Consider the following 115,343-nt stretch of genomic DNA (forward strand, 5'->3'; position numbering starts at 1 on the left):
AGGGGGGCTCGCCTGGAGATGAGCTCCGCGAGCGGGCAGGCACACGAAGCTCGGCACGATGACGGTGCAGTAACTCCGCGGTGAGCCACGGCGGGTGCTGGCGTACGCGTCAGCACCCGCCAGGGTCCGTCCTTAATCGCGCGCACCCCTCCCGCCTCCTTCACGTAGCTCCTCGTTACTCTCGTGGAGACATTCCAGACCGCGCTGCTCGTCCTGACCAACGGGCAGGCCCTGAGGGAAGTGCTCGACTCTGGCGAGTGACGGCGGCAGCGCCAGGACTCACCTGCGGGACAGCATCCGTTCGAGCCAGGCCTCGCGAGCCGCGTTCGCTGCACGGGAGATGGCGGCATGCGGCGCCATCTGGTTGAAACCGTGGAACGCGCCGCCCCAGACGTGGAGCTCCGCATCGCCACCAGCCGCCCAGATCGCACTCGCGTAGGCAACGGCCTCGTCGCGGAAGACTTCCGCCGCCCCCACGTCGATGAAGGTGGGTGGCAGGCCGCGCAGGTCCGTCGCGCGAGCAGGAGCCGCGTAGATCGACACCTCGTCCGTTCCGCGCCGGTCTCCGAGCAGGGCCGTCCAGCCGGTCAGATTGCTGACGCGAGCCCAGATGCCGATTCCCTGGAACTGGTACGACGAGACGGTTTCGTTCCGATCGTCGATCATCGGGCACTCGAGGAGTTGTCCGAGCAGCTTCGGCCCCTGGCGATCGCGCGCCAACAGGGTGGTGCCAGCGGACAGGCCGCCCCCGGCGCTTCCGCCGAAGATGATGAGTCGCTCCGGATCGACCAACAACTCTCCTGTGTGTGCGGCCATCCACGCGAGTCCCGCGTAGCAATCCTCGACGGGGATGGGATCGGGGTGCTCGGGTGCCCTCCGATATTCGACCGTGACGCACACCGCGTCGAACTTCATCGCCCACGCCACCAGGTCGGAGGCACCCGCGAAACGGTTGGACATGACCATCCCACCGCCGTGGATGTGATAGATGCCGGGTCCCGGCCTGGCATGGTCCTTCCGTGAGATCACCGAGACGATGATGTCCACGCCCTGGTAGCCGGGAATGGTGAAGTCGACGCACTGGACCGGCCGGTCGCCGATCTGCTCAGAGAATGGTGGACCGCGACGGCAAGATTTATCAGCTCGTCAATGACCAGAAGCGCGCCTGGCACGCGGGCAAGGGCGAGTTGCACGGCGTGCCCACCGACGTCAACGGGCGCTCCATCGGCATTGAGATCGTCAACGACGGCAGCGGCAAGACGGCCTTCACCGACGCCCAGTACAAGTCGCTCACCCAGCTCGTTGGCTACCTCAAGCAGGAGTACAAGGTGCCGATGAACAACATCGTCGGGCACAAGGACGTCGCCGTCCCCAAGGGCCGCAAGAACGACCCGGCCGCCAACTTCGATTGGAGCCGGCTGCGCAAGGGCATCTCCTGAGGTCGTAGGAGAGGCCCCCATCACCTCGGGGCCTCTCTCATCTCCGGTGTGGACCGGCACTCGCCGCACCACCCTCAGGATGGCAGAGGCCCGTCGGCACGCACCTTCGGCATGTTTTCCTTCATGACGCACCTCCTTCGAGAGCGCGAGCGCCCTCCGTGGGGGCTGGGAACTCCTCGGGGGGAACTGGCACGAGCCGCGGGTTGCCCCGGTCGAACCAGGTGTAGACGGTGGGCAGCACCAGCAAGGTGAGCAGCGTCGAGCTGAGGAGCCCGCCGATGACGACGGTGGCGAGCGGCTTCTGCACCTCGGCCCCTGCCCCGCTGGCGAACGCCATGGGCAGGAAGCCGAGCGAGGCCACCAGCGCCGTGGTGAGGACGGGCCGCAGGCGCACGTGGGCGGCATCATGAGCGGCCTGGGCTGGCGAGAGTCCGTCCTGACGCAGCTTGAGGATGTACGCCACCAGGACGAGTCCGTTGAGCACCGCCACGCCAAAGAGGGCGATGAAGCCCACCGCCGCGGAGATGGACAGCGGCATGCCACGCACGAGCAGGGCCAGCACACCGCCCGTCACCGCGAAGGGGATGTTGAGGTAGATGAGGACCGCGGGCCGCACCGCGTTGAACGTGGTGTAGAGCAGCACGAAGATGAGCAGGAGCGTGAGCGGCACCACGTACGCCAGCCGGCGCGTGGCGGACTGGAGGTTCTGGAACTGGCCTCCCCAGTCGAGCCAGTAGCCGGGCGGCAGCTTCACGTCGCGGGCGATGACCTCCTGCGCCTCGGTGACGAAGCCCTGAAGGTCTCTGCCGCGAACGTTGGCCTCGATGGTGAGCCGGCGCTGGATGTTCTCCCGGCTCACCTGGGCGGGGCCCTCCTCCACTACCACCCTGGCCAGTTGGGAGAGGGGAATGAGCTGCCCCGAGGGGCTTGCTACCTTGAGACCCTCGAGTTGCTCCACACTCTGCCGGGCGTTGGGGGCGAAGCGCGCCTGGAGGGCGAAACGCTTCTGCCCCTCCAACACCGTGCCCACCTCCTTGCCACCGATGGTCTCGATGGTGTCCAGCACGTCTCGCGCGTTGATTCCGTAGCGGGCAATGGCCTGGCGGTCCACCTGGATGCGCGCGACGGGCAGGCCCGCCACCTGCTCGGCCTTCACGTCGGCGGCCCCCGGCACCTTCGATAGCGCGGCAACGAGCCGGTCTCCCGTCTTCTTCAGCACCTCCAGGTCCTCGCCGTAGAGCTTCAGCGCCACGTCCGAGCGCACTCCGGAGATGAGCTCGCTCACGCGCAGCTCAATCGGCTGGGAGTAGCTGAAGAGACTGCCGGGCACTTCCTTTCTCAACGCCTCGTCGAAGCGCGCGATGAGCTCCTCGCGGTTGCTGGCCGTCGTCCACTCCTCGTGGGGCTTGAGCATCACGAAGATGTCGCTGATTTCGACACCCATCGGGTCGGTGGCGATCTCGGCGCGGCCCGTGCGGGAGACGACAGTGATGACCTCGGGGAAACGCTTGAGCACCTTCTCGATGAGGCCCGTCTGGCGCACGGACTCCTCCAACGACACGGAGGGAACACGCCACGCCTGGAGCGCGATGGCTCCCTCGTCCAGCCGGGGGATGAACTCCGCCCCCAGGAAGGGCACGATGGCGAGACTCACCGCGAGCACCGCGGCGGCGATGCCCACCACGGCCTTGCGCCGCTTCAGGCACCAGGCGAGCGTGGGCTCATACACGCGGCGGGCCCCACGGATGATGAAGCTCTCCTCCTCCTTCGCCTTTCGGGGCAGGAAGAGTGAGGCGATCGCCGGCACGAAGGTGAGGGAAAGCACGAAGGCCCCCGCCAGCGCGCAGATGACGGTGATGGCCATGGGCTTGAACATCTTCCCCTCGACGCCGCTGAGGGCGAGGATGGGCAGGTAGACGACGGCGATGATGGCCTCGCCGAAGGCGGCGGCCTGGCGGATTTCCACGGCGGAGCGGTACACCACCTCGTCGCGCTCCTCGCGGGTGAGCTCCCGGCCGAGCTCGTGGTTCTTCTCCGCGATGTGCCGCACGGCGTTCTCGATGATGATGAGCGCGCCGTCGACGATGAGGCCGAAGTCGATGGCTCCCAGCGACATGAGGTTGCCGGAGATGCCCAGCGCCCCCATGCCGATGAAGGCGCACAGCATGCAGAGCGGAATGACGCTCGCGACGATGAGGCCCGCGCGCAGGTTGCGCAGCATGAGGAAGAGCACCACGATGACCAGGACGCCGCCCTCGATGAGGTTCTTGGCCACCGTATGGATGGTTTTGCGGACGAGGTCCGTGCGGTCGTAGAAGGTGTCGAGCGTGACGCCTTCGGGCAGGGTGGGCCGGATGGCCTCCACGGCCTCCTTCACGCGGTTGACCACCTCGCGCGAGTTCTCCCCGATGCGCATCATGACGATGCCCGTGACGGCCTCTCCGCGCCCGTCCCGGGTGACGGCGCCCTGGCGCACCATGGGAGCGAACTTCACCTCGGCCACGTTGCGGATGTAGACGGGGACGCCTTGAGGTGAGGTGGCGACGACGATGTTGCCGATGTCCTCCAGCGACTCCACGAGCCCCTCGCCGCGAATGAGCACCTGCTCGGGCCCACGGGCGATGTACGCACCGCCCGCGTTGGCGTTGTTCTCCTCGAGAGCGCGGAACACCTGCGCGAGCGATAGCCCGTAGGCGGTGAGCCGGGCCGGGTCGAGCTGCACCTCGTACGTCTTGAGCTCGCCGCCGAACGCGTTGACCTCGACGACGCCCGGCACGGAGCGCAGCCGGGGCGACACCTGCCACTCCAGGATGCTGCGCAGCTCCATGGGGCTCTTGCCCTCGCCCTTCACCTCGAACTGGTAGATTTCACCCAGGCCCGAGGAGACGGGCCCCATTTCCGGCGTGCCGTAGCCCTCGGGGATGGCCTCCTTCGCGGCGGCGAGGCGCTCCCCGACGAGCTGGCGGGCGAAGTAGATGTTCACCTCGTCCTTGAAGACGATGGTGACGACGGACAGGCCGAACTTGGAGACGGAGCGGATTTCCTCCGTGTCCGGCATGCCGCTCATCGCCGTCTCGATGGGCACGGTGATGAACTTCTCCACCTCCACCGGCCCCAGGCCCGGCGAGGAGGTGAGGACCTGCACCTGGACGTTGGTGACGTCCGGGACGGCGTCGATGGGCAGTCTGCTCAGCGCGCTCAGGCCGAAGCCAATGAGAACCACCGACAGGATGATGACGATGAAGCGATTCTTGATGGAGAAATGGATGAGCTTGTCGAACATGGCGCCCGCCTAGTCGGAATGGCCCTCGCCCATGCTCTCCTTGGAGAGCTCGGACTTGAGGATGAAGGCACCCTGCGTCACGACCAGAGTGCCCGGCTCGATACTGGAGAGGATTTCCACCTCCTTCGCGGAGCTGGCGCCTGTACGCACCTTCAGCGGCTTGAATCGGTTTTCCCCTGCTGGGACGAAGACCACCTGCTCCTCGCCCACCTTCTGGACGGCCTCCCGCGGAAGCACGACGCGTTGAGGTTGAGCCCCTCCTCCATCGGCTTGCACATCCGCCTTCGTGGCGATTTCGGCCTGGGCGAACATGCCCGGCTTGAGCGCCCCGTCCGTATTGGGCACCACCACGCGCACGGAAATGGTGCGCGTCTTCTCGTCGACGAGGTCGCCGATGTACTCCACGCGGCCGGTGAAGCGCCGCTCGGGCAGTGCGGAGACGGTGAAGTCCACCGGCTGGCCCACGCGCACCTGAGCGAGCTGCGACTCGGAGAGGTCGAGCAGCACCCACAGCTCGGTGAGGTCCGCCACGGTGAAGAGCGCCGTGGCCGCCTCCACCGTCTGGCCTACGATGCCGGCAATCTCCACCACCGTGCCGTCCAGCGGACTGGGGGCGGGGAAGCGCGAGCTGTAGTGCTCGTTGCCGCGCAGCGCGGTGATCTCCGCATCCGAGAGGCCGACCGCGTGCAACCGCCCGTCGGCCGCGTTGCGTTCCGCCTGGGCGGTGACGAAGGCGCTCTCCGCCTCGCGCATCTCCCGCTCGCTGCTGATGCCCTTGGCGAAGAGTTCCTTCTCCCGGCGGAAGTTGTCTTCGGCCACCTGCGTCTTGGTGGCGGCGGAGAGATAGTCGGCGCGGGCGCGGCCCAACTCGGGGCTCTCCAGGTAGCCCAGCGCCTGGCCCTTCTTCACCTTCTGGCCGAGCGACACCTCGATGCTGGCGAGCCGCCCTGGCACCCGGGCCGCCACCCGGGCCACCCCCTTCTGGGTGAAGGTCACGCGCGCGGGGACCGCGAGCCCCACGGAGAGTGCTTTGCGCTGCACCGTGTCCGTCTTCAGTTGCGCCGAGCGCACCGCTTCGGGGGTGAGCTGGATGACCTCTTCGTGCCCACTCCCGCCACCGTGGGGACCTTCCGCCCCCGTGTCCGCGTCGCCGTGGGAAGCCTCTGCTTGCGTCTTGTTGGGGGCGCCCTCGCGCCCACTGACGCTGGATTCCGAGCCCCCCTTGTCGCGACAACCGAGGAGGAGACTGGCAGACAGTGCGAAGAACAGCAGTGTGCGAGGATTCATTGGATGCTCCCGACTGCCCGTTTGAGTTGTGCGTCCGCCGCGGAAAGCTCCTCGAGCGCTTCGATGGAGCCGCGCCGCGCGTCGAGGGCGTCCCGCCGGATGAGGAGAAGCTGGAGGAAGTCCACCTTGCCGGCCCGGTACGCCTCGTTGACCAACGCGAGGTTCTGCTGGAGCGCCGCCAGCACTTCCTCGCTGAACACCTCGACTGCGGCGCTCGCCGCCCGGTAGCGCGCCAGGGCGAGCCCAACTTCCGAGCGCACGAGCCGCTCCGTGGCCTCCAGAGACGCTTGCGCCTGCACCACGCGCGCGGCGCTCACCCCCCGGGCCGCCTGGTTACGGTTGAAGAGGGGCAGCTCGATGCCGAGCGTGCCCTGGATGATTTGCGCGCCCTCCTCGAGGCCGTAGCTGGCCCCGAGGCGAGGGCTGGGCAGGGCCTCGCGCGCGGCGAGCTTCGCCTCCGCGCGCGCCGCCTCCAACTCGGAGCGCGCCGCTTTCGCATCGGGCCGCTGCGCGAGGGCCCTCTCCAGGAGGGCGTCGGCGGACAGAGGCGCGGCGGTGACGGGCCGCAAGCCCCCTTGGAGTGTCAGCTCGTCGGAGGGCTCCAGGCCCAGGAGCAGGCGTAACTCCGCCAGTGCCACCACTTGCCGCTGCGCGGCGAGCGCACGCTCGCGGGCGGCCCTGCCCAGCTCCACGCGCGCGGTATTCACCTCGATGAGGGAGGCAGCGCCGGCCGCCTGGCGCTCCTCGGCGGCCTTGAGGGACTGCTCCGCGAGAGTGCGGCCCTCGTCGGCCAGACGCAGCTCCAGGTCCGCCGCCAGCGTCCTGGCGAAGGCCTCGCGCACCTTGGCGGCGAGCTCCACCCGCAGTGCCTCGAGCCGCGCCTGGCCCGCGGCGAGTTGCGCCTCGGCGGCCTCCTTGCGCGCGCCTCGCTGTCCGAAGACTTCGAGCCGCTGGCTCACTCCCAGTCCGAGCTCGAGGCTGCTGGCTCCGTTCTTGAGACGCGGGCCCACCGCACCTTGGAGCTCCGGGTTGGTCTGCAAGAGGAGCGAGGCACCTTGCAGCCGGGCCTGGGCCGCGGCGGCATCGGCTTGAGCGGAGATGAGACGTGGGCTGCGCTCGAGCGCGAGGGCAACCGATTCATTCATTGTCAGCGCGCGGGCCGCGAGGGCGGGGGCTGACACCAGTAACAGCAGGCTTGTGATGCGAAGGCGTGCGAGCACAGGACTCACTCATGGAGAAAGGGAGGTTGGGCCCAGGGCAATGCCGAGCAGGCAGTGGCCATGGAGTCCCAGGGCAGACACGCCGCCTGGACTCCGGGCCCCTTCCGAGCTCCGGTGCACTGCCTGAGGATGTGAGGGCACCCGCGGACGCGGGGACGTACGGACAGTCCCGCCCCACGGCGCTACCCGCGTGCGATGGCGATGTCCGGCCGGGCCCCTCGCGTCAGCCTCGACGGCACACGAAGGCCGTGTCGAGTCGATGGCCCCGGGGCCATGGCTACCCGGGCGCACGACAGGACACGCGCCTCCGATACGCTCGGCAAGGCGCCTGCGCCTACCCTAATAGAGGGGAGGACCGAGGGACTCGGACGCTATGCGGATATGGGCGGCCGAAGGAGGCGGGCACGCATGCCCTCGGCCACCTTCTCGTGGACAAAGGGGGTACGTGGAGATTCGGCCGTGTCCGCGAGCTCCCCCTGGGGCGCTACAGCGGGAGCGATGGACTGGCTCGCACAGCACCCGCAGTGGTGAGCCGTGGGGCCGCAGCCGTGCTCCTTGCCCGTATTCAGGTCCGTTTCACCCGCCTCGAAGTGCGCGAGGTGCCCGGACGTGACGTAGTGGACGGCTGCCTCGAGCGCCTCCCCGAAGGTAGGCACCAGACCGTTCACCAGTGCGATGACCAGGAGCAGGCGCAGCACGGAGAGTGGATTAGCGCATGGGCCGCTCCGCCGCAACCCCATACCCAGCCTGAATGATGGGACAGTGGCCGACCCAGCATGGACGTGGCCGGCGACCGTTGGCCTACGGACGCGCTGGTGGCGCGAGGCGCTGGTGCGTGCTCAGGGCACCGAGGCGCGCTGCTGCGCGAGCATCCAGTCCCAGAACGCGTAGTTGTCGTACTGCTGGGTCCAGCAGTCGTGATTGCCACCCGGCAGCACCGTCAGCCGGGCGATGTCGCTGCCCGTCGTCACCACGCCCGGCTGGGAGGTCCACGTCGGGCTGGAGGCGCCGGGGAACAGGTACGTCAGCGTCGCGGTCGGCTCCGGCACGGTCACCATCTGGTTCTGACCGTAGTTCTTCGTCACGCCCAGCAGCCACGAGCGCTCGGCGGAGAGCGACGTGCCATCCGCGAACGAGTGGACCGCCCACACGGGGACGTTCTTGAGCTGGGTGATGGTGGGCCCTGGCGCGCCGATGTTCGTCGCCATGGGCGCCAGCGCCGCCAGACGGCTGCCGTACTGATATGCATACTTCCAGGCGCCATAGCCACCGAAGCTCAGGCCCGTGAGATAGATGCGCGTCGTGTCCACGCGGTAGTTGGCCACGAGGAAGTCGATGAAGGTGTTGAGCTCGCTGGGCAGCCAGTCCGTGGGCGCGCGTGGGGTGAAGACCATCACCTGCTTCTGACCGAAGTACGCCTTGCCCTGCGCCGAGCCCTGGAGCTTCTTCAGCGCTCCGTGCCTGGTGACGACGGTCAGCAGGTTCGCCTCGGTGGTGGACGTGCCGAACTCGGTCAGGCCGTTCAGGTGGATGATGACCGGGTAGTACGTGTCCGGGGACGTGAGGTAGCCCGGGGGCAGGTACTCGCCGTAGCCGTAGATCGCGCCCGTGCTCGAAGCCAGACGCGCCACCACCTGGTCTTCCGTGGTGATGACGAGCGACGACGACCGGGTACCCCACACGTCGGCACCGTCCGTCTCGGCACCGCCGCAGGCAACTGTCCACACTGCAAGGAATAGCGCGACCCCTGGCATCCGCATGATGTGCTCCCTGACTGGGTTCACGGCCCCGCCAGCGTGCCAAAAGACCCGATTTCCAGGAATACCATTTCAGTCGATTTTCACCCGAATACTTTCAATCCAGCTGCAAATGTCTCCATGAAACTCCAATTCGGACCGACACACGCACCTGCACACCGCTCTCTCCACAGGTGCCTCGCGCCGTCGAGCATCCACCGCATGACATCTCCAAGTGGAAGGGCATGTGCTACCGCGGCATCGACGAGGAGACTGCGCTCGAGAGCGAGCGCATCCTCGACCTGGTCCTGACCACACGCGAGCTGGGGCTGCCCGTGGACCGGACTCGTCAAAGACAAGCAGGAGTCTTCTGGGAAGAGACTCCGCCGATGTCGAACGGGTTGGAGAAAGGCTTCTCCATGAGGCCGTGCTCCAGGTTGGGCCCGCCCGGGCAGCTGTTATGCTTCCAAGCCATGGGTGACGCGACGAAGCTCGTGGGCGCACGGAACGTGCGCGTTTCGGCGGAGTTCTGGAAGCAGGGCGAAGCGCTGCGCGGGAAGAACGTGTTCCTCGACCTGGTCCTGGAGAAAGGCCCTGGCAAGACGGGAGAGCTGCCGCTGGAACTGCCGGAGGAGACACGGCTGCTCGGCTACGCGCGGCAGGAGCGGGACTACCTCGCGTTCCTGCGCACCGTGGAGCCCTTCCTGCCCGGGACTCCCACGACGGGGTACCGCTCGTGGGGCGAGGCTCTGTTCGAGTCGGAGGCCCAGGCCCGCTGGCACGTCACGTTCCATTTCGGCGCGAAGCCCCGCGTGCGGGTGCGGCGTATGGTCTGGGCCGACGTGAGCCTCGCGGCCGTGAAGCCGCTGGTGGCTCGGAGGACGGCCCAGGGCGGGAAGGGTGAGGTGCTCTACGTTCACGCGGACACCCGCTTCCATGGCGTGCGCGTCGCCCGCAACGTGCTGGCCATCCGCAAGGGGCGGCTCGGTGAGGTGGAGCGTACGTCGTCCAAACGCTACGCGCACGAATGGCAGGCGAAGGCCGCGGCGGAGAAGTTGATGGTGAAGTTGCGCGCGGAAGGCTTCACGCGCCGCAGGGGTTGAATCCGTCTACGGTCACCTCCAGGAGTCCTCGGAGTGCTCGGTGTGCAGGCCGGGCCGCTGGTGCCGGAGCGAAGCCACCGCGTCCCGGGTCACCCAGCCCGGGGCCCGCCTGGCAGGCCGCGTGGGCAGTCCCAGGTGCTTCACAATGGCGCGCATGCCGTTGGGTGCTGTCACGTACGCCATCACCCGGCGCCTGCCGCCACACCTCACGCAGACGAACACGTCCAATGCCAAAGTGCAGCGTAGCAGCCCCGCCCAGTCTACTCGCGGCCTCCTCTCCTTTGGCATAGCACTCGGTCCGTATCGAAATGGCCGGATTTGTGCGCGTGTGGTACCGAGTATGGCCATGTTCAAAATCCATGTGATTCATGCCGGCAATCGGCACCACTACGAAGAGGCACTGGAGCAGCACCACCGCATCCGCCATGACATCTATGTCGGCGAGCGGAAGTGGATGGAGTTGGAGCGTCCTGATGGTCGTGAAATCGATCAGTTCGACACGGATAAGGCTGTCTATCTTCTGGGCATCGAGCCCGGCAGAGGCGTTGTCGGGGGCTCCCGCCTCGTACCGACTCTCGGGCCGAATCTCATGAGCGATGTTTTTCCAGAGCTTGCCAATGTGCGCGGGCTACCGCGAGCCTATGACATCTTCGAATGGACGCGGATCTTCATCATTCCCGCAAAGCGTGAGAGCGGACGGCTCAGCCAAGCAGCCGGCATCGTCTACTGCGGCATTCTGGAGTTCTGCCTGTCCCAGCATATCCGGCAGTTGAGTGTCGTCTGTGAAGACTACTGGATTCCGCGCCTTCAGGCGCTGGGTTGGAGCCCAGTGCGTCTTGGAGAGGCAATCCTGAAGGATGACATGTCCATTGTCGGGATTACGTGCGACATGACAGAAGAGGCTCTCGCGAAGACACGCTCAACCTATTCGATTGACGACAGCGTCATGGCTCCAGAGTTCGTTCCCAACGAACTCCTCATGCTGGATTTCAACTCTTGCCAATGACTTGGTGGCGCATAGGCGGAAGAGAGGCCGTGTTTGAGGGGGAGGGCTGGAGGGGAGGGGCCGAGGAGGGCCGCAGCGCACACCTGCCGTGGGCAAGCCCATGTCGACGGGGTGCTGGGCTCAGCCGAAGCGGCCGCTCTTCACGGGTGAATCCGAGAGGTGCCGCCGCCGCAGGCCCTGCTGGACGAAGAGGCCTCCCGCGGCAGCGTCCTTCAGCGAGCCCATCGCGGCCACCAGCCGGGAGAGGACGGGCAGGTCCTCCAGCGCATCCTCGGAGAGCTTCGCGGAGATGACCCCTTGCGCCAGCTCCTCCACGGGGCCCTCGGCCGGCGGTGTCCGCTCGCCCGGTCTGGCATCCGGGTCGAGGCGCAGCCGCTCCCCCCAGGGAGCGAAGTTCATCTGGTACATGAATGTCGTGAGGTCCGCGGTGAAGGGGAGCTCCTCGGTCCACTGCGTGGCATGGCTCCAGAGCACCTGCCCGGGCCGGTGCGGTTGGAGCGTCTTCAGCAAGGGGGGCTCCAGGTTCATCAAGTCATAGGCCACCACCAGGCCCGGCGCGTCACTTCCCTGCTCGGGCCACGGCTCGGCGGGGACTCCGAGCACGCGGGCCGTGGCATGCCCGAGGATGGCGCTGTACCGCTCCGGGAGGATGAAGACGCGCGGGAGCAGGCGTCCCGTCTGGGACAGAACGGCCTCCACGCGGCGGATCCCCTCGAGGCAGGTGCTCACCGAGTCCTGCACGAAGGCATAGCGCCCGTTCATACCCGCCTCCCAACCGTGGGCAGACAGGTGTAGCAGCACTCCGCCCGTGACGACGAAGTGCCAGCCGCGCAGGTCGCTCGAGTCCAGCGGCGTCACGGCCTGCAGGGCCTCGGCGCGGGCAAGCATCTGGCGGATGCGCTCGGCCATGGCGGGATAGTGGGGGGCGTTCGGGTCCTCCGGCGGGATGCGCGCGAGCAAGGCCTGGAGTCCGAGCACCAGTCGGCGAGGCTCCTCCAGATCGCCCGACATGATGGCGTTGTAGGCGAGCCGGTAGCGGCACATGAAGCTGCTCTCCACGAGCCGAGGCAGCGTGTGCAGCGTCTCGACCGCCGCTTCGTGGTGGCCAGCGCCCTCCAGCGCGGTGATGAACTCGAGGAGGAGCGGCTCCTGCCGGGGCACGAGCCGGTGTGCCCGCGCCAGCGGCGTGGCTGCGATGCCGTAGAGCTTCTGCTCGATGAGCTGATAGCCCAGGTAATAGAGGGCCTGGGCGTCCTTGGGGGCGTGGGCTGCCTTGCGGATGATGTCCGCGAGCTCCTCGCCCGCGAGGCTCGCGGCGATGCGTGCGAAGAGCTCCCAGGCCTCCTTCCACTGCTCAGGATCCTCCAGCTCGGGAGCGCCGGGATACTGCAGGGCCCAGCGGAACGTGCTGTAGGCCTTGCGGGCATCCTGGGCCTGGAGCGCCTCGAGGGCTTGCTCCCGGAGAGAGGCATAGGTCGCTGTCATGGGGCGAGCCTAGCCGCAGTCGCGAGGGTTGACAGCCGCCTGGAGTCAATCCGGTTTCGTAACCGGGTTGACTCCAGTTGGGCCCTTCCTTTGCCCCCGACCCCTCATGTGCCCTGCCGCCGAATGTTGGATTTTCGAACTGCATCCGGCAGACGGTGACCCCTTGATGGGGCGTAACCTATTGAAAATGCAGGTGTTTTTCTGAAAACGTCAGGCGAAGGCAAAAAAAATGGGCGCGCGTGTCGATCCGGCCTGGGCTGGTTCGACGCCATTTCAGAAGCGAGGCATGAGGCCGAGCGCGAACCAGGGAGAGACCGATGAGAGTCATGGTGATTGTGAAAGCGACGAAGAACTCGGAAGCGAGCGTCATGCCGAGCGAGAAGCTCCTCGCGGAGATGGGCAAGTACAACGAGGAGCTGGTCAAGGCCGGCATCATGCTCGCCGGCGAAGGTCTCCATCCGAGCTCGAGGGGCAAGCGTATCCAGTTCTCGGGGGGCAAGCGCACCGTTGTCGACGGACCGTTCGCCGAAACCAAGGAGCTCATCGCGGGCTACTGGCTCTGGCAGGTCAAGTCGATCGAGGAGGCGGTTGAATGGGCTCGCCGCTGTCCAGAGCCGATGCCGGGCGAGGACGCCGAGCTCGAGATCCGTCCTGTCTTCGAAGCGGACGACTTCGGCAAGGAGTTCACCCCCGAGCTCCGCGAGCAAGAAGATCGCCTGCGCGCCGAGCTCGAAAAGCGAGCGGGCAAGTAGGAGAGGAATCGGAGGAGAACATGCGCAAGCTCATTGTTTCAGAGTTCCTGTCCCTCGATGGTGTGATGCAGGCGCCCGGTGGCGCCGACGAAGACACCGAAGGTGGCTTCCGGCACGGTGGCTGGACCATGCCGTACTGGCATGACGACATCGGTAAAGCCTTCGGCGCGTTCATGCAGGAGGTCGATGCGTTCCTCCTCGGACGAAAGACGTACGTGATTCATGCGAACGCGTTCGAGCCGATGCCGCCCGGCGACCCCTTCGGGGACATGATGAACGCCCCGGCGAAATACGTCGTATCGAAGAGCCTCGAAAAGCCCATCTGGCGAAACACGACGATCATTCGCGACAACGTCGTCGAGGCGGTTCGGAAGCTCAAGGCAGCGCCCGGCAAGAGCATCATCACGGATGGGAGCCACGAGCTCGTGCACACGCTGCTCAAGCACGACCTGGTCGATGAGCTTCATCTGCTGCTCTATCCGCTCATCCTGGGCGGCGGAAAGCGACTGCTTCCCGAAGGAGTTCACAGGACCTTCAAGCTGAAGGCGGCGACGCCCTATCCCAGTGGTGTCGTGGGCCTCCACTACGAACGCGAGCGGTGATCGGCACGAGAAGCCGAAACCGACCTCGGAGCGGTGCAGGAGCTTCGAGTCGATGTCGAGGTGAGGCGGTTGGCGTGACGTTAGGGCAGGCGCGAAGAGGTACGGTTCAACGAGCCGCGTGAGCCTGGCTGGTGGTCGAGGAGTTACCCCTTCTTCTGCTGGGCGCGCCGGGAGAAGCGCAGGATGGCGCGGAAGATGGACTCCACGCCCTCCGGGTCCACGCCCAGCTCGGTGGCCCAGGCGCGGCGCGTGGTGAGCATCGCCTCCTCGCGGGCCGGGTCCGGCACCGGTTGACCCGCCTGCGCCTTGGCTCCGAGCGCCCGTCGGGCCAGCTCGGCCCGCCGTGCCAGCAGCGCCACCAGTTCGTGGTCGAGCTGGTCGATGAGCTCGCGCGTCTCCTTGAGCTCCGGCATGCCCGTGTCGAGCGCCGGGAGCTCCAGGCCCGGCGTCTCCGGCGGGGTGGTCTCGGGGGGGAGGGCCTCCAGCTCCCGGTGAATGGTCTCGAGAGCCTCGAGCAGGTGGCTCCGCGCCTCCCGCGCGAAGGGGTTCTCGTGCTGGATGGCGGTGAAGAGGTGTCCCGCGTCCGCGCGGACGGTCTCGATGGTGCGCGACAGCGCCTTGAAGCTGGCGGGCGCGAAAGGCACGTCCACTCCCGAGCCCGCGTCCACCATCCCCTTGGCCACGAAGAAGGTGAGCGCGTGGGTGTGTGCCATCACCCGGTCATGGCCCTCGGGCGTCTGCTCGATGACCTCGCAGCCCAGCCGCTCGAAGAAGCGGCGAGCCCGGCCGGCCGCATCCGGGTGGAGCGGGTTGGGGCACACGACGACGCGCATGGGTCGCTCGGCCATGGCCAGGCTGAGGGGCCCGAAGAGGGGATGCGTCCCCACCCACGGCACCCGGGTGCCGAGCACCTCGTTCATCGCGTGCACCGGCTTCACCTTGACGCTGCCCACGTCCAGCACGAGCTGCTCCGGCTTCAGGTGGGGGAGCATCGTCTCGAGCAGCTCCTTCATTCGCGGAACCGGTACGGCCACGACGATCAGCTCGGCCCCGGTGAGCAGCTCGCGCATCGAGCCGGCGCGATGGGGCTCGGGGATGTTCGCCATGGGGTCCAACGCGCGGTAACCGATGCCCGCCTCTTCCAGCAGGGAGCCGAGCGCGCGGCCAAAGCGTCCATATCCAACGAGTGCGACCGTCATGGGCCTGACTGTACACGCGGAGGGCCCTGGCCGTGTTTCGCGGGAGCGCGTCAGGCAGTCATCTCCGCCCGGGCGCCGGGCCGCGGGCCGGGTGTGCTCGGGCGAACAGGCACCTCCACATGGCTTGGACTCGTGTCCGCGCTCCGGCGCACAGTGGCTTCCCGTGCAGCACCCGCGAGGGAATCGACGTGCCCGAAGCGAAGAAGAACGTGGAGCGGACCCGGTCCATTTTCGAGGAGATGGCCCGCTCGGGCAGCGCCCAGCCCCTCCTGGACCAGCTGGCCGATGACGCCGTCTACAAGCTCTCCCTCCCCGGAGGCACGCCCCTGAGTGGCGAGTTCCGGGGCAGGGACGCCATCCTCGGGTACTTCGACCGGCTCGACGAGGTGCTCGAGGTCCTCGAGGTGAAGACCTGGGACTTCGTCGGCAATGGGGAGCAGGTCATCGTCCTCGGTGACGAGCAGTTCGTCGTGAGGAAGACCGGGCGCACCTGCTACAGCGAGTTCGCCTTCGTCCTCGAGTTCCGTGACGGGAAGATCGTCCGCGTGCTCGTCATCGAGGACCTGTCCGGTGTCGTCGAGGCCTTCGGGCCCGCGGGCGCCCGGGGCGCCTCCCGGGCCTCCGGGTCCTAGCTCAGCACTTGCATCGTGCCGCGCGTGACGCCGAACTGCTCGTGCACCGCCGCGCGCCTCACCGCCTCGGCCGGCGAAATCCTCCCCGCCAGCAGCTCCTGGTAGGCGGCCAGCACGCGGGCGGCCTCCTCCCGGGATTCGCGGACGAACTCGACACGGAAGCGGCGCACCCCGCGCGCCAGCAGCTTCGGCACCAGCGAGGCCGCGCTCTGCGCCTGCGCGTTGAACACCGTGTTGCGGCAGCCCACGTCCACGATGACCGGGTGTTCCAGTCCGATCCGGTCCCTCAGGGAGATCTGGTGCCGCTCGCACGGGCGGCCACAGCTCTTGTAGTCGCGCCCGTTGGAGAGCGTGTGCGAGTACACGCAGTGCTCGGTGTGGAACGTGGCGATGTGGTGGTGGAGCGCCACGGCGAAGCGGTGTGCCGGCGCGTGGTCGAGCAGCGAGAAGAGCTGCGTCTCGTCCAGGTCGTGCGAGAAGGTGAGCGTGTCCAGCCCCATCCCGAGCAGGTACGCCGCCGTCACCGAGTTGGTGACGTTGAGTGAGAAGTCCCCGTGCAGCACCGGGCGCGGCTGGCCGGCGGGGCGCTCCAGGAAGTGCATCATCGCGCCCCAGTGGCGCACCAGCACCGCGTCGGGGCGCAGCTTGTCGAGGCGGGCGTCGTAGCCTTCCTCGCCCGGTTTCTGCACGCGCACGGTGGCGATCGTCACGCGCAGCCCGGCCGCCCGCGCCCGCTCCACCGCGCGCTGCAGGCCCACCATCTCCATCCAGTCCAGCTCCACCTCGCGCAGCCCGGCCGCGATGACGGCCTCCAGTTGCGCGTCGTTGCGGCACAGCGGCATCAGGCGCGCGGTGTCCTCGGCCGGTGCTTCGGGCACATGCGCGAGCAGCGAGGCGCGCACCTGCTCCAACACCGGCGTCCCCACCACCGTGCGCCGAGGGCCCTTCTCCACCTCGGAGGCCAGCCCGGTCACCAGGTCGCGGCGCAGGGCCTTGAGCTCGGACACGGGCAGGTGCAGGCCCGGCGCCAGCTCCGTGCAGTCCAGCCGCGCCAGCGTGAAGGACGTGCCTCCGAAGGCGCCCAGCTTGTCCCGCAGCAAGGCCTCGTCCAGGCCCTTTCCCTTCGCGGGCGCGAGTGGCGTCTGGCCCGTGACGGAGCCCTCGTGTCCCCAGGCGCTCGCGTGGAGGCGCAGCGGGGTGCCCTCGGCGCCGGAGACCTTCAGCGTGAGCGGGATGCGGCCCTCGGGCTCACCGTGGGCGAGCAGGCTCTCCGTGCGGCGGGCCAGCGACGGGTCGCTGTTGAGCCACACGCGCTGGCCGGGCGCCACCCGTCCCAGGTCCGGTCCCGGATGGCCGAAGCCGAGCACCCAGCCGTTGCCCCGGCGCTCGACGCGGAAGATGGGGCCTCCGGGCTCGTGCTTGTCCTCGGGGGCTCCCGCGTCGAAGACGACGCCCATGCCCGGGCGAGGATCCACGGTGGCCGGTCTGGGCTCGTCGCCCTGGAGCGGGGAGGACACCTGTCCGCTGGGAGCCTCGGGGCGCTCCTGGTGGCCCAAGCCGAGAGCCCCGGTCCACGGGCGCTCGTCGGGGGTGACGAACACCTCCTTGCCGGAGACGGAGCGCACCTGTCCGAGGTACAGGCCCCGGTGCTTGGGGAAGCGGCCCTCGACGAGCGTCTGGTGGTCCGAGCCCGCGAGGAAGCCGTTCGAGAAGCCTCGGCTGTACGTGAGGGACATGTCGGCCAGGTCGCTCGCGAGCTGGTGCTCATCCGGCCTGCCGGCGACGACTCCATCCACCCACCGCCGGTAGCCCTGCACGGTGGTCGTCACGTATTGCGGACCCTTCAGGCGGCCTTCAATCTTGAGGCTGTGGACGCCGATGTCGACCAGCTCGGGGATGGCGCGCACCCCAGCCAGGTCCTTGGGGCTGAGCAGGTATCTCACGTCGCCCAGGTCGCGCGTCTGATGGTCCACCACCAGGTCATAGGGCAGGCGGCAGGACTGGGCACACTGGCCCCGGTTGGCCGAGCGTCCGCCCCAGGCCTCGCTGGTGAGGCACTGGCCGCTCCAGGACATGCACAGCGCGCCGTGGATGAAGACCTCGAGCTCCATGTCCGTCTGCCCGGCGAGCCGGCGGATCTCCGTGGTGGACAGCTCGCGGGGCACCACGACGCGCGTGACGCCCAGGCCCCGGGCGAAGCGGATGCCCTCGGCGCTGGAGACGGTCATCTGCGTGGAGGCGTGCAGCTCCAACTGGGGGCAGATGGCGCGCGCCAGCAGGGCGATGGCTGGGTCCTGGATGATGAGCGCGTCCACGCCCGACTCGGCCACCCCGCGCAGGATGCGCTCCACCACGGGCAGCTCGGGCTCGAAGACGAGCGTGTTGAGCGTCAGGTAGGCGCGGGCCCCGGCCCGGTGGACGACGGCCATCGTCTCGGGCAGGCGGGCGAGGGAGAAGTTGTCGGCACGGGCGCGGGCGTTGAAACCCTCGTCGAGCCCGAAGTAGACGGCGTCCGCTCCGCTGGCGAGCGCGGCACGCAGTGAATCGAGGTCGCCTGCGGGTGCGAGGATCTCGGGACGGCGGGAAGGCATGCTGCCTCCATAACACGCGGCCGCTGTCCCGGTGCCCGTCCCGAGCAATCCCCCGGTCATCCTCCGGACAGGTGAGCGGCGCAGGTGCCACTCACCGTGGGATGGCACGAGCGTCCCAGCTACAGCGGGTAGTGCTCGCGGACGAACGCCTCCAGGCGGTTGAAGGCGGCGGTGAGGATCTCCTCCGGTGGGAGGAACACCACCCGGAAGTGGGCCGTGCCGGCCTTCTGTCCGAAGCCGCTGCCGTGCACGAAGAGCACGCCGGTCTCCCGCAGCAGCGACAGCACGAACTGCTCGTCGTTCGTCACGCCGGGCAGCTGGAGGCGGGGCATGGCGTAGAACGCGGCGGCGGGCTCCACCACGGACAGGCCGGGGATGGCGTTGATGCGGCGCACCATCAGGTCTCGCCGTGAGCGCAGCTGCTTCATCATCTCCGGGATGTGGTCCTGCGGCCCGTCCAGCGCGGGCTGGATGGCGTACTGCTGCGGCGCCGGTCCACACAGCCGCGCGTCCGCCAGCCGCATCACCGCGTTCTTGAGCTCCGGCATCAGGTGCGCGTTGTTGAAGACGAGCCACCCCACCCGCCAGCCACAGGCGAGGTACGCCTTGGACATGCCGCTGAAGGTGATGATGGGCACGTCCGTCGCGAGCGACGCCGTGGGCACGTGTGGCTTGTCGTAGATGAGCTTGTCGTAGATCTCATCCGACAGCACCACCAGCTTGCGTCGCCGGGCGATCTCCAGCAGCCCCTCCAGCACCTTCCGGTCGAGCACCGCACCGGTGGGGTTGTTGGGATTGCACAGCAGGATGGCGCGGGTGTCGGGGGTGCACAGCGCGTCGATCTCATCCAGGTCCAACGACCAGCCGTGCTCCTCGTCGAGCGAGTAGGGCACGCCTTGGGCGCTCAGCTTGGCCATGAGCGCGTTGTAGAGCGGATAGCCGGGGCAGGGCAGGAGCACGCGCTCACCGGGCTCGAGCAGCGCCGTGAGGGCCAGCTCGAGCGCCTCGCTGGCGCCGGTGGTGACCACCACGTCCGAGGGAGTGACGCCGGGGCTTCCGTGGCGCCAGGCCTCGCGGGCGATGGACTCGCGTGCCGCGGGGACTCCCGCCGAGGGCGCGTAGCCATTGTGGCCGTCCCGCATGGCCCGGTGGACCGCTTCAATCAGGTGCGGCGGAGTCCGGAAGTCGAACTTCAGCGGGTCTCCGATGTTCAGGTAGAGGATCTGCCGTCCCTGGGCTTCGAGGCGGCTGGCCTCGGCCACGACGTTGCGGATGGCGTAGCGGACATTCTCGATGTGCTTGGCGGAGCGGACCACAAGATGCCTCGAGGTTGGGCAGATCCTTCCTTATCACCGGGAAGTGACAGTGACAGGGCCCGAGGTCCTCGCGCCTGACCGGCCCGCTGCCCTGCGTGGGCGCTGCTCGGGTGACAGGCCTGGACTGCTCGGGGTTTCTCCGGGCAGTCGTTCCGATATGCAGGCGGGCGGCTGTACGTTCCCTGCGCGGGTCCACCCCGGGCGGCGCTCTCGCTGCGGCAGCCCGGGCCCACCGCCCAGGAGGGCATCAGATTGTCCTGAACCAGGACAAAAATGTCCGATTTGGAGACATGCCTGTCGGCGTGGTGCAGGTCATTGGAACTCCAGGGGATTTGGGCGTATTTGTCAGATAACTTTACATTCTCGGCAAATGAAGTGGAGTCCTGACGCACCGGGTCGGCTCATGGGCGCCCAGTCATATCAAGGGGTTGGCTCCTGGCATGGGGAGTGCTCTAGAGGGCCCTACACCGCTACACGGGGCCGTCAACTCCTCCTCCTCTGACGGTCCGCTGTGGTGCGCGGCGGGCGATCCTCCGCCAGAGGGATCGCCCGCCGCTGTTTTTTTTTCAGGTCGTGCCACGGCCCGCACCCGCTGCCACTCGGGATGGGCCGCGAAGGGCTGCGGCGTCCGGGTCTGGGCATCACCTCGGCTGCGGCCGGGGTCAAGACCCCGCGACCAGGGTGTGTCCTCTGGCTATTCCATCGCGACCAGGAAGATGTCCAGGTTGTGTTGCCGTGCTTTCTTGACCACGTCGAACACGTCACCGTCCATCTCTTCGGTGGAATCTTCCTCGGTCGCATTCTCGTAATCGTCCTCGTCCTCCAGCTCCATTCCGCTCTGCTTTGGCGCCTTCTCCTCGACGGGGAGCACCAGCTCGGAATCGGGGTCCACCTCGTCGAGATCGTCCTCCACCACGAGTGCGATCCCCCTGATCTCGACATCCCCCTTGTCGAGCGCAATGAGCATCTCGTTGTGGCCCTGTGTCATCGAGGCGAAGAGCCCGGGGCGCTTCATGGACTGGAAGTAGCTCGGGAGGCTCTTGAGCGTGTGGTTCTCGACCTCCATGCGCTCCATTTCGCTGTGGAAATGCTGATATTTTTTCTGGCATTCCTCGAGCATCGAGCGGAGCTTCTCCAGGACCGGGGTTCTGGCTGACTCTTCGAACAGGGGCTCGTAATTCTGTTGGAGATGATCGCGGAGTGCTGGTTGGCGCTGGACCCTCGTGTACAAGTCCATCAGGACGATGAGGGGCTCGGTTTCCAGGAACTTCACATGGTGCTTGTTCTGGAGGTTCAGCCCCAGCAGGGACCCGGCCTCCTTCTTGAGATGCTCTCGCTCGGCTCGAGCTCGAGCGCTTGTATCGTCGCTCGTGTAGATGCTCGACCACTCGAACAGAGTCCTTTTCGACAGGAGTTGGGGGGGGTCCAGTTGAAGCGACAGTTCATGGACCTTTCTGTAGAGCATGCGGATGCTGTCGCAGTAGCCGCGGATTTGATTCGTGCAATCGAGAAACTCGTCGATACCCACGCCATCATTGATCGTGGGGCTGTCGATGTCCTGTATGCAGGCCAGGAGCAATGCATCCGCGGGGACGGCGAGCACCAGCGCCACAGGGTAGTTGTCGTCATGCCCGCTGTAGAGCCTGGTGGAGCTTCCCTTCGCGGGGTACACGAGAGACGCCGAGAGCTTGTTGTAATGGCTGGATAGCGGCTCCCCTGCCTGCTTGAGGAACTTGAGCGCGGACTTCGCGGGCATGGCCACGAGGATCATCGGCCCCTGGTAGATGGATGCTGTGAGGGATTGCGATTGACTCCTGCCCTCCAGTTTGACTCTCTGTGCCCTGGAGTCGCGAGGCTTGTTACGCCATTGGCTCCATTGCCCCTCCTTCCACGCCTGGGCAAGGCTGTCCCACCAGTCGAGCCAGTTCGTGTTCGCGGGCCGAGGGGGCGTCACAGGGGGCACCAGTGCCTGCCCCTGCGTCGTCCGTGATGAAACCACTTCCTGAAACGAGTGGGATTCCTCCTGCAACTCTTCTTGGAGCGGCGGTGGGTTCTGTGGCGGCGGTTCCCAGGTCGACTGTTGAAACACAGGAATGAAAACGGGTTGGGGAAGTCTCACGCGCAGGTCCGATGTGCCCTCGAAACCTCCGGGGAATATCGGCTGCGTCTGGGTGCAGGTCTGGGTGTCTGGATTCTGGATGTCTCGCTGGTTGGAGAATACCCAGCGGAGATTCGTGGCTCGACCGTCCGGCGTCACGTCGAATTCCAGGGGAGTGTTGGGGGGGTTCATGGGCCCGTGCACCCCTGGAGCGATGTAGTTCCGTCCGTCCACACCGAGGAGCAGCAGACCCCCAACGATGTTTTCCACGATGTACCCGATCATGCCCGCTCACCGAGTCGCTTCAGGTTGGAGGAGAGGAGCTCGCTCCTCGAGGGACGCATGTTCCTCTCATTGAAATCGTCGATCGCGGCCATCTTCGCCGTGCCATCCATGCGGACAGAGCGCAGAATGGTCCCGACCAGGTCGGACTCCGGGCCCGTCTCGAAGTGCGTGCCGTAGCAGGCCATGTACTCGATGAATCGTGCCACGTCCGCCTCCTTCGAGACCCCGTAGGCACATGCCTTCTCCATCCCCGACCAGATGAGCTCTTTGAGTTCCGGGTCCGACATCCGTTCGGTCTGCTGGTGGAACGCCATCCGCAGATGATGGAAGAGGTTCAGGTGAAAAGGTGCGAGCAACTGCCGACGAAGAACCGTGCGCTGCTCTTCCCGAATCACCAGCATGCTTCACTCCATTTCAAGGACGCCTCGAGCTTGTCCTGACTGTAACAGGACATTCCAGAACTCGAGGCGTTCTTCGACCCGAGGGAGGCGTGCGCCCTGTGCCCGCGGGCCTCAGGCCGGGTGCGGCGTCTGCCCATCACCGCCGGGTGCCGAGGGCGGAGGTGTCCCCTGCTCGTGACGCTTGAGCAGCTTCGTGCGCGCCGTCTCCACCAGCGTGTACAGCACGGGGATGAAGATGAGGTTGACGAAGGTGGACAGCAGCATGCCGCCGAACACCGCCGTGCCCAGCGACTTGCGCGAGGCGGCGCCCGCGCCCGTGGCCAGCACCAGGGGCAGCACCCCCAGCAGGAAGGCGAAGGACGTCATCAGGATGGGACGCAGCCGCGTGTCCGCCGCCTGGATGGCCGCGTCCACCACGCTCCTGCCCTGACGGCGCAGCTGCTCGGCGAACTCCACGATGAGCACCGCGTTCTTGCTGGCCAGGCCCACGAGCATCACCAGTCCCACCTGGCAGAAGACGTCGTTGGCCAGTCCGCGCAGGTTCTGCAGGGCCAGCGCTCCCAGCATGGCCACCGGCACCGCCAGCATGATGACGAAGGGCAGGGCGAAGCTCTCGTACTGCGCCGACAGCACCAGGAAGACGAAGATGATGCCCAGGGCGAAGATGAGCAGCACCTTGCCCGCCGCCTGCTTCTGCTCGAGCGACAGGCCCGTCCACTCGAAGGTGAAGCCGGCCGGCAGGCCCTGACGGGCGACGGCCTCCATGGCCTCGAGCGCCTGTCCCGTGCTGACGCCGGGCGCGCCCTGGCCGTTGATGGTGGCCGAGCGGAACAGGTTGTAGTGCTGGATGTTCTGCGCGGTGGTGACGGGCTGCACCTTCACGAGGTTCTCCAGTGGAACCATGTCTCCCTGCGCCGAGCGCACGTAGAAGGCGGAGATGTCCCGGGGCTCGCTGCGGAAGGGCGTGGCCGCCTGCACGTAGACGCGGTAGACGCGGTTGGCGAAGGTGAAGTCGTTGACGTACTGGCTGCCCATGTAGACCTGCAGCGTGGAGTAGAGCGTGTCCAGCGACACGCCGAGCCCCTTGGCCTTCTCCCGGTCCACCGACACGTTCAGCAGCGGAGTGCTCGCGTTATAGGCGGAGAAGACGCCGCGCAGCTGAGGGGAGTGGTTGCCCCGCTGCAGGAGCTGCTGCGTCGCCGCCGCCAGCTCGTCCAGCGAGTGGGTGCCCTGCTGATCCTCCAGGACGAACTCGAAGCCGCCCACGCTGCCCACGCCGCGGATGGTGGGGGGCTGGAAGGGCAGCACCTGTGCTCCCGGGAGGGCGGCGAACGGCCCCCGCAGCCGGTTCACCAGCCCCGCCACGCTCTGCTCCGGCTTCTTGCGCTCGCCCCAGGGGGTGAGGTTGATGAAGAGGATGCCGTAGTTGGCGCCGGTGCCCAGCACCGAGAAGCCGCCCACGGTGAAGATGTCCTTCGTCTCCGGCTGTTTGCGCAGCACCTGCTCCGCCTGCAGCAGCACCCGCTGCGTGTAGTCCAGCGACGTGCCCTCCGGACCCTGGACGGCGATGATGATGTAGCCCTGGTCCTCGTCGGGGATGAAGCCCGTGGGCGTCACGCTGTAGAGCAACGCGGTGATGCCCAGGAACACCAGGAAGACTCCCAGCACCACCCACCGGAAGGTGGGCCTGAGCAGCCAGCCCAGGAAGCGCGCATAGCCGCGCTTGAAGCGGTCCATGCCCTCGTCCACCAGTCGGAAGACGCGCCACTTCTGGCCCTCGTGCGGGCGCAGCAGCCGGGCACACAGCGCGGGTGACAGCGTGAGGGCCACCAGGGCCGACAGGCTGATGGAGAAGGCGAGGGTGAGCGCGAACTGCCGGTAGATGGAGCCCGTGGTGCCCGGAAAGAAGGACACTGGGACGAACACCGCGGAGAGCACCAGCGCCGTGGCCACCACCGCGCCTCCCACCTGTTTCATGCTCCGGTGCGTCGCCTCGCGCGAGGGCACGTCCTCCTCGTTCATGACGCGCTCGACGTTCTCGATGACCACGATGGCGTCGTCCACCACCAGGCCCGTGGCGAGCGTCAGGCCGAACAGCGTCAGGGTATTGAGCGAGAAGCCGAACGCACTGACGAAGGCGAAGGTGCCCACCAGGGACACCGGCAGCGTCGTGGCCACCACGAGGATGCTGCGCCAGCCGTGCAGGAAGATGAACACCACGAAGATGACCAGCACGATGGCTTCCATCAGCGTGTGCAGCACCTCGTCGATGGACTCCTTCACCGCCGCCGTGGTGTCGAAGGCCAGCTGGTAGGTGAGGCCCGGCGGGAAGTCACCCTTGAGCCGCTCCAGCTCGGCGATGACCGCCTTGCGCACGTCCAGCGCGTTGGAGCCGGGGAGCTGGAAGATGCCCAGGCCCACCGCCTCGCGCCCGTTGAAGCGCAAGAGCTGGCTGTAGTTCTCCGCTCCCAGCTCCACCCGGCCCACGTCCTTGACGCGCACCAGCGAGCCGTCCTGGCCACGCTGCACGACGATGTCCCCGAACTGCTCCGGCGTGGACAGCCGGCCGAGCACCTGCACGTTGATCTGATACGTCTGTCCCGGGGCCGCGGGCGGCTGACCCACCTGGCCCGCGGCCACCTGCACGTTCTGCTCGCGCAGGGCATTCACCACATCCTGGGTCGTGAGGCGCCGGCTCGCCAGCGCCGGAGGATCCAACCACAGCCGCATGGCGAAGCGGCGCTCGCCGAAGATGCGCACGTCGCCCACGCCCTTCACCCGCAGGAGCGCGTCCCGGATGTAGACGTCCGCGTAGTTGCTGATGAAGCCCGTGTCGTAGTGTCCCCCCGGTTCGAACAGCCCGAAGGCCATGAGCAACTGTGACTGCGTCTTGTTGATGGTGATGCCCTGGGCATTCACATCGGCGGGCAGCCGTGCCGCGGCGGTGGCCACCCGGTTCTGCACGTCCACCGCGGCGACGTCCAGGTCTCGTTCGGGCTCGAAGGTGACGATGATGGTGCTGGTGCCGTTGTTGCTGCTGGTGGAGGACATGTAACGCATGCCCTCCAGGCCGTTGAGCTGGCGCTCCAACACCGTCGTCACCGAGCTCTCCACCACCTCGGCGGAGGCGCCGATGTACGTGGCCGTCACCGTCACCTGGGGCGCGGCGAGGTTGGGGTACTGCTCGACGGGGAGGTTGGGGATGGAGATGGCCCCCACCAGCGTGATGAGGATGGAGATGACGCTGGCGAGGATGGGCCGGCGGATGAAGAGATCGGAGAACATGGGCTCTCACCTGCCTCCGTTCGGGCCCGTGCCCGCGTCCCTGGTGCCACCCGTGCCCGCGTCCCCGGCACCTCCCACGCCCTGTTCCTCACCTGGGAGTTGCCGCACCGGCTTGGGCTGGATGGGTTGGCCATCCCTCAACTGCTGCAGCGACCCGACGATGACCGGCGTCCCCGCGTCCAGGCCTCCCAGCACCTCATAGTAGTTGTCCTGGAGCTCCCCCAGCTTCACCGGCCGGCGCTGCGCGATGGTGGTGCCTGCGTCTCCCTGCGCCGCCACCATGGCGAAGAACTGGCTGCTCTGCTGCATCGCCGCGAACGAGGGCAGCCGCAGCGACTCGCGCGTGTCGTAGACCACCCGGGCGTGCACCACCATGCCGGCGCGCAGCCCCACCGTGTTGTCGAAGGCGGCCTTCACCTCCACCAGCTGCGTGCGCGGGTCCGGCGTGGGGGCCACGAAGAAGACGGGCGCGCTCACCACCAACTTGCCCTCGGTGTCCAGCACCTCCACCGGCGTGCGTCCCACCTCCACCTCCGAGGCGCGCTCCGGTGGCACCTGCACGGACACCTCCAGCGCCCGGCTCTGGTCCACGTTCGTCAGTGCCGTCTGCGAGGTGACGTAGTCGCCCCTCTTCACGGGAATGTCGCCCACCACGCCGTCGAAGGGCGCCTGCACCAGGTAGTAGCCGAGTTGCACCCGCTGGGCCTCCAGCTGGGCCTCCGCCGCGCGTGCACTGGCCTCGGCCGCCGCGGCTTGGGCCACCGCCTGCTCGTAGTCCTGGCGGCTCATGAGTCCCTCGCGCAGCAGTTCCTCGGCGCGCTTGCGGGTGCTCAGGGCGTATTGCCGCTGGGCCAGTGCCGAGTTGCGTTGGGCCTGGGCGCTCTGCACGCCCGCGCGCTCGCGCCTCGGGTCCACCTCCAGCAACAACTGGCCCTGTTTCACCCGATCGCCGGGCTTCACCACGATGCGTTGGACGTAGCCGGCCACCTGCGGAAAGACGGTGATACTGCGGCGGGAGATGAGCGTCCCCAGGTACTCCCCCGTCTCCCGCACCGGGCCCGGCCGCAGCTCCAGCACCTCCACCGGCATCGCCTGTCCGGCACCGGGTCCACCCTGCGGCGGACCCTGCTTTTCCTTCGAGCTGTGACACCCGGCCAGCACCAGGGCCGCGAGCCACGCACCCCATACGCCCTGCCTCACCAGTCGCATGCCGCCTCCGCGAGGTATTCCTCGATTCGCGCCTGGGACAACTGGAACTCGCGCACCACCAGGTTCAGCTCCGTTTGACGCAGCGCCGCCGCCGACACCACCAGGTCCTGGCTCGTCCCGGTGCCCACCTCGAAGGAGCGGCGGGTGAGCCGGTCGTTCTCCGCCGCGAGCTCTCGCGCCCGGATGGCGATTTCGTGCTCCGCCCGCGCCACCTCCACCGCACGCCGCGTCTGCTGTACCTCCACCGACGCCGCGCGCTGCCGCGACACCACGTCCTGGCGCGCCGTCTCCTCCTGGGCCCGCGCCTGCTCCACGAGGCCCTCGTTTGCGCCGCCCGTGAAGAAGGGGATGGTGAGCACCGCGCCGATGTTCCACACGGGGACTTGCGCGAAGCCCGGGGTCACCGTGAGGGCCAGCGTGGTGCTCTGTGCATCCAGCGTGGGCCAGTACTGCGCCAGCGCCGCCGATACGGAGCGCTCGGCCGCCTCCTGCCGCGCTCGTGAGGCCGCCAGGTCCGGTCGTGCCCCCACGTTCTCCAACCTTCGGCACTCCTCCCGGCCGCGTTGCAGCATCGGCTCCAGGGACACGTCGCGCGCCAGTCCCACCGGTTTCTCCAGGCCCAGCACGAGCCCCAGCGAATCGCGCGCCTGACGCAGCGTCTCATCCCCGGACACCACCGCCGCGCGCGCCGTCTCCGAGTCCTGTTGCAGGCGGATGACGTCCAGTTGCGTGCCCGCGCCCAGCTCCAGCCGCCGCTGGGTGAGCGCCAGCCGCTCCAGGGCCGAGCGCAGGTTGACGCGGTTCACCTCGGCGAGCCGCTCGGCGGAGGCCACGCGTGCCAGTGCCCGGGCCAGCGCCGCGGTGAGCTGGCGCCGCGTCTCCCCCAGCGACAGCTCGGAGGCCCGGCGCGAGGAGTTCGCCGCGCGCAGCGACTGGATGGCGTGCAGGTCGAACAGGGGCAGCGATGCTGTCAGTACGCCCGTGCCCAGAGGCGAGGTGGTCGCGAGGTTGCCCGTTCCCCCCGTGACACCGCCTCCCGTGCCGCCGCCGATTCCTCCTCCGAGGAAGGGCGTCACGCTCGGGTTGAGCACGTTGTACTGCACGGAGAGGGAGCCGCTGAGGTTGGGCAGCAGTCCGGAGAGCGCCACGCGTCGCTGGCCCGTGGCGGACTCCACCTGGGCGAGCGCGGTGCGCAGGTCGGTGGAGTTCTGGCGCAGCAGGGCGAGCGCTTCGTCCCAGGAGCGCACCTGCACCGGAGCCGGAGGGATGGGGGCCAGCATCGGGTCGGAGACCTCGGGCTGGTAGGGGGGCGTCACGGCGGGAGGCGCGGCCGGTGGCATCCCCGAAGGGGGCTGCGGTTGTTGCTTCGCGGCGCCCGGTGGGGTCTGTGCCAACGTTGCTCTGGCGGGAATGCCGGCGTGCCAGAGCAGGGCTGTGAGGAGGAGGGCGGTCATGGACAGTCCGCCCACGTTGGTGATGGCCGCCGCCTTCTGCCTCCTACCCGGGTGCCGAAATGATACGGCAGGACATTGGAGGTGCTCGATAGCGAGCACTCCCGGTCTCTTGGAGCAGGGCGGACATGCGGGAGCGGGGTGAGTGCTCGATAGCGGGCACTTGCGCCGGATGTCCCGCCGTCAGCTCAGGACGAGGAGTTCGCCCGTGCCGGCTCTTTCGGTGGCAGGGGCTGGCCCAGGCAGTCGGTGTCCACGGGGGGCGGGCGGGTGGTGCGGGGCCGGTACTCCCAGTGCCATGGCTCCGAGGGCACCGTGCGCCGGAAACCATGGAGGCACGCGTTGGCCGCGAGCCAGCGATACGTGGGGGTGTCCTCGTCCCCCACGGCCACGTCCACCGCGAGGCCGCGCTGGTGGTTGGATTGGCCGGGACGCGCCGCACGAGGGCCGAGACCCAGGCGGTAGCGCTCGTACAGCAAGCGCTGCTGCCAGCGGGTGCGGTAACCGCTGCTCACCCAGAGTCCGATGCCCTCGGCGCGGGCCGAGACGGACATCCGCAGGAAGGCGGCCGCGGCGTCGTGGCGCAGCGACTCGCCACCTGGGAGTGTGACGAGTTTCCTTGGCGGAGGCTTCACCCGTTTGCGTGTCGCGTCCGAGCCGGGCGCGAGACCGGGAACGAGCAGGCACACGAGGGCAAGCAGGAGGCTCCAACGGAGCCGCGGGAACGGCATGGGCGGTTCCTGTCCAGGGGGGCAGGAGTGAGTGCTCTCATGCTTATTCCCGGATTGCGAGCAGGCGGCCAGACAGCCGCTTCGAGGTCCGCCGGCTCGATACAAGGCCGCGAGCCCGGCGAGGACCCGGGGACCTCGTCCGCCCGCCTGCTTCATCGCTAGAGTGGGGGCCTTCATGACGACCGCCCCGCGCCCCGTGCCTCCGAGCGAGGAGTCCCTTCCCGCTCCCGTCTCCACCCCGGCTCCCCTGCCCGCCGCGCGTCTGATGGCACATGCTGGCGCGTGGCTCCTGCTGCTGGGCCTGCTCACCGGCGGCTATGTCGCCGCGGCCATGACGGGGAAGGTGCCCGCGGATCCTCATGCCGCGCTCGCCTCGCACCTCAACGCGCTGCTGGGGACCTTCCTGCTGCTCGGGGTGGCCTGGACGCTGCCGATGCTGAGCTACGGCCCCACGGGGCAGCGGCGCCTGGCGTGGGCCTTCATCATCGCCAACTTCGCCAACTGGGCCGTCACCGCCGTGAAGGCGTGGCTGCGCGTGGCCGGAGTGGATGCCACCGGCGAGCCCGTGAACGATGCCGTGTTCGGCGTGCTCACGCTCACCGTGGTGCTACCGGCGCTCGGCGCGGCGGCGGCGTGGGTGTACGGCTTCCGGCGCCCCCGGTAACGCGTCACCCCGGCCTCAGTCCAGCGCGGCACTCACCCCGGAGCGGGTGAGGCGCAGCATGTCCATGCGGCGGCGGCGGGCATCGGCGGCGGACAGGTGCCACCCGGCGGCGAACAGTCCCAGCGCGAGGCAGCCGCTCCACAGGGCCACCGGGCCGTGGTGTCCCAGCACCCACGAGCCGAGCGTGGGGGCGATGCAGGAGGACAGGGCCCACAGCATGAAATAGGCGCCCTGGTAGGCGCCGCGCTGCTCGGGAGGAGCCAGGTCCGCGACCACCGCCGAGGCCACCGGCGACTGGGCGATCTCCCCCAGTGTCCACACCACCACCGCGAGCGTCGCCAGCCCCACGTCCGCGCCGAGCCCATGCAGCCCGAAGCCCAGCCCCGTCAGCGCCGAGGCCCAGGCGAGCGCCTTGGCGCGCCGCATCGTCCCCAGGGCCCGGCCGGCGAAGGGCTGTAGCAGCACGATGAGGACGCCATTCATCCCCAGCACCGTCCCGAAGGTGGCCGGCGACATGCCGTGCGACGTCAGGTCCATGGGCAGCGTCACATTGCTCTGGGTGAAGACGATGGAGGTGAGGAGGATGGGGAGAGCGAAGGCGAGGAACACCGTGTCCCGGAAGGGCGCCAGCGAGGGCGGCCCGTGCGAGGGGTCGGCCTGCCCGGTGGGGACGGCGGGGCGCGTCTCCGGCACCTTCCACCAGACGAGCACGCCATAGAGGAAGGAGGTGCAGGCGTCCGCCACGAAGAGGGTGGCGAAGCCGAAGCGCGAGGCCAGTCCCGCCAACGGCAGGGCGATGGAGAAGCCCACGTTCACCACCCAGTACAGCAGGCCGTAGGCGCGGGCACGGTCCTCGGGCGGCACCACGTCCGCGATGGCCGCGGACACCGCCGGCCGGTACAGCTCGCCCAGCAGGCCCAGCAGGAAGGCCGACGTGCAGATGAGCCAGGTGGCTCGGGAGAATCCCAGCGACAGCATCGCCGCCGCGCCCAGCCACAACCCCGCCAGCAGCGTCTTCCTCCGGCCCACGCGGTCCGCCAGCGTCCCACCCACCAGCCCCGACAGCACGCCGCCCGCGCCGTGCAGGGACACCACCAGCCCGGCCTCCTCCACCCGGAAGCCGCGCTCGCGCGTCAGGTACAGCGCCAGGAAGGGCACCACGAAGGAGCCCAGCCGGTTCACCAGCGTGCCCGTCCACAGGAACCAGTACGTGGGAGGCAGGCCTCCCGCCGTCGCCCGGACCTCCGCCGCCAATCGCCCCAACAGATGCTTCATGACGGGGCGCAGCTTGCGTGAAGTGGCTCGGGGGCGCCAGTGCACCGCCCGTCCGCCTGGAGCCCAATGACTCGAGCCCGGCCGGCCTTCGTCCGCGTGGATGTTGACGGTGCCTACTGAAGATGTTGACGGTGGTTACTTTGGTGTTTACATTGGCAACATCTGACGCGGCGGTGAGCCGTCCGCGCGCGACACCGAGGGAGCCCCGTGAACGAAGAGCTGATCCTGAAGATCCTGAATGTCCCGGTGCTGGTGGGATGGCTGTCGATGGTGCTGGCGCCCCGGTCCCGCTTCACGCGCTGGCTGGTGGAGAGCGACGCGCTGCCGCTGGGCATCGGGGTGCTGTACCTGATGCTGGTCGCGCCCCACCTGCCGGGCCTGCTGCGGGAGTTCGACACGCTGGAGCACATCGGCGCCGCGCTCCAGCGTCCCGGGATGCTGCTGGCGGGGTGGATTCACTACCTCGCGTTCGACTTCATGGTGGGCCGGGTGGTGCTCGCCGATGCCCAGCGCCGAGGCATCCCGCACCTGCTCGTCGTGCCGTGCCTGCTGCTGACCTTCATGTTGGGGCCGGTGGGCTACCTCACCTACGCGGCCGTCCGGTTGCTGTCGCGCCGCTTCCTGCCCGCCGTGGCGCCGCTCCCCGTTGCTGGCACCTGAGCTCCATCCGACCTCGCCTTCTCAGGAGAACCCCATGTCCATGACGTCGACGTCGTCCTCTCCGCGCGCCCTCTGGAGCCGCGCCTGGGCCATCTCGCCGGCCCTCACCCTTGGCACGGTGGTCATGCTGCTCGGTGCCCTGTTCACCCTGGCCGGTCTCGTGTTCGATCCGCGCCGGTTGTTGGGCGAGCCCCTGTGGCTGAAGCCGGCGAAGTTCTACGTGTCGCTGGCCATCTACGATGCCACGCTCCTGTACTTCCTCTCCGTCATCCCCGGGCGCCAGCGGTTCGTGCGCGCCGTGGGCGCCATCCTGTCCGTGTGCGGCGCTCTGGAGATGGTGGCCATCACGCTCCAGGCGGCGCGTGGGGTGCGCAGCCACTTCAACGTCGCGACGACGTTCGACAACGTCATCTTCGCGGGCATGGGCATCACCATCACGGTGCTGTGGTTGGCGATGATGGTGCTCGCCGTCGTGATGCTGCGGACGAAGCTCGGGGAGCGCACCCTGGCCTCGGCGCTGCGCATGGGCCTGGTGGTGGGCATCTTGGGCGCGGGACTGGCCTACTTCATGACCTCGCCGCGCCCCGAGCAGCTCGCGAGCCTGAAGGCCGGCGAGGTGCCGGTGGAGGTGGGCTCGCACACCTTCGGTGGGAAGGACGGAGGGCCGGGTCTGTCGCTCGTCGGCTGGAGCACCACCGCGGGTGACATGCGGCCGGCGCACTTCTTCGGGTTGCACGGCATGCAGGTGCTGCCCTTCGTCGCGGTGGTGCTCGCGCGACGGCGGAGCCTCTCCGAGTCCCTTCGCCTGGCCCTGGTCCGGGCCGCGGGCGTGGCCTACTTCGGGCTGACGGTGGTGCTCGCGCTCCAGGCCCTGCGCGGTCTGCCCATCGTCCGGTGGGACGCGGCCGGTGTGGCGAGCCTGGTGCTGGTGGCCGTGGCGAGTCTCGCCACGTTCGCCGTGAGCTTCGGGCGGAAGAAGCAGGCGCTCACTGTCGTGGCGGCCTGACGCAGCCGGGCCCGAGTCTCATTCGCGCACCACCGCCACCGCCGTCAGTGCCGTGGGCCGCTTGTCCGGCGTGCACATGTCATTGTCCGCCGGCCGCTGTCCGAAGAAGAGCTGGTTGCCCTCCACCTTCACCACGTCGTGGTCCAGGCCGCACGCCGCCACCGGCCGCAGGAACACGCAGCCCGTGGCGCTCGTCTCCTGCTCCTCGCCCACCTTCCACGAGCCCGTCCCGCACTGCGCTCCCTGGAACCAGTCCGCCACCGGCTGCACGTGCGCCGTCATGTAGTGCCGGCCGAAGCTGAAGGTGCCCTCCGTCGCCCCCGCCACCTTCTCCGAGTCCTTCCCGAGCGTGTAGGGGCCCTCGAAGCGCGCGGTGAAGAGCCGGGCCGTGCAGCCCGCGTCTCCGAACGTCTCGAACTTCAGCGACCACTGCTTCTCCTGAAGGTCGAAGTGCCGCTTGAAGTACGTCTTCGAGCCGTCCGGGTTGGGCATGGACTCGCACACGGCGCTCGTCCACCTGCCCTTGAGGTCGTTCGCCGTCACGCGGGTGCCCGAGGCCCCACTCGAAGTGGCACAGCCGGCCGCGAGGCCCAGGGTGGCAACGGACAGGAAGAGACGGTTCATCGGGTTCATGGCTTGCTCCAGCGGGAAGCTCCGGCCGCGTCGGTGCGGCCCGGGTGAGCCAAGGAATGCCTCGTTCCACCCCCTTGCGAATACGCTGGAGACTGCAAGGGGGGCATGCGAATTTGCAGGGCGTGCCTGACTGGAATGACCTCCGCTATTTCCTCGCCATCGCGAGGGAGGGGACGCTCGCCGCGGCCGCGCGGAGCCTGGGGGTGGATGCCTCCACGGTGGGGCGAAGGCTGGCGGCGCTCGAGGAGGAACTGGACTCGAAGCTCTTCGACCGGATGCCCACGGGGCTGACGCTGACGGACGCGGGGCGGGGCATCCGCTCGGCGGTGGAGGAGATGGAGGCGGGGGCGCTCGCGGTGGAGCGCCGGGCCAGTGGCGAGGACGCGCGCCTGGAGGGCCTGGTCCGCATCACCCTCACCGAGGCCTTCGCGGTGGACATCGTCCTGCCGCGCTTCGCGCCCTTCCGCGAGCGCCACCCCGGCATCGAAGTGCGGTTCCTCACCGACTACGGGGCGCTGGACCTGACCCGGCGCGAGGCGGACATCGCCATCCGCCTCACCCGTCCGCAGGACGGCACGCTGGTGGCGCGCAAGGTGGGGGAGATCGCCATCGCTCCCTATGCGTCGGAGGCGTACCTGGAGCGGCGCGGCCTGCCGGATCCGGCGCGGGGCTACGCGGGCCATGACGTCATCGGCTACACGGGCGCGGCGGCGAAGTGGCCCGAGGCCCGTTGGGTGGCCGAGGCCGCTCCGGGCGCATGCGTGGCGGTGCGCTGCAACTCGCTGCTGTCGGTGGTGGCGGCCACCGCGGCGGGGATGGGGGTGGGGGTGCTGCCCTGCCTGCGCGGGGACCAGGAGCCGGGCCTGCGGCGGGTGGCGCCCCTCGTGGCCTCGCTGCGCCGTGACATCTGGCTGGTGGTCCACCCGGATTTGCAGCACAACGCGCGTGTGCGCGCCACCCTCCACTTCCTCACCGAGCTCATCCAACGCGAGCGCCCGCTCCTGTCCGGAGAGGGACGCCCTGCCTCGCGAGCGTCCGGGAGGCGCTCCTCGTGAGCCAGCTCTTCGGACTGCTGGCCACCTGTCTTTTCCTCGGAGCCATGGCCCGGCGCAGTGGCCGCTTCCCGGAGCAGACGGCGCTGGCCATCAACGCCTTCGTCCTCAACGTGGCGCTGCCCGCGCTGGTGCTGCGCGCGGTGCACCGGCTGACGCTCGCCCCCGAGTTGTTCGCCGCCGCCGCCACGCCCTGGCTCGTCTTCGGTGGCGCGTGGCTCTTCTTCCGCGTGCTGGGCCCGAGGCTCGGCTTTCAGCCTGGGACCGTGGCGGCGCTCGTCCTCACCGGAGGGTTGAGCAACACCTCGTTCGTGGGCCTGCCCCTCATCGAGGGCTTGATGGGCCGCGACGGGTTGCAGGTGGCGGTGGTCATTGATCAGCTCGGCTCGTTCCTCGCGCTGGCCACGGTGGCCACCCTGTTCGCCGCGCGGGCCGCCGCGAAGGACACCCGGCTGTGGCCGCTGCTCAGGCGGGTGCTGGGCTTCCCTCCCTTCATCGCCCTGGTGGCCGCGTTCCTGCTCCACCCATGGGACTGGCCTGCCTGGGTGGACGCGGTGCTCGGCCGCCTGGGCGACATGCTCACCCCGCTCGCGCTCTTCTCCGTGGGCTTCCAGCTCCGGCTGTCGGGGCTGAAGGGCCGGGTGGGCGCGCTCGTGCTGGGGCTCGGCTACAAGCTGGCGTTGGCCCCGCTCGGGATTGCCCTCCTGCTGCTGGCGCTGCCCGGCATGAGCCGTCTCACCTTCGAGGTCACCGTGCTCCAGGCCGCCATGGCCCCCATGGTCACCGCGGCCATCCTCGCCGCGGACCACGGGCTGGACCCCGACCTCTCCGCCCTCATGGTGGGGCTGGGCATTCCGCTCTCGTTCGCCACGGTGCCCTGCGCCCTGTGGCTCATGCACTGAGCGCGCTCAGTGCAGCAACCGCGGCCAGTAGCGATAGGTGCAGACGTCGTCCTCGGTGGGCGGCGCCTTTGAAATCACCGTGCCATCCCGGCCCACCCGAATCTGCCGCAGGCCACCGTCCGGTAGCGGCACGTCACCACAGGAGTTTCCCGCGGGGGCGAGGATTTCCAGCCGGCCCTGGTCACCGCCCGGCGTGCTCATGACCAGGGCATATCCATGGCCACCCCGGATGATGAAGAACTTCGTCCCGGGGCGGGCCGCCAGCCAGCTGGGGGCGGGCTTCACGGTCGTCTTCTTGCTGGGGATTTCCGCCACCCACGCATCCTCCTGCTTCAGGGCGAATCCGCCGCCGATCAGCGGGCTCAGCAGGCTCTCGCGCAGCCCGACATCGAAGGAGATGGGACTGGATGCATTCGCGAGCACGAGGAACTCGGAGGTGAACGTCTGGTTGCGGCGCAACCACCGGCCGTGCAGCTCGTTCGTGGTCTCCATCCAGAGCACGAGCACCCGGCCCTGGGTGTCCGCTCCCACGTCGATGAAGCGCGGGAAGGCGCCGGTGCCCTCGTGGGCCGTGAGGATCGGCGTCCGTGGTTCGCCCGACGTGCCGAAGCGCTGCACCACCACCTGCCACGTTCCGGGCGCCGCCCCGACGCGTATCCAGGTCGCCACGCTTCCTCCGCGGGGATCCTCCGCAGCGTGCCAGTCTCCTCCTCCCTGGAGCCTCAGATCGACGAGCTGCCGCTCTGCGAGCAGCGCGCCCGTCCGCGAGAGCGCGCTGAATCGGACGATGCGCGAGCCGAAGCCGATCCCCACCAGGTGGAAGCCGCTCTTCTGCGGCATCAGCACGTTGGACACGCCGCCGCTGAAGGTCTCGCGCGGCATGCCGTCCGGTGTGAACACCGTCCATGACGCCGCATCGACCAGGGTGCTGAAGATGCCCAGGGCCAGGTCTCCGCGGCCATCGGTCGTTCCGGGCAGGCATCCCTCGCTCTCGCGGTTGCGGTTCACCGTGCGTCCCGCTCCGGGGTTGGAGGGCACCAGCCCCGTGCAGGAGTGGCTCGGCGTGTTCCACGCCGCCGACACGTCGAGCGCATCCTCCGGGTCCTCCTCGGATGGGGAGACCTCGTGGTCGCGCTCTTCCGTCGGCTCACCCGGGAGTTGCTCCGGCTCGACGCGTGCTTCGCCCCCGCATCCGAGCCAGCCTCCGCTCCACAGCACCAGTGCGGCCAGGATGCCGGATACACCGCTCACGCTCTTCATGTGACCCCCCCCTCTCGCCTCCACTGCTGGCGGCAAGGGTAGGCATCCCGCACGGAGGAGGAATCCGTGGGCGTTCAGTGCTCCAGGTGCTTGGGCGAAGGGCTGCCCGGGACCATCGGGCCGCGAGTCGGGTTTCCGGGGGGCGCGCAGCTCCGGTGAGGAGGGGCCCATCCCGGAACTTCCAGATGGTTACGCGAGCGCCTGCGTGGCGTAGGCAATCTCGAGACCATTCTTGTGCATGCGCAGGCGTGTGCGCGACAACCAGTGGCAGTGGGCGCAGTAGCTGTGCGCACCGCTCCCCGGCGTCGTGCGGATGCTCACCGCACCGCCGCACAGCATGCAGCCTTCGGGCAGGGTGAACTCGGAGACGGCGTCACCCACGTTCTTCTCAGTCGATGCAGTCATGCCTTTCACGTAACGCAGCAATCGGCGGCCACAAGTCGCCCGGCCGCGTTTTCCGTGCACCCTCGGAGAGCAGGCAGACGAGCCTGTAGCTCCTACCGTCTTTCCCGCGAGTGTTCACGGCCGTGCGCCGCAACCCGGCGAGCCGAGGTGCTCCGGCTGGCATGCCGATTTCAAGGAAGAGGGAGCTCGAGAGGGAGGGGAAGGTGGGCATGGAGATTTCACGAGTCGCGCTTCACCGGCGTGGGAAGAGGTGGGGCGTGGAGGTGACCCTCAAGGAAGGCGAGGTCCGGCGCTACCGCTACGGAAGCGAGGCGCAGGCGCGCTACTTCGCGGCCGTTTTCGAGCTGGGACCGAGCTGGCTGCCTCCGGTGTCGCGGCGGAGCCAGCGGCGCTCCCGGGCCGGGGCCTCCTCCGCCGGGCGGGCAGCGAGCGGGCCCATGTAGGCGGCCGGGGCCCGGGCATCCTCCGGGCCCGCGTGGGGGTTTCGGAGAGGCTGTGCACCTGCTAGGAGTCACGCCTCATGAGCAAGAGCAACTACACCCCCCGCCCCAACCGTGAGCCCGTCACCCGTGAGACGGATCCCGCCGGCCGCTGGTCCGCGAAGTTCCCGGACATGATTGGTTACAAGAACCAGGGTGGAGGCAAGGTGCCCGCCGACTTCGGGTGGAACACCAACCCCAAGCAGTGGCAGGAGGAGATGACGCCCGACACCCTCGCCACCGAGCAGCGCAACCGCGTGGTGCCGCGCAACGCCATGGCCGCTCCGGCCGCGCTGCCCGAGGGCGCCAAGGCCGAGTCCAAGTAGCTCCGGGCTCAGGTGAAGGGCAGGGCCGCGAGGCGCTCGCGGAACACCTCCAGCGTCTCGCGCAGCTGCGCTTCATCCTCGAAGGACTGCTCGGTGGCCACGCGCACCTTGCGCAGGAAGGCGTCGAACACCGGCGCCCGGCCATGGAGCGCCTCGGCCGTCTCCACCGCCTCGCGCACCACGCGCTCGGCTCCCGGCGAGCCCAGGAATAGGTGCATGGCGGCCTGCTCGAGCCGGGCCCCACACGCCGCCCACACCGCGCGGTCATGCACCGCCAGCGTGCGCTGCGTCAGCTCCGCGCCCACCCGTCCCAGCTCGCCCAGGAACGGCTCCACGCGGGCCTGTAGCTCTCCTGGAGTCGGCGCCGGGCTCGAGGCCAGCTCGCGCAGCCGCTCGCGCAGTTCCACCAACAGGCGCTTGTCCCGCGTCTTCATCGTCAGCGAGGCAGGCATCCCCGCGAAGGCTGCGAGCGACTCCTCCATCCGCCGCACCTGCCCCGGCAGCTCCGAGGGCGTCACGCCCACCGCCTTCTCCAGCTTCGACTGCAGCGAGCGCCGCAGGTCCGCCACCGCGCCCCGCAGCGCCGCCGCCGCTCCCACCTGGGTCTGGTAGCCCGGCACCACGTCCTCGCGCCGTACGTCGGTGAACGCCGCCGCCGTGAGGTACACGAGGTCCCCCATCTGCGCGCGAAAGTCCGCGCGGAACGACTGCAGCTCCGCCATCAGCGCCCAGTGGTCGCTCACCACCTCGGGCCGCCGCACCCGCTGGCCCAGGTCCGCGACGCGCCGCGACAAACGCCCCGCGCTCGTGTGCAGCACCACTTCCACTTCCCGCTCCAGCCGCTCGTCGACGCTCGCCGGCGGCGGCGCCCACGTGTCGCTCCGGGCGGCCTCCGCGGGCGGGGGGAAGGCCTCGTGGATGGCCGACACCAGGGCGTTCACGTCCACCACCGTGTCGCGGATGGCCGGTGCCATCGTCTCCCACAGCGACAGGTCCGCCCCCGCCGCCTCCTGAAGGGTGGTGGGCTCGTACTTCACGATGTTGAGGTGCCCCAGCCGGTCGATGGCCAATGCCGCAGCGCGGTAGACCCGCTCCAGCCGGGCGGCCAGCTCGCGGTGGGTGAGATCCTCCAGCAGGCTCCGCAGCCGTGGAGGCAGTGTGTCCTGGGGTGTGCGGGGCTTCTTCACCGTGGGCATGGGCGCACGCTAGGCCATCCCCGGGGCCTTGTCGCAGTCGCGTCACACACGTCCACCCACTGACACGCGGTGAAGTGTGGGCGGCTGGTCAGTCCGTGCAGTCAGGCTATGGCGTCACCCCCATGGCGCACCCCCCATGGCTTGATGCGGCCGTTAAAACCATGTAGCCCGGCACCCGATGTCCGCACTCGCCCCTTCTCCTGAGCTTCCCGTTGGCTCCATGCCCTCGGTCTCGTTCGAAAACACGGCGATCGCCTTCGCCACCAAGAGCGATGCGCAGATGCGCAAGGCGCACCTGCTCTTCTCCTCGCTGAGCCAGCCCTGGCTGGTGCGAGCCGGCATTCCCCTGTCCGCATGGCTGGTGCGTCTGGGCCTGCCGGGCGTCCGGCTGGTCGTGAAGCACACCGTCTTCGAGCAGTTCTGCGGAGGCGAGAGCATCCAGGAGTGCGAGGCCGCCGTCGAAGCGCTCGGACGATTTGGGGTCCAATCGATCCTCGACTACAGCGTGGAGGGGGAGAAGTCGGAGGAGGGCTTCGAGGCCACCGCGCGTGAGACGCTCGCCACCATCGACTGGGCGGCGACGCATCCGCACATTCCCTTCAGCGTCTTCAAGGTGACGGGCCTGGCGCGCTTCGGCCTGCTGGAGAAGCTGGGGGCGCACGAGCCGCTCACCGCCGACGAGCAGGCCGAATGGGAGCGGGTGCGCGAGCGCGTGCTGCGCATCTGCCAGCGCGCCCACGAGCGGGGCGTGCGCATCTTCCTCGACGGCGAGGAGACGTGGATCCAGGACGTCATCGACGGGCTGGGCGAGGAGATGATGGCGCGCTTCAACCGGGAGCGGCCGCTCGTCTACAACACCTACCAGATGTACCGGATCCTGAGCCTGGGCAACCTGCGCGCGGCGCTGGAGCGGGCGAAGAGCCAGGGGTACTTCCTGGGGGCCAAGCTGGTGCGCGGCGCATACATGGAGAAGGAGCGTGCGCGGGCGAAGGAGCTGGGCTACGCGGACCCCATCCAGCCGGACAAGGCCACGACGGACGCCGACTATGATCGCGCGCTGCTCTTCTGCCTGGAGCACCTGGACCGGATGGCGGTCTGCGCGGGCACGCACAACGAGTCCAGCTGCCAGTTGCTGGTGCGGGAGCTCGCCAGCCGGGGGATTGCGCCGAACGACCCGCGCGTCTTCTTCAGCCAGCTCTACGGGATGAGCGACAACATCTCGTTCAACCTGGCGAAGGCCGGGTACAACGTGGCCAAGTACCTGCCGTACGGACCGGTGCGCGCGGTGCTGCCGTACCTCATCCGCCGCGCGCAGGAGAACAGCGCCATCGCGGGCCAGGGTGGGCGCGAGGTCCGGTTCATCCGGAGCGAGCTGCAGCGGCGCAAGCAGACCCGAGCCCTCGGCGCCGGCCAGCCGACGGCGTGAGCGGGGCTGGCCCAGCGTCGAGAGCCCGGCCTGCCTCCCACTTCGAGCGGCCGAAGAAGCTCTCCGCCACGGCGTAGTCCAAGCCGTTTCCCTTGCACGACATGTGGATGCCGCGAGCGGCATTCCGTGCCTGCGGGTCGTCGGCGCTGGCGTATGGCCTGCCTCGACTCGCACACCACGTCCACGTTGACGTGGGCCTTCCGCGCGCGCCGATGAGCTCGAACATGGCCGGCCTCGCAAGCGTGGCGAGCGCCTGCGCCCTATTGCCACGACAGACGTGCGCACAACGAGTTGAGCACACCGGTCTGACACTGCAACGCTATTGACCCCAAGACAATGTGTGTCTGGTGGAGTGGGCTTCGAACCGAGGGGACGGGAGAAGTTGGTTTTCTGAGAGGGATTTCATCCAGGGTGAGCCCCTCGCCTCATCTGAGAGGTTATTTCGGTTGTTTCTTTGCGCCACCTGACCGCATGTCGGTGTCAAGTGCTATGGGGGCTCCCTGCGATGGAACGCCGAGCTGCGTTCCCCGAGCTACCAACAATTGCACTCAAGAATTTGGCACCTCGACGGACCTGAAGAGCAGCAGCGAAGTAGGTCATGCGGCCGCGGAACATTACAGCGCGGCTGATATCGGACTCGCTGAATTGAATGCGGAAATCCAACCCTATTGCGCCACCTTCCGAATGGGTGGGTCAAAAGGATTCAAGGGTTGCGACGATATGAAGCGGAAAGCCGCGCATGCAGATCGGACACACAGAGCCAACAGACCGCGTGAATCATTCCAGGCAGACCCATCGAGGAGCCCGAGCGCGTCTGCTCGAGCATCCGCATGAGGCGGGCGGGGTGCTGACGGCATCGCCGACCGGCCGGAGATTTGTGAGGCGCCATGCGCCTCCCCGCCTGGATTGCGGGCGAGCCGGAGAGGACGCCGGAGGTCTTCGCCATCACACCCGCTTCGTGCGCCCTCCACCTCTTCGTCAGGTGGTGCTGGCCCGCTCGGACCGCCATCACGAGGTTTGAACATGGAGATCTACGGTGACACTCTCCTCGTCTCGAAACGCATCGAGGAGCTCATCTTCGTCGAGGCCCGGACTCGCCACCCCGCTCCACGCGGATGGCCTGTGGAGACGGATGCATTGCGCCATGGCATGAAATGCGCAGGCTGTGTTTCGGATGTCAGACCGCGGCCTATCATCGAGGGGGGCTGTGGCTCATCGCGGCTCATTGCTCTTGGGGAAGGCCGTGACTCGTCGTGGTCTATTGGGATACGCAAGAGGTGCTTGAGCTTGAGAGGGATACGCAAGAGAGGCTTGACAAATGCGCATGCGCGACGGAATGTGTCGCCGCGCTGATGTCAACTCAATGACAGAGATAGCCAGCTCGCCGCTGCCGGCCATGCTTGAGCGAGCCTCTGTTCGTCGTGAATCTGCGGCGTATCGTGCGCACACCCGCATCATGTAGGACCGAGGTGTTCGAATTCGTTGAGCTGTCCTGGGATGCGTGCGGCTGAACCTCGCACGTTTGGTGCCGATCCTTACCCAAAGGAGATCATGTATGTCGAAAAGGTTCACTGCGACCGCGAAGAGCGGGCAAGCGGTCGTTACGTCAGACATCCACGTTAGGTTCCTTCAGGCCGCGAAGCAGCAGGAGCTGGTGGTGACCGCTCGAGTCATCCGCAGATGACGGTGTCCTCCGCAGGAGGGCTGGTGGCGACAGCCACCAACTCCCCAGCCTCTGAATCCCGGCCGGGTCTCAGCATCACGAAATCATCCACGATCGCAGCGGTCATGCCGCCGCCCCACATGGAGCCTGAAGCACGTGCTGCAAGAACAACGAGTCATTGAGAGTCCGGCTGGGGTCAGCCGCGAGATGGTCATGACGGATCGCGCGGACGATCTCCGGTTCTCGCCCACCATCGTGCACACGCTGAGACACTGGGCATTGGTGCAACCCGCGAAGAACGCGTACACGTTCCTGAGCGGCAATGAGCGCCCCGAGCAACCCATTTCATACGGCGAGCTGGCGCGGGCCGTGTTCGGCCTCGCCGCGCACTTCCGCCGCGAGGGTATGCGGGGAGAGCGGGTCCTCCTCGTCATGCGATCCGGGCTCGAGTACATCGTGGGCTTTCTCGCCTGCGCCGCCGCTGGTGCCATCGCCGCTCCGCTCTATCCTCCGGCGAGTGACAAGGACTGGGTGAAGCTGCGCGCCGTGGTCCGCGACTGCCAGCCGAAGGCCATGCTGGTGACTCGCGCCGTCGAGGCGAGCCACGGTTCGCAGCTCGCGGAGCTCCCAGGGTGTCGTTGCCTGGTGATCGAGGAGCTGCTCGCCGCGCACGGCGAGGCGGATCCGGCGGCCGTCGAGCTCGCTCACGTCGTCCCCGACGATCTCGCGTTTCTGCAGTACACCTCTGGTTCGACCGGAGATCCCAAGGGGGTGATGGTCACCCACCGCAGCATCGTCCACAACAACCGCATGGTTGCCACGGCGATGGGGAATACCCGCGACAGCGTGATCGTGACGTGGCTGCCGCTGTACCACGACATGGGGCTGATCGGGATGATCCTCCAGTCGCTGTCGCTCGGCGCGCGCTCGGTGCTCATGGCCCCCAAGTCGTTCGTGCGCGACCCGGCGATGTGGCTGCAGGCCGTGTCCAAGTATCGGGGGACCTGCGCCGGCGGTCCGAACTTCGCGTACGACCTCTGCATCGAGAAGGTGTCCGACGAGGTCATCGACACGCTGGACCTGTCGTCGTGGCAGTCCGCGTTCAACGGCGCGGAGCCAATCAAGGCGGCCACGCTGGAGCGGTTCCACCGCCGGTTCGAGCGTGCCGGCTTCCGGCGCGAGAGCTTCTTTCCGTGCTACGGCCTTGCGGAGGCCACGCTGTTCGTCGCTGGCGGGCCGCGCGGCAAGACGCCGACGACGTTCGACGTCCAGCGCGACTCGATCCATCGGCGAGTGGCGGCGCCGGGCAGTGCGAACGTCGAGGACGCGACGCGCGTGCACACCCTCGTCGGCATGGCGATCGACGGGCGCGAGCAGAGCGTGAGGATCGTCGACCCGGAGTCGTGGATGGAGCTCCCGGATCTGCGCGTCGGTGAAATCTGGCTCAAGAGCGACAGCGTGACGCGGGGCTACTGGAGCAGGGCCAAGGCGACGGCGGACGCCTTCCACGCGTACACCACCGACACCGGTGAGGGGCCGTTCTTGCGGACCGGCGATCTCGGCTTCGTCCGCAACGGCAGCTTGTTCATCACCGGCCGCATCAAGGAGCTGATCATCGTCAACGGCTTCAACCACTATCCTCAGGACATCGAGGAGACGGTGCAGTCGTTGTCGGACGACTTCCGGGTTCACTACGGTGCCGCGTTCAGCTTCGACGACGAGCGGCTCGCCGTCGTCCAGGCGGTGACCCGCGGAAGGGACGTGTCGTCGCGATTCGACGAGCTCGTTGCCCAGATTCGCCGCGAGGTCCTGAAGGTGCACGGCGTGGCCCCCGCGTACGTCGCCCTGGTCAACCCGGGCACGATTCCCAAGACCAGCAGCGGCAAGATTCAGCGCGGCGAGGTGCGGCGGCAGTTCCTCGAGAAGCAGCTCGAGGTCCTCCACGCCTGGGAAGCCGAGCGGCCCAGCGAGGCGCCCGTGCCAGCTCCGGCGCCGATTCGCGTGGTGTCCGCGTCCGCCAACGCCCCCTCGGCGAAGGTCGAGCAGAAGCTCGCCTGGATCCGCTCGTACTGCGAGACGCGGCTCAACTCGTATGTCATCGACGAGCGGCGCACGCTGCCTCCGTACGTCGTCCTCGATTTCGGCAATCAGGGGCTCCTCGGGATGCAGGTTCCCGAGTCGTACGGCGGGCTCGGCTTCTCCACCCGCGAGTTCCTGGAAGTCATGGAGCTGCTCGGCAGCAAGGACATGACCCTGGCGCTGTTCGTCGGCCTGAACAACATCCTCGGCGTCCGGCCGGTGCTGCGCTTTGGCAGCGAGCGGCTCAAGCAGCACTATCTTCCGTCGCTGGCGCGCGGGCGCGAGCTGGCCGCGTTCGCCCTGACGGAGCTGGTGGCGGGTTCGAATCCGCAGGCGATCGAGGCGACCGCGCGTGCTTCCGGGGATGCGTACCGGGTGAACGGGACGAAGATCTGGAGCGGCTCCGCGGCGTGGTCCGGGCTGATGAACGTGTTCGCGAAGAACGTCGACGAGCACGGACATCCGGCGGGTATCTCGGCCTTCGCGATTCCGCAGACGAGCCCGGGCGTGCGGCAGGGGCCCGAGGCGCTCACGATGGGTCTGCGCGGGATGATCCAGAACACGATCTTCTTCGAGGACGTCGCGGTCGAACCGTGGCAGGTGCTCGGCGAGATCGGACACGGCATGAGCGTGGCGCAGGACACCCTGTGCTACGGGCGCCTCGCGATCGCGTCCGTGTGCCTCGGCGCCACCAAGCTGTGCGTCCAGCTGATGCTCCAGTACGCCGGTGGCCGGCGCGTCTCGACCGGCAACCTCCTCCACAATCCATACACCCGCTCGGTGCTGAGCGAGGCGATGCATCAGATCGCCGCCATCGAGGCCCTGGTCGACGGCGCCGCGGAGCGCGTCGACGCCGGCCAGGAGGTGGCCCCGGAGGTGCTCGCCGTGTGCAAGTCGGTGTCCACCGAGGTGCTGTGGACCACCGTCGATCGCACCATGCAGCTCGCCGGTGGCCGGGGCTACATCGAGTCCAACTTCATCCCGCAGCTGTTCCGGGACGCGCGCATCTTCCGGATCTTCGAGGGGCCGACGGAGACCCTCAACCACTTCGTCGGCACGTCGGCGCTGCGCGGCCGTCCGGCGATCCGCGCGTACCTCCGCGAGCTGCTGGACGAGGACGCGGTCAGGACTCACTACGATGCGGTCCTGAACCAGCTCCTCGCCGCGCAGCCGGGCGAGCGCGATACGTCGCTGGAGGACTGGCAGAGCCTGGTGTTCGGTGAGTATGTCAATCACCTGATGCTGTACGGCGCTGCCTGCGGGCGAGGCGTCGAGGCGGCGACGCGGCGCTGGCTGCTCGAGCGGCTCGAGACGGCGCGCGCCCGGGTTGACAGTGCGACGCGCGCGTTCCCGGCAATCGCTGGCGTCGACGCGCTCCGAGCCTTCGGTGCCGCCGTGGACCGCCAGCTCGGGCGCCGCGAGAATCACGTGGCGATGCCGAACACGTCGCTCGACGCGCTGTTCGCGAACATCGCTGGCGACGCGGCGAAGCCTCCACCCGCCGAGCCGGCACGGCGTGAATCCACGCCGCCGTCTGCGAGCCCCGCGGCCCGCACCGTCGAGCCGCCACGCCAGCCCACGATGCACGTCGTGGCGCCGCCGAGCTCGGTGACCAGGAGTGAGATTGAGGCGTTCATCAGCCAGTGGATCTCTCGTCGGTGCTCTCAGCCCGTCGCGTCGATCAGTGCCAACGTCGAGTTCGCCATGCTGGGTCTGGGCTCAGTGGACTCGATTGATCTGAGCGCCGAGCTGTCAGAGAAATACGCGCTGACGCTCGATCCCACCGTGCTGTGGAACTATCCAAACATTCGGGAGCTCGCCGGCTTCGTGCTGGGCAAGCTGACGAAGAGAAACGGTTCGACGGTAGCCGGGTGATCCGGTTGCCACCGAGGCAAGCCATGCGGAAGAAACTGATTCCATACCCAACCGACGCCTGGGCGGTCCTCCTCATCTTCGCGACCTTCGCCGGTCAGATGGGCCTGTACCTTTTCGTCAATGACGTCCGATTCCTGGTGGCCGGCATGGTCGCGCTGATGCCGTTCTGCCTGTCGGTGGTTGCGTACAACCACAATCACATGCACGTGCGGACGTTCACGAACCAGCCGCTCAACCGGATCCTCGAGACCCTCATCTTCCTCGAGACCGGCTCGTCACCGTTCAGCGGGACGCTCAACCACATCGTCGGTCACCATGCCAGCTACGACAAGCCGGAGCTGGACACGCTCAACTGGCGGCGGCGCGACGGCTCGACGATGGGCCGCCACGAGTTCGCCATCCGGAGCCTGCTCTGGCATTACCCGTCGTGCTTCGTGCTGGGCAGACAGAATGCGCGGCTCCTGCAGCAGTTCCTGGCCTACCTGGTGCTCGGTGGAGGCGCCCTCGCCGCGCTCCTCGTATACCGCCCGATCCCAGCCCTCATCGTGTTCGTGGTGCCGATGCTCCTGATGCTCTACGCGCTGAAGTGGTCCGCGTATGCCCATCACGCCGGTCTGCCATACGGTGACGATTACACCGCTTCGCGGACGAACACCGGGCGGTTCTACAACTGGTTCACCTGGAACGCGGGCTATCACGCCGCCCATCACTTCAAGCAGGCGCTCCACTGGACACTCCTCCCCGAGTACCACGAGCGTGAGCTGGCGACGAAGATTCCCGCCGAGTTGCAGGGGCCGGGCTGGGGCGAGGAATTGAAGCGACGGTCGATGACTCCGGCTGCCCAGCGCCAGTGATGTGAAGTACGGCACTCCCAATCCAACCAAGAAGACCGACATCCACTTTCAGAACGAGGAGACCCACATGAACTTTCCTATCGAGAATCCCAGGGACGTCTCGCGACAGATCGTGCGCGAGTCCATCGACGCGGAACTCTGGCGCAAGAACGAGGCCTTCACGAACCAGCTCGAGCACATCATCAAGACCTCGCGCCTGTACAACCATCCGTTGCTCCAGTCGTGGGTCCGCAAGGAGTTCACGCTCGAGTCGATGGGGATCGTGCACTCGGAAGTGCGGTATGCCTTCGCCGAGCACTTTGGCGACGCCCTCATCCGCCTGATGCAGACCACCGGCTCGTTCGAGCGCAAGCTCGGGGCCAAGGCCAAGATGGCGGCGCGCTTCCTCATCCAGCTCAACGTCCTTGAGGAGCTTGGCTACAAGCCGACACCCCGCGGCAAGACCGGCTTCTGCGGGCATCCGGGCTTCTCCCACTACTGGCAGCTCGTCGATACCCTGACGGCGTTGAACCATCCCGAGGCGAAATGGGCGGCGTATGTTCCGGCGCCGGAGTCGGTCGCGGTGCGGGAGTCGCTGCTCGGGAGCTTCGACGATCACCTCCGTCTCGCGGTGGTGCTCGCGGGAATCGAGACCGCGTTCATTCCCTACTACGGCCCGTGGGCGGAGAACACGATCGCCGTCAGTCCGACGGACATCTCGGGCGGGTACCACAGCATCCACGTCGAGGCTGACGACGGGACCGTCGTCGATCACGACCACTCCGAGGACAGCTGGTACATCGTCCGCCAGGCGTTGACGCCGGACCGGTACGCGGAGATCGAGACGTTCCTGAAGGACGTGCTGGAAATGTGGGCTCGCTTCGTCGACATGCTGGCGGCGAAGGACCGGGACGTGAAGCGCGCGGCCTGACGCGCCGGAGTCGCTGCGTCGGTTCGCAGCGCGGGCTCGTGCGATGGATATCGGGGTTGGGACCTGGAACAGAACATGGGACAGCGCATGACATCGGCCGAACGCAGCAAGGTTGCCGTCGTCGGGGCCGCGGGGCGGTTTCCCGGCGCCGCGAGCCTGCGCGACTACTGGCAACTCCTCCTCGAGGGGCGCGTGGCGGCCGTGGAGCCGGACGCCTCGCGGGGCGACTTGTGGAAGGCGGCGCACGACCCGATCCTGGGCCGTAAAATCACGACGCTCCGCGCCGGCTACCTCGCCGACGTGGCGAGCTTCGACTCCGAGTACTTCAGCGTGTCGCCACGCGAGGCGGTCAAGCTGGATCCGCAGCAGCGTCTCCTGCTGGAGGTGACGCACGACGCGCTGGAGGACGGAGGAATCACACGGGCGGAGCTCCAGCGCTCGAACGTCGGCGTGTTCATTGGGGTCGGCAGCTCGGACTACATGAGCCTCGACTCCGGGCAGAAGCAGCACGTGGACGGGTATTTCGGCATCGGCAACTCGCACAACCTGTTGGCCGGGCGCATCTCCTACTTCCTCAACCTCAAGGGCCCAAGCCTGGCGATCGACACGGCGTGCTCGTCGTCGCTCACCGCGCTGCACTTCGCGATGCAGTCGCTGGGCTGTGGCGAGATCGACCTGGCGATCGTCGGCGGGGTCAACGTCATCGTGTCGCCCGACCTGCCGCTCGCGTTCTCGCAGGCGAAGATGCTGTCGCCCAGTGGGCGGTGCAAGACGTTCAGCGCCGACGCGGACGGCTACGGCCGCGCCGAGGGGGTGGCGGTCGTCATCCTGCGCCGCGTGACCGAGGCTGAGCTCTCGCACCATGCCGTCCGGTGCTTCATCGCCGCGACGGCGATCAACCAGGACGGCCGCAGCAACGGGATTGCAGCCCCGAACGGGACCAGCCAGGTCCGGGTGATCCGCGCCGCGCTCGACCGTGCCGGTCTGTCGCCCGCGGACATCGCGTATGTGGAGGCGCACGGGACTGGCACTTCGCTGGGCGACGCGATCGAGCTCAACGCGCTCCAGGAGGTCTTTGGCGAGGTCCCGGGGGCGTCGTGTTTCGTCGGATCGGCCAAGGCAAGCATCGGCCACGCCGAGGCGGCAGCCGGTCTCTGTGGGCTGTTGAAGGGAATGCTGATCCTGGAGCACGGGGTGGTTCCGCCGCACCCGGTCGAGCGCCCGCATGCGCCATTCTTCCAGGCGGACGGCTGCGCGCTGAGGATCGCCGAGCGTGCCCAGCCGCTCCCTGAAGGCCTGCGCCACGTCGGCATCAGCTCGTTCGGCTTCGGGGGCTCCAACGCGCACGTCGTGCTCGAGCGCCACGTCGCCGCGGACCGCGCGGCCGAGGAGACCGGGCGCCCGGTGCTGTTGCCGCTGTCGAGTCACTTCGCAGCCGGCCTGGTGGAGGACGCGGCTGAGCTCGCATCACACCTGACCTCGTCGGGTGGAGCGCTCGAGCCGGTCTCCGACACGTTGATGCTCGCGCGAGATCACCTGGCGCATCGCCGGAGCTACGTCGCACGTACCCGCGCTGAGGCGATCGAGGCGCTCCGGGAGGCTCGCGGTGGGGGTGAGCCGCTGCCGGTCGCGGCGGGCGAGAAGCCGAAGGTGGCCTTCATGTTCACCGGGCAGGGCTCGCAGTACTTCGGGATGGGCCGCGAGCTCTACGAGAAGGTCGGGCCGTTCCGGACGGCATTTGATCGCTGCGACGAGTTGATCGCCAAGTACGCAGGCGTGTCGATGGCGCGGATCGCGTACGAGCCGGCCGGCGGCGGCGACGAGCGCCTGACCGGGGACACGCACCTCGCCCAACTGTCCTTGTTCGCGTTCGAGTACGCGCTCTCGAGTCTATGGATGGCGCTGGGCATCACGCCGGCGTTCGCCATCGGTCACAGCGTCGGAGAGCTCGTGGCGCACACCGTCTCCGGCTCGCTGTCCCTCGCCGATGGAGTGGCGCTCGTCCACGCGCGCGGGCGGCTGATGCAGTCGGTCGCGCACGACGGCGCGATGGTCGCGGTGTCGATGGACCCCGCGTCGGTGACGGCGCTGCTCCGCGAGCTCGGGGAGCCGCTCCACGTCGCCGCCGTCAACGGCAGGCAGCGTGTCGTGATCAGCGGCGCTCGCGCGGCGGTCGAACGCCTCATCAAGCGCTTGGAGCGCGAGCAGGTACGGTTCCGCTCATTGCGGACGCGGCACGCCTTTCATTCGCCCATCTTCGACGACGCCGCGGCCCGGCTCGCGGAGCTCTCCCGGGGCTTGGTCATTGGACCCGGGACGATTCCGGTGGTTGGCAACCTCGACGGCGCGGTGGTGCCGTCGAGCGCGCTCGGCGGCGACTACTGGGGACGGCACATCGCGATGCCGGTGCAGTTCGCCAGAGGCGTCGAGACGCTGGTCGAGCTTGGTGCCCAGGTGTTCCTCGAGATCGGTCCCGACCGGGTGCTGTCGCAGCTCGTTGCCGCCGACCATGGCGCCCGTGTGCGCGCGCTGAGCAGCGTCGTGCGCGACCGGGATGGCGAGGAATCGCTGCTCCGCGCGGTTGGCGCCATGTACGAGCTGGGGTTCGAGCTCGACTTCGCGCCGCTGAGTCGCGCCGCGCACCCCGGCGTGGTCTCGCTTCCGGCGCGCCACCTCGCGCGCAAGCGCTACTGGACCACGAGCGGCGCGGAGCTCGCCGCGCCGGTGCCGAGCGCGGGGCCTGGTGCCGAAGGCGCGCCTGATGCGCGTGGCGCTCGCGCGGTCAACGGTCACGCGACGCTCGCCGAGCGCACCCCGCGCGAGCGAGCCGCAGCGCCTGATGAGGTCATGCACGGTGAGCCCGATTCCTCCGTGCAGGCGGTCATCGATCAACAGATCAACGTGATGAGGCAGCAGCTCACGCTGCTGGGCGACCTCTAGCCTTTCGCCAGCTTCGCTCTCCATCCATTTGTGGAGTTCAGATGGGAACTGACATGCGCATCGAGACGTCAAGCAACAACGCAGAGTCCCAGATCTTGGAGTCGGTGCTCCGCGAGGTTGCGTATTGCCTCAAGCAGGCGCCGGAGAACGTCGACCCCCACCTGCCGTTCGCGGACATGGGGGCCGATTCGCTGATCCTCCTCGAGGTGCTCCAGGAGATCAACACGCGCTTCGGCGTGTCGTTCTCGGTGCTGGAGATTTACGAGAAGGTCGACACGATCGCCAAGATCGCGCGCTACATCTACGAGCAGGGGGGTCGAGCGCAGACCCACGAAGTCAGCGAGCCGGAGCCGGCACGCGACCACGTCATCGAGCGCGCCACGCCGATCGTGGCGCCGCACGGCAGCGCCAGCCGCCAGGGAATCGAGGACATCGTCCGGCAGCAGCTCGAGCTGATGGAGCGGCAGTTGAGTCTCCTCGGCAAGCGGCCGGCGGCCAACACGCCGAGCACGCGTGCGCCAGAGCGCGCCGCGCCTGGTCCGAGCGAGCGCGCGGCCGCAGCCGAACGTCCCGCGGCAGAGCGCGCCGCGCCGGTGGCTCCCAGTGGCAAGTCCGAGGTGGATCGGTTCAGCGCGTTCTCCGTGAAGCTGGGAAAGGACGAGCGCGAGGATGACGCGCGCAAGGTCGAGCACATCCAGCGGCTGATCGCGGGCGTGACGGGAAAGGCGCCGGAGTCCAAGCGGCTCGCCCAGGCCTATCGGCAGGTCCTCGCCGACAACCGGGTCTCCGCTGGCTTCCGGCCGCTCTTGAAGGAGATGGTCTTCCCGATCGTCGCGGAGAAGGCCGAAGGTGCGTATGTCACCGACGTCGATGGCAATACGTATCTCGACTTCACGATGGGATTCGGAGCGCACTTCTTCGGTCACTCTCCCGAGTTCGTCACGCGCGCCATCAAGGCGCAGCTCGAGCGCGGGATGCCGATTGGCCCGCAGTCGCCGTTGGCGGGGCGCGTCGCCGAGCTGATCTGCGAGCTGACCGGTCACGCCCGCGTGACGTTCTGCAACTCCGGTACGGAAGCGACCATGACGGCGGTGCGGCTCGCCCGGGCGAAGACCGGACGGAGCAAGGTCGTCATCTTCCGCAACTCGTACCACGGCACGTTCGACGCGTTCCTCGCGCGCGGCACCGCGTCGGGCGATACGAGCCGGCCGGCCAGCCTGGGGACGGCGGGCTCGCTGGTCCAGGACACCGTGGTGCTCGACTATTGCGAGCAGAGCGCCATCGATTACATCGAACGCCACGGGAAGGAGATCGCCGCGGTGATGGCGGAGCCGGTGCAGAGCCGCGCGCCGAGCATGCAGCCGGCGGCGTTCTTGCGCCAGCTCCGGCGTGTGACCCAGGAGCGCGACATCGCGCTGATCTTCGATGAGGTGATCTCCGGCTTCCGCTGCGCGCGAGGCGGCGCGCAGCAACTGTTCGACGTCCGCGCCGACATCTGCACCTACGGCAAGATCGTGGGTGGCGGGATGCCGATCGGCGTCGTCGCGGGCAGCGCCGCGTACATGGACGGGCTCGACGGCGGATTCTGGCAGTACGGTGATGCGAGCTTCCCCAGTACTCCGACGATCTTCTTCGCCGGGACGTTCTCCAAGCATCCGCTGGCCATGGCCGCCTCGGTCGCCGTGCTCGAGCACATCAAGGCGGCGGACGACCAGCTCTATCGCTCGATGAACGAGCGCACCGAGCGGTTCTGCGCGCAGCTCAACGCCGCGCTCGAGGCGGAGGGTGCGGACGTCAAGGTCGAGTGGTTCTCCTCGCTGTTCCGGTTCTCGTCGAAGGGGAACCTCGACGTCTTCTACTACCGTCTCCTGGAGGCGGGATTCTTCATCTGGGAAGGGCGCAACTGCTTCCTGTCGACCGCGCACACCGAGGAAGATCTGAACCGCTTCGTCGAGGCCGTGCGGCAGGGCGCCCGTGAGCTCGTCGCGCACCGGCTGCTCCCGGTGCGTGACGCGGGCAAGGTCAGCGCGCTGGCGGAGCGCCCGATCTCCGATGCGCAGCAGCGCTTCTATCAGCTCGTGCAGAGCGGGCAGGACGGCACGGTCGCCTGCAACCTCTGCTACGGGTTGCGCTTCGACGAGGCGGTCGATGTCGAGCGGTTGTCGCGGGCGATCGACTCGGTCCTGACCGGACAGGAATCGCTGTGGTACCGCTTTGATCTCGCGAAGGGGACGCAGCAGCTGCTCCCGGTCTCCGAGCGGCGCGTCCGCATTGATCGCGTCCAGGCGCCGGGGCGTGCGACCGAGCCCGGGCTCGTCGACCGCTTGATGGCGAGCCAGCAGAAGGAGCCGCTCGCCCCCGAGGCTGGCGCGAACGTTCGTGTCACCATCACCCGGCTCGACGATGGCGTCACGCTGGTGTGCCTGTGCGTGCACCACCTGGTCTGCGACGGCTGGGGGTTGGCCTCGATGTTCGAGCGCATCGCGGCGCTCTACAACGAGAGCCCGGCTGTGGCACCCGGCGTGACGGCGGAGAACGCGGCATACGCGCGGTGGATCGACCACGAGGTGCGTTATCGCCAGAGCGAGCAGTACGCGAGCGACAAGCGCTTCTGGCAGGGGGCGATCGACGCGATCACGAGCTACCAGCGAGAGCATTCCTTCGGTCCGCTCCGGCATCGCAACACCGTCGGTGGACGGCCGGGCGGGCGAGCGCGGCTGAGCATCGGTGAGGAGCTCACCTCGCTGTTCAAGGCGCAGGCCAAGGCCGACGGCGTGACGCCGTTCACCGCGCTGCTCGCCGGCTTCCAGGTGTTCCTGAACCGGGCCTACCGGACGCGCCTGCCCATCATCGGGATTCCGTTCGCCAACCGCACGACCCGCGAGCTCAAGCAGACCGTTGGGACGTGCGTCAACCTGCTGCCGCTCCTCCCCAGCCATGGCCAGGACGCGACGTTCGACGCGATCCTGTCGCGCACCCGGAACGACATGGCGGAGATGTTCAAGCACTCGATGTTTCCGTATCAGGAGATGTGTGAGCACTTCCGCTCGGGGACGTCGGAGGCCCATGCGGCGCCGGTCGAGGTCACGTTCAACGTCGAGCCGGTCAGCCAACTGCCGCGCTTCGGTGTCCAGCAACCCGCGCTGATTGCCGCGGTGAACGATCGGATCGAGTTCGATCTGATGTGCAACGTCTTCGTTCTTCCGACGGACATCACCATCGAGCTCGACTACGACACCGGGTTGTTCGCCGAGGACGCCGTGTACGGTCTGCTCAACCTGTACTCGAAGATCGTGGAGAACTATGCGAAGCGGGCCGACGCGGCGCGCAGGCCGAGTGCGCCGGCTGCCCGGGGGGCCGCATGAGCACCGCCCTCGGTCTCCGCGCGCGCCTCACCACCGTGAATCCCGCGGCGCGCACAGGCCTGCTCGTGGAGTTCATCTTGCAGACCCTCTGCGACGAGCTCGGCATCGACAAAAGCGAGCTCCATCCGCGGTCGCGGTTCGAGACCCTGGGGGTCGATTCGAAGCGGGCGCTGGAGTTCAAGGAGCTCCTCGAGGAGGAGCTGCGCTGCACGCTCCGCACGACGCTCCTGTTCGATTATCCCAGCCCGGAGAGCCTGGCCGCGTACGTCGTGCGCGTCGCGTTCGGCGACGCGGAGGGCCTCGCGCCAGGCGCATCGGGAGACCAGGCCTCCGGGGCAGGTGCTGCCGGGGAGACAGGGTCCGGGGGGCACGTCGACACCCGGGACGGTGAGTCGCCCGCATCGCTGGACTCCATCGAGGAGCAGCTTCGGAAGAAACTGGAGAAGTACGATGTCTGAGTCGGCCCGCACACCCCGCATCGAGCCGAGTGCGGTCGTGGGCCTGAGCTGACGGTTTCCGGGCGCCTGGGTGCGGGGCGGAATGCCCCCCAAGAGCGCCTGGTCTCAGAAAGAGAGCGAGTCATCATGTTGGAGCACTACGACGCCATCACGACCCTGGCCGACATCCCAGATCTCCATGCCCGCGCGACCCCCGACGACATCGCGCTCATCGCCGACGGCCGCCGGAGCTCGTACGCCGCGCTGGCGGAGCGCAGCGATCGGGTCGCGAACGCGCTCATCGCGGCGGGGCTGTCGCGCCAGTCGCGCGTCGCGATGCTGGGGACGGACAGCGAGTACGCGTACGAGCTCCTCTTCGGGTGCGCCAAGGCGGGGATGGTGATGCTCAGCATCAACTGGCGGCTCGAGGCGAGCGAGATCGCGTACATCGTCCAGGACTCGGAGGCCGAGCTCCTGTTCATCACCCGGGAGATGGCGGCGACGGTCGAGGCGTTTCTGCCTTCCTGCCCGCGGGTGAAGGCCGTCATCGTGTTCGACGAGGCCTCCGAGCGTTACCCGGTCTATCACGCGTGGCGCGATGCACATCCCGGGCGGCGCGAGGCGAATCAGATCGATGGAGCCCAGGCGGTCGTGCAGGTCTACACCAGCGGCACCAGCGGGAGGCCCAAGGGCGTGGTGCTGTCGCACGGCTGCTTCCTCGATGTGATCCGCGAGGTCGTGCGCTCCGGCGATGAGCTGATCCACTGGAAGACCGGCGACGTCACCTTGCTCGCGCTGCCGTCGTTTCACGTCGGAGGCCTGTGGTTCGCGATTCACGGGCTGGTCAACGGCGCGACGAACGTCATCATGAAGGCGTTCACCGGCGCGGCCGCGCTCGAGCTCATCGAAAAGCATGCGATCACCAAGGTCGCCTTCGTCCCGGCGATGATCCGCTTCATGCTGTCGGAGCCGACCTGCCGGACCTCGAACCTGTCGTCGGTCGACCAGCTGGTCTACGGCGGCTCACCGATGCCCAGGCCGATCCTCGAGCGCGCGCGCGAGGTCTTCAAGTGCCGCTTCACGCAGAACTACGGGCTGTCCGAGACCACCAACATGGCGGTGTTCCTGCCGTCGGCGGAGCACCTCGACCCGGCCAACCCGCGGCTCAAGGCGGCGGGCAAGCCGCTACGCGGTGTGTCGGTGCGGATCCTCGATCCCGACGGGCGCGAGCTGCCGCCCGGCCAGGTCGGGGAGATCGCCTTCAAGACCGCGGGGCACATGCTCGAGTACTGGAAGCTCCCCGAGGAGACCCGCAAGACGCTCGTCAATGGCTGGATCCACACCGGTGACGCCGGCTACGTGGACGAGGATGGCTTCGTCTACGTCACCGACCGCATCAAGGATCTGATCATCTCGGCGGGCGAAAACATCTATCCGGCCGAGCTCGAGCGCATCCTGGTCCAGCACGAGGAGATCGCCGACGTGGCTGTGATCGGCATCCCCGACGACCGCTGGGGCGAGGTGCCGATCGCGATCGTGGTGCGGCGCCCCGGATCGGCGCTGACCAAGGCCGAGGTCATGGGCTTCGCGCGCAAGCATCTCGCGAGCTTCAAGATGCTGCGGACGGTGGAGTTCATCGACGCGCTGCCGAGGAATCCGAGTGGCAAGGTTTTGAAGCGCGTGCTGCGCGAACCGTACTGGGCCGGGCGGGAGAAGCGCGTCAACTGACCCGCCTTCTCACGCACGCAGGAGCCAACACATCATGTCGCAGAGCGCCCAGCAGTCAGAGAAGGTCCTCCGCATCATCGAGCGGCTGGAGAACGAGGTCGCGGTCCTGCGCAGAGCCCAGGATGAGCCGATCGCGGTCGTGGGGCTGAGCTGCCGGTTCCCTGGCGCGGATGGTCCGGATGCGTACTGGTCGCTGCTCCACCGCGGCGAGCCGAGCATCATCGAGGTGCCGCGGGAGCGTTGGAACGTCGACGCACTGTATGACCCGGACCCCGACGCGCCGGGCAAGATGTCGACGCGCTACGGCGGCTTCCTCGAGCATATCGATCAGTTCGATGCGTCGTTCTTCGGCATCTCGCCGCGCGAGGCGGTGGTGATGGATCCGCAGCAGCGCATCCTGCTCGAGCTGTCGTGGGAGGCGCTCGAGAATGCCGGGTTGTCGCCGGACGCGCTGTACGGCTCGCCGAGCGGTGTGTTCGTCGGCGTGTGCTCCTCCGACTACTGCCGGATGGCGCTCCAGAACGTCGAGAACGTGACGGCGTACCTGGGGACGGGCAACGCCACGAGCGTCGCAGCGGGGCGGCTCGCGTACACCTTCGGCTTCAACGGGCCGTGCGTGTCGTTCGAGACGGCGTGCTCGTCGGCGCTGGTCGCGGTGCACTACGCGGGCGAGAGCCTGCGCCGGGGGGAGTGCCGGGTCGCGCTCGCGGCCAGCGTCAACTTGAACCTCGCGCCCGAAATCACGACCGCGTTCTCCAAGGCGCGGATGATGGCGCCCGACGGGCGGTGCAAGACGTTCGACGAGCGCGCCGACGGGTACGTGCGCTCGGAGGGCGCCGCGGTGCTCGTGCTCAAGACGCTGTCCGCGGCTCGGGCCGACGGCGATCGCATCCTGGCGGTCATCCGTGGGACCGCCCTCAACCAGGACGGCGCGAGCTCCGGTTTGACGGTCCCCAACGGTCCGATGCAGGAGTCCCTCGTGCGGCGAGCGCTGGTTCGCGCCGGTGTGAAGCCGGGTGAGGTCGATTACATCGAGGCCCACGGCACTGGCACCGCGCTCGGCGATCCGATCGAGGTTGGCGCGCTCGCGGAGGTGTTCGGTCCTGGCCGCACCCAGGACCGGCCGCTGCTCCTCGGATCGGCCAAGACGATTGTGGGGCACCTGGAGATCGCCGCGGGGATGGCGGGGCTCTTCAAGGTGATCCTGTCGCTCCAGCACGAGACGATCCCCGGCTACCCGACCCTGCAAGCGCTGAGCAGTCGCATTCCGTGGCGAGACATCCCGATCGTCGTCCCACGGCAGCCGGTCGCGTGGCCGAGAGGCAAGCGAGCACGCATCGCCGGAATCAGCGCCTTCGGCTTCAGCGGCACCAACGCGCACGTCGTCGTCGAAGAACCGCCCCGCGCCGCACCCGTTGCCGCGGAGGCGCAGCCAGCGCACCTCCTGTGCCTGTCGGCGCGGACGCCGGACGCGCTCGCCGCGCTGGCCGGGCGCTACGCGGATTGGCTGGGACAGCACCCCGACGCGACGCTCGACGCGGTGTCGTGGACGGCGAACAACGGGCGCGCACGGTTCTCGCAGCGTCTCGCGGTGGTGGCGAACGGACCGTCGTCGCTGCGCGACAAGCTCGCGGAGTTCGCGCGGACCCGGGTGGCATCGGGGAAGGACATGCAGCTGGGCGTGGCCCCGGCGGTAGAGGGGCGGCTCGCATTCCTGTTCACCGGCCAGGGCTCGCAGTACGCGGGGATGGGCAAGGAGCTTCACGACCTGCACCCGGCCTTCCGCGCGACCCTCGTCCGCTGCGAGGAGATCCTCGCGGCGCACCTCGATCTGCCGCTCCGCGAGATCCTGTGGGGTCGCCACTCCGGGCTGCTGAACCAGACGAAGTACACCCAGCCAGCGCTGTTCGCGCTCGAGGTGGCGCTGGCGAACCTCTGGCAGTCGTGGGGGGTCCGTCCGTCGTATGTCATGGGCCACAGCGTGGGCGAGCTCGCGGCGGCGTGCGTGGCGGGCCTGTTCGACCTCGAGGACGGGCTGAAGCTGATCGCCGCGCGGGGCCGGTTGATGCAGGCGCTGCCCGACGGCGGGGCGATGGCGGTGATTCTGGCGGGGCGGAGCGCGGTGGAGCCGGTGGTTGCGGACCATGGCGATCGGCTCTCGATCGCCGGGCTCAACGCACCGGAGCAGACGGTGATTTCTGGGGAGCGGGCCGCGGTGCTCGCGGCGTGCGAGCGGCTGGGGCAGCAGGGGATCCGGAACCGCGGGTTGCTCGACGTCTCGCATGCGTTCCACTCGCCGCTGATGCGGCCGATCCTCGACGAGCTGCGAGCGGTCGCCGAGACGGTGACGTACCGTCGCCCGACGATCGACATCATCTCGAACGTGACCGGCACGGTCGCTGGCGACGAGATGGCCACGGCGGCGTACTGGGTGGACCACGTGCTCGCTCCGGTCGACTTCATGGCCGGCGTGCGGGCGCTGGAGGCGAATCGCGTGGTGGCGCTGCTCGAGGTGGGACCGAGCGCGACGCTCGTGGGCCTGGCGACCGCCTGCGTCGAGCGCGGCCGGTTCGTGACGGCGGCGAGCCTGCGGGCCAAGGCGGCACCGTGGTCGCAGATGCTCGAGGCCCTCGCGACGTTGTTCGCGCACGGCTTGCCGGCGGACCTTCGCAAGGCGGGACGGTGTGAGCAGCCGACGCCGCCCCGGCTGGCGCTGCCGACGTACCCGTTCCAGCGTCAGCGTTACTGGATCCACCGCGCTGATGGCTCGACGGCGACGATGCTGACGGCGTCCGGCGAGCACCATGCGCTCCTCGGGCGGAAGCTGCGGAGCGCCGCGCTGCCACCGGGCGATCTTTTGTTCGAGGGCGCGCTGTCCCCGAGCAGCCCGGCGTACCTCCGCCATCACCGCGTCTACGACAAGGTCATCGTTCCGGCGGCGGGCTATGTCGAGATGGCGCTGGCCGGCATCCAGCAGGCGTTCCCGCAGGCGGCCCCGGTGCTCCGCAACGTGGCGGTGCAAGCGGCGTTGGTGCTGACGCCGGATGTCCAGACCGTGGTGCAGACGCACTTCGCCGACGCTGGCGACCAGCGCTATCGCTTCAAGATCCTCAGCGCGGCCTCCGAGGATGCCGCGACGTGGCAGGTCCACGTGACCGGCGAGATCGAGGTGACGCCGTCCGGTGGTCTGCCTCCGTCCGCGATTGACGGGGAGGGCGTGCACCGGCGGTTCGACGAGAGCGGTGAGCGGCTCGATACGGAGGCGTTCTACGCGCGCTACGCAGCGCTCGGTCTGGGCTACAGCGGCGAGTTTCGAGCCGTCGTGGAGCTCCGCCGCCTCGCGGGCGATGGCGCGCAGCCACCAGAGATCCTCGCGCGGATCCAGCCGCCTGGCGTGTCTCGCGACGACGCGGAGAGCTACGTGCTCCACCCCGCGATCCTCGACGGCTGCTTCCAGGCGGTCGGTGCGATGGTCGGGGAGCAAGCCGATGTGGTCTACCTCCCCGTTGGGATCGAGGCGCTGCACCCGTTGCGCGCGGTGCCCGAAGCGCTGTGGGCGCATGCCGTCCTCCGTCGCTCGCCCTCGCCCGGAGATCCGCGCGTCGTCGCCGACATCCACATGTTGGACGATGAGGGACGCGTGGTGTGCGTGGTGGCCGGTCTGCAGGCCATGCGCGTCGACCGCCGCGCGCTCGCGTACGCGACTGCCACGTGGAAGGACAAGCTCTACGGGCTCACGTGGGCGCCTCAGAGCCTCCCCGAGCTGCCGGTCGAAACGGAGGCCTTGGATGCTGGCGGCCCCCGGCGGCGCTGGCTCGTGCTTGGCGATCGCGGAGGGGCCGGCACCCAGTTGAAGGCGGTGCTCGAGGCGCGGGGAGAGATCTGCGCGCTCCTGGGTGAAGGCGACGTCGATCCGCTCGACAAGGCGTCCTGGTCTCGCGCGCTCGCGGACCACGCGGCCGCGAGTGATCGGCCGCTCGCGGGCATCGTTCACCTCTGGGCGCTGGACGATGCGCTTGAGGGTGCATCCGGTCAGGCATCCAGCGACGAGATGGACGACGGGACGTCCGTGCTCGAACGGTCGCTCGCGAGGTCGTGCGGCAGCACGCTGGCGCTCGTGCAGGCGCTGATGGATGTCCCTGGCCAGCGTCTCCCGCGCCTGTACCTGGTCACGCGTGGCGCACAGGCGGTCGTGGAGGGCGAGCGGGTGAGCGCGGCGCAGGCGGCGCTGTGGGGACTCGGGCGCACGATTTCACTCGAGCATCCCTCGCTGGGCTGCACGTGCGTGGATGTCGACGCCATCGACCTGGGCGCCGTTGCCGCCGAGCTCCTCCATCCGGACGCCGAGCTTCAGGTCGCGGTTCGCGCCGGCAAGCGCCACGTGGCGCGATGGTCCCACGCCGCGGCGCAGTCCAGGGGACAGCTCGCGATCCCAGGCGAGAGCTACCGGCTCCGCACGTCCGCGTACGGCTCGCTGGACCGCCTGACGCTGGTCGCGGCCGAGCGGCGTGAGCCCGCGGCCGGCGAGGTCGAGATCGAGGTCTGCGCGTCGGCGATCAACTTCAAGGACGTCCTGTACTGCCTCGGGATGCTCGAGGACTTCAGCCGCAAGGCCGGAATCCTCCGCGCCGTCGATCAGCCGCTCGGGTTCGAGTGCGCGGGCCGCGTCGTGCGCGTCGGCCCCGGCGTGGAGGGGCTCGCCGTCGGCGACGAGGTCTTCACGATGGCGCCGTCGGCCCTGGCGAGCCACGTCACGATCGACCGCCGGCTCGTGCACATGATGCCGAGGAACCTGTCGTTCGCGCAGGCTGCCTCGATCCCCGCCGCGTTCATGACGGCGATCTACAGCCTCGAGAAGCTCGCGCGGCTGCGCCCGGGCGAGACGGTGCTGATCCACGCTTGCGCCGGCGGGGTCGGGCAGGCCGCGGTCCAGATCGCGCGGGCGCGCGGCGCGACGGTGTTCGGGACGGCGAGCCCGGCGAAGTGGGACCACGTCAAGCGGCAGGGCGTCGAGCACGTGATGAACTCGCGCACCCTCGACTTCGCCGACGAGATCCTGCGCATCACCGAAGGCCGAGGGGTCGACGTCGTTATCAACAGCCTGACCGGCGCGTACATCTCCCGGAGCGCCGACGTGCTGGCCAAGGGCGGCCGGTTCGTCGAGATCGGCAAGATCGGGATCTGGAGCACGGCCGAGATGGCGGCCTACCGGCCCGACGTGGAGTACTTCTCGTTCGACCTGGGTGACGTCGACGGCAACGCCGAGCTCCAGGTGGACCTCCTCGCCAACGCGGTTCGCGGACTCGAGGACGGCCGCCTCGCGCCGCTCCCCGTCAAGACGTTCCCCATCCGGCAGGCCGAGGCCGGGTTCCGCCACCTCGCGCAGGCCAAGAACATCGGCAAGGTGGTGCTGACGTTCCCCGCGAGCGAGCGTGCGGCGGGCGCGGCGGTCCGGGCCGATCGCAGCTACTGGATCACGGGCGGTCTCGGCGCGCTCGGGCTGCACATCGCGCGGAGCCTCGTCGCGAGCGGCGCGCGGCAACTGGTGCTCTCGGGCCGCTCCGAGCTGAACGATGGAGCTCGCGAGGCCGTCGCGGCGCTGCGCGCGGCGGGGGCAGAGGTCGTCATCGAGCGGATGGATGTCTCCGATGCCAGCCAGGTCGCGGCGGTCGTGCAGCGCATCGAGCGCGAGCTCCGGCCGCTCGGCGGAATCGTGCATGCGGCCGGTGTGCTCGACGACGGCGTGCTCGTCAAGCAGACCTGGCAGCGCTTCTCGCGCGTGCTCGCGCCGAAGGTCGCGGGTGCGTGGAACCTGCACGTGGCCACGCGGTCGCTGGAGCTCGACTTCTTCGTCCTGTTCTCGTCGATCGCGGCGGTGATGGGAGCGCCGGGGCAGGGCAACTACGCCGCGGCCAACGCGTTCCTGGACGGGCTCGCCGCGCTGCGCCGGAGCCAGGGATTGCCGGCGACGAGCATCAACTGGGGGCCGTGGGCGGCCGGTGGGATGGCGGAGACGACGCGCGCCGCCAACCGTGCGCGCTTCGAGTCGGCTGGCCTCGGGCGCATGTCGGTCGGCGACAACGTGGAGGTGTTCGAGCACCTGCTGCACGGCGCGCCCACGACGGTGGCCGTCGCCGACGTGGACTGGACGAAGTACCTGAAGATGGTGTCGAGCCCGGGGCTTGCACGGCTCTACTCGCTGCTCGGCCAGGGCTCGGCGCGGGCCGAACCGCCGCAGGTCGGTGCGCTGCTCACCCGCCTGACCCAGGAGCCGGAGGAACAGCGCGAGGCGACCCTCATCGAGTTCCTGCGTGGCCAGGTGGCGAGCGTCGTGGGGCTCGCGTCGGCCGATGCGGTCGAGGTCACGCAGCCGCTCCTCGAGCTCGGATTCGATTCGCTGATGGCGGTCGAGCTGAAGAACCGCGTCGAGTCGAGCCTCGGCTGCACGCTCAGCCCCTCGCTGCTGTTCGATCACCCGACGCTGGAGCAGCTGGGGCGCCACCTGCTCGTGGACGTCCTCCGGCTCGGTCCGGCCGGAGATGCCGGTTCGCGCGCTGCTGCGGCCGCACCCGCCGAGGAGGTGGCGACGGACGCGGCCGTACCGCTCACGACGCACCGTGAGTCGTTCATCACGGCGAGCGATCGCACGAAGCTGTGCGTCTGTTCGTGGGGGCCGGAGGACGCGCCGCTCGTGCTCTGCGTGCACGGTGTCCTCGACCAGGGCGCGAGCTGGGACGAGCTGGCGGTCGGCCTGGTCGAGCGCGGCTACCGCGTGGTGGCGCTGGACCTCCGCGGCCACGGCCGATCCGGGCACCACCCGGCGAACGTCGCGATGACGGTCCTCGACTTCCTGTTGGACCTGACCACGGTCGCAAACCACGCGACTGATGCGACGAAGCGGCCGTTCATCCTGATCGGGCACTCGATGGGCGGGGCGGTGGCCACGCTGTTCGCATCGGCGTACCCCGAGCGGGTCGAGCGTCTGATCCTCGTCGAGCCGGTCATCCCGCACCTCCGAGAGCAGCACGGCGCGCTCGATTTGCTGAAGAACGAGCTGCGGTACCTGACGGAGCCGCCAGCGCACACGGCCTATCCCGATCTCACGACCGCCGCGCGCATGCTCACCTTGAGCCATGGCGGGCTGAGTACGGGCCGATCGCTCAAGCTCGCGCAGCGGATCACCGAGCCATGCGACGGCGGGCTTCGCTGGTCGTGGGATGCCCGTCTGCGCAACCCGCTGGGCATCGATCTCGGCTTCTCGCGCGCGCACTACCTCGCGCTCCTCGATGGGCTCGCCGTTCCGTCGATGCGAATCTACGGCACGACCAGCCAGTTCGCCGGGACGCCCGTGCTCGTTCCGTCCGACGCCCGGCTGCCACGCTCGCGGAGCGTCAGCATCGCCGGTGGGCACAACCTCCACACCGACGACGCGGCCGCGTTGCTGAACGAAGTGCTGACCGGGCTCCAGCCGGAGACCGGGTGAGCCCCGGGAAGGGCGACTACCGTCCGCGGGCCTTGTGGGTGATGACGTCCGCCAGGCGGTCCACCGCGCGTGGCCCGCCCTGACGGAGGAAGAGGTTGGGCTCGGTGGCCTCCAGCTCCATGAGGCGCAGCCCGCCCTTCTCGTCCCTGGCGATGTCCACGCGGGCGTAGAGCAGCTCGCGGCCGGTGGCGGCGAGGACCTGTCGGGCGAAGGTGCGCTCGTCCTCGGCCGAGGGCGCTGGCTCGGCGGCGGTGGCGTCGTAGTCCGGGTTCCCCGACAGGGCCGCCGGCCGCTTGATGGCGTGGGTGTGCTCACCACCAAAGAAGAGGAGGGAGCGCTCGCCGTAGCCTTCCACCGAGCTCAGGTAGGGCTGCACCATCATGTCCTTGAGCGGGAGGATGCGCTCCACCAGGGACTGGGCGGCGGGGATGTCCTCGGGCTTCCGGACCCGCAGCGTGTCGCGGGCGCCCGCGGACACGGTCGGCTTCACCACCGCGTCGGTCCAGCCGCGCTCGGCGAGCAGGGCCTTCATGTCCGGCGTCGAGCCGCGCTCCAGCCAGACGGTGGGCACGGTGGCCACGCCCCGCGCCTCGAGCTCACGCAGGTAGCCCTTGTGCGTGTTCCAGCGGAGCACCTCGGGAGGATTCCACAGCGGGCAGTGAGCGCCCGCCCGGTCCGCCCAGGCCACGAACTCATCGCGGCGTCTGTCCGAGTCCCACGCGGTGCGGACCAGCGCGAGCCGGAAGCGGCTCCAGTCCACGGCGGGGTCGTCCCAGATGACCGGCCCGGCCCGCAGGCCCCGCGAGGCGAGTGCATCGGCGAGGAGCTTCTCGTCGGGCAGGCACTCGGGGAAGGTGGAGGCGGTGACGAGGGCGACATCGAAGGTGCTCACGTTCGCGGACATGGGCGCTCTAGATAGCGGTTCGGGGGTGGGGCGCACGTGGAAAGTGCTCGGACGTCTGGTGTGCCCTCCGAGCGGGCGAGCGGCCTGTGCCCATGACACCTGGGTGTTCTCATCCAGGGGACGGGGGTGCTCCGTACCCTTGTCCGAGGAGGAGTGTGTCATGACCCATCCCAATGAGCAGCTCATCCGCGAGCTCTACGCCGAGTTCAGCAAGGGCAACCTCGACGGTGTCCTGGCGCTCTGCACGCCGGACATGCGGTTCCACTTCGGCGGTCACAACGCGCTCACGGGCGACTACGACCGCGAGGGACTGGCTCGGTTCGCGATGAAGTTCGGGCAGATCGCGGGTCCGTCGCTGCGGATCAACCTCGACGCCGTGCTCGCCAATGACGAGCGCGGCGTGGTGTTCCTGCGCGATACCTTCACCCGCCAGGACAACGGGAAGTCGTACGACGTGCGCCTGCTCCACGTGTACCGCATCGAGAACGGCAAGCTCGCGTCCTTGGAGGAGGTGCCGTTCGACCCGAGCGCCGTCGACGAGGCCTGGAGCACCTCGTGTGCACCGGCTCCTCATCCGCCGGAGCCGGTGCACTCGATTCACTGAGTGCCCGGCCGTGCGCTGTGTGCCCTGCCTACTTGTGCGCGGCGATGACCGCGCCGAGCCGGCGCATGCCCTCTTCAATGAGCTCCGGCGGGCGGTTGGAGTAGTTGAGCCGCATGAACTCGGTGCGAGGCTCGGCGGCGAAGAAGGGCGAGCCGGGGACGAAGGCGACGCGCTTTTCGAGCGCATGGGGGAAGAGGGCATCCGCGCTCATGCCGCGCGGCAGCTCCACCCACAGGAACATGCCGCCGTCGGGCTGCGTCCACCGGGTGCCCTCGGGCATGTGCTTCTCCAGCGAGGAGAGCATCGCCAGGCAGCGCTCCCCGTAGACGGCGCGCAGCTTGTCCAGGTTGGCGTTGTAGTCGAAGCGCGACAGCAGGCGCGCGGTGGCCCGCTGCGCGAGCGTGGCGGTGTGCAGGTCCGAGGCCTGCTTGCCGATGACGAGGGCGCGGATGATCTCTCGCGGCCCCACGGCCCAGCCGATGCGCAGTCCGGGCGCCAGCGTCTTGGAGAACGTCCCCAGGGTGACGACCACGCCCTCGTCGTCGAGCGAGGCCAGCGAGGGGAGGTGCTCGCCACGGAAGCGCAGCTCGCCGTACGGGTTGTCCTCGAGGATGAGGATGCGGTGCTTCTGGGCAAAGCGCACGAGCGCATGCCTGCGCTCCAGCGACAGGGTGGTGCCCTTGGGGTTCTGGAAGTTGGGCACCAGGTAGATGAGCTTGGGCTTGCGGCCCGCGACGAGCCGCTCCAGCTCGTCCACGCGCATGCCGTCATGGTCGCTGCCCACCACGGCGAACGAGGCCTCGTAGCCACTGAAGGTCTGCAGCGCGGCGAGGTAGCTGGGGTTCTCCACCACCACCAGGTCGCCCGGGTCCAGCATCGCCTTGGCTACCAGCTCGATGCCCTGCTGAGAGCCGTTGGTGATGAGCACCTGGTCCGTCGCCGCGCGCAGCCCGCGCTCGCCCAGGTGGGCGCAGATCCACTCGCGCAGGGGGCCGTAGCCCTCGGTGGTGCTGTACTGCAGCGCGGCGCGGCCCTCGTCCACGAAGACCTCGGCATGTGCCTGGGCGATGGCCTCCACCGGGAACAGCTCGGGCGCGGGCAGCCCTCCGGCGAACGAGAGGACGTCGGGCCGCTCGGCCACCTTGAGAATCTCCCGCAGGGCGGACGCCTTCATCCGCGACATGCGCTGGGCGAGCGGGAATGCCGGGGGGGCGGAAATGCTGACTGCCGCGGTCATGGTCAGGCTCCTTTCAGCTCATCGGAGGAGACGTGGACGTACGTCTCTTCCTTGATAGAGGACAGGACGATGGTGGTGTGAGTGCGCGTGACGCCGGAGATGGTCCGCAGCGTCTCCACCAGAAGGGTGTCGAGCGTCTTCGTGTTCGAGGTCCGCACCTTGAGGATGTACGAGTCCTGACCGGCGACGCGGTGGGCCTCGAGCACCTCGGGCATCGCGAGCACCTTCTTGGCGAACCCTTCGAAGTACTTCGGGTGCTCGATGCTCACGCCGATGAAGGCGGTGATGTCCTTGCCCAGCTTGGCCGCGTCCACGCGCGCCGTGTAGCTGGTGATGACGCCTCGCTCCTCGAGCTTGCGGATGCGCTCGGCCACCGCGGGCTGGGACAGCCCCACCGTCCGGGAGATCTCCAGCTGCGTGGCGCGGCCGTCGCGCTGCAGCAGGTCCACGATGCGGTAGTCGAGTTCGTCCATGTGAGGCTCAGAGACCTTATTTTTATAAGTCCCGATGTCGATACACGAATAAGATATATGTCTCTCGGGTGCCGCGCAAGCTGCGGCAGGCGGGCAGACGGGCTCCTCATCGGCGGGACCGGGGGGCGCGCACGCGCTTCCGGCGCGCGAGGCCTGCTCCGGCATAGAGTGTCGGCCGGGGAGGACAGATGAACATCCGTTTGAACCGCCGGGTCGCCCTCGGCATCGCCGTGGGGCTCGTCGTGGGCCTCGTGGGGTGGGCCACCTCGGACGTGTGCGTATCCGCCTGGGTCTTCCAGGGGGTGAAGGTGCCTCGCTGCCCGGACGGACGTCTGCGCCAGGTGGTGGGGTTGCGTGTCGACGGGCTCGCCCGAGAGGCCACCGGCCATGTCTTCGTCTCGGCCGAGGCCTACGGTGTGACCACTCGTGCCTGGGAGCAGCTGCGCGCCCCGGTGCGGCGCCTGGAGGCGTCCCTCTTTCTCGTGGACGCCGAGGGCAAGGAGTCTCCGCTCCAGCCCGAGAAGCGCTGGGAGCAGCAGGACTCGGACTACTCCCTGCGCGCTCCGGTGAAGCTGCCCGCGCTGCCGGATGGGGACTACAAGCTGCGCGCCCGCGTCACCTCGCCGCTCGGCACCGACACGGTGGACGCCCCGCTGCCTCTCTATGCCCCCGCCCGCGTCCACGTCCTCACCGACCGGCCCCTCTATGAGCCCGGTCATCAGGTGCGCTTCCGCGCCGTGGTGCTGCGCGCGAAGGACCTCGCCCCCATCGACGGACGCCCGGGGACGTGGTTTGTCACCGACCCTTCCGGCGAGGTGGTACTGGAGCAGCGCATGCCCGCGGGCCCCTGGGGCGTGGTGGCCGGCGACTTCCCGCTCGACCGCGGCGCGCCCAACGGCCGGTGGACGGTGCGCTGGGCGAGCGGCGATGTCTCCGGTGAGGCCTCCTTCCAGGTGAAGCCCTTCACCCTGCCGCGCTTCCGCGTCGAGGCCCAGAGCACCCGGCCCTTCTGGCGCGCGGGTGACTCTCCCGTCGTCGAGGGACGGGTCGTCTACAGCTCGGGCGCTCCGGTGGCGGACGCGGCCGTGGACGTCTCCTGGAACGCCTCGGGCGCATGGCCCCCGCCCATCGAGTGGCTCGACGAGAAGGCCCGGGACGGGCTGCCCCGGAAGGCGCGCACGGATGCCTCGGGACGCTTCCGCCTCACCCTGCCGCGTGTGCCCTATGACCTGCGCGGCCAGGCCACCCTCTCCGCGTACCTGTCCGCCACGGACCCCGCGGGGGACCACGTGCAGGGCGGTGCCTCGGTGCTGCTCGCCGAGGACGCGCTCTCCGTGTCAGCGGTGACGGAGCTGTCGGACGGCCTGGTGGAGGGCTACAGCAACCGCGTCTACCTGCGTGCCACCACCGCCGATGGCCAGCTGCTGCCCGGCGCGGAGCTCACCGTGAAGCGCGCGTGGGACCCGCGCGACGAGGGCGTGAGCGCGGTGACGGACGAGGACGGTGTGGCCGCCTTCCAGCTCGACCCGGGACCGCCCGTCAACGTCGTCCTTCCCCCCATGCCGGTGCGCCACCCGCCTCCGCCTCCGCCGGTGTCGCTGAGCGGGGTGAGGGACCTGCTCACGGACTCCCATTCGCCCGAGCTCGAGGACCAGCTCGCCCTGGAGCGGTGGCTGGAGTCCCTGCATCCCTGTGCGCGCTTCGTCTCGCCCGAGGAGGGCGCGGCCCAGGTGACGCTGGGGGTGCGCGTGTCTTCGGGAGGCTCCGTGGTGGACGTGGTGTCAGGCAATTCGCCGCTGGGGGCCTGCCTCGCCTCGGTGGCCCGCTCGCGCTCGCTGCCGCCCGGCCGCGAGCGGATGCTGGCGCTCACCTTCGACGTGCAGAACCCCGGGCTGCCCTCGCTCTCCCTCCAGGCGCTCGACATCTCCGGCACCAGCCAGGAGCTCCAGGAGGCGTTGCATCACGCGGCGCTCGATGCGCGCGCCTGTCTGCCCGGAAAGCTGTCGCTGTCCGCTCCGCTGCCGGCCGCGCTCACCTGGCGCACACGCCCGGGGCGGAACGAGGTGGAGGTGGGCTGGTCGTCCCTTCCCCAGCAGCAGGGCATGCTGTCCTCGAGCCACCTGTCCTGCATCCAGTCCCGCTTCGCGCGCCTGGTGTTGAACTCGAAGCCGGAGGACGCCATGGGCCTGGTGCGCTTCACCGCCGAGCCCGCGGGCACCGACTCCGAGAGCGACGTGTCCCAGGAGACGACGCTGCTCGGCTACGAGCTGAGGGTGAGCGCGAAGGCGGGCAAGGAGGACCTGGGCTCGACGAAGCTGGTGCTCCACCCGGCGCGACTGCCGCCCGCTCGCCTGAGGGCCACACCCGTGCTCGCGCGAGCCGGAGACGAGGTCCGCATCGAGCTGCTGCGGGGCCCGGACTTCCAGGGCGAGCTGCCGGCGGAGTTCTTCCTGATGGCGGGGGACAAGCAGCTGAAGGCGGAGGTGGAGAAGTCGGGCCGGTTGCCGGTGGCGCGCTTCCAGCTGCCCGCGGACTTCGAGGGCTGGGCCGAGGCGTCCTGGGCGGGAGCGGTGGCCCGGGTGTACGTGGCACCGCGCGCACAGCTCGCGCTGGAGGTGGCGCCGGACAAGACGGCCTACACGCCCGGCGAGCTGGCCCACCTCCAGGTGCGCACGCGAGTGGATGGCAAGGACGGCCCGGCGGCGGTGGGCCTCTTCGGCGTGGACGAGAGCCTGTCGCAGCTCGTGCCGCTGCCGGGGACGGGCGCGCTCGATGGGCTGCGCCCGGTACCCACGGTGGCTTCGCCGGCCTTCGATGTGCTGGACGGGACGGCGCTCGCCATGGGCCGCATTCGGGGAGCCAACGCGGCCGCCGCCACGCTGCTGCGGGTGTCCGGAGTGCCTCAGCGGGAGGGAGGCGAGACACGGGTGTCGCTCTCGGTGCAGGGCACCTTCGCTCCGGACGTGGAGCTGACCGAGCCCTTCTACCGGGTGCTCGCGGAGCTGTCGGAGCAGGTGCGCACGTGGGAGGAGTCGGCGCCCCAGGGCGAGACGCTCTCCGCCGCGGGGATGGCGAAGCTGTGGGACAAGGCGCTCGAGGCCTGTGAGAAGCGCGGCGAGGCGGTGACGGACGCCTATGGCCGCCGGTTGAAGCTGTCGCGGCTGCCGCAGGAGTTGCTGGCCCTCACCGATCCTCGGGCGGTGGTGGTGAGCGGGACGCGGTTGCCGGAGGACGTCGAGAACTGGGGCGCGTGGGTCGCCCGGGAGGCGCCATGAAGCGCAACTTCATTCTGGGTGGGGTGTGTGTCGTCGCGGGCTTCGCGCTGAGCACGTGCTGGCAGAACCTGACGCGCTTCCAGGCCCGGGCCGCTCCCGCGTCCGCGCTGGCCGGGGAAGACCGGATGTTGGCGAAGAAGAGCCTCAGCACCTTCGGCGAGGCGGACGAGGAGATGCCGGCGGCCGAGCCCATGCCGGCTGCTGCCCCGGCCCCGGCCGTGGTGGCGGAGGGCATGCTGGGCGGTGGTGGTGCGAGGGGCGGTAAGAAGGACATGCTGCCGGGCTCGATGCCGCCGCCGCCGCCCGCGCCACCCCCCGAGGCTCCGGCCACGCCGGGGCGGGCCTGGTTCCCCGAGACGTTCCTCTTCGAGCCGCTGGTGGTGACGGACGAGTCCGGCTCGGCCTCGGTGCCGGTGAAGGTGCCGGACCGGCTGACGAACTGGCGCGTGCTGGCGCTGGCGCACTCGCGCTCGGGGGCACAGGCCGGGGCGGTGAGCACCTTCGCGGGCACGCTGCCCACCTACGTGGACCCGGTGCTGCCGCCCTTCCTGCGCGCAGGCGACGTGGTGCGCGTGCCGGTGCAGGTGGTGAACACCACGCAGACGCCGGTGACGCGCTCGCTGAAGGTGGAGGCCCAGGGCGCGGCAGTGGAGGGCGGCTCGCGCACGGTGACGGTGCCGGCGGCGGGCAGCGTGGTGGAGTACGTGACGGTGCGCGCGGCGCAGCCGGGGCCGGTGACGGTGCGGGCCTCGCTGGGGGGAACGGACTCGGTGGTGCGCACCTTCGACGTGTGGCCCACGGGGAGGCCGGTGGTGGAGACGCGGGGAGGCACGCTGGCCGCGCCGCGCACGTTGGAACTCGCGGGCCCCGAGGACGCGGTGGCGGGCAGCGAGCGGGTGCGGTTGCTCGTGTACCCGGGCGCCCTGGGTGTGCTGCGAGCGGAGCTGGCCGCGGCGAACGGGCGTGGAGGCGTGGCCGAGGACGCCTACGCGCTGCTGCTCGCTGGCCGGGCGCCGGAGCTGCTGAAGTCGCTGGGCGGCACGGCGGACGCGGAGGTGCTCAAGCACATGTCGGCGCTCGCGGGGCAGAGGGTGCTGCGGGCCGGCCGGGCGTCGGATGTGGCCACCGCGGCGCTGCTGGCCGAGGCGGCGCTGGCGCACCCGGACAACCCCGTGCTGTCGCGCCTGGGCGAGCGCCTGTCCGGACAGGTGGCCGCTGCGCAGCGGCCGGATGGGACGTGCCAGGGAGCGGATGGCTGGACGTTGCAGCGGCTGCTGGTGGCAACGGCGGACTGTGCCCGGGCGGTGCGAGCCGGCACGGGGACGGACGCGGGCCGCCGGCGGGCCTCGGCCTTTGGCGCGCGCGTGGCGGGGGCCTTCGAGCGCTACGTGGCGCGAGTGCAGGACGGCTACACGGCGGCGGCAATCCTGGCCAGCGGTGGCGTGTCCGGCACGGTGCGGGACGCGCTGCGCAAGCAGGTGCGCGAGTCCCTCCAGAAGCGGCCGGACGGCTCTGCCTTCCTCCCGGTGGGCCCGGGCGTGGTGCGTGCGGACGGCCTGGTGCCCTCGGAGGCCGAGGCCACCGCGCTCGCGGTGCTGGCGCTCGTGGACGACAAGGAGGCGCCGCTGGCGGACCTGGGCACCTCGCTGCTCGCGGACTACCGGCCCGAGCGCGGGTGGGGTGACGGGCGCGCGAACCTCGCGGGTCTGCAGGCGGCGCTGGCGCTCTTCAAGGAGCCGCTGCCGGCGCAGGTGAGCGTGGTGCTGGAGCGCGACGGCAAGGTGATGACGGAGGGGACGTTCGACGCGAAGGCGCTGCGGGAGGTGCTCGCGCTGGAGGGAGCCGCGCCCGGCTCGGCGGGGAAGCACACGTGGACGGTGCGAGCGGAGCCGGCGGTGCCGGGGCTGGGCTTCTCCCTCACGCTGGGCACCTACGTCCCGTGGCGTGCGAGCCAGAAGGGCAGCGGGCTGGAACTCGCGGTGAAGGGCCCGGCGGAGGTGAAGGTGGGGATGCCGGCGGAGGTGACGGTGCAGGCGGCGTCACCGGCGGGGATGGTGCTCACGCTGCGCCAGGGATTGCCCGCGGGAGTGCAGGTGGACCGCGCGAGCCTGGATGCGCTGGTGAGCGAGGGAAAGGTGACGGCGTACGAGGTGGAGGATGGGGCGGTGAGCCTCACACTGCCACCCCGGGGCGCGGCCGAGCCCTTCAACGCGCGCTTCCGGGTGGTGCCCACGCTGTCGGGCTCATTGCAGGCGGGAGCGTCGAGCCTCACGCCGGTGGAGCGGCCGGACCTCGTCTTCCACGTGCCACCGGCCACCTGGGCGGTGCGCTGATCGGACGACAGGGCGGCGCTCCAGGGTCGGGTCCCACATGAGGGGTGGGACTCAGGCCACCTTGGGGAAGTCCACCTCGGTGCCGGCGACCACGTTGAGGTAGTTGGTGAGCACGTTCTGTGCGACCGCGGAGACGACCTCGACCAGCTCCGCGTCCGTGAGGCCCGCCTTGCGGGCGGCGGCGAGCTGCTTGCCCGTGTCCGCGCCATGCGTGCGCACGATGGCCAGCGCCAGGTCGAGGATGACCTGCTCCCGCGGATTCGCCGCGCGGCCGGAGCGGAAACCGGCGAGCTCATCGGCCGGGACGCCCTGGAGCTTGCCGAGCGCCGTGTGCGCCGACAGGCAGTAGGTGCAGCCGTTGGCCTCGGCCACGGCGATGGCGATGGCCTCCTGGGTGCGCGCCGGCAGCGACGCCTTCCCCATCGCGCCGAAGTAGCCAGCCACCGCCTCGAGCGCCGCGGGCGAGTGGGCGAACGTCGCGAACATCTTCGGCACGCCGCCGAACTTCGCCTTGAGCGCCTCCAACGTGGGCTTGGACGCCTCGGGGGTGGTGGAGGAAGTGACGGGGGCGATGGTGGGCTGGGACATGAGGTTGCTCCTGGATGGAGAGCGGTCGGAGCCAGGGGGGCCTCGGCCGGTCGATTGGTTTCGACTCGATACCAATTAGGGGCCTCGGGCTTTCTTGTCAAGAAGGTTTGGGGTCGATACCTTCTGGGTCATGGGTGCCGAATCTCTGTACGCGCTGCTCGAGCGCATCACGAACCTGCTGCGCAACGAGGAGCGCGCCGTGGGGCTGGAGCACGGGCTGCAGCCAGTGCACCTGCAGACGCTGCACTACCTCTCGGTGTGCAATCGCTACAGCAACACTCCCGCGGGGCTCACGGAGTACCTGGGCCTCACCAAGGGGACGGTGTCGCAGACGATCGCATTGCTGGAGGGCAAGGGGCTGATTGAAAAGGAGAGCAGCAGCACGGATCGCCGCGTCATCCATCTGCACCTGACGGAGGAGGGCCGCACCCTGCTGAGGACGCTGCTGCCGCCCGCGCTCTTCTCCCGTGCCCTCGAGGGGCTGCCGGACGGTGGCACCGGGCTGGAGGCATCGCTGACGGGCCTGCTCCGGACCCTGCTGGTGACGCACGGTCAGCCGAGTTTCGGGGTGTGTGCATCCTGCCGCCACTTCCAGCGGGAGGCGCAGGGTCGTTTCCGCTGCGGGTTGACGCAGGAGCCGCTCAGCCGTGCGGACAGCGCGCTGCTGTGCCGGGAGCACTCGGCCCCGGAGGTGTCGGCGTCCTGAGCTCGTACGTCAGTGCCTCCACCTCTTTGTTCAGGTTGATGAACCTGAACGCGATACCCCACCGCCCACGAAATGTGCCAGGGCCTCTGAGGACCCTGGCGTCAGAGAGACACGCTACGGGAGCCGATCCTGCGGCAGGTTGTTCTGGACTCCCGAGACCACCGGGCGGGAGGAGCTTCCAGCGCGGTAGAGGAGATCCTGCCAGACGATGGGCGAGCGGGTGCGGAAGGCGCTCGTGAGGTTGATGACCGCCGTGCCATTCCTGCTCAGCTGGAAGCCAGGCTGGTCATTGGCCTGCAATGGCGCGTCGAAGAACTGCGGGCCGGCGGAAAGATCGGCGGCGTAGGCAGTCCCACCCGAGGTGATCTGAACGCGCCCGCTGGACTTCAGCATGCCCAGGACGAAGACCCGGTCCAGGAGGGCCACACCGTTCTTCGAGGCAACGGGTTTGGCCTGCTGGGCCGTATCGTAAGGCTCGGTGCTCAGGTGCATGCGATGCGAGTAGTAGAGGACATCGCGCACGATGGCCGGCTGCTGGCGGGTCTTGAACCAGGTCGTGTAGTACGCCGTCAGGTCATAGAACGCGTACTGCACGGCCGAGTTGGGCCGCAGGGCGTGGCCTTCGTAGTGGTCATTCCAGGTGATGATCTGGACCATCTTCACGCCCGAGTCGATGGCCGCCTTCCAGGTGTTGTACTGGGTCTTGAAGCCCGCCGTCTCCGTGGTGATGGAGTTGGTGGGGCGGTTGTCCGTGTGGCTGACCGGGGGAGAGTAGGGGACGCCGTTCTGGTCGCCCCAGGCCTTCAGGGTGTTGATGCCGGTCAGGGGGTTGGACGTGTAGGGGAGGTTGTCCCAACGCGAGAAGGTCGCCTCGGCCATGAACGGCTTCATGGCGTTGCGGTTGGCCTCGCTCGGGTCGAGCAGGGTTCCCCACAGCACCGCGTCGATTCCATGGACGGTCTTCAGTTGATCGAAGAACTCCTGATACCAGGAGGCGGGCAGGGCCTCGGGCCTGTAGCTGCCCACCACGAACTTGCCGTTGAGCTTCTTCCACGAAGCGCGGTTCTTGAAGGCCGCGATGTCGTCGGCCCGCAGCCGGGGCTCACTCGCTCCGCTGTTGCCCGCGAGGATGCTGCTGTCGATGTTGGGAATGACGTAGAAGGGCGCGCTCGGGTTCTCGGCGTTGAACTCGTCGGCTGCGTTGAAGAGGTCCGTCAGCCACTTCCAGCGGGCATCGCTGGGCCGGAACCAGAGATTGAAGAGGAAGCCATCAACGCCCACGGCGGCGGCCGTCTGGATGTCTGTCTTCATGTCCCGCTTGCCGTAGTCCGACTCCAGCGCCGGAACGGCCAGGATGGGCACGGGCCGATCGCGCAACCACCCTCCGATGGACGCGTAGGTTCCCGTGGGTTTGAGCCAGTTGGTGTAGTTGTCGTAATACTGGCCACCACTGGAGCCATAGCTGCGCAGCGGGAAGTTGTGCCAGTGGGCGAAAACCTTGTACTCGCTGGTGGCGAGGTCGGCCCGTGCCGGCATGTCGAAGGGAAGGAGCGCGTTGTCCAGCTCGAACGGGGCCTTGGTGGCCAGGGGGGCGCTGCTCGTCTCCAGGTTGGGAGCCGTCTCGGGTGGGGCACAGGCCGACACAGCCACTCCTCCTCCGAGGAGAAGGAAGAGGAGGCCGTGCTTCAATCGGGAAATACTCGCGCTGAACAAGGGATGGCTCTCTTTCTGAGAAGACGAACCCACTCAGGAGTCCGAAGGGCGGCCCAGGACTGGAAGCTCCAGCGAAGGCCGTGATTCGTCCTGGAAGAGGGTTCGCCGTCCCCGCCCATCCCAAAAAAAGTGAAGGGACGGGCCTGAAAGAAGGCTCACTGCGGATCGTGGGTGTTGATGAACGCCACGAGGCTCTGGAGATAGAGCGGGTCGACGATGGTCGTGAGGTGTGAGCGGCCCGGCACGATGACGTTCTCGAACTGGCTCAGCTCGCGCGTCATGCGCATCGTTCTCGAGTAGGGGTTGTCGAACTCACCGTTCACGGCCTGCACTGGGAAGTCGATCCGGGTCAGGTCGATCGGCTGAGGCCACCAGGTGCCCCAGGCGATGGCCACGGCCTCGTACGCGGCGTAGTCCGGTTCGGGCTGCTCCTCCATGGCGCTGTTGAAGCGCTCCAGGATTTGAGGCTCTTCGGGATCCGTTCCCTTGGGATCTCGTGCCTCGGCCTCGGCCTTGAGTGCCTCGTCGGTCTCTTCCACCCCCGCGCCTCCGATGGTGGCGGTGATGAATCTCTCCGGAACCCGGGCCATCAGCACGCGCGTCATCGAGCCACCCATGGAGTAGCCGCCGATGTGGGCCTTGCCAATCTCCAGATGGTCCATGAGCTCGATGACATCGGTGACCATGCGCTCACCGTACGCGGCGGCCTCGTGTGGCTTGTCGCTCTCACCATGGCCCCGCTGGTCGAGGAGGATGACCCGATGCCGCGCCGCCAGGGCTTGCGCGAAGCCCGGGGCGACCCAGGCTCCGCCCGCCGTCCCCATGTAGCCGTGCAAGAGCACGACGGGCGTCCCTTTCCCCTCGAGCTCCAGATAATGCAGCTTCACCCCGTCGCTGGCGGTGAACCACCGATCGACAGGTTCAACCGACGCACTCGGCGCTGGGCCGGTCCCGCAGCCGACGAGTGCCACGGATGCCATCGCAACGGCGGCCACGAATGATTTCAACATGTGGAGTCTCCGTTTGTCCGACAGGCCTGCGATTCAGCCGGATGGACGAAAATTTAGCCGCCCGGCCAATTCGCGTCAATGCGCGGACTTCACAGGGAGCGCGTGGCTTGATGCACCCGGGCGGCCATGCCAGCATCCGGCCGTGACGTCGGAATCCAGTTCGAAAGGCCCTCGGAGCTCGTTCATCGAGGAGGCGCGCCGCGCGCAGATCGTCCAGTGCGCGATCGAGACCATCTCCACCCACGGCTATGCGCAGACCTCGCTCGCGCTGATCGCGGAGCGCGCGGGGATCAGCAAGGGGGTCATCTCCTACCACTTCGCTGGCAAGGAGGAGCTCATCACGCAGGTCTTCACCGAGGTGATGACGCTGGCGGCGAAGTCGGTCCTGCCGCTGGTGGAGAAGCAACCGAAGGCGAGTGGCAAGCTCCGCGTCTATATCGAGGGCAGCATCGCGTTCATCGGGACCCACGGCCCCCATTCGATCGCGCTCCTCGAGATCTGGAATGGCTTGCGTACCGCACAAGGCCGTCCGGTCTTCGACGCCACGTCCTATGAACCGGGCCTCGACTTCCTGCAGAGCATCTTTCGCCAGGGCCAGACCGAGGGCGAGTTCCGGCGGTTCTCCCCGCGCATCATGGCGGTGACGGTCCGGTCCGCGATCGACGGGGTGCTGGTCCAACGCATCACGTATGGCGACAAGGTCGACCTCGAGGAGTCCTCGCGCGAGCTGGTGGCGCTGTTCGAGGCGGCCACCGCGCGGCCGGTGCGCGGCGGCAAGCGCTCGCGCTCGTCGTCGTGACCTGAGGCCTGCGGGAGGCGGGCCGGCTGTACGCGGAAAACCCGACGAAGGGTGGGGTTCATAATTCCTTAAGGTTTTCGAGCCAATCTTGTGACACGCACGAACCCCGCCGTGCGTGGATTGGCTCTGGAGACCGCATCGTGAAGACACGTCATGGCGCCCGGTACCTGCTGCTCCTCGCGGTATGGGGATCGGGTTGCAACTCCTCGTCGCCAGAGCCTTCGGACGAGAGCGAGGACACAGACACTTCCGAGCTCACCTACAAGCCCTGCGACGCGAGCCAGCGGGTGGGGCAATTCACCGTCGAGCTCGGAGAGGGATACACGGCGGTCCAGGGGCGCGTGCTCAGCGGCGTGGTTCCGGCCAACGTGCGGCAGGTGGAGGCCCAGGAGGGTGAATGCCGCCTCCTGCGTGGACGCACGCTCTTTTGTGATCCAGCCTGTGGCGCCTCGCAGACCTGTGGTGAAGGCGGCGTCTGTATTGCCTATCCCACCGCGCGGAGCGTGGGCACGGTGCGGGTCCAGGGGCTGAAGGCCGAGCTCTCCATGACGCCGAACTCGGCGAAGTTCTACTCCAGCGCCGGGACGACGCTGCCCCACCCGGGATTCGATGAAGGCGCCACCCTCAAGCTCGTGGCCGGTGGCGCGGATGTGGAGGCGTTCTCGCTGCGAGGCCAGGGAGTCGCTGCCCTCGCTGCCTCCGAGGGCGCCATCACCCTCGAGCGGGACAAGCCAGTCACCGTGTCGTGGACACCCTCCGCGTCCTCCGCGGCGGCGCGCATCCACCTCGTCGTGGATCTCGCGCATCACGGGGGGATCGCCGCCTCACTCGAGTGTGATGGGCTCGCGGACACCGGGAGCTTCACCCTGCCCACGGGGCTCGTGTCGCGGTTGCTGGACGTGGGAGTGGCTGGCTTTCCCAAGGTCTCCATCAGCCGGCGCTCCGCGGACTCGGTGACCACCAGCGCCGGGTGTGTGGACCTGCTGGTCCTGTCCCAGGTGGACCGGGAGATTCTCATCCCCGGACTCGTGTCGTGCAGCGGTGACGAGGATTGTCCGGAGGGCAAGACCTGCCACTCGGACCTGACCTGTCAGTGAGGCAAAGCAGTCCTGTACGCCCGGTGTCTCGGATTCTCGAGCAGGGCAAGGAGTCTCCCACCATGAGAAGCACACGCATCCTTTCCGCTGTTGCGCTGTTCTCCCTGGGTGTTTGTGGCGCGGCGTGCGGTTCGAAGGACGGTGACACGGATTCGGACACGAATACCGGTGAGGACGGAACCGGAGGGGACGGCTCGACAGGTGGAGACACGGGAGGGTCGACAGGGGGAGACACAGGGGACGGCACGGGAAGCACGGACGAGCTGGCGCGGTTCAGCTTCTTCGTGACCAGTCTCGAGGCCATGCGAGAGCTCTCGGGCAGCCAGAATGGCTTTGGGGGTGATCTCCGCTTCGGTGAGGCGACGGGGCTGGAAGGGGCGGACAAGATCTGCCGGACCATCGCCGAGAAGGCCCTGCCGGGCGCCGGACAGAAGGTCTGGCGTGCCTTCTTGAGCGCGGCGAAGGCCAGTCCCACCGGTGGTCCTGTCAACGCCATCGATCGCATTGGTGAGGGGCCCTGGTACGACCGCAACGGCCGGCTCGTGGCCCAGAACAAGGCGGGACTCTCGAGCGCACGTCCCTCGGGCGACGCGCAGATCAAGAATGATCTGCCCAACGAGCGCGGCGAGCCCAACCACCAGGGGGTGGACAACCACGACGTCCTGACGGGCTCGAACAAGCAGGGGCAGTTCTCGGGCAGTGGCATGGGTAGCACGTGCAACGACTGGACGAGTTCGGTCGGGTCCACGGGGAAGCCCTATTGCGGCCACTCCTGGCCTCGCAGTGCCACCAATCCCACCAACGGAGGGCAGTGGCTCTCCGACCACCAGGTGCCGGGCTGTGCGCCCGGGGTCAATCTCTCCCAGACCGGCCCCGGTGATGGGACGGCCTCGGTGGGCGGGGGTGGCGGCTACGGTGGAATCTATTGCTTTGCCATCAATCCCTGAGCGTCTCCCCGGAGGTCCTCTTGCGCTCGTATTCGTTCTTCCTGGTGACCGCCGCGCTCCTTCTCGCGTGCTCGTCGAAATCCTCCCCCACCCCCGATGGGCAGGTGACAGAAGGGACCTGTGAGGTGGCGGAGGGCGCCTCGGCGCCCGAGTTCCTCAAGCGCATCGGGTGTCAGGGGGACTTCAGCGCTCTCGCGTCGGAGCCGCTCGACACGAGCATCCCGGGCGCCCGCTCGGTGAAGGTGGTGTTGGACCAGTTCGACGGCGACGCGCTCTACTTCCAGAACAGCCAGAAGTACGCCATTCATTACGAGTTCGTCTCCTCGCACCTGTCTGGTCAGGGATTGCCGATCGTCGGCTCGCTGGCGGACTTCAACCAGACGGAATACTACGCACCGGATCGACGCTTCATGCTCGGGGCCGTCACGTATTACGAAGGACCCGGAGTCTGGGCGCTTGAGATCGCGCCCTATGACACGTCCTCCGCGGCGATGATGACCCGGCTCTACGAGGCCGTTCGTGACGCGGGCTACTTCGGCTCGGCGCTCGTGTTCCACCCCACGTCCCAGGCGGTCGAGACGGAGGCGAAGAACCTGGGCTCGGCCATCCGGGTGATGACGACGGACGAGCTCTACGCGGCCATCGACTATCAGCCGCTCAACCTCGCCACCTCGGTCGGGCGGCTGCGGTTCGTCACGGCGGACGAGCTGGAGACGACCTACCTCTCGTACCGCGACATCGTCGTGTTGGATCGCCTGCCCAATGACATTTCGACGATCGTCGGCATCATCACCGAGGAATTCCAGACGCCGCTGTCGCACGTGAACGTGCTGTCGCAGAACCGCAAGACGCCCAACCTGGGGCTGCGCGGTGCGATGACGAACCCGCAACTGCGAGCGCTCGAGGGCAAGTGGGTGCGGCTCACCGTCGGCGCGTTCAGCTGGAGCATCGAGGAGGTGACGAGCGCCGAGGCCGATACGTATTGGGCAGAGCACAAGCCGGTCCCCGTGGTGCTGCCCGCGGCGGACCTGTCGGTGAAGGAGCTGCGCGACATCGAGGACGTCGTGGTCGAGGGCTCGGGCTCGCTGCGTGAGGCGATCAAGGCCGCGGTCCCCGCGTTCGGAGGCAAGGCCGCGCACTACTCCATCCTGGCGAAGACGGAGGGACTGCCCGTCCGCAAGGCCTTCGCCATCCCGGCCTGGTACTACGTGCAATTCATGGAGGAGAACGGGTTCTACGCCCGGTTGGATGCGTTGCTGGCGGATCCCGAGTTCAGGGAGAAGCCCGAGGTTCGCGACGCGCGCCTCGAGGAATTCCGCGACGCGATGAAGAAGGCGCCGGTGAACGCAGAGTTCCAGGCGATGCTCCAGGCGAAGCTGGCGGCGGACTACCCGGGGCTCACCATGCGGTTCCGCACCAGCACGAACAGCGAGGACCTGGAGGGGTTTCCGTGCGCGGGCTGCTACGAGTCACACACGGGAGACCCGAGTGACTGGGCGGATGTCCTCAAGGCCATCCGGAAGACGTGGGCCAGCATCTGGCTGTTCCGCACGTTCGAGGAGCGTGAATTCAACAGCATCGACCACAAGTCGGTGGTGATGGCGCTGCTGGTGCACCACAACTTCCCGGAAGAGGAAGCCAATGGCGTGGCGCTCACGGCGAACCCCTTCGACCCGTCGGGCTTGCAGCCGGGGTTCTACGTGAACGTCCAGTGGGGCGGAGACGCCGAGGTGGTGCATCCACCCGCGGGAATCACGAGCGACCAGTTCATCTACGAGTTCCACCAACCCGGGCTCCCCATCACGTACCTGTCCCGCTCCAACCTGGTGGAGGCCGGGCAGACGGTGCTGACGTCCGCCCAGGTGTATGAGCTGGGCAAGGCGCTCGATGCCATCCACGAGCGCTTCTCGCCGGCCTACGGGCCGCGAGCGGGCAACACCGGCTGGTACGCCATGGATGTCGAGTTCAAGTTCGACGGCGAGCCCGGCGAGACGCCGAAGCTGTCGGTCAAGCAGGCGCGTCCCCACCCCGGGCGGGGGCAATGAAGGGCTTCGTAATGAAGGGCCTCGTGATGGGGCCCAGGAGGTCCAGGTGATGAAGTCCTCTCGGCTGTTCCAGGTCATCTTCCTGTCCGGGTTCATCACCGCTGGCTGCGGTGGGAGCACCTCCAGCAACCCCACCGTGGAGCCCACCTCCGGTGCGCTGCTGCCCTGGAAGGTGGGAAACCGTTGGACCTACCGGGTCACCGATGATGGCGAGGTCTCGGAGAAGGAGACCACGGTGGGCGAGCTGGAGCCCGTGGGTGGCACGGGGCCGAACCGGGATGTCCTCGCGAACAAGGTGGTGACTCGCAAGGGAACGGCGGACAAGACCGTCAGTTGGCAGGCTGTCTCGGGTTCGCGGCTCGTCCGTTACCGGGAGCAGTCCTTCCGCGCGAACACGGACACCGTCGAGACCGAGGATTCCTGGGCGCCCGCCAAGCTTCATGTCGACGAGGCGCCCGAGCATGCCGCCGTGGGCGCGAGCTGGCTGGAGAGCTACGAGGAGACGGAGCTGGAGACCGGAGAACAGCCGAGCACGGAGACCGTCCGTGAACAGTGGACCGTGATCGCCGACGACGAAACCGTCACGGTCCCCGCTGGGACCTTACGTGCGCTCGTCCTACGGAAGTCCGGCACCAGCAAGACCAAGACCTATTGGTTCGTCCGCGGCATCGGCAAGGTGAAGGAGACCGGTGGGCAGACCGAGGAGTTGGTCAGCTACGAGCTGGTGCCGTAGACAGGGTCCGGGTGCCGTCAGGGCCGGGGCTCCTGGGGGCACGGCGTCGTAGGCGTGCAGAGAGGGTTGCAGTCGGCGGTGCACCAGGACATCTCCTCGGAAGTGCAGAGGCCATCACCGCAGGTGGGGCCGTTGCAGTCCAACGCGCAGGTGGCCGACGTCTCCCCGTTGTTGCACAGGCCATCGCCGCACCAGGCGGTGGGGGGGCTGCAGTCGACCGCGCAGGTGGCCGACGTCTCCCCGCCGTTGCAGACGCCATCACCACACCACGGAAGGGGGGCGCAGTCGGACGAACAGTTGTCGCTCGTCTCCCCGTGGCTGGAGTCACAGATACCGTCACCGCAGATGTAGGCGCACGGCTGACAGGCATTCAGCGCGGACACTCCCTGGTTCCCCGGCGCGAAACCGCAAGGGCAATCCAGGGCCTCAGTTTTGTCCTGCACAGGGGCCGGTGCTGTCGCCTGTGCGTCGAGCTCCGCGCTACCGCAACCCACGAGCCCGCCGAGAGACAACCCAACCAGGACGACGACGCAACGCATCTTCATGTAGGAGTTCCTTGTGAGAGTTGATTCTTATTGCATGCGAAAATGATACAAAGCTGAAAATCGGGCCAGTCGGGACTGGAACGAGTCAGCGGAGCCTCCAGTGTATGGAAGTAAGTAGTGTTTGATAAGTGTCATTTGGGGTCCTAATATCGGCGGCGAGAACTGCAGTGGTTGCCCATGTGAGGACACCGCCATGGCCGTCGCAGTGAGTCTCAAGCCCCTCAACCGCGTTCCTGGAAGTTTCATCTTTGGCAACCTGGAGGACTTCAAGAACAACCGCTTGGAGTTGTTGCTGCGCGTCAAAGAGACCTGCGGTGAGGTGGGCTCCTTCCGGCTCGGCCCGCTCTCGGTGCTGGTGGTCAGCTCTCCTCACCTGGCCCACACCATCCTGGTCAACCATCCCCAGGACTTCGACGGGGGCCCGCTCGTCCGCAACTTCATGCCACTGGTGGGAGAGCGGAGCGTGATCTTCCTCCAGGGCGAGCCCCACCGGCTGCAGCGCAAGCTCCTGGCTCCCATCTTCCAGCCGCGGCGGTTGGCCGCGTTCTCCACGACCATGGTGCAGTTCACCCTGGATACGCTCGAGCGCTGGCAGGACGGTCAGCACATCGACGTGGTGCACGAGATGGGGCTCCTGACGATGCGGGTCGCCGGGAAGGTGCTGTTCGACGTGGACTTCCTCAACGAGTCGCCGGAGTTGAACGACGCGGTGATTACCACCGTGGAGCATCTGGAGCACATGACCTCCAGCATGCCGCCGCTCCCGCTCTTCGTGCCGACCGCCCGCAATCGCAAGGCCCTCCGGGCGCTGGACACCATCTCCCGCAGCATGAAGGCGATGATCGACGAGCGGCGTCACCACGTGCGCGCGGACAGCAATGACCTGCTGTCCCTGCTGCTGCAACAGCGGGACGATGAGGGTCAGCCCATGGACGATGGGCAGATTCGCGACCACATCATGACCTTCTTCGCCGCCGGCAACGAGACGACGGCCTTCACGCTGAGCTGGGTGCTGTATCTGCTCGCCCGCCACCCCGAGGTGCACGCCAGGGTTCGCCACGAGGTGGACTCGGTCCTGGGTGGGCGCCCGCCCACCTACGAGGATCTGCCCGCGCTGGGATACCTGCTGCAGGTCATCAAGGAGACGCTGCGCCTCTATCCCGTCGTCTACATGCAGGCCCGCTGCGCCGTGCGCGACCTGGAGATCGACGGCTACGCGATCCGCAAGGGCCAGATGCTCCTGATCCCCCCCTACTGCATCCACCGCGATTCCGAGTACTTCCCCGAGCCCGAGCGGTTCGATCCGGAGCGGTTCTCGCCGGAGCGCGAGAAGCAGATTCCCCGCCACGCCTACATGCCCTTCGGCGCCGGTCCGCACACCTGCATTGGCAATCACTTCGCGCTGATGGAGGCCCACCTCATCATGGCCACCCTCGTCCAGCGGTTGGACTTCGAGATGCTCGCGGGACAGGTGGTCACCCCCAAGGTGGCCGCGGTGACGCTCCAGCCCTCGCGCTACCAGATGAAGCTGACGCACAGGCCGCATCAGGAAGAGGACGTGTCGCGCCCGCGTGCTCGCGCCGCCGGGGGCTTGTGAGTGCGCATGTCTTGACAACTCCGGGATTCGTGTCTAATCGGCTTTTCCGGTTTTGCCTGGAGAAGCCCATGAGACGAATCAACCCCGCGGTCGCCCTCGCACTGCCCTTGTTTCTGTCCGTGCCCGCGTTGGCGCAAACCGCGCCCGCGACCTGGCAGGAGCACTGGTTCGAGCACAACCAGCTGGTCTCCCGCGTCTACCAAGACAATGACGTGGCGGTTTATTTCGACAGTGCGGTGAACCGGTCCATCACCTGGCCCAACCAATACGTGGGTGAGGTGTGGCGGTATACCAAGCGGACCTACGGCCAGTTCAGCCGAGATCCGCAGTTGTATGCCATCTTCCACGCGGGCAAATACAGTGGCGGACACCCCTCCACGTACTTCGATGCCAGCCATGACAACCGGAACGTGATCGACGTGGGGTCCAGCTCCACCTCCGCCTGGACGAGTGGCACCGGCAATGACCTGGACCTCGTCACCCACGAGGTGGCCCACATCGTGGAGGGCGCCTCCAAGGGGGCCCACAACTCGCCCGCCTTCGGCCTCTGGGGCGACAGCAAATGGGCGGAGATCTTCGTCTACGACGTCTACGTGGGTCTGGGCAGGAGCGCTGACGTCAACCGGTGGTTCAATCTCATGCAGACCACCACGGACAGCTTCCCCCGGGCCAATACCCATTGGTTCAGGGATTGGTTCTATCCCATCTACAAGAACTACGGCGGCTCGGCGGTGTTGAACCGGTACTTCGTCCTGCTGGCCCAGTACTTCCCGAAGAATGGCAATGACTATGCGCGCGCCCTGAACTGGGGTGAGTTCGTCCACTTCTGGAGCGGGGCCGCGGGCGTCAATCTGAAGACCCTGGCCACCTCCGCCTTCGGCTGGCCCACCGAGTGGGAGGCCCAGTTCGTCCAGGCGCAGCGGGACTTCCCCTTCTCCTACTCGCCTCCGGGCGCCACCGCCGTCACCGTCTATCAGGACATCAACTACGGCGGCTACGCGGCGGGACTGCCCGTGGGCAGCTACACCCTGTCGGCCCTGCAGGCCCGGGGCGTGCTCAATGACGACATCACCTCCCTGAAGGTCGCGAGCGGCTACAAGGTCACCCTGTACGCCGACGACAACTTCACGGGGGCCACCCTCACCAAGACGGCGGATGACGCCTCGCTCGTGGACGACTCCTGGAACGACCGGGTCTCGTCGCTCGTCGTGAGCACCTCGGGGACGCCGAGCTCCACCCTCATCCAGGCGGAAGCCTACAGCGCGATGAGCGGGGTCATCACCGAGGCGACCTCCGACTCGGGCGGAGGCTCCAACGTGGGCGCGATCGATACGGGGGACTGGCTGGCCTACAACAGCATCACCTTCCCGGTCTCCGGCACCTATACGGTCGAGTACCGCGTCGCCAGCCTCTCGAGCGGAGGCCAGCTGTCGCTGGACCTGAACGCGGGAGCCATCGTGCTCGGCATGCTGAATGTCCCCGTGACGGGCGGCTGGCAGAACTGGACCACCATCTCGCACACCGTCAACGTCACGGCGGGGACCTACAACGTCGGCGTCTACGCTCAGGCCGGCGGGTGGAACCTGAACTGGATCCGCATCACCCAGGTCCCCTGACGCACGGACGCTCCACGCACTCAGACCGGGTTCAGCTCGGCGGCACGCTTCTCCAGCTCGCGCACCGCGAAGTCGATGAAGGCCCGGATGCGCGGCGTCTCCCGGAGGTCGGCGTGAACTCCCAGCCGGACCGGCATCACCGGTCCGGGCTGTGGTGTCTCGAGACGGCGAAGCGCCGGCCGGTGGTCGGCCAGCGCGCGTGGCAGGACCGCGAGTGCTTCGCCTGCTTCGACCGTCGCGAGCTGCGAGTGGACGCTGTTCGTTCGCAGAATCACCCGCGCCTCGGGAGCGAGCGCTCGCGACCACTGGTCCGGTGCCCAGTTGGGCCCTGTCTGCACCATGACGACCGCGTGCCCGGCGCAGCCCGCCGCGAAGTCCGGACGCCCGTGTTGCTTCAAGTACCTGGCCGAGGCGTAGAGGCCATACGCGACGTCGGCCACCTTGCGCTCGAAGAGGTCTTCCTGCTCGAAGGAGCCAAAGCGGAAGGCGACATCCGCATCGCGGCGAGACAGATTGAGGCGGCGCACCTCGTTGATGAGCTCGAGCGTCACCAGCCTGTGCTGCCCGCCGAACTTCGCCAGGATGGGCGCCACGATGTAGTCCCCGAACCAGCCAATGCTGGTCACGGTGAGGGGACCCTGGAGGCCCGTATCGCGCGCCGCGATGCGGCGCTCCACCACCAGGGCGCCCTCGTCCATGCGGTCGAGGCCTTCGACGAGGGCCGAGCAGAGCGGGGTCGGCGACAGCCCGTTCGCTCCGCGCTCGAACAACTTGACGCCGATGCGGTGCTCGAAGCCATCGAGCCGGCGGCTGACCGTTGGTTGTGTCGTCCCCAGGGCTCTCGCGGCGGCGCTCAGGGAGCCATGCCTGGCCACGGCGAGCACGATTCTCAGGTCATCCCAGTCCACTGCTCGGGATTCTCTCACGGTACCGCCCCGCCTCCACGCTGTTCTCTCCAGCGGTGGAGGCGGTGGCGGTGGGACTTCCGTGCCGCGCTCAGCGGGTGAAGCGCTCGATGGAAGTGAGAGACCCGTTGGTGCTGTTGTAGCCGCTCGTCACCAGCACCTGCCCCGTGTGGAGCAGCACCGCGTCATGGTTGCTGCGGGCCTGGTTCATGGGCACCGTGAGCAGCCACGCGTTCGCCGAGGGGTTGTACACCGCCGCCTGCCCGGAGCCGTTCGTCACCAGCACCTCTCCCGAGTAGAGCATCGTCGCGGAGAAGTACGGGCCGGGGATGGGCAGGGCGGGGCCGGCGACCCATTGATTGTTGTAGGGGTCGTACAGCTCCACCGAGTTGTCGCTCGAGGACCCGTTGCCCAGGATCATCACGTTGCCCGAGTAGAGCCGGACGGCGAGGTGGTCCTTGCGCGCCTGGGACATGTTGCCCGCCGGCGCCCAGGTGTTCGTGGACGGGTCATAGAGCTCGGCCGTGGAGATGTCGCCGTTGTTGGGTCCGGAGCCGCCCGCCACCAGCACCTTGCCCGAGTAGAGCAGCGTCGCGGTGTGGGCCGCGTGGGGAACGAGGCTGCTGCTCACGGTGCTCCACGTGCCCGTGTCCGGATCGTACAGCTCCGAGTTCCCCTGCTCACCCAGGTAGTAGATGCCGCCCACCATCAGCACCTTGCCCGAGTCCAGCCGCGTCGTGGTGTGATTGTAGCGCGGCGTGTTCGCGCTGCCCGATTCGGTCCACGTATTGGTGGTCTCGTCGTACAGCCAGGTGCTGCTCACCCACCTCATCGCGCCGCCGAGGCGGCCACCGGCCACCAGCACCTTGCCCGAGGGGAGCTCCGTCGCGGTGTAGCCGTGGCGCCCCCACTCAAAGGACCCGGCCAGCTGCCAGGTGTTCGTGTACGGGTTGTAGAGCTGCCCGAAGCCATCCTGTGTCAGCAGCACGTTGCCCGTGACGCGCAGCAGCGTGGCGGTACCCATTGTTACCGAGTTCTGCATGGGCGCGTTGGGGGTCCACGTGCCGACACCGGTCAGGGCCGCCTCGTGGGTTCCCAGCTCGGCTTCGGGGGAGAGCTCGGGCTGGCAACCCGTGGCAATGGATACGAATCCTGCCATCAGCAGGGACATACGCGTCTTCTTCATGGATACCTCTTCTGGAGATGGCGCCTGTAGATGGAGCCGCACCGTTGGCTCGGGTGCTCCTCTCAGGTAGGGAAAAAATGGATTCCGAGCAAGTGAAATGCATCCATTCCAGGCGGCTCTCATTTCCCACTCCGCGCCCGCCCGCACCGGGCCGATGGGTGGACGTATACGGTTTCGTATGAGGGCCCTACGAAATCATTGGCTGTCACGGCGGGTGTCGCCACCTACCTTGAAGGGCGAACGAAGGGACAACAGGAACTCCCCATCATGCCCTCTGCCATTGCCAACCTCTCCGTGGACAGCCCCCCAAACCCCAGCGTCGCCGAGGATCATGCCCTCTCGGTACGTCTGGACGAGGTCATCCACCGTGCGCTCACGGAGAAGCGGATTGTCGGGACCGTCGTTCTCGTCGCGCGGGATGGCCGCGTCGTCTACCAGCGCGCCGCCGGCTCCGCCGACCGTGAGGCGGGCCGGCCCATGCGGGAGAACGAGCTGTTCCGCCTGGCATCCATCACCAAGGTGATTGTGTCCGCCGCCGCCCTGGCACTCGTCGAACAGCACCAGCTCCAGCTCGAGGACCCGGTCACCCGGTGGCTCCCGGACTTCCGCCCGAAGCTGGAGGATGGCCGCGAACCCGTCATCACCGTGCGCCATCTGATGACCCATACCGCGGGATTGACCTACCGCTTCAGGGAGCCGGCGCATGGGCCGTATCATCGCGCCCGGATTTCCGAGGGGCTCGACCAGCCCGGGCTCTCCATGGAGGAGCACCTCCGGCGGATCGTCTCGGTTCCGCTGTCGTATGTGCCTGGGACGAGCTGGGGGTATTCCGTCGCCACCGATGTCCTGGGTGCGGTCATCGCTCGTGCCGGCGGGGCTTCGTTGCCCGAGGTGGTGGAACGCCTCGTCACCCGGCCTCTCGGCATGTCGGACACGGCCTTCAGCGTCAAGGATGTCGCCCGGCTCGCGACGCCCTACGCGGATGGGCACCCGGAGCCGGTGCGCATGGGTGAATCGCACACCCTGGCGACCCGTGCCAGTACCGTCACCTTCGTGCCCGGCCGGGTCTTCGACCCGCGCTCGTTTCCCTCCGGCGGAGGCGGCATGGTGGGCTCGGCCGGTGACATCCTGAAGTTCCTGGAGACGCTCCGGATGGGGGGTGCTCCGGTGTTGGGGGCGTCCACCGTCGAGCAGCTGACCACTGCCCACGTCGGCCCGGAAGCCGAGTCCTGGGGTCCTGGCTGGGGCTTCGGTCTCGGCGTGGGGATCCTCGTGGACCCGGCGAAGGCCGGGAGCCCGCAGTCGGCCGGGACCTGGCAATGGGGCGGCTCCTACGGCCACACCTGGTTCGTCGATCCGAAGCACCGCCTGACGGTCGTGGCGCTCACCAATACAGCGAGCGAAGGCGTGTTCGGCGCCTTCCCCGTCACCCTCCGTGATGCCATCTACGGCGCGGGCAGGTGAGTGATCCCTGGCGGGTGCCCCCCGCCATTTTCAAGCGTTGGCCTTCTTGTGCCTCGCCTGCTCCTCCATGTAGAGCACCCGCTCCTCCGCGAACGCCTTCGCCACGCTCGGCCTGTCGCGCAGACGCGAGACGTAGGCGCTGATCGCCGGCCATTTCTTCAGGTCGACCGGCGTCACCTGGGTCCAGTTCAGGACCGTGAACAGGTACGCGTCCGCGACGCTGAAGCGGTCGAGGAGGAACTCGCGGCCGGTCAGGTGCTTCTCCAGGTGGGAGAGGCGGGACGCCTCCTTCTCCAGCGCGTAGGCCTTCACGGCTTCGGGGGCCTTCGCGTCGAGGAGCGGCACGAAGAGCGCCTTGTGCAGTTCGGTTCCGATGAAGCACAACCACTGGTGCAGCCGGGCGCGCTCCATGCGGTCCGTCGGCGCGAGCTTCGCCTTGGGGAAGAAGTCGGCCACGTACTGCAGGATCGCCGCGTTCTCCGTGAGGATGTCGCCGTCGTCGGTGCGGAGGGTCGGCACGAGGCCGAGCGGATGGATCTCCCGGAAGTTCTTTCCGTCGCTCGTGAGCTTCGTCTTCGGGTCGACCTCGATGAACGAGGCCTCCACGCCTGCCTCGTGGAACGCGATGCGGGTCGCCATCGAACAGGACAGGGGCGAGAAATAGAGCTGCATGGGATTTCCTCCAGGGGTCGGTTTCGTTCCGTTCGCCGGAACGAGCGCTACTTTGCGCATCCCGGGGTGATGCGTCCAACGCATCCTTGGCATAGAGTCAATGCATGGATGACATTGCCCCTCCTCCGAGCCCCCGCCTCGACGTGCGCGACCTTCGCGTCGTGCTCGCCCTGGCCTCCGCCGGTACCACGGCGCAGGCCGCGTCCGTGTTGCACCTCACGCAGCCCGCGGTGAGCCGCGCGCTCCTCGCGGCGGAGGACAAGCTCGGCACGCGCCTCTTCGACCGCACGCCTCGAGGGCTCGTGCCCACCGCGGCGGGACAGCGCCTCGTCACCGGCGCGACGCGCCTGCTCGTGGAGTTGGGCGACCTCGAGCATCTGGTGCGCACGCCGGTGACTCCGCCCAGGCGCATCCGCCTCGTCTGCGAGTGCTACACCGCGTACCACTGGCTCCCGTCCACGCTCATGCGGCTGCGCAAGAGCCTGCCGGAGCTCGAGGTCGTGCTGGCGGTGGACCACTCGCGCGCTCCGGTCGCGGCGCTCGAGGCCGGAGAGCTCGACGTCGCGCTCATCACGACGTCGGTGGTCCCACGTGGCAGGCTCGAGGAGCGTCCGATCTTCTCCGATGAGGTCGTGTTCATCATGTCGGCGTCGCACCCGCTCGCGGCACGCAAGACGCTCACGCCCGCGGACCTCCGCGAGCACACGCTGCTGACCGGGCAGGCCGCGTCGGCGGAGTCGCACTGGTTCATGTCGAGCGTGTTCGGCCGGGCGAGGCCGCAGCTTCACTTCGAGCGGCTGCCGCTCACGGAGGCGATCCTCGACGTGACGCGTGCGGGCATGGGCATCGCGGTGCTCTCCGAGTGGATCGCCAGCCCCCACCTCGACAGGGGGGACCTCGTCGCGAAGCGCCTCGCGTCCGGACCGCTCCGCCGGCCCTGGCGCCTCGCATGGCGGCGGGAGGTGGATGACGCCGCACTCCGCCTCTTGTCCGCGCTCGAGAGCACCGCACCCCGGAGGCTCCTGGCGGGCTGACTTTTTTGATCAGAAATCCGGCACGCGGCGACTAAGGGGGCGACATGTACCTTTCGCCCGTGCTCGCACAGCGTCTCCGCTGGCCCGCTCGACTCTCCCTCGTCCTGATTCTATCGCTCGTGGTCTGGGCACCCCGCGCCCACGCCCAGGGTGTCCCCATCCCTTCTGGAGAGCAGCGGAAGGTGGAAGTCGATGTGCAGGCCCAGGATGGACGTTTGAAGCTGTCCACCGACGGAGAGGCGACGCTGGTACCGCCATCCCTCCTGGCGGACTCCCCGGCGGCCTGGCCCGAGGGCTATACCGGCCCCGGTGGCGAGGTGACGCTGGAATTGCTGGTGGATGAGACGGGTCAGGTCTCCGAGCTCACCGTCACCCAGGGCTCGGAGCCTCGTCTGGAGGAGGCGGCGAGGGCCGCGGCCCCGGGTCTCCGCTTCCAGCCAGCCACGCTCGGCGGAAAGCCCGTGGCGGTGCGTCTGCCCTTCGTCTACCGCTTCCAGGCCCCCGTGCAGGCTCCCGCGCGGGCGAAGGTGATGGGCACCGTGCGAGCCAAGGGCACGCGCCGCCCCCTGGCCGATGCCGCGCTCTTCCTCGACGGTGTCTCCACGCCCGTCTCCACGGACAGCGAGGGCCGCTTCACCCTCGAGGCCTCCACCGGCGCCCACTCCATCGAGGTGCGCGCTCCCGGTCACAAGCCCTTCACCTTCCAGGAGACCCTCTCCCCGGACGAGCACCTGGAGGTCGTCTACCGCCTGGAGCCCCTGGTGGTGAACCCCTACGAGACGGTGGTGCGCGACGACCGCCCCCGCACCGAGGTGACGCGCGTCAGCCTGCACGAGCAGGAGATCCGCGAGGTGCCCGGCACCCAGGGCGATCCCTTCCGCGTCGTCATGCTGATGCCCGGTGTGGGCAGCCTCGCGTCCGGCATCTCCTACCCCGTCGTGCGAGGCAGCCAGCCCGCCGCCACCGGCTTCTTCCTCGATGGCATCCGCATTCCCATGCTGTACCACCTGTTGCTCGGTCCCGCGGTGGTGCAGCCGGACTTCGTCGACACCATCGACTTCTACCCGGGCACGCCACCGGTGCGGTACGGGCGGCAGTTGGGCGGCGCGGTGGAGGGCCGCATCTCGCGTCCTCGCGAGGACCGGCTGCACGCCACCGTCTCCGTGGACCCCATCAACAGCGGTGTCTTCGTGGAGGCGCCCATCCCCTCCACCGGCACCAGTGTCAGCGTGGCCGGCCGGATGAGCTACTCCGCGCTGCTCATCTCGCTCATGTCCAACATCCTCCAGGAAGAGGGCGTGGGCCGCGTGCGCGCCAATTTCTGGGACTACCAGGCCCGTATCGAGCAGAAGGTGGGGGAGGGACGTCTGCGCCTCTTCGCCCTGGGCAGCTCCGATGGCGTGGGCGTGCGTCCGGATGAGGACGTGCCCGCCAGCGAGGGTGGTGGCGTCGTCACGCGCTTCCATCGGGTGGACCTGCGCGGGACATACCCGCTCGCGGGCGGCGAAGGGGAGCTGGGCATCACCGCCGGCATGGATGAACTGGGGCTCACCGCCGAGCAGGGGCCCCAGGTCGTGGGCGAGTACGCCCTGCGCCAGGTGAGCCTCGCGGCCCGGGCGCTCTGGACGCGGGAGTGGAACAGGTCGCTCCGGCTCTCCGTGGGCGCGGATCTCGAGCACCGTCGCGCCGCGGTGATCATCACCGGCATCGCGACGCCCGTCGGCTCGCGAGGCCAGCCGCCCGAGGATCCGCTCAAGAGCCCCTCCTCGCTCGCCCTCTTCAGCGGGGCCCACGCCGAGCTTCAGTGGAACCCGGTCCCGAGCTGGTTGCTCATCCCCGGCGTGCGCGCGGACCTCTACCACCTGGTGCCCGGCATCACCCACGCCGCGCTGGAGCCCCGGCTGACCGTGCGCCATGCCTTCTCGGAGACGCTCACCTTCAAGGGCGGCGCGGGCCTCTTCCACCAGGCCCCCACGGTGCTGATGCACCTGCCCGTCGTGGACACCTCGACGCTGCGCTACGGCTTGCAAGAGGGCGTGCAGCTCGACGTGGGGGCCGAATGGAAGGCTCGCGAGGGGCTCGAGTTGAGCGCCGACGCCTTCTACAACCCCTTGCTGCGCACGGTGGAGTTTGACCTGAAGAAGGCCCTGCAGAACCGGCGCCTCGACGGGCAGCCCCTGCCGGATCCCAGCTCGAGCGGCTACGCCTACGGCTTCGAGCTGATGGCCCGCCACCCGCTCGGACGCAACTGGTTCGGCTGGGCGTCGTACAGCTTCCTCCAGAGCCGGCGCCGCGTCCGCTTCAACCTCTTCGATGATCAGCAACACATCATCGGCAGCGCGACGGCTTCCCTCCCATTCGCCTTCGAGCAGCAGCATGTCTTCAACGCGGCCCTCAGCTACCGGTTCGGCAACAACTACACCGTGGGCACGGTGGTCCACTTCAATACCGGCCGCCCCGAGTCCGGGGAGATCACCTCGCGCACCCGCCGCGCCATCTACCGCTCAGATGGCTCTCCCGACTGGGGGGCGGAGAACCTGGATCGCGTCGGGCGCCTGCCCCCCTATTTCCGCGTGGACCTGCGCGCCTCCAAGACGTGGGTGATGGAGGACTTCACACTGGAGGCCTACCTGGATGTCCTCAACATCTCGCTCCAGCAGGAGGTGGTGGCCTACACGTACTCGCTCTCCGACGAGGAGCATGTGGCCGCCGATGGCACTTTCGTGCCGGGGCATTACCGCAAGCCCGTGCGTCTGCCCGTCATCCTCCCCCTCATCGGCCTGAAGGCCACCTACTGACATGAACCGACCGGTGTCTCGAGTCCTGTCCCTGCTCGCCCTGCTCACCGCCGCGGGCTGCGAGCCTCTCCCGGACGATCCCATCTATGCCTACGGGCAGGCGCTGCACGCGGATGGCGCTCCCCTGGCCGGGGTGACCCTGCCCGTCACCCGCGCGCTGGACACGAATGGCTCCAACACTGATTCCGAGGGCCGGCCTCTCGCTCCCGAGTTCTCGGACTACTCGACCACCACGACGGCGGCGGATGGAACCTTCATCGCGCAGGCGCTCGTGGGTGACATCCAGGAGGAAGGCGAGGGGACCTACCGCTTCCGGATGGTCACTCCGCTCGAGGAGGGCCGCGCGACCATCCTCTCGTACGTTCTGATGATGGGCTCCGACGTGGAGTTGCCTCCCCTGCGGCCCTGGGCCGCGAACCTCGCCTGGGTGGATGCGGACGGAGGGCCCACCCTGACCTTCTCGCCGCCGCCGCCTCCCGCCGAGCTGCCGCCAGCCGCCCACTACCTCAGCCTCATCGCGGAGGATGGTTCACTGGTTCCGCAGGTCACTCCCAATCCCAGGCCCGTATTGCAGCTCCTCAGCGAGGGAGCTCCGCTCTGGCAGCAGGTGGATGCGCACTCCCCCTGGACGCTTCATCCCTGGTTGCTCGAGGACTTCGCGCGTCCCGAAATCCAGGTGCGTGCCATGACCGCGGGGGTCTGGTCCTTCCAGCCCCTGGCTTCCAACAACGGGTTCCTGGAGTTCCGGCTCGAGTGGCGGAGTGAACGGCTTCCCGCGCCCTCCGGTGCGCTCCTCCCGCTCAGCCGTGGCGCCACGTGTCAGCCCGTGACGGAGGGCCCCTGTCCCTGGACGGATGGGAAGCTCACCCAGCTTCGCGTGAGGGATGGGGAGTCGGGCGCCACGCAGGTCGTCATCACGCTCCCTGTCTCCTCCCCCCTGTCCCGTGCCGTCATCCGCGCGCTCAATGTCTCGCACTTCTCACCGGAGGCGTATTCGCTGCGGCTCGAAGGGAGTGAGGACGGCGTGACCTGGAGTCCCCTCGTGGAGGCGGTGACCCTTCCGGGGGAGGACATGACGTCGTTCTACTACTCGGGCAGCTTCTGGGTGGCGGACAACCCCTTTGATGGGCCCCTGGTGATGGATGGCCACTCCCTCTTCCTGGACATCCCCCTCCAGGCTTCAACTCCAGTGCGCCACGTCCGGCTGACCGCTCAGGACTCCCGGGGAAGGCTCCTTCCGCTGTACCAGCTCGCCGAGCTCTCCCTCTTCAAGTGAGCGCCTCCACCCAGCGCACCGTTGGAAGGGAATGCCTCACGGAGTCAGAGGCGGTCCCTGGTGGGTCCGGTCGCGGGACAGGCCCCAGGCCACGAGGGCGACGAGGATGATGGCGAGCGCTACCAGCCACAGCCAGCCCAGGCCCCAGCGGGTGGACTCATAGGGCTCGTATGGCTCGATGGGCTTAGCCGACTGGGCGAGCGCCAGCGCTGGCGTGAGGAAGAGCGACCACAGGAATGCTTGCAGTGCGCGGAGATTCAACATGTTCGGCCTCCCACGGCCTGGGCTGGGACCGGGCCGCTCCTTGAACGGTCGTCACCTCCGGGGATGGGGACAAGGCACGGCTCCCCGTCATGCGGGCGAGCGGGGCTTCGGGATTCCAAGTGCCTTCATGCGTGAGGCCAGGGTCGTGGGCGGAAGGCCCAGCAGCGACGCGGCTCCTCCGGGGCCATACACTCGGCCCCCTGCCGCCTCCAACGCGGCCTGAAGGTTCTCCCGTTCCCGGCGGCGGAGCTCCGTGTCCGTGACGACGGTGGGCGTGGGCTGCCGCTCGGTCCGTGTGGAGGAAGCATGCGAGCGCCGCGCCTGCTCGGGCAGGGCCAGGTCCAGACGCAGCGTCTCCGCGCCGCGCGAGAGGATGACGGCCCGCTCGATGACGTTCTCCAGCTCGCGCACGTTGCCCGGCCAGTCGTAGCGCTGGAGCGCCTCGAGCTGCGCCGCTCCGAGCGCCGGTGCAGGGCGGCCGAGCCGTGCACTGGCCATGCGCACGAAGTGGGCGGCGAGCAGCGGAATGTCCTCCGTGCGCTCGCGCAGGGGGGGCACCTCGATGGGGAAGACGCTCAGCCGGTAATAGAGGTCCCTCCGGAAGCGGCCCTCGTGGACCTCGCGCTCGAGGTCCCGGTTGGTGGCGGCGATGACGCGCACATCCACCCGGCGCGTCTCGTCCTCGCCCACGCGCTCGAAGGTGCCCTCCTGGAGCACGCGCAGCAGCTTGCCCTGGAGCTCCAGCGGAATCTCCCCCACCTCGTCCAGGAAGAGCGTGCCGCCATCGGCGAGCTGGAAGCGCCCGGCCCGGTCCTTCAGCGCGCCGGTGAAGGCGCCCTTCACATGGCCGAAGAACTCGCTCTCGAAGAGCTCGCGCGGAATGGAGGCGCAGTTGACCCGGATGAGCGGCCGGCCGCGCCTTGGGCCTCGCTCGTGGAGGGCGCGCGCCACCAATTCCTTGCCCACGCCCGACTCACCGAGGATGAGCACGCTGGCGTTCGTGGCCGCTACCGGCTCGAGCTGCTGGAAGACGCGCTGCAACGGTGCGCTGCGCCCGATGATCTCCCCGAAGGACAGCGCGTCGCGGACCTCCTCGCGCAGGTAGTCCCGCTCCTGCTCCAGCCGCTCGCGCAGCCGCGCCAGCTCCTCGAAGGCCCGCGCGTTGGCGATGGCCACCGCCGCGTGGTCCGCGAAGGTGCGCAACCAGGAGAACTCGCGTGTGCCGAGCTCGCGCCGGCTGAACACGGCGAGCACACCCAGCACCTCGCCCCGGAAGACGAGCGGCTGTCCGGCGAAGGCGCGGATGCCCTCGCGCTCGGCCCAGGCCCGGTCGACGAGCCACTCCGAGTCCCCACCCACCCGTTGCAGCAGCATGCCCTGTCCCGTGGTGGCGATGCGCCCCACCTTCCGCACGCCGAGCGGGAAGCGGCGGAAGCGGCCATCCAGGCGCGTCCACGGCTTGCGCCCGTGCCGGGGTGTGCCCGCGCTCGCCACCAGGTGCAGGCAGCGCGAGGTGTCGGGGCACTCGGCGCGCATGGGGCAGGAGGCGCACAGGTCTCCGGGCCGGATGAGCCACAGGCGGGCGAGGGCCCACTCGGGTTGGGCCGCGAGTCCCCGCACCACGGCATCCAGCACCTCGTCCAGCGCGCGCACCTGTGCCACGGCCAGGGCGATGGATTGGAGCGCTTCCGGGAGCATACGGCCACCGTGCACGAGGACTCGTGGCGCCGCAACGATATCTCGTGGACCCCGAGATTTCGTGGTCCCCAGTTCGTACTCCGGCCGCGTAAGTGTTTGGGTTTACTGGGGTCGAGGCGCGGGGAGTGTTTGGCATGGAGTCTGCTGAAGCCCATCCCCATGACACGACACGAGACGACATCATCGAATCCCGCTGCGGCTCCCACGTCCCTCCGTCCGCCGTTCACCGAGGAGACGGCCCGGGCGAAGGTGAAGGCCGCCGAGGATGCCTGGAACTCGCGCGACCCGGAGCGGGTGGCACGGGCGTACACGGAGGACTCGGAGTGGCGCAACCGCACCGAGTTCTTCCGGGGGCGCGAGGCCATCCAGGCCTTCCTGCGGCGCAAGTGGGCGAGGGAGCTGGATTACAAGCTGATGAAGGAGCTGTGGGCGTACACGGGCAACCGCATCTCCGTGCGCTTCGAGTACGAGTGGCGCGACGCGCAGACGGGGCAGTGGATGCGCACCCATGGCAACGAGCACTGGGAGTTCGACGACTCCGGGCTCATGCGCCGCCGGGACATGAGTGCCAACGACTACCCCATCCAGGAGTCCGAGCGGCGCTACCGATAGAGCCGGTCAGAGGTCGGGACTGACGGGGGCGACGTCCTTGCTGGGCGCGTCCTCGCTCTTCTTCTTGGCGGCGCGCTTCGTCATCTTCTTCTTGAGCGGGGAGGCGACGCTCTCGGCCTTGGGCGCGGGTTCACCGGCCGCGCCGCTGACCTTCACCTCGGCCTCGTCGGGTCCACGGACCTTGTCGAGCGCGTTCTTGTCGTAGATGGAGATCCACCACCCTCCGAACCCATCGTCCGCGGTGGGAGGGGTGATCTCGAACGTGAGGCCGGCGCGCTCGAGCTTGTCCTGACCGAGCGCCAGGCCGTGGACCAGCTCCCGGTCGGCCGCCTTCTGGAGCAGTCCCGCCATCAGGCGACGGATCTCCTCCTTGGTGCTGTTCTTGCCGGCGTAGACGCCAATCTCCACGCCCGCGGGGTGCTGGGGGTCTCCATAGATGTTGAGCTCGAACTGCGCCGCCTCGTACGAGAGATAGCGGACGGAACGGAAGACTCCAGCCTCGATGAACTCGGAGGGGACCTGCTTGAGGTCCTTCCCCCCGAACTGCTTCGCGAAGGTCTCGATGATGAGTCCGGAGTCGATGAGGCGGCCCTCGGTCTCGGGGTGTCTGGAGGCGCTGGCGGCTGGGGCGGACAGCGGAGCCGAGGTGGTCCTCGCGGCCTGGGGGGCGGGCGGAGTGGACGGCTCATCGGGCCGCGTCCGGTTGGCGTTCGGGCAACCGCCGAGCACTGCAACCGTGAGGAGTCCACTGGCGACGGCCGACTTCGGGTTCATCATTTCCTCTCTCGACGATGGGAATCGGGAAGTGCGCGCACACTACCGGATGCAGGCACGGACTCGATAGCCACCACCCGGAGACCAGCCGAGCATCGGGCCGCTGCCTGCCTTCAGTGACTCGTGAGGAAGCCAGGCGCCGGGGAGAAGAGCGACTCCGGTGGGCCCAGCAGGCCCTCCGGGTGGGAGGGAGAGGCCCCCTCCAACAGGGGGGCGGGGGCGTCCTGGAGGTGCCGGTCGAAGAACGCGCGCAGGTAGTCGCTCAGCACGCGCCACATCCGGCGGCCGTCGATGGTGCCCAGGGCCCTCCGCGCCAGGGAGCCCCGTCGCAGCGGCAGCAGGCCACTGTCCGTGAAGCTGGCGTGGCCCGCACCGCGAATCTGGACGCTGTAGCCGGGCCGGGCCCGGGCATACAGCCGCTGCCAGGTGTCCACCGTGAGCTCGCGGTTCTCCGCGCAGTACTCGACGGACGCGAAGGCCTTCTGTTTCACCGACTCGTCGCAGGGACGCACGTACTCCGGGTGCTCGGCGAACAGCTCCAGCACCGGCTTGGGGACGCCTTGCTGGCCGGCCTCGCTCCACACGCCTCCATCCAGGTTGGCCACGGCCCGGCACCGCTCGTCACTCGCGCAGAGCTCCACCGCCGCGTTGCCGCCCAGCGAGTGGCCGAAGGCGCCGAGCCGCGTCAGGTCCATCCTCCCGGCGAGCACCCCGGAGCCGGCATCCAGCCGCTCCAGCTCGTCCACCAGCGAGCGCAGGTCCTCCGCCTTCACCCGCGCGACGTCCGCCCGCGTGCGCACGTCCTCCTCATGCGAGGCGCGCGAGACCTTCAGGGCGCCTCCCACGCTCGCCGGACGGAAGAGCCGGAGCCGGCCATCCGCGAAGGCGGAGAGGGGAAGTGCCTCGTAGGTGTGGCTCACGGCGGCGACGATGTAGCCGTGGCTCGCCAGCTCCTCGAAGAGGGACGAGTAGTAGAGCGGCGGAAAACCGGCCGGCGAGAAGACGAGCACGGGATAGCGGGCGCGGGGACGGGCCACGGGCGCTCCCGGCACCGCGTGGGCGCGCACGCGCGAGGCCTGGAATTGCCAGAAGAGGCTGGTGAGGCGCCATCCCGCGGGCAGGTAGGGACCGGGCTTCGTGCCCGGCCGAAGCTCGGCGGGGTACCAGAGCCAGGCGGACAGCTCGCGCCGGCGATGTCCACGGCGGGCGTAGGGCTCCTCGCGGCGCGCGTCCACCCAGTCGAAGGCGATGCGGCCGACGTCATAGGGGCCGGTCGGCTCCGGCAGAATCACCGGGAAGAGCCGGGTGCGCACCCTCCGGAAGAGCCAGGTGAGCGCGGTCGCCCCGAGCACGGCCGTCATGGCCGGGTGCCTCTCGTGGAATCGGGTGGACGTCTTCATGGTCATGCCTCCGGTGGGAGGGTCAGCCGTTCGGGCCCGATTGGGGCTGCGAGGCGTCCCCGGAAGGGGAGCGCAGCCGGCGGATGGCTCGCAGCAGCAGCTCGCCGTCGAGCGGGTTGGCGACGTAGCCCTTCGCTCCGATTTGATGGGCCCGCTCGAGGTCCTCGTCCTCCGAGGTGCCGGAGAGCAGCAACGTGCCAGCGATTCGCGCTTCCCCCGCGAGCAGTCCCTCCATGGCCTGCACCGGGGCGAACACGATGTCCGCGGCGGTCGTGTGCATGACCTCCAGCGGAGAGGCGACCCGGGTCCGGATGCCGTGCCGCGCGAGCGCCCGGGAGATGAGGGTGGCGGTGACGGGAGGCCACGCGTAGAGCAGCAGGGGCAGGTCCGGGCCGCGCTCCGGAGCGGGCTCGGTGGCGGACTCCTGGGCTTCATCCATGAGGCCGTAGAGTCCGCCGAGCGCGTGCGTCAGGGCCGTGTCCGAGGCGAGGTGGGGCTCGACGCGGGGCTTGCCGGAGACGGCGCGCACCGCGTCCAGGGCCTCGAGCGAAGCCGGAGCGGGCAGGGCGACGTGCAGCACCTCGCGCTCTCCCTTCTCGAGCCGGAGGGGAACCACCCGGTACTGCCGGGCGATGCGCTTGGGGATGAGCCGCGTGAGCCTCCGGTCCAGGGGCTCCCGGTCCAGGTCGACGGCCTCGATGCCGAGCTGCAGTGAGAGCGCGCGCAGGACATCCGCCTCGGAGCACACCCCTTCACGCACCAGGGCCCGTCCGAGGGGGACGCGGGTCTCATGGTGGTGCACCAGCCCGAGGCGGAGCTGGGCGCGGTCGATGAGCCCCAGTTCCAACAAGATTTCTCCCAGCATGCGCCTGGCACCGAGTTGCATGGCTGGAACCGTGGCCATGCAGCCCCTGTCCGGCGATGGACATCCGGGCCAGCCCCCGCCGCGCCGCCTGTCAAGGGTGCGTGCCCATCACCTGACGCTCCACCACGCCCGCCACGGCCACGAGCGCCAGGCCCAGCAGGAAGCCGAGCAGGCGTCCGCGCGCCTCTCTCGGGGTCGACCCACGGCGCAGCTCCGGCAGCAGGTCCGTGGCGCCGATGTAGAGGAACGTCCCGCTGGCGATCGCCAGGACGATGCCCTCCAGGCCCTCGACCATGCGCGAGCCCAGCAACACCGCGCCGGCGCCCACCGCCGCGGTGAGTTGAACGCCTCCGAGCGCCAGCAGGGCCCGGGCGCGTGGCATGCCCGCGGCACGCAGCAGTGCGTAGTCCCCGACCTCCTGGGGCAGCTCGTGCGCGATGACGGCCATGGCGGTGGCCACTCCGGCCTGGGGTGAGACGAGGAAGGCCGCCGCCACCGCCGCGCCATCCCCGATGTTGTGCAGCGCGTCCGCCGCCAGCAGCGACGGCACCACGGTGGACGCACTGTCCAGGTGCTCGTGGTGGTGGGGATGGCCGGGGGCGTGGTGGGAGTGGTCGTGGTGATGGGGTCCGAGGAACCACTCGAGGAGGGCGAGGGCCAGGAAGCTCGCGAACGCCCACTGGAAGGCCGCTGGGCCCTCGGTTGCGACGGCCTCGGGGAAGATGTCCAGGAAGACGGCTGCCAGCAGCGCCCCGGCGGCGAAGGCCACCAGGGCCGACAGGTGGCGGGACAGCCAGCGCTCCGAGAGGAGCCCTCCCGCCAGCCCCGCGAGGCCATCCGCCAGGACCGCCAGCCAGATGAAGAGGGAGGTGGAGGACATGGGAGGGGTGCTCAGCCCTGGGTGAGCCAGCGCAGCAGCGCGTCTGGCGCGTCCACGTGGACGAAGTGTCCCGCGTCGGGGAGTGTGACCACCGGGCAGCCCAGGGACTCCATCCGCGCCAGGTCCGCATCGGTGACGTAGTGGGCCCTGCCGCCGCGGATGCAGCGCACCTTCGCGCCCGGCCGGGTCACCGCGGCCCACAGGTCCTCTCCATTCACCCGCCCGTGGAACTCGCCGAGCGACTCGCGGTCGAAGCGCCAGCGCACTCCGCCCTCGGGCGCCGGCTCCAGGTTCATGATGAGCCAGTCCGACAGCGGTCCGGACAGTCCGCGCCCCGTCAGCTCCGCGCGCATCGTCTTGCGGTCGGGCGCGCTGGCGGGAGCGGCCCGGAGGATCTCCAACACCTTGCCGCTCTCGGACTGGCTGGAGGGGATGGGGCTGGGGGTGATGTCCAGCAGCGTCACGCGGGCAACGTCACCCGGGGAGCGCAGGCTCGCGGCGAGCGACACGCGTCCGCCCAGCGAGTGCCCCACCAGGTCCAACGGCCCCTGGAGCCCCGCCGCACGCGCCGTCTCCAGCACGTCCCCGGCCACCGTGGACAGCGTGGCCCCGGGAGGCAACGGCGGCGAGCTGCCGTGGCCCGTCAGGTCCGGCAGCAGGAAGCGGCGGTCCTTGTCCACCTGGCTCCACGCCAGCGCCAGCGAGCGCAGGTTGCGCCCCGTACCGAGGAAACCATGCAGCAGCACCGTCGGCCGCTGCCCCTCTCCCACCTGGAAGCTCTCGAGAATCACGGTCGCCTCCTATAGCCCGAGAGCCTCCGCCTCGCAGCGTCTTCGCTCACATGCCGAATGGCCAGGTGTCCGCGGCATCCTCCTCCTCGTGGCCCGCGTCCCGGTCCAGGGGGTGCAGGGCGCTGGTGACGTCGTAGTGCAGGACCGCGTCGAACTGCGCCGGCAGGTCCGCGTAGAAGTAGTGGCTGTAGCGCTCGCTGTGCGGGGAGTAGATGACGCCGATGGCCCGCTCCAGCCGCCGCTCGCGCAGGCCCGAGCCCGCCTCGCCCAGGTCCTCCATCCGCAGGAGGAAGCCGGGGAGGCCCACCTCGTGGAAGAGCGCCTCGTAGCTGCCCCCGAGCGCCGGGCGCACCCTCCGCCTCAGTCCCGGCGTGTCCCACTGCCGCGCGGCGACGACGGTGCCCGAGTACGTGGTGAAGCCCAGGTTGAACGTCTCCCGGCCATGGCGCTCGCGCAGGAGCTGGCCCAGGTTCAGCTCGCCTTGCTCTCCCATCTGCGTGGCGCGGGCATCCCCCAGGTGCGAGTTGTGCGCCCAGATGACCAGGCGCCCCGGCCCGCCCTCGCGGCGTCCGAGGTATTCGGCCAGGGCATCCGCGGTGTCCGCCATGTGCGTGTCGCGCAGGTTCCAGGACTCGTCGCGCCCCGCGTACATGGTGCGGTAGTAGAGCTCCGCGTCGCGCGCCAGCCGTGCGTTCTGCTCCGCGTAGAAGAGCGCGTCCTCCTCGCGCGCTCCGTCCTTCACCTGGCGCTCGTGCAGCTCCATCAACTGCTCGATGACCTCCGCCTCGCACGTGTCCGCGAAGCCATACGCGGCGGCGTGGCCATAGGCCTGAGGGTCCGAACCGAAGCGGTCGAAGCATGCATAGCGCTCTCTCGCCCGAGCGGCCGCGGTGGGGTCCCTCTTCTCCAGGTAGCGCACCACCTCGCGCATGGAGGCGTGCAGGCTGTAGAGGTCCAGCCCGTAGAAGCCCACCGTGGGTGCACCCTTGCCCCGTGCCGCATTGTGGCCGCGCAGCCACTCCACCAGCTCCAGCACCTCCTCGTTGCGCCACATCCAACGGGGGAAGCGCTGGAAGGCGTCGAAGGCCTTGCGGGCCGTCAGGCGCGGCCCCTCACCGTGCACGTACTGGTTGAGCTTCAGCGCGTCCGGCCAGTCCGCCTCCACGGCCACCGCGCTGAATCCGCGCTCGACGATGAGCCGCCGGGTGAGGGTGGCTCGGGCCTTGTAGAACTCGTGCGTGCCATGGGTGGCCTCCCCCAGCAGGACGAAGCGCGCGTCGCCGATGTTCTCGAGGAGCGCGTCGAAGTCCGAGTCCTCGTCCCGCAAGACCATGGCGGCGGAGCGAACACCATCGATGAGCTCCGGACGGAAGCTCCGGGCTCCTTCCTTGTCATCATCGAATGGATTCATGCCTCTCAAGGTGGGCAGGCGCCCTCGGGGTGCCCACGGCGAGCGGCCAGGCTGGAGGGTTGACGAGCCCCGTCCTGGCGGACAGGTGAGCGCCCGCTGAAGACGGCGGAATCCGAGGAGGGCTGGTCACCCTCCAGGTCCATGACCACCTTAGGCGACATGGAGCCCAGGCGAGAGGATGGGATGAGGATGGAGGGGAAGGGGGCGCGATGGGTGCGGTGGCTGGTGCTGGTGATGGCGCTGATGGCCGGGACGGCCCAGGCCCGGACGATGGGGGGCGTGCTCATGCCGGACGCCATCCATCTGCAGGGCAGGGAGCTCCTGCTGGACCACATGGAGCTCAAGCGGAAGCTCTTCTTCGCGGTCTACGTCTGGGGGCTCTACCTGGAGCAGACGCCGGGCTCCACCCGGGAGGCCATCGACTTCCAGGGACCCAAGCAACTCCAGCTCCACTTCCGGCGCAGCCTCAATCGCGACCAGATGATAGAGGCCTTCCGCGGCTTCCTCTCCCACAGCGCGGCGATGCGATCGCCGGAGATGCGGCGCTACTCGGAGCAGCTCGTCCAGTCCCTGCGGGGCGTGCAAAAGGGCGACGCGCTCCTCATCACCTATCTGCCGGACAAGGGGCTGCTCATCTCCGGCGAGGCGAGCCAGGGCGCGATGATTCCCGGCAAGGACTTCGCGGACGCGCTCTTCGCCGCCTGGCTGTCGGAGAACCCCATCTACGAGAGCAACTAGGCGCGGGGCTCAGATGTGGCTCTCCGCATGGCCACGTCAGTAGACGATGCAGTCGAACTTCTCGATGACAGCCCTGAACGCTTCCTCGGTGGTCTCGCGGCGCTTGGCGAGAGTCGGGGCGTAGAACGTTACAGCCATCGTGCGGGGAGGATCCCTGTACCGCCCCTCCACGATGATCGGGCGAAAACCCCCCGGTCACTGGACGCTGTTGAGCTCGTGAGCTCGCCCAATGGGGTCCAAGATGGTGAAGCAAGGCCACTTGGGAAAGCGAATGGTGGAACGGTCCGAGCCCATGATGCGGCATCCATCCAGCCGGGCCTCGGTGAAGTCGCAGTCCTCAATGGACCCGTGCTGATACCACGGCAGGCTCATGTATTCAGGCCAGTGGCCGAAGTCACACCCTGACAGCCGCCCCTTGAAGCGGCAGCCCTTGAGGGACGCGGCCACCCAGCTCTGGTAATTCTTCAACTCCTGTTTCACCTCGAAGGTGCAGTCGATGAAGCGGGGCTGCTTGAGGCTCAGGCGCCGAGCGGACACTTTCAGCACGAGGGTACAGTTTCTCAGCGTCAGGTTGGGGCCGAGGATGTAGTTGGCCTTCGTGTCCGTCAGCTCCAACCGCTCGTTTTCGATTTCCCGGTCCTCGAAGACGACGTTACCGAGCCAATCCATCACCGCCTCTTTTCAGAAGGTGAGCATCCGGAAGAACTCGCCCGCCATGCGCCGGCCATGCCGCGCCAGGTTTGGGTCAGTACACAATGCAGTCGAACTTCTCGATGACGGCCCGGATTTCTTCGGGTGTGGTCTCGACCAGCTTGGCGGCTGAGGGGGCGTAGTAGGTCAAGGCCCTGGTTCTGGGTGGGTGCTTAGGAAGCATATCCCGAATGAGCTCACCCAAAGGTCCTGGCCACGTGAGGCCGCGGAGTTCGGGGGCTCGCCCGATGGGGTCCAAGATGGTGAAGCAGGGCCACTTGGGAAAGCGAATGGTGGCAGGGTCAGAGCCCATGATGCGGCAGCCATCCAGGCAGGCCTCGGTGAAGTCGCAGTCTTCGATGGAGCCATGCTGATACCACGGCAGACTGCTGTATTCAGGCCAGTGCCCGAAATCGCACCCCCTCAGGTGTCCCTTGAATCGGCAGCCCTTCAGGGACGCGGCCACCCATGCTTGGTAGTTCTTCAACTCCTGCTTCACCTCGAAGGTACAGTCGATGAACCGGGCCTGCTTGGTGCTCAGACGCCGAGCGGGCACCTTCAGCACAAGGGTACAGTTCTTCAGCGTCAGATTGGGGCCGAGGATGTAATTCGCCTTCTTGTCCGTCAGCTCCAGCCGCTCGTTTTCGATCTCCCGGTCCTTGAAGACGACGTTACCGAGCGAATCCATCGCCGCCCCTTTCAGAAGGTGAGCATCCGGAAGAACTCGCCGGCCATCCGCCTGCCATGCCGCGCCAGATTCGACGCCGTCCCGGAGAGAATCTCGTACCGGGTGCCCGTTGCCGGGTCAACCACGTCGACGCCCTTGCTCAGGCTGAAGTCGTAGAGATGCTCGAATTGATCTTTCACTGTGCGTTGCACGTAGCGCCCCCGGGCCTCGCGCTCCAGCAACCGCGCCAGCCAGTATTCGCCCTGCTTTTCGGCTCTCTGAATGGCGGCGAATTCCTCAGTCGAGAGCCTGTGGGGTCCCCATTCATTGGCGGCCCGGGTGACGGCCTCCTGGAGCATGTCCCCAATCTTGTCCTCGACAGGAATATCCGCAGCCGATTTGCCACGTGGCAGGTGCCAGCGCTGGCCATCGCTGAGTTCTATCTGCCGGTTGCCGCCCCGGTGACGGATGACGGTTTCGGCGGAGCGGCCCCCCGGAGCCGTTTCGCCACCACCTACTCGCCCCTTCTTGAGCATCACCACGGCCATGGGGCCCTGCGGTGAGGTGGCCACCGTCTCCGCCGCCGCCACCGCTTTGGCCAGGGCCCCCTCCGTCGCGAGCGCCGCCTCCGTGGCCTCCAGGCGCGCCATGACAGCGGCACCGCCCTGAGCTTCGAACTGTGCTCCCGCGAGATTGAATCGCGGAAGTGACTTCACTCGCGCCACCACCTGCCCCAGCGTGTGCCCGGCGAGTGTGGACACCGCCAGAATCATGGCCCTCGCCGCGTCCTCGCCCAGCACCTTGCTGAACTCCTCGCCTGCCGCGCGCAGTTCCTCGAAGGTGGTGGCGTGGTACGCCGTGTCGGCCATGCGGGCCCAGCCGTCCATCAGCTCGTACACCGTCTTGAGGCCCAGGTAGCCCATCAGGATGAGGGTCATGCCGGCGGCCAGGGCCTTGCTTGTCGGCTCGGGTACCACCCACATCATGCAGTAGAGAGCAACCGTCCAGACAACCATGGAGACGAGCGCCTGTACGTTCAGCAACTCGCGTCCCAGGGCCTCGCGCGTCTCGTCGAGCACGTTGCCGAAGGCGAGGGCCAGGGCCAGCGTGCGCCGGTCGTCCGTGCGCAGGTACGGGTCATCGTCCAGCAGGCCCAGGCAGTCGCCGCCGCCCCGGGGCTCACACCACTTGAGGTACTTCTCCTTGAGGGCTTGTTCGGCCTGGGGGGTGAGAACAACGAGGCCCTCCTGGCGCTCGAGTATCCAGGTGACGCCCTCGCCGCGGTGCTGCTCCAGCGTCCAGTAGCCTGTCGCTGCCACCTTGGGGTCGTCGGGTGGTGTCCCCAAGAGGCTCAGCAATTCATGGGCGGCCTGCCGTGGCGTCTTGTGCTTCAGCCGCACGTCGCGGGAGAGGCGCAGGACGGCTTGCTGGAACTCGGCCCTGGGAATGGGCACCGGCCGGGTGGCAACGGCACCGGGCTCCATGAAGTCCGCGACGTACACCGTGGCGGACTCGAGCCCGGGCTCCGAACGGTAGCCCACGAAGCTGCCCCGTGAGGTGCTCGTGGCACATGCGAACTGGAAGAGGACGATGAGAGCCCAGGCGCCAACACAGGAGCCCAGACGCGCTCCCGTAGGGCGAGCGCCAGGAAGACGGGTGGACACGGCGCACCTCCCGGAAGCGACGCGGCCTGAAAGCCGTCGCTCTGGAATCACACGGAAATGCGGGTGCGCCCGTCAAGTCGCCGGATTGGCCGAGGGGGCAAGGGCCGTTGCTGGTTGACGGCCCCCGGCGCGGGGCTCAGATGAGGAAGGAGCCCTGGACCTGGGCGCCCTCGGCGAGCATGGCGGCCGTCCTGTCCAGACGCTCGCGGCTGAGCTGGGTGAGGGTGCGGCGCACCTCGGGGTGGGGCAGCACCAGCTCCTTGACGGTCTCCTGGTCGAGCACCAGCAGCAGGCACGTGGTGGCGGCCCGCACGGTGGCGGTGACGCGCAAATCCAGCAGCAGGGAGATCTCCCCGAAGACGGCGCCCTCGGTCATGTCCGGGTAGGGCCGCTCGCCGCCCTCGGCGTCCTGGTGCGACACGGAGCAGCGCCCGCGCAGCAGCAGGTGGAGCGCGTGGCTGCGCTGGCCCTGCTGGAGCAGCACGGTGTCCGGCTCCACGGAGCGGCTCTGGAAGCGCTGGGCAATGGCCCGCTTCTGCTCCTCGGGCAGGGGCTGGAAGACGGGGCTGGACTTGAGCAGGTTGTCCAGCAGCCGATCCTTGTAGAACTGTTGCACCACCTGCTCGAACGCGGGGAAGCGGGCGCCGAGGTCGCTGAGCATCTCGCGCGTCACCTCCAGCAGGGTGCAGTCCCGGGTGGCGATGACGCTGGCCGTGCGGGGGGCATCCGAGATGAGCCCCATCTCTCCGAAGAAGGAGCCCTCGCCCAACTCGGCGAGTGTGCGCGGCGGAGCGTTCTCGGGCGTGTGCACCACGCGCACCGTGCCCTGGACGAGGATGAACATGGACCTGCCGCGCTCTCCCTCGGTGATGATGGACTCGCCGCCGGCGATGCGGCGCATCTCCAGCAGCCCGAGCAGGGCCAGGAAGACGTCCCGGGGGAGCCGGGAGAACAGGGGCGTGGGCGCGGGCCGGGGCTGCTCGGGAGTGGCGTCCTCGGCGCTCTGCATGGCGATCAGACTGGCCAGGTTCTCCTGCGTCTCCTGGTGGTCCGGGTCGATGGCGAGGATGAGCTTGCAGGCCGCGATCGCGTGGATGGTCTGGCCCTCGGCGGCGTAGCGGATGGCGAGGTAGTGGAACTCGCGGACGGCCTCCTGCCGGTGGCCCAGCTGGGCGAGGAGCTCGGCCACCTTGAGGCGGGCGGCGGTGTCATGAGCGTTGAGCTCCACCGCCTTGCGGTAGTCGGCGAGGGCCTCCGCGGGTCTGCCCTGGAGGATGTTGGCGGCGGCGCTGTCCTTGTACTTCCGGACGAGCTGCTGGGTTTCGGCGGGGGGGATCGCCACGGGGGTACCTCCAAGACGGATGCCGCAGGTGCGACGGTGGGGGGGACGGTCCGGGCGCAGTCCCGGCCGTAGCCGCGGCGCATGATCTGCGAGATGGCGAGCCGGGTAAAGCCACAGGATGTGCCAGTCGCGCGACGTGAATGCGTGGCTATCGGGGTTCACCGGACTCGGGGGCTCGGAGCCGGGGGACGTGAAGGCACCCCACGTCTTCGACGCGGACGCCGGGAACGCCGATATCAACCTCAGGAGTCAGTTCCAACGGGACGCTTTTTGAAGTAGTGTCGCGCGGACATGGAAGACCTCGACAAGCTGAAGCGCCACCTGGGAGCCGTGCTCCTCACGGCCCGGGAGCGATCGGGGCTCACCCAGGCCGACGTGTCCTCCTTGGTAGGGCTCGTTCCCGCAGTCTATGGCCGCATCGAGCGCGGGCAGATGCTGCCCAGCGTGCCCACGCTGCATAAAATCTGCGTGACGTTGAACCTCTCCGCCAATGCGCTCCTGGGGCTCGGCGCCGAGTGGGAGCTGGAGGACCTCCTCCCGGAGCCGCAGGCCGAGCCCGCGGAACTGCGCCAGCTCAGGACCCTCCTTCACTCGCTCTCACCCGAGGAGCTCCGGACCCTGGGGGCGCTCGCCTCCGCCATCGCTCACAAGAAGTGAGCGGGGCACCTCACATCCGGCGCCGCATGGCGAGGTAGCGCGCCAGGGGTCCCCAATAGGTGCTGCGCCAGCCCTCGTCGAGCCACTCATAGGACTCCGTGGGCACGCCCACCTGCGTGAAGGTGAGGCGCGTGCCGCGTCCCATGGGCGCCAGGTCGAAGGTGGCGATGGAGTAGTGGTGCTCGGGCCACTCGCGATGCCTCCACGCCTGCACGATGCGGCGTCCGGGCACGAGCACCAGCGTGTAGCCGCTGTTGCGCCCTCCGCAGGTGACGAAGGCCCCGCCCTCGCGTGCGTCGATTTCCGCGTCGAAGCCGGTGAAGGCGGCGTGCTGCTGGGCATCCATCAACGCGGCGTAGACAGCGTCCGGCGGAGCCGACAGCTCCACCGACTGCTGCACGTTGCGGACCTCGAGAGGCTGGCTCATGGTTTTCCGCTTAAGAGCCTATTTCGGGGAGGATGCCAAGCCTCCTCCCACGCTCTGCCCACCGAGTGTGTCGATGGCGCACTGGACTCCCTGCACCACCTTGGCCATGCGCGCGTAGTCGAGCGTGTCCCAGGTGTCTTCCGGGGTGTGGTAGTGCGTGTTCCGGAAGAGGGCGGTGTCGGTGAGCATCACCGCGGGATAGCGCTCGTCCCAGAAGCTGGCATGGTCGGAGAAGTCCACGCCCTCGAGGCCGCGCGGAGCAGCGAGTGATTCGGAGGGAAGGTCGGTCGCGGCGCGCAGGGCCTGGTGCACGGTGTGAATCAGGTCCTTCTCGTCACTGCGGCCCACCACGGCGATGAAGTTGCCCTCGGTGGGGTAGCGCAGCTTGAGCGCGGCCACCGGGTACTCCTGGCTGCCGGAGGCCTGGGAGAAGTAGCCGATGCTCTCCACGGAGAGCATCGCGCGCACCTTCACGTCCTGCGAGCGCAGTGCCCTCGCGTGCACCTTGCTGCCCATGGTGCCGCGGCGGAAGTGGGGCGGCTCCTCCAGCGTGAAGCCGACGAGGTCCACCCGCATTGGCGGAGGGTGCTCGCCCAGCCAGGCCGCGAGCTCCAGCAGTCCGGCCACCCCGCTGGCGTTGTCATCCGCGCCGGGGGCGCCCTCCGCCGCGTCGTAGTGCGCGCCGATGACGAGCCGCTCTTCGCTGTCCGGGCCAAAGGTGGCGATGACGTTGCGGTAGCTTCCAGTCCCCGCCGTGTACGGCTCCGAGCGCACGTGCCCGCCCGCCCGGGAGAGCGCGTCGGAGATGTAGCCCGCGGCACGCTCGAGGTTCTCCGGGTGTCTGTGGTCTCGCGGGTGGAATGTCTCGCTCAGGGTGCGCACGTGGGCCTTCAACCGCTCGGGGTCCACGTGGCCGGGGGTGCAGCGCGTGGCCACGGGCTCGGGCGAGGGGCTCTTCAGCCAGCAGGCCGCCGCGACGAGGGCGACGAGCCCCGCGAGCAGGCCGAGCACCCGGTTGCGTCTCCGCGGATTCCGAAGGAAGTCCATGCGGCTGTCATATCGCTTCCGCCCACGAGCAGTCTCTCGACGGGGTATCTTCGCGGGCCATGATGCTGAAGATCGTTCAGGCAGGAGAGCCGGTGTTGCGCCGGCGCGCGAGAGACCTCACCCCCGAGGAGATGACGAGCCCGGCGATCCGGCAGCTCATCGCCCTCATGCGCGACACCATGCGGGATGCGCCGGGCGTGGGGCTGGCCGCGCCGCAGGTGGGCGTGGATGTGCGGCTCGCGGTCATCGAGGACCGGGCCGAATACCACACGGGCGTTCCACCGGCGGACCTCGTGGCGCGCGAGCGCGAGCCCGTGGCCTTCCACGTCATCATCAACCCCCGCCTCATCGTGGAGGACCCGACGCCGGTGGAGTTCTACGAGGGATGCCTGAGCGTCAGCGGCTTCTCCGCGCTGGTGCGGCGGGCGCGCGCCGTGCGCGTGGAGGCCTTCGACGAGAATGGCCAGCCCATCACTCTCTCGGCGCGCGGCTGGTATGCCCGCATCCTCCAGCACGAGATAGACCACCTGGACGGCACGCTGTACATCGACCGGATGGAGCCGCGCAGCTTCACCACGCTGGAGAACCATCGCCGGCACTGGGCCGCGCGTCAGCTGGCGGACGTTCGCCAGGCGCTCGGTCTGTCCGAGCCTCGGGGCTGAGCACGCCTGTGAACAACGAGAGCCACCGGAGGGCGACGGCGTGTCTGTTTCCCAGATAGTGTGGAGCGCATGTTCCAGAGGGCCTGGCAGGGGACCCTCCCGCCGCGAGTCGCGCATGCGTGCCTCCTTCCTGTCGGTGTTGTTGCTCTCGATGACGGCGTGTGGCGAGGACGCCCTGGAGGTGCTTCAGGAAGAGGCCTCGGACTGCCCCGAGGCGCCCGCGATGCGGCTCGGTATAGCGCCCCCGGCGGCGGTGGTGCTCAACGCGTACTACCTCCAGGAGGACGCCGCTCGTGATGTGCGGCGGGGCCGTACCGAGTCTCCCTCCGTGGAGGAGACGTTCGCCAAGGCCGCGGCGCTCGGCGCATGGGCCGTGCGCACCAACGGCTACAACGACGCGGCGGACAAGCGCGGCGACACCGCCCTCCAGGTGGCTCCGCTGGAGTACGACGAGGTGTCCCTGCGCGGGCTGGACCTGGTCCTCACCCGGGCGGCGGCGTACGGGGTGAAGCTCGTCCTCCCGTTGGGCAACTACTGGGACGCCTACGGAGGCGCGCGGCGGTACGTGGAGTGGGCGGGGCTGCCCGAGCCGGTGGAGGGAGACGCGCGCTTCTTCACCGAGCGCGCCGTCATCGAGCATTACAAGGCGCACATCTCGCGGTTGCTCTCGCGCGTCAACACCTTCGACGGGCTGCGCTATGGCGAGCACCCGGCGGTGCTGGCCTGGGAGCTGCTCAACGAGCCGCGGGGCAAGGGGCTGGACGCGGACGGCGTGGCGATGCGCGCCTGGGTGGACGAGGTGGCCGCGGTGGTGAAGCACTACGCGCCCGGGCACCTGGTGGGCACCGGCGAGGAAGGGTTCGACACCTCCTTCGCGGGCTACGACGAGCTCTACTGGCGCGCTGCGGTATCCCACTCCCTCTTCGAGGGGGGCACCAGCTACCGCCGCAACACGGCCTCGCCCCTCATCGACTTCGCCAGCGTGCACTTCTACCCGGAGGCCTACGGGGTGGAGCGGGAGCACACGGCTCGTGCGGGCGCGCACTGGTTCTCCGAGCACGCGGCCATCGCGCGGGACTTCGGCAAGCCGCTGTTCATCGGTGAGTTCGCCGTGCGCAACCGGGAGGGCTTCACGCTCGACGAGCGGCGGGCCATGTACCGCGGCTGGTTCCGTTGTGCGTGGCGCACCGGAGTGGGCAGCAGCAGCCCGTGGATGTTCGCCAACGATGCCCGGCCGGACGAGTGGGACGACTTCACCTTCTACTTCCGCGATGGCACCGTGCCGGCGGATTCACGCAATCGCTATGCGGACCTCGTCATCGAGGCCGCGTCGCTCACTGGCAAGCATTGAGACTCCTTTTCGTAAAGAAATACATGCACAGGGGTTGTCAGGATTGACAGGAATGACCAGTTTTTCCGCATGGGGGGATTCATGATGCGGAAGGACAGCGGTATGAGAATTCCAAGCCGTGTGGCCGTGTGGCTGTGTATCGGGGTGCTCTGCCTTGGGACTCGGGCCCGGGCCGAGGAGGAGCAGTGGACGCGCGCGCTCCGGACACAGCTCGAGAAGAGTTGCCAGGAGGGCTCGGCCGGAGCGCTCTGTGCGCTGGAAGGTCTCGAGCGCCGGCGGCTCTTCGAGGACATCTACGAGTACAGCCTTCGTCTCCAGGTGGGGCCGGGGGTTCATGACGTCATCACCCTGCATCGCGTCGTGCGCGAGGCCTCCGCGGGAGTGCCAGTGCGAGCGCCGAAGTCGGTGTTCCTGGTGCATGGGGACGTGTGGGGCTTCCGGGGCGCGTTCCTGTCCAGCGCGGAGAGCACCGAGGTGCTGCGGCAGCAGTCCTTCGCCATCTTCCTGGCGCGGCAGGGCGTGGATGTGTGGGGCATCGACCTGAGATGGGTGCACGTGCCCGCGACGGTGACGGACTTCTCCTTCATGAAGGATTGGAACCTGGGCCTGCACGCGCGGGACGTGGGCCTGGGACTGGCGCTGGCCCGGAGCATGCGCGTGCTCGACGGTAACGCCTGGGGGCGGATGGCGCTGCTGGGTTGGAGCCGGGGGGCCGCGGTGTCCTACGCGTACCTGAACGCGGAGACACAGTTGCCGCCGGAGTTGCGCCAGGTGAGCGGCTTCATCCCCGTGGACATGGCCTACACGCTGGAGGAGCCGCTCCTGCGCGAGAATGCGTGCAAGGGCTACGCGATCCTCGACAGTCAGCTGAAGGCGAAGGTCTATGGAATCGATATCGGCGCCAGGCTCCAGCGGATTGGAACGCTCGCGCTCTCTCGTCCCGAGGAGCCCTCGCCCATCCGGGCAGGGTTGACCAACCGGCAGCTCGGGCTCTTCGTGGGCTCGGCCACCTACGCGTTGCAGGAGCCGGTCATCATTCCGGAGTACCACTTCACGGGAGGCCAGTTCTCGGGTTTCGTCCCCTCCGGGCTGTCATGGACGCGCGAGCGTTTCTTCTTCGAGGGGCTGATGCAGGCGGCGCCCTATCAGAGCCTGGGCGAGCAGGTGGACACCCTGGCGATGTGGTGCGGTGCGCCGGACGTCCCGTATGACGATCACTTGAGTGAGGTGACCGTGCCGGTGCTGTACATGGGCGCCGCGGGCGGCGTGGGCTCCTTCGGCCTCCACAGCCTCACCCTGCTGGGGAGCACGGACGTCTCCTCCCGTGTGGTGCAGCTCCTTCCGGATGCGTCCGCCCGTCCGGTGGACTTCGGCCATGTGGACCTGTTCGAGGCGGGCAACGCCGAGACGCTGGTGTGGACGCCCATCCTCGACTGGCTCAGGCACCACTGAGGCGCGGCGGGCTCAGAGGGATGCCGCGGCCCGCCCGAGGCCCTCGGCCACGGAGGTGAAGGCGTCCCGGGTGCGCACGCGCCCCTCGCCGAAGCGCTCGGCGTAGAGCCGGCGCACGGCGGGAATCTGCGACGAGCCGCCCGTGAGGAAGACGGCATCCACCTCTCCGGCGCCCTCGCAGCGCTTGAGCAGTCCTTCGGTGACCTCGCGCAGCTCGGTGAGGAGGGACGCGGAGGCGGTCTCGAACTCGGCGCGGGTGATGGGCTCGTGCAGGTGGATGCGCGCCTCCTCGAAGTCGAGCGTGGTCTCCTCCTGGGAGGAGAGCTGCACCTTGGCGGCCTCGATGGCGCGGAAGAGCCGGTAGCCGAGGTTGTCCATGACGAGGTCGTACAGGGCCTCGGCCTCCGCGGGCTTGTCGCTGGACTCGAGCATCAGCTCCAGCAGCTCCTGGGTGGACTTCTCGCGGATGAAGGACATCTCGTGCCAGGAGAGCAGCTTGGCCATCACGTGCTGGGGCACGGGCAGCCGCTTGTCGCTGAAGCCCCGCAGCTGGTAGGTGGAGCCGGCGCCGAAGCGGGGCAGCAGCTTGTGGCGCATGATTTCGGCGTCGAAGCGGTCACCGCCGATGCGCACGCCCGTGGAGCCCACCACGTCCGCGCGTCGAT

At 68.5% G+C, this 115,343-nt stretch carries 89 protein-coding genes and 2 pseudogenes (1 of these 91 running past the window's edge); 44 read left to right on the top strand and 47 right to left on the bottom strand.

Going from position 1 to position 115,343, the window contains the following annotated elements; all coding sequences use genetic code 11:
* Positions 1–279: 279 nt before the first annotated feature.
* Positions 280–1,047, bottom strand: coding sequence for an alpha/beta hydrolase fold domain-containing protein (locus DAT35_RS21840; protein WP_255415196.1), 768 nt, complete (start codon positions 1,045–1,047; stop codon positions 280–282).
* A 53-nt stretch (positions 1,048–1,100) separates the two neighbouring features.
* On the opposite strand from DAT35_RS21840, the pseudogene DAT35_RS21845 reads away from it, so the two are divergent.
* Positions 1,101–1,439, top strand: a pseudogene (locus DAT35_RS21845) (N-acetylmuramoyl-L-alanine amidase); the annotation flags it as partial.
* Between the two features lie 121 nt (positions 1,440–1,560).
* On the opposite strand, the gene DAT35_RS21850 reads toward DAT35_RS21845, so the two are convergent.
* From DAT35_RS21850 to DAT35_RS21870, 5 genes are all read right to left on the bottom strand, one after another.
* Complete coding sequence (locus DAT35_RS21850; RefSeq protein WP_108069045.1) at positions 1,561–4,722, bottom strand: efflux RND transporter permease subunit; 3,162 nt, start codon at positions 4,720–4,722, stop codon at positions 1,561–1,563.
* Between the two features lie 9 nt (positions 4,723–4,731).
* On the bottom strand, positions 4,732–6,009 hold the full coding sequence (locus DAT35_RS21855; RefSeq protein ID WP_108069046.1) for an efflux RND transporter periplasmic adaptor subunit: 1,278 nt from the start codon (positions 6,007–6,009) through the stop codon (positions 4,732–4,734).
* Entirely contained in the window at positions 6,006–7,154 is a 1,149-nt protein-coding gene (locus DAT35_RS21860; protein WP_108069047.1) for a TolC family protein, read from the bottom strand. The genes DAT35_RS21855 and DAT35_RS21860 overlap by 4 nt, the downstream gene beginning before the upstream one ends.
* A 446-nt stretch (positions 7,155–7,600) precedes the next feature.
* Positions 7,601–7,927 carry a hypothetical protein gene (locus tag DAT35_RS21865; protein WP_233261629.1) on the bottom strand — a complete coding sequence of 109 codons (327 nt, stop codon included), beginning with the start codon at positions 7,925–7,927 and terminating at the stop codon, positions 7,601–7,603.
* Positions 7,928–8,068: 141 nt separating this feature from the next.
* Positions 8,069–8,911, bottom strand: coding sequence for an alpha/beta hydrolase-fold protein (locus tag DAT35_RS21870; protein ID WP_233261630.1), 843 nt, complete (start codon positions 8,909–8,911; stop codon positions 8,069–8,071).
* A gap of 299 nt (positions 8,912–9,210) precedes the next feature.
* Here DAT35_RS21870 and DAT35_RS21875 point away from each other — a divergent pair, with 299 nt between their 5' ends.
* On the top strand, positions 9,211–10,068 hold the full coding sequence (locus DAT35_RS21875; protein WP_108069050.1) for a hypothetical protein: 858 nt from the start codon (positions 9,211–9,213) through the stop codon (positions 10,066–10,068).
* 12 nt (positions 10,069–10,080) lie between these two features.
* Here DAT35_RS21875 and DAT35_RS60850 read toward each other — a convergent pair whose 3' ends face one another.
* Positions 10,081–10,242, bottom strand: a complete 162-nt coding sequence (locus DAT35_RS60850; RefSeq protein ID WP_233261631.1) for a hypothetical protein — start codon at positions 10,240–10,242, stop codon at positions 10,081–10,083.
* A 172-nt stretch (positions 10,243–10,414) separates the two neighbouring features.
* Between DAT35_RS60850 and DAT35_RS21885 the strand changes: the two genes are divergently transcribed.
* Positions 10,415–11,074 carry an acyl-homoserine-lactone synthase gene (locus tag DAT35_RS21885; protein WP_108069305.1) on the top strand — a complete coding sequence of 220 codons (660 nt, stop codon included), beginning with the start codon at positions 10,415–10,417 and terminating at the stop codon, positions 11,072–11,074.
* A 120-nt stretch (positions 11,075–11,194) separates the two neighbouring features.
* Here DAT35_RS21885 and DAT35_RS21890 read toward each other — a convergent pair whose 3' ends face one another.
* Complete coding sequence (locus DAT35_RS21890; RefSeq protein WP_108069051.1) at positions 11,195–12,559, bottom strand: hypothetical protein; 1,365 nt, start codon at positions 12,557–12,559, stop codon at positions 11,195–11,197.
* Positions 12,560–12,876: 317 nt separating this feature from the next.
* Between DAT35_RS21890 and DAT35_RS21895 the strand changes: the two genes are divergently transcribed.
* Complete coding sequence (locus DAT35_RS21895) at positions 12,877–13,311, top strand: YciI family protein (RefSeq protein WP_108069052.1); 435 nt, start codon at positions 12,877–12,879, stop codon at positions 13,309–13,311.
* Positions 13,312–13,331: 20 nt separating this feature from the next.
* Complete coding sequence (locus DAT35_RS21900; protein WP_108069053.1) at positions 13,332–13,913, top strand: dihydrofolate reductase family protein; 582 nt, start codon at positions 13,332–13,334, stop codon at positions 13,911–13,913.
* Between the two features lie 143 nt (positions 13,914–14,056).
* Here the strand turns inward: DAT35_RS21900 and DAT35_RS21905 are convergent, their stop codons facing one another.
* A complete protein-coding gene (locus DAT35_RS21905; RefSeq protein WP_108069054.1) occupies positions 14,057–15,112 on the bottom strand; it encodes a prephenate dehydrogenase/arogenate dehydrogenase family protein in 1,056 nt (351 codons plus the stop codon).
* A gap of 119 nt (positions 15,113–15,231) precedes the next feature.
* Between DAT35_RS21905 and DAT35_RS21910 the strand changes: the two genes are divergently transcribed.
* Positions 15,232–15,744: a nuclear transport factor 2 family protein gene (locus tag DAT35_RS21910; protein WP_108069055.1), complete on the top strand. Its 513-nt coding sequence runs from the start codon at positions 15,232–15,234 to the stop codon at positions 15,742–15,744.
* Here the strand turns inward: DAT35_RS21910 and DAT35_RS21915 are convergent.
* The 8 genes from DAT35_RS21915 to DAT35_RS21950 all read right to left on the bottom strand — a co-directional run bounded on the left by DAT35_RS21915 (position 15,741) and on the right by DAT35_RS21950 (position 29,111).
* Positions 15,741–18,335, bottom strand: a complete 2,595-nt coding sequence (locus tag DAT35_RS21915) for a U32 family peptidase (RefSeq protein ID WP_108069056.1) — start codon at positions 18,333–18,335, stop codon at positions 15,741–15,743. The two genes, DAT35_RS21910 and DAT35_RS21915, sit on opposite strands and share 4 nt — an antisense overlap.
* Before the next feature lie 119 nt (positions 18,336–18,454).
* Positions 18,455–19,651, bottom strand: a complete 1,197-nt coding sequence (locus tag DAT35_RS21920) for an aminotransferase class I/II-fold pyridoxal phosphate-dependent enzyme (protein WP_108069057.1) — start codon at positions 19,649–19,651, stop codon at positions 18,455–18,457.
* A gap of 694 nt (positions 19,652–20,345) precedes the next feature.
* The gene (locus DAT35_RS21925) at positions 20,346–22,034 is read right to left on the bottom strand and encodes a hypothetical protein (protein WP_108069058.1); all 1,689 of its coding nucleotides are present in this window, start codon (positions 22,032–22,034) and stop codon (positions 20,346–20,348) included.
* Positions 22,031–22,435, bottom strand: coding sequence for a hypothetical protein (locus tag DAT35_RS21930; RefSeq protein WP_108069059.1), 405 nt, complete (start codon positions 22,433–22,435; stop codon positions 22,031–22,033). Before DAT35_RS21930 ends, DAT35_RS21925 begins: the two co-directional genes overlap by 4 nt.
* 111 nt (positions 22,436–22,546) lie before the next feature.
* Positions 22,547–25,720 carry an efflux RND transporter permease subunit gene (locus DAT35_RS21935; RefSeq protein ID WP_108069060.1) on the bottom strand — a complete coding sequence of 1,058 codons (3,174 nt, stop codon included), beginning with the start codon at positions 25,718–25,720 and terminating at the stop codon, positions 22,547–22,549.
* Positions 25,721–25,726: 6 nt separating this feature from the next.
* Positions 25,727–26,929 carry an efflux RND transporter periplasmic adaptor subunit gene (locus DAT35_RS21940; protein ID WP_108069061.1) on the bottom strand — a complete coding sequence of 401 codons (1,203 nt, stop codon included), beginning with the start codon at positions 26,927–26,929 and terminating at the stop codon, positions 25,727–25,729.
* Positions 26,917–28,383 carry a TolC family protein gene (locus DAT35_RS21945; RefSeq protein WP_108069306.1) on the bottom strand — a complete coding sequence of 489 codons (1,467 nt, stop codon included), beginning with the start codon at positions 28,381–28,383 and terminating at the stop codon, positions 26,917–26,919. The genes DAT35_RS21940 and DAT35_RS21945 overlap by 13 nt, the downstream gene beginning before the upstream one ends.
* Before the next feature lie 185 nt (positions 28,384–28,568).
* Entirely contained in the window at positions 28,569–29,111 is a 543-nt protein-coding gene (locus tag DAT35_RS21950; protein WP_108069062.1) for a D-alanyl-D-alanine carboxypeptidase family protein, read from the bottom strand.
* Positions 29,112–29,286: 175 nt separating this feature from the next.
* Here DAT35_RS21950 and DAT35_RS21955 point away from each other — a divergent pair, with 175 nt between their 5' ends.
* Positions 29,287–29,775, top strand: a complete 489-nt coding sequence (locus DAT35_RS21955) for a hypothetical protein (RefSeq protein ID WP_233261632.1) — start codon at positions 29,287–29,289, stop codon at positions 29,773–29,775.
* 15 nt (positions 29,776–29,790) lie between these two features.
* Here the strand turns inward: DAT35_RS21955 and DAT35_RS21960 are convergent, their stop codons facing one another.
* Positions 29,791–31,050: an MFS transporter gene (locus DAT35_RS21960; RefSeq protein WP_108069063.1), complete on the bottom strand. Its 1,260-nt coding sequence runs from the start codon at positions 31,048–31,050 to the stop codon at positions 29,791–29,793.
* Between the two features lie 207 nt (positions 31,051–31,257).
* On the opposite strand from DAT35_RS21960, the gene DAT35_RS21965 reads away from it, so the two are divergent.
* Together DAT35_RS21965 and DAT35_RS21970 are read left to right on the top strand one after the other, a co-directional pair.
* A complete protein-coding gene (locus tag DAT35_RS21965; protein ID WP_108069064.1) occupies positions 31,258–31,710 on the top strand; it encodes an ABA4-like family protein in 453 nt (150 codons plus the stop codon).
* A gap of 34 nt (positions 31,711–31,744) precedes the next feature.
* Complete coding sequence (locus DAT35_RS21970; protein ID WP_108069065.1) at positions 31,745–32,716, top strand: hypothetical protein; 972 nt, start codon at positions 31,745–31,747, stop codon at positions 32,714–32,716.
* Positions 32,717–32,734: 18 nt separating this feature from the next.
* Here the strand turns inward: DAT35_RS21970 and DAT35_RS21975 are convergent, their stop codons facing one another.
* Positions 32,735–33,349, bottom strand: a complete 615-nt coding sequence (locus DAT35_RS21975) for a hypothetical protein (RefSeq protein WP_108069066.1) — start codon at positions 33,347–33,349, stop codon at positions 32,735–32,737.
* 122 nt (positions 33,350–33,471) lie between these two features.
* Here DAT35_RS21975 and DAT35_RS21980 point away from each other — a divergent pair, with 122 nt between their 5' ends.
* Both DAT35_RS21980 and DAT35_RS21985 read left to right on the top strand, forming a co-directional pair.
* Positions 33,472–34,404, top strand: coding sequence for a LysR family transcriptional regulator (locus DAT35_RS21980; protein WP_158501822.1), 933 nt, complete (start codon positions 33,472–33,474; stop codon positions 34,402–34,404).
* Positions 34,401–35,303, top strand: a complete 903-nt coding sequence (locus tag DAT35_RS21985; RefSeq protein WP_199242964.1) for an AEC family transporter — start codon at positions 34,401–34,403, stop codon at positions 35,301–35,303. The genes DAT35_RS21980 and DAT35_RS21985 overlap by 4 nt, the downstream gene beginning before the upstream one ends.
* A gap of 6 nt (positions 35,304–35,309) precedes the next feature.
* Here the strand turns inward: DAT35_RS21985 and DAT35_RS21990 are convergent, their stop codons facing one another.
* Together DAT35_RS21990 and DAT35_RS21995 are read right to left on the bottom strand one after the other, a co-directional pair.
* A complete protein-coding gene (locus DAT35_RS21990; RefSeq protein WP_108069068.1) occupies positions 35,310–36,563 on the bottom strand; it encodes a hypothetical protein in 1,254 nt (417 codons plus the stop codon).
* A gap of 189 nt (positions 36,564–36,752) precedes the next feature.
* Complete coding sequence (locus DAT35_RS21995) at positions 36,753–36,968, bottom strand: hypothetical protein (RefSeq protein WP_108069308.1); 216 nt, start codon at positions 36,966–36,968, stop codon at positions 36,753–36,755.
* Positions 36,969–37,225: 257 nt separating this feature from the next.
* Here DAT35_RS21995 and DAT35_RS22000 point away from each other — a divergent pair, with 257 nt between their 5' ends.
* Together DAT35_RS22000 and DAT35_RS22005 are read left to right on the top strand one after the other, a co-directional pair.
* A complete protein-coding gene (locus DAT35_RS22000; RefSeq protein WP_233261633.1) occupies positions 37,226–37,411 on the top strand; it encodes a hypothetical protein in 186 nt (61 codons plus the stop codon).
* A 77-nt stretch (positions 37,412–37,488) separates the two neighbouring features.
* The gene (locus tag DAT35_RS22005) at positions 37,489–37,773 is read left to right on the top strand and encodes a hypothetical protein (RefSeq protein ID WP_108069069.1); all 285 of its coding nucleotides are present in this window, start codon (positions 37,489–37,491) and stop codon (positions 37,771–37,773) included.
* 8 nt (positions 37,774–37,781) lie between these two features.
* On the opposite strand, the gene DAT35_RS22010 is transcribed toward DAT35_RS22005, so the two are convergent.
* On the bottom strand, positions 37,782–38,969 hold the full coding sequence (locus DAT35_RS22010; RefSeq protein ID WP_108069070.1) for a hypothetical protein: 1,188 nt from the start codon (positions 38,967–38,969) through the stop codon (positions 37,782–37,784).
* Between the two features lie 220 nt (positions 38,970–39,189).
* Here DAT35_RS22010 and DAT35_RS22015 point away from each other — a divergent pair, with 220 nt between their 5' ends.
* The 10 genes from DAT35_RS22015 (at position 39,190) to DAT35_RS22060 (ending at position 63,729) form a co-directional block, all read left to right on the top strand.
* Positions 39,190–40,395 (top strand): proline dehydrogenase family protein, encoded by a 1,206-nt coding sequence (locus tag DAT35_RS22015; RefSeq protein ID WP_199242965.1) that lies wholly within the window; start codon positions 39,190–39,192, stop codon positions 40,393–40,395.
* Between the two features lie 1,555 nt (positions 40,396–41,950).
* Positions 41,951–42,079 (top strand): hotdog domain-containing protein, encoded by a 129-nt coding sequence (locus DAT35_RS62410; protein ID WP_108069072.1) that lies wholly within the window; start codon positions 41,951–41,953, stop codon positions 42,077–42,079.
* A gap of 192 nt (positions 42,080–42,271) precedes the next feature.
* A complete protein-coding gene (locus DAT35_RS22025; RefSeq protein ID WP_158501823.1) occupies positions 42,272–46,012 on the top strand; it encodes an AMP-binding protein in 3,741 nt (1,246 codons plus the stop codon).
* A gap of 23 nt (positions 46,013–46,035) precedes the next feature.
* Positions 46,036–46,866, top strand: a complete 831-nt coding sequence (locus tag DAT35_RS22030) for a fatty acid desaturase (RefSeq protein WP_108069074.1) — start codon at positions 46,036–46,038, stop codon at positions 46,864–46,866.
* Positions 46,867–46,933: 67 nt separating this feature from the next.
* On the top strand, positions 46,934–47,776 hold the full coding sequence (locus tag DAT35_RS22035) for a hypothetical protein (RefSeq protein WP_146209828.1): 843 nt from the start codon (positions 46,934–46,936) through the stop codon (positions 47,774–47,776).
* A gap of 75 nt (positions 47,777–47,851) precedes the next feature.
* Positions 47,852–50,716, top strand: a complete 2,865-nt coding sequence (locus DAT35_RS22040) for a type I polyketide synthase (RefSeq protein ID WP_108069076.1) — start codon at positions 47,852–47,854, stop codon at positions 50,714–50,716.
* Between the two features lie 41 nt (positions 50,717–50,757).
* Positions 50,758–54,081, top strand: a complete 3,324-nt coding sequence (locus tag DAT35_RS22045) for an aminotransferase class III-fold pyridoxal phosphate-dependent enzyme (protein WP_108069077.1) — start codon at positions 50,758–50,760, stop codon at positions 54,079–54,081.
* Positions 54,078–54,539, top strand: a complete 462-nt coding sequence (locus tag DAT35_RS22050) for an acyl carrier protein (protein WP_108069078.1) — start codon at positions 54,078–54,080, stop codon at positions 54,537–54,539. Before DAT35_RS22045 ends, DAT35_RS22050 begins: the two co-directional genes overlap by 4 nt.
* Positions 54,540–54,665: 126 nt before the next feature.
* Entirely contained in the window at positions 54,666–56,246 is a 1,581-nt protein-coding gene (locus tag DAT35_RS22055) for a long-chain-fatty-acid--CoA ligase (RefSeq protein WP_108069079.1), read from the top strand.
* A 34-nt stretch (positions 56,247–56,280) separates the two neighbouring features.
* Positions 56,281–63,729 (top strand): type I polyketide synthase, encoded by a 7,449-nt coding sequence (locus DAT35_RS22060; protein ID WP_108069080.1) that lies wholly within the window; start codon positions 56,281–56,283, stop codon positions 63,727–63,729.
* Between the two features lie 16 nt (positions 63,730–63,745).
* Here the strand turns inward: DAT35_RS22060 and DAT35_RS22065 are convergent, their stop codons facing one another.
* On the bottom strand, positions 63,746–64,633 hold the full coding sequence (locus DAT35_RS22065) for a RimK family alpha-L-glutamate ligase (protein ID WP_199242966.1): 888 nt from the start codon (positions 64,631–64,633) through the stop codon (positions 63,746–63,748).
* A gap of 160 nt (positions 64,634–64,793) precedes the next feature.
* Between DAT35_RS22065 and DAT35_RS59065 the strand changes: the two genes are divergently transcribed.
* Complete coding sequence (locus DAT35_RS59065; RefSeq protein WP_158501824.1) at positions 64,794–65,237, top strand: nuclear transport factor 2 family protein; 444 nt, start codon at positions 64,794–64,796, stop codon at positions 65,235–65,237.
* 28 nt (positions 65,238–65,265) lie between these two features.
* Here DAT35_RS59065 and DAT35_RS22075 read toward each other — a convergent pair whose 3' ends face one another.
* Both DAT35_RS22075 and DAT35_RS22080 read right to left on the bottom strand, forming a co-directional pair.
* Entirely contained in the window at positions 65,266–66,474 is a 1,209-nt protein-coding gene (locus DAT35_RS22075) for a PLP-dependent aminotransferase family protein (protein ID WP_108069081.1), read from the bottom strand.
* Positions 66,475–66,476: 2 nt separating this feature from the next.
* Positions 66,477–66,947: an Lrp/AsnC family transcriptional regulator gene (locus tag DAT35_RS22080; RefSeq protein WP_108069082.1), complete on the bottom strand. Its 471-nt coding sequence runs from the start codon at positions 66,945–66,947 to the stop codon at positions 66,477–66,479.
* Between the two features lie 188 nt (positions 66,948–67,135).
* On the opposite strand from DAT35_RS22080, the gene DAT35_RS22085 reads away from it, so the two are divergent.
* Positions 67,136–70,222, top strand: a complete 3,087-nt coding sequence (locus DAT35_RS22085; protein ID WP_108069083.1) for an MG2 domain-containing protein — start codon at positions 67,136–67,138, stop codon at positions 70,220–70,222.
* A complete protein-coding gene (locus DAT35_RS22090) occupies positions 70,219–72,555 on the top strand; it encodes an alpha-2-macroglobulin family protein (RefSeq protein ID WP_108069311.1) in 2,337 nt (778 codons plus the stop codon). Before DAT35_RS22085 ends, DAT35_RS22090 begins: the two co-directional genes overlap by 4 nt.
* Positions 72,556–72,606: 51 nt before the next feature.
* Here DAT35_RS22090 and DAT35_RS22095 read toward each other — a convergent pair whose 3' ends face one another.
* A complete protein-coding gene (locus DAT35_RS22095; protein ID WP_108069084.1) occupies positions 72,607–73,143 on the bottom strand; it encodes a carboxymuconolactone decarboxylase family protein in 537 nt (178 codons plus the stop codon).
* A gap of 130 nt (positions 73,144–73,273) precedes the next feature.
* On the opposite strand from DAT35_RS22095, the gene DAT35_RS22100 reads away from it, so the two are divergent.
* Complete coding sequence (locus DAT35_RS22100; protein WP_108069085.1) at positions 73,274–73,849, top strand: MarR family winged helix-turn-helix transcriptional regulator; 576 nt, start codon at positions 73,274–73,276, stop codon at positions 73,847–73,849.
* 114 nt (positions 73,850–73,963) lie between these two features.
* On the opposite strand, the gene DAT35_RS22105 is transcribed toward DAT35_RS22100, so the two are convergent.
* On the bottom strand, positions 73,964–75,493 hold the full coding sequence (locus DAT35_RS22105) for an endo-1,3-alpha-glucanase family glycosylhydrolase (RefSeq protein WP_146209829.1): 1,530 nt from the start codon (positions 75,491–75,493) through the stop codon (positions 73,964–73,966).
* A gap of 224 nt (positions 75,494–75,717) precedes the next feature.
* Positions 75,718–76,572, bottom strand: coding sequence for an alpha/beta fold hydrolase (locus tag DAT35_RS22110; RefSeq protein ID WP_108069087.1), 855 nt, complete (start codon positions 76,570–76,572; stop codon positions 75,718–75,720).
* Positions 76,573–76,714: 142 nt separating this feature from the next.
* Here DAT35_RS22110 and DAT35_RS22115 point away from each other — a divergent pair, with 142 nt between their 5' ends.
* From DAT35_RS22115 to DAT35_RS22135, 5 genes are all read left to right on the top strand, one after another.
* Positions 76,715–77,371, top strand: coding sequence for a TetR/AcrR family transcriptional regulator (locus tag DAT35_RS22115; protein ID WP_158501825.1), 657 nt, complete (start codon positions 76,715–76,717; stop codon positions 77,369–77,371).
* A gap of 140 nt (positions 77,372–77,511) precedes the next feature.
* Positions 77,512–78,468: a hypothetical protein gene (locus tag DAT35_RS22120; protein ID WP_108069089.1), complete on the top strand. Its 957-nt coding sequence runs from the start codon at positions 77,512–77,514 to the stop codon at positions 78,466–78,468.
* Between the two features lie 62 nt (positions 78,469–78,530).
* Positions 78,531–79,415, top strand: a complete 885-nt coding sequence (locus DAT35_RS22125) for a hypothetical protein (RefSeq protein ID WP_108069312.1) — start codon at positions 78,531–78,533, stop codon at positions 79,413–79,415.
* A 20-nt stretch (positions 79,416–79,435) separates the two neighbouring features.
* Positions 79,436–81,460: a PEP/pyruvate-binding domain-containing protein gene (locus DAT35_RS60855; RefSeq protein WP_233261634.1), complete on the top strand. Its 2,025-nt coding sequence runs from the start codon at positions 79,436–79,438 to the stop codon at positions 81,458–81,460.
* Between the two features lie 49 nt (positions 81,461–81,509).
* Complete coding sequence (locus DAT35_RS22135) at positions 81,510–82,193, top strand: hypothetical protein (protein ID WP_108069090.1); 684 nt, start codon at positions 81,510–81,512, stop codon at positions 82,191–82,193.
* A gap of 17 nt (positions 82,194–82,210) precedes the next feature.
* Here the strand turns inward: DAT35_RS22135 and DAT35_RS22140 are convergent, their stop codons facing one another.
* Positions 82,211–82,738 (bottom strand): tenascin-X, encoded by a 528-nt coding sequence (locus DAT35_RS22140; RefSeq protein ID WP_108069091.1) that lies wholly within the window; start codon positions 82,736–82,738, stop codon positions 82,211–82,213.
* 193 nt (positions 82,739–82,931) lie between these two features.
* Between DAT35_RS22140 and DAT35_RS22145 the strand changes: the two genes are divergently transcribed.
* A complete protein-coding gene (locus tag DAT35_RS22145; protein ID WP_108069092.1) occupies positions 82,932–84,335 on the top strand; it encodes a cytochrome P450 in 1,404 nt (467 codons plus the stop codon).
* Between the two features lie 68 nt (positions 84,336–84,403).
* Complete coding sequence (locus DAT35_RS22150; RefSeq protein ID WP_108069093.1) at positions 84,404–85,951, top strand: carbohydrate-binding protein; 1,548 nt, start codon at positions 84,404–84,406, stop codon at positions 85,949–85,951.
* A gap of 20 nt (positions 85,952–85,971) precedes the next feature.
* Here DAT35_RS22150 and DAT35_RS22155 read toward each other — a convergent pair whose 3' ends face one another.
* Together DAT35_RS22155 and DAT35_RS22160 are read right to left on the bottom strand one after the other, a co-directional pair.
* Positions 85,972–86,877, bottom strand: coding sequence for a LysR family transcriptional regulator (locus tag DAT35_RS22155; protein ID WP_108069094.1), 906 nt, complete (start codon positions 86,875–86,877; stop codon positions 85,972–85,974).
* Between the two features lie 70 nt (positions 86,878–86,947).
* A complete protein-coding gene (locus tag DAT35_RS22160) occupies positions 86,948–88,042 on the bottom strand; it encodes a kelch repeat-containing protein (protein ID WP_158501826.1) in 1,095 nt (364 codons plus the stop codon).
* 267 nt (positions 88,043–88,309) lie between these two features.
* Here DAT35_RS22160 and DAT35_RS22165 point away from each other — a divergent pair, with 267 nt between their 5' ends.
* A complete protein-coding gene (locus DAT35_RS22165) occupies positions 88,310–89,506 on the top strand; it encodes a serine hydrolase (RefSeq protein WP_108069096.1) in 1,197 nt (398 codons plus the stop codon).
* A 30-nt stretch (positions 89,507–89,536) separates the two neighbouring features.
* Here the strand turns inward: DAT35_RS22165 and DAT35_RS22170 are convergent, their stop codons facing one another.
* Positions 89,537–90,178, bottom strand: a complete 642-nt coding sequence (locus DAT35_RS22170; RefSeq protein ID WP_108069097.1) for a glutathione binding-like protein — start codon at positions 90,176–90,178, stop codon at positions 89,537–89,539.
* 104 nt (positions 90,179–90,282) lie between these two features.
* Here DAT35_RS22170 and DAT35_RS22175 point away from each other — a divergent pair, with 104 nt between their 5' ends.
* The 3 genes from DAT35_RS22175 to DAT35_RS22185 are packed head-to-tail and all read left to right on the top strand — an operon-like array spanning position 90,283 to position 95,286.
* Positions 90,283–91,212, top strand: coding sequence for a LysR family transcriptional regulator (locus DAT35_RS22175; RefSeq protein WP_108069098.1), 930 nt, complete (start codon positions 90,283–90,285; stop codon positions 91,210–91,212).
* A 44-nt stretch (positions 91,213–91,256) separates the two neighbouring features.
* On the top strand, positions 91,257–94,010 hold the full coding sequence (locus tag DAT35_RS22180; RefSeq protein WP_108069099.1) for a TonB-dependent receptor domain-containing protein: 2,754 nt from the start codon (positions 91,257–91,259) through the stop codon (positions 94,008–94,010).
* A 1-nt stretch (position 94,011) separates the two neighbouring features.
* Positions 94,012–95,286: a hypothetical protein gene (locus tag DAT35_RS22185; RefSeq protein ID WP_108069100.1), complete on the top strand. Its 1,275-nt coding sequence runs from the start codon at positions 94,012–94,014 to the stop codon at positions 95,284–95,286.
* A 36-nt stretch (positions 95,287–95,322) separates the two neighbouring features.
* On the opposite strand, the gene DAT35_RS22190 is transcribed toward DAT35_RS22185, so the two are convergent.
* Together DAT35_RS22190 and DAT35_RS22195 are read right to left on the bottom strand one after the other, a co-directional pair.
* Positions 95,323–95,550, bottom strand: coding sequence for a hypothetical protein (locus DAT35_RS22190; protein WP_108069101.1), 228 nt, complete (start codon positions 95,548–95,550; stop codon positions 95,323–95,325).
* Positions 95,551–95,637: 87 nt separating this feature from the next.
* Positions 95,638–97,248 carry a sigma 54-interacting transcriptional regulator gene (locus DAT35_RS22195; RefSeq protein ID WP_108069102.1) on the bottom strand — a complete coding sequence of 537 codons (1,611 nt, stop codon included), beginning with the start codon at positions 97,246–97,248 and terminating at the stop codon, positions 95,638–95,640.
* A gap of 159 nt (positions 97,249–97,407) precedes the next feature.
* On the opposite strand from DAT35_RS22195, the gene DAT35_RS22200 reads away from it, so the two are divergent.
* Positions 97,408–97,860 (top strand): nuclear transport factor 2 family protein, encoded by a 453-nt coding sequence (locus DAT35_RS22200; RefSeq protein ID WP_108069103.1) that lies wholly within the window; start codon positions 97,408–97,410, stop codon positions 97,858–97,860.
* A 6-nt stretch (positions 97,861–97,866) separates the two neighbouring features.
* On the opposite strand, the gene DAT35_RS22205 is transcribed toward DAT35_RS22200, so the two are convergent.
* From DAT35_RS22205 to DAT35_RS22230, 6 genes are all read right to left on the bottom strand, one after another.
* Positions 97,867–98,637, bottom strand: coding sequence for a hypothetical protein (locus tag DAT35_RS22205; RefSeq protein WP_108069104.1), 771 nt, complete (start codon positions 98,635–98,637; stop codon positions 97,867–97,869).
* A 110-nt stretch (positions 98,638–98,747) separates the two neighbouring features.
* Positions 98,748–100,034 carry a hypothetical protein gene (locus DAT35_RS22210; protein WP_158501827.1) on the bottom strand — a complete coding sequence of 429 codons (1,287 nt, stop codon included), beginning with the start codon at positions 100,032–100,034 and terminating at the stop codon, positions 98,748–98,750.
* Positions 100,035–100,056: 22 nt separating this feature from the next.
* On the bottom strand, positions 100,057–100,899 hold the full coding sequence (locus DAT35_RS22215) for a general secretion pathway protein GspE (protein WP_233261635.1): 843 nt from the start codon (positions 100,897–100,899) through the stop codon (positions 100,057–100,059).
* A gap of 91 nt (positions 100,900–100,990) precedes the next feature.
* Positions 100,991–101,779, bottom strand: coding sequence for a ZIP family metal transporter (locus DAT35_RS22220; protein WP_108069106.1), 789 nt, complete (start codon positions 101,777–101,779; stop codon positions 100,991–100,993).
* A gap of 11 nt (positions 101,780–101,790) precedes the next feature.
* Complete coding sequence (locus DAT35_RS22225; protein ID WP_108069107.1) at positions 101,791–102,570, bottom strand: alpha/beta fold hydrolase; 780 nt, start codon at positions 102,568–102,570, stop codon at positions 101,791–101,793.
* Positions 102,571–102,616: 46 nt separating this feature from the next.
* On the bottom strand, positions 102,617–103,981 hold the full coding sequence (locus tag DAT35_RS22230; protein ID WP_108069108.1) for an erythromycin esterase family protein: 1,365 nt from the start codon (positions 103,979–103,981) through the stop codon (positions 102,617–102,619).
* A 189-nt stretch (positions 103,982–104,170) separates the two neighbouring features.
* Between DAT35_RS22230 and DAT35_RS22235 the strand changes: the two genes are divergently transcribed.
* Positions 104,171–104,719 (top strand): chalcone isomerase family protein, encoded by a 549-nt coding sequence (locus DAT35_RS22235; protein WP_233261636.1) that lies wholly within the window; start codon positions 104,171–104,173, stop codon positions 104,717–104,719.
* Between the two features lie 36 nt (positions 104,720–104,755).
* On the opposite strand, the pseudogene DAT35_RS22240 reads toward DAT35_RS22235, so the two are convergent.
* From DAT35_RS22240 to DAT35_RS22255, 4 genes and pseudogenes are all read right to left on the bottom strand, one after another.
* Positions 104,756–105,388, bottom strand: a pseudogene (locus tag DAT35_RS22240) (hypothetical protein).
* Positions 105,389–105,464: 76 nt separating this feature from the next.
* Positions 105,465–106,097: a pentapeptide repeat-containing protein gene (locus DAT35_RS22245; protein WP_108069109.1), complete on the bottom strand. Its 633-nt coding sequence runs from the start codon at positions 106,095–106,097 to the stop codon at positions 105,465–105,467.
* Positions 106,098–106,108: 11 nt separating this feature from the next.
* Positions 106,109–107,740: a hypothetical protein gene (locus DAT35_RS22250; RefSeq protein ID WP_108069110.1), complete on the bottom strand. Its 1,632-nt coding sequence runs from the start codon at positions 107,738–107,740 to the stop codon at positions 106,109–106,111.
* Positions 107,741–107,876: 136 nt separating this feature from the next.
* On the bottom strand, positions 107,877–109,082 hold the full coding sequence (locus DAT35_RS22255; RefSeq protein WP_108069111.1) for a cyclic nucleotide-binding domain-containing protein: 1,206 nt from the start codon (positions 109,080–109,082) through the stop codon (positions 107,877–107,879).
* A gap of 291 nt (positions 109,083–109,373) precedes the next feature.
* Between DAT35_RS22255 and DAT35_RS22260 the strand changes: the two genes are divergently transcribed.
* Complete coding sequence (locus DAT35_RS22260; RefSeq protein WP_108069112.1) at positions 109,374–109,739, top strand: helix-turn-helix domain-containing protein; 366 nt, start codon at positions 109,374–109,376, stop codon at positions 109,737–109,739.
* A gap of 10 nt (positions 109,740–109,749) precedes the next feature.
* Here DAT35_RS22260 and DAT35_RS22265 read toward each other — a convergent pair whose 3' ends face one another.
* Positions 109,750–110,166 (bottom strand): SRPBCC domain-containing protein, encoded by a 417-nt coding sequence (locus DAT35_RS22265; RefSeq protein WP_108069113.1) that lies wholly within the window; start codon positions 110,164–110,166, stop codon positions 109,750–109,752.
* Positions 110,167–110,184: 18 nt separating this feature from the next.
* Positions 110,185–111,213, bottom strand: a complete 1,029-nt coding sequence (locus tag DAT35_RS22270) for a M28 family peptidase (RefSeq protein WP_108069114.1) — start codon at positions 111,211–111,213, stop codon at positions 110,185–110,187.
* 59 nt (positions 111,214–111,272) lie between these two features.
* Between DAT35_RS22270 and def the strand changes: the two genes are divergently transcribed.
* From def to DAT35_RS22285, 3 genes are all read left to right on the top strand, one after another.
* On the top strand, positions 111,273–111,875 hold the full coding sequence (def, locus tag DAT35_RS22275) for a peptide deformylase (RefSeq protein WP_108069115.1): 603 nt from the start codon (positions 111,273–111,275) through the stop codon (positions 111,873–111,875).
* A gap of 115 nt (positions 111,876–111,990) precedes the next feature.
* Positions 111,991–113,226: a cellulase family glycosylhydrolase gene (locus tag DAT35_RS22280; protein WP_108069116.1), complete on the top strand. Its 1,236-nt coding sequence runs from the start codon at positions 111,991–111,993 to the stop codon at positions 113,224–113,226.
* A 102-nt stretch (positions 113,227–113,328) separates the two neighbouring features.
* Complete coding sequence (locus DAT35_RS22285; RefSeq protein WP_108069316.1) at positions 113,329–114,678, top strand: hypothetical protein; 1,350 nt, start codon at positions 113,329–113,331, stop codon at positions 114,676–114,678.
* A gap of 12 nt (positions 114,679–114,690) precedes the next feature.
* On the opposite strand, the gene DAT35_RS22290 is transcribed toward DAT35_RS22285, so the two are convergent.
* Positions 114,691–115,343: the 3' portion of an Hsp70 family protein gene (locus DAT35_RS22290; protein WP_108069117.1), read on the bottom strand. Its footprint extends 598 nt past the window's final position; the window shows 653 of its 1,251 coding nt (coding positions 599–1,251); its start codon lies beyond the right edge, outside the window; its stop codon occupies positions 114,691–114,693.

The organism is Vitiosangium sp. GDMCC 1.1324 (genome assembly GCF_003044305.1).
Lineage (GTDB): Bacteria > Myxococcota > Myxococcia > Myxococcales > Myxococcaceae > Archangium.

Excerpts from the sequence above, each read along its gene's own strand:
- DAT35_RS22195 (WP_108069102.1), bottom strand. The coding sequence starts at position 97,248 with ATGCTCCCGGAAGCGCTCCAATCCATCGCCCTGGCCGTGGCACAGGTG.
- DAT35_RS59065 (WP_158501824.1), top strand. The coding sequence starts at position 64,794 with ATGACCCATCCCAATGAGCAGCTCATCCGCGAGCTCTACGCCGAGTTC.
- def (WP_108069115.1), top strand. The coding sequence starts at position 111,273 with ATGATGCTGAAGATCGTTCAGGCAGGAGAGCCGGTGTTGCGCCGGCGC.
- DAT35_RS22025 (WP_158501823.1), top strand. The coding sequence starts at position 42,272 with ATGACGGATCGCGCGGACGATCTCCGGTTCTCGCCCACCATCGTGCAC.
- DAT35_RS22205 (WP_108069104.1), bottom strand. The coding sequence starts at position 98,637 with ATGATGAACCCGAAGTCGGCCGTCGCCAGTGGACTCCTCACGGTTGCA.
- DAT35_RS21940 (WP_108069061.1), bottom strand. The coding sequence starts at position 26,929 with ATGCGACTGGTGAGGCAGGGCGTATGGGGTGCGTGGCTCGCGGCCCTG.
- DAT35_RS22280 (WP_108069116.1), top strand. The coding sequence starts at position 111,991 with ATGCGTGCCTCCTTCCTGTCGGTGTTGTTGCTCTCGATGACGGCGTGT.
- DAT35_RS21895 (WP_108069052.1), top strand. The coding sequence starts at position 12,877 with ATGAGAGTCATGGTGATTGTGAAAGCGACGAAGAACTCGGAAGCGAGC.
- DAT35_RS21960 (WP_108069063.1), bottom strand. The coding sequence starts at position 31,050 with ATGAAGCATCTGTTGGGGCGATTGGCGGCGGAGGTCCGGGCGACGGCG.
- DAT35_RS22230 (WP_108069108.1), bottom strand. The coding sequence starts at position 103,981 with ATGAATCCATTCGATGATGACAAGGAAGGAGCCCGGAGCTTCCGTCCG.
- DAT35_RS22065 (WP_199242966.1), bottom strand. The coding sequence starts at position 64,633 with ATGTCCGCGAACGTGAGCACCTTCGATGTCGCCCTCGTCACCGCCTCC.
- DAT35_RS21955 (WP_233261632.1), top strand. The coding sequence starts at position 29,287 with ATGACGACCGCCCCGCGCCCCGTGCCTCCGAGCGAGGAGTCCCTTCCC.
- DAT35_RS21855 (WP_108069046.1), bottom strand. The coding sequence starts at position 6,009 with ATGAATCCTCGCACACTGCTGTTCTTCGCACTGTCTGCCAGTCTCCTC.
- DAT35_RS22040 (WP_108069076.1), top strand. The coding sequence starts at position 47,852 with ATGGGACAGCGCATGACATCGGCCGAACGCAGCAAGGTTGCCGTCGTC.
- DAT35_RS22100 (WP_108069085.1), top strand. The coding sequence starts at position 73,274 with ATGGGTGCCGAATCTCTGTACGCGCTGCTCGAGCGCATCACGAACCTG.
- DAT35_RS22095 (WP_108069084.1), bottom strand. The coding sequence starts at position 73,143 with ATGTCCCAGCCCACCATCGCCCCCGTCACTTCCTCCACCACCCCCGAG.
- DAT35_RS22190 (WP_108069101.1), bottom strand. The coding sequence starts at position 95,550 with ATGTTGAATCTCCGCGCACTGCAAGCATTCCTGTGGTCGCTCTTCCTC.
- DAT35_RS22030 (WP_108069074.1), top strand. The coding sequence starts at position 46,036 with ATGCGGAAGAAACTGATTCCATACCCAACCGACGCCTGGGCGGTCCTC.
- DAT35_RS22140 (WP_108069091.1), bottom strand. The coding sequence starts at position 82,738 with ATGAAGATGCGTTGCGTCGTCGTCCTGGTTGGGTTGTCTCTCGGCGGG.
- DAT35_RS62410 (WP_108069072.1), top strand. The coding sequence starts at position 41,951 with ATGTCGAAAAGGTTCACTGCGACCGCGAAGAGCGGGCAAGCGGTCGTT.
- DAT35_RS22060 (WP_108069080.1), top strand. The coding sequence starts at position 56,281 with ATGTCGCAGAGCGCCCAGCAGTCAGAGAAGGTCCTCCGCATCATCGAG.
- DAT35_RS21990 (WP_108069068.1), bottom strand. The coding sequence starts at position 36,563 with ATGAAGAGCGTGAGCGGTGTATCCGGCATCCTGGCCGCACTGGTGCTG.
- DAT35_RS22010 (WP_108069070.1), bottom strand. The coding sequence starts at position 38,969 with ATGCCCACGGTGAAGAAGCCCCGCACACCCCAGGACACACTGCCTCCA.
- DAT35_RS21875 (WP_108069050.1), top strand. The coding sequence starts at position 9,211 with ATGTGCTACCGCGGCATCGACGAGGAGACTGCGCTCGAGAGCGAGCGC.
- DAT35_RS22165 (WP_108069096.1), top strand. The coding sequence starts at position 88,310 with ATGCCCTCTGCCATTGCCAACCTCTCCGTGGACAGCCCCCCAAACCCC.
- DAT35_RS21945 (WP_108069306.1), bottom strand. The coding sequence starts at position 28,383 with ATGACCGCCCTCCTCCTCACAGCCCTGCTCTGGCACGCCGGCATTCCC.
- DAT35_RS22220 (WP_108069106.1), bottom strand. The coding sequence starts at position 101,779 with ATGTCCTCCACCTCCCTCTTCATCTGGCTGGCGGTCCTGGCGGATGGC.
- DAT35_RS22075 (WP_108069081.1), bottom strand. The coding sequence starts at position 66,474 with ATGACCGCGGCAGTCAGCATTTCCGCCCCCCCGGCATTCCCGCTCGCC.
- DAT35_RS21975 (WP_108069066.1), bottom strand. The coding sequence starts at position 33,349 with ATGAACCCGATGAACCGTCTCTTCCTGTCCGTTGCCACCCTGGGCCTC.
- DAT35_RS22055 (WP_108069079.1), top strand. The coding sequence starts at position 54,666 with ATGTTGGAGCACTACGACGCCATCACGACCCTGGCCGACATCCCAGAT.
- DAT35_RS21935 (WP_108069060.1), bottom strand. The coding sequence starts at position 25,720 with ATGTTCTCCGATCTCTTCATCCGCCGGCCCATCCTCGCCAGCGTCATC.
- DAT35_RS22045 (WP_108069077.1), top strand. The coding sequence starts at position 50,758 with ATGGGAACTGACATGCGCATCGAGACGTCAAGCAACAACGCAGAGTCC.
- DAT35_RS21925 (WP_108069058.1), bottom strand. The coding sequence starts at position 22,034 with ATGATCGGGTACATCGTGGAAAACATCGTTGGGGGTCTGCTGCTCCTC.
- DAT35_RS21995 (WP_108069308.1), bottom strand. The coding sequence starts at position 36,968 with ATGACTGCATCGACTGAGAAGAACGTGGGTGACGCCGTCTCCGAGTTC.
- DAT35_RS22270 (WP_108069114.1), bottom strand. The coding sequence starts at position 111,213 with ATGGACTTCCTTCGGAATCCGCGGAGACGCAACCGGGTGCTCGGCCTG.
- DAT35_RS21890 (WP_108069051.1), bottom strand. The coding sequence starts at position 12,559 with ATGACAGCGACCTATGCCTCTCTCCGGGAGCAAGCCCTCGAGGCGCTC.
- DAT35_RS22050 (WP_108069078.1), top strand. The coding sequence starts at position 54,078 with ATGAGCACCGCCCTCGGTCTCCGCGCGCGCCTCACCACCGTGAATCCC.
- DAT35_RS22215 (WP_233261635.1), bottom strand. The coding sequence starts at position 100,899 with ATGCTGGGAGAAATCTTGTTGGAACTGGGGCTCATCGACCGCGCCCAG.
- DAT35_RS22150 (WP_108069093.1), top strand. The coding sequence starts at position 84,404 with ATGAGACGAATCAACCCCGCGGTCGCCCTCGCACTGCCCTTGTTTCTG.
- DAT35_RS22015 (WP_199242965.1), top strand. The coding sequence starts at position 39,190 with ATGCCCTCGGTCTCGTTCGAAAACACGGCGATCGCCTTCGCCACCAAG.
- DAT35_RS22180 (WP_108069099.1), top strand. The coding sequence starts at position 91,257 with ATGTACCTTTCGCCCGTGCTCGCACAGCGTCTCCGCTGGCCCGCTCGA.
- DAT35_RS22110 (WP_108069087.1), bottom strand. The coding sequence starts at position 76,572 with ATGTTGAAATCATTCGTGGCCGCCGTTGCGATGGCATCCGTGGCACTC.
- DAT35_RS22125 (WP_108069312.1), top strand. The coding sequence starts at position 78,531 with ATGAGAAGCACACGCATCCTTTCCGCTGTTGCGCTGTTCTCCCTGGGT.
- DAT35_RS21860 (WP_108069047.1), bottom strand. The coding sequence starts at position 7,154 with ATGAATGAATCGGTTGCCCTCGCGCTCGAGCGCAGCCCACGTCTCATC.
- DAT35_RS21850 (WP_108069045.1), bottom strand. The coding sequence starts at position 4,722 with ATGTTCGACAAGCTCATCCATTTCTCCATCAAGAATCGCTTCATCGTC.
- DAT35_RS22005 (WP_108069069.1), top strand. The coding sequence starts at position 37,489 with ATGAGCAAGAGCAACTACACCCCCCGCCCCAACCGTGAGCCCGTCACC.
- DAT35_RS22085 (WP_108069083.1), top strand. The coding sequence starts at position 67,136 with ATGAACATCCGTTTGAACCGCCGGGTCGCCCTCGGCATCGCCGTGGGG.
- DAT35_RS21900 (WP_108069053.1), top strand. The coding sequence starts at position 13,332 with ATGCGCAAGCTCATTGTTTCAGAGTTCCTGTCCCTCGATGGTGTGATG.
- DAT35_RS22170 (WP_108069097.1), bottom strand. The coding sequence starts at position 90,178 with ATGCAGCTCTATTTCTCGCCCCTGTCCTGTTCGATGGCGACCCGCATC.
- DAT35_RS21930 (WP_108069059.1), bottom strand. The coding sequence starts at position 22,435 with ATGCTGGTGATTCGGGAAGAGCAGCGCACGGTTCTTCGTCGGCAGTTG.
- DAT35_RS22285 (WP_108069316.1), top strand. The coding sequence starts at position 113,329 with ATGAGAATTCCAAGCCGTGTGGCCGTGTGGCTGTGTATCGGGGTGCTC.
- DAT35_RS21915 (WP_108069056.1), bottom strand. The coding sequence starts at position 18,335 with ATGCCTTCCCGCCGTCCCGAGATCCTCGCACCCGCAGGCGACCTCGAT.
- DAT35_RS22245 (WP_108069109.1), bottom strand. The coding sequence starts at position 106,097 with ATGGATTCGCTCGGTAACGTCGTCTTCAAGGACCGGGAGATCGAAAAC.
- DAT35_RS22175 (WP_108069098.1), top strand. The coding sequence starts at position 90,283 with ATGGATGACATTGCCCCTCCTCCGAGCCCCCGCCTCGACGTGCGCGAC.
- DAT35_RS22235 (WP_233261636.1), top strand. The coding sequence starts at position 104,171 with ATGGAGGGGAAGGGGGCGCGATGGGTGCGGTGGCTGGTGCTGGTGATG.
- DAT35_RS22080 (WP_108069082.1), bottom strand. The coding sequence starts at position 66,947 with ATGGACGAACTCGACTACCGCATCGTGGACCTGCTGCAGCGCGACGGC.
- DAT35_RS22090 (WP_108069311.1), top strand. The coding sequence starts at position 70,219 with ATGAAGCGCAACTTCATTCTGGGTGGGGTGTGTGTCGTCGCGGGCTTC.
- DAT35_RS21970 (WP_108069065.1), top strand. The coding sequence starts at position 31,745 with ATGTCCATGACGTCGACGTCGTCCTCTCCGCGCGCCCTCTGGAGCCGC.
- DAT35_RS21905 (WP_108069054.1), bottom strand. The coding sequence starts at position 15,112 with ATGACGGTCGCACTCGTTGGATATGGACGCTTTGGCCGCGCGCTCGGC.
- DAT35_RS22135 (WP_108069090.1), top strand. The coding sequence starts at position 81,510 with ATGAAGTCCTCTCGGCTGTTCCAGGTCATCTTCCTGTCCGGGTTCATC.
- DAT35_RS22035 (WP_146209828.1), top strand. The coding sequence starts at position 46,934 with ATGAACTTTCCTATCGAGAATCCCAGGGACGTCTCGCGACAGATCGTG.
- DAT35_RS22200 (WP_108069103.1), top strand. The coding sequence starts at position 97,408 with ATGACACGACACGAGACGACATCATCGAATCCCGCTGCGGCTCCCACG.
- DAT35_RS22145 (WP_108069092.1), top strand. The coding sequence starts at position 82,932 with ATGGCCGTCGCAGTGAGTCTCAAGCCCCTCAACCGCGTTCCTGGAAGT.
- DAT35_RS22185 (WP_108069100.1), top strand. The coding sequence starts at position 94,012 with ATGAACCGACCGGTGTCTCGAGTCCTGTCCCTGCTCGCCCTGCTCACC.
- DAT35_RS21950 (WP_108069062.1), bottom strand. The coding sequence starts at position 29,111 with ATGCCGTTCCCGCGGCTCCGTTGGAGCCTCCTGCTTGCCCTCGTGTGC.
- DAT35_RS22265 (WP_108069113.1), bottom strand. The coding sequence starts at position 110,166 with ATGAGCCAGCCTCTCGAGGTCCGCAACGTGCAGCAGTCGGTGGAGCTG.
- DAT35_RS22210 (WP_158501827.1), bottom strand. The coding sequence starts at position 100,034 with ATGAAGACGTCCACCCGATTCCACGAGAGGCACCCGGCCATGACGGCC.
- DAT35_RS21885 (WP_108069305.1), top strand. The coding sequence starts at position 10,415 with ATGTTCAAAATCCATGTGATTCATGCCGGCAATCGGCACCACTACGAA.
- DAT35_RS21910 (WP_108069055.1), top strand. The coding sequence starts at position 15,232 with ATGGCTTGGACTCGTGTCCGCGCTCCGGCGCACAGTGGCTTCCCGTGC.
- DAT35_RS22260 (WP_108069112.1), top strand. The coding sequence starts at position 109,374 with ATGGAAGACCTCGACAAGCTGAAGCGCCACCTGGGAGCCGTGCTCCTC.
- DAT35_RS22160 (WP_158501826.1), bottom strand. The coding sequence starts at position 88,042 with ATGAAGAAGACGCGTATGTCCCTGCTGATGGCAGGATTCGTATCCATT.